This is a genomic window from Terriglobia bacterium (assembly GCA_020073185.1).
Lineage (GTDB): Bacteria > Acidobacteriota > Terriglobia > Terriglobales > Acidobacteriaceae > JAIQGF01.
The window spans coordinates 1-108,649 of record JAIQFT010000017.1 but is presented as its reverse complement, the minus strand read 5'-3'; the positions used below and the strand labels follow the sequence as shown (position 1 = coordinate 108,649).

The 108,649-nt window shown below is 61.8% G+C and carries 97 protein-coding genes, 2 tRNA genes and 2 pseudogenes; 53 read left to right on the top strand and 48 right to left on the bottom strand.

What is annotated here, in order from left to right; translation table 11 throughout:
* Both LAN64_08550 and LAN64_08545 read right to left on the bottom strand, forming a co-directional pair.
* On the bottom strand, nucleotides 1–1,119 hold a 1,119-nt coding region (locus LAN64_08550), incomplete at its 3' end, for a hypothetical protein (GenBank protein ID MBZ5567885.1).
* Nucleotides 1,120–1,368: 249 nt separating this feature from the next.
* On the bottom strand, nucleotides 1,369–1,584 hold the full coding sequence (locus LAN64_08545; GenBank protein MBZ5567884.1) for an energy transducer TonB: 216 nt from the start codon (nucleotides 1,582–1,584) through the stop codon (nucleotides 1,369–1,371).
* A 205-nt stretch (nucleotides 1,585–1,789) separates the two neighbouring features.
* Between LAN64_08545 and LAN64_08540 the strand changes: the two genes are divergently transcribed.
* Nucleotides 1,790–2,395, top strand: a complete 606-nt coding sequence (locus LAN64_08540) for a hypothetical protein (GenBank protein MBZ5567883.1) — start codon at nucleotides 1,790–1,792, stop codon at nucleotides 2,393–2,395.
* A 164-nt stretch (nucleotides 2,396–2,559) separates the two neighbouring features.
* On the opposite strand, the gene LAN64_08535 is transcribed toward LAN64_08540, so the two are convergent.
* Nucleotides 2,560–3,570 carry an energy transducer TonB gene (locus tag LAN64_08535; GenBank protein MBZ5567882.1) on the bottom strand — a complete coding sequence of 337 codons (1,011 nt, stop codon included), beginning with the start codon at nucleotides 3,568–3,570 and terminating at the stop codon, nucleotides 2,560–2,562.
* A gap of 501 nt (nucleotides 3,571–4,071) precedes the next feature.
* On the opposite strand from LAN64_08535, the gene ileS reads away from it, so the two are divergent.
* From ileS to LAN64_08520, 3 genes are all read left to right on the top strand, one after another.
* Nucleotides 4,072–6,861, top strand: a complete 2,790-nt coding sequence (gene ileS / locus LAN64_08530) for an isoleucine--tRNA ligase (protein ID MBZ5567881.1) — start codon at nucleotides 4,072–4,074, stop codon at nucleotides 6,859–6,861.
* On the top strand, nucleotides 6,851–7,375 hold the full coding sequence (lspA, locus tag LAN64_08525) for a signal peptidase II (GenBank protein ID MBZ5567880.1): 525 nt from the start codon (nucleotides 6,851–6,853) through the stop codon (nucleotides 7,373–7,375). Before ileS ends, lspA begins: the two co-directional genes overlap by 11 nt.
* 373 nt (nucleotides 7,376–7,748) lie before the next feature.
* Entirely contained in the window at nucleotides 7,749–9,026 is a 1,278-nt protein-coding gene (locus tag LAN64_08520; GenBank protein MBZ5567879.1) for a Glu/Leu/Phe/Val dehydrogenase, read from the top strand.
* Between the two features lie 45 nt (nucleotides 9,027–9,071).
* Here the strand turns inward: LAN64_08520 and LAN64_08515 are convergent, their stop codons facing one another.
* On the bottom strand, nucleotides 9,072–11,318 hold the full coding sequence (locus tag LAN64_08515; GenBank protein ID MBZ5567878.1) for a transglycosylase SLT domain-containing protein: 2,247 nt from the start codon (nucleotides 11,316–11,318) through the stop codon (nucleotides 9,072–9,074).
* Between the two features lie 12 nt (nucleotides 11,319–11,330).
* The gene (locus LAN64_08510) at nucleotides 11,331–12,452 is read right to left on the bottom strand and encodes a hypothetical protein (GenBank protein MBZ5567877.1); all 1,122 of its coding nucleotides are present in this window, start codon (nucleotides 12,450–12,452) and stop codon (nucleotides 11,331–11,333) included.
* A gap of 225 nt (nucleotides 12,453–12,677) precedes the next feature.
* Between LAN64_08510 and LAN64_08505 the strand changes: the two genes are divergently transcribed.
* The 3 genes from LAN64_08505 to LAN64_08495 all read left to right on the top strand — a co-directional run bounded on the left by LAN64_08505 (nucleotide 12,678) and on the right by LAN64_08495 (nucleotide 13,966).
* Nucleotides 12,678–13,304, top strand: a complete 627-nt coding sequence (locus LAN64_08505; GenBank protein MBZ5567876.1) for a sigma-70 family RNA polymerase sigma factor — start codon at nucleotides 12,678–12,680, stop codon at nucleotides 13,302–13,304.
* The gene (locus tag LAN64_08500) at nucleotides 13,301–13,540 is read left to right on the top strand and encodes a zf-HC2 domain-containing protein (protein MBZ5567875.1); all 240 of its coding nucleotides are present in this window, start codon (nucleotides 13,301–13,303) and stop codon (nucleotides 13,538–13,540) included. The genes LAN64_08505 and LAN64_08500 overlap by 4 nt, the downstream gene beginning before the upstream one ends.
* Before the next feature lie 186 nt (nucleotides 13,541–13,726).
* A complete protein-coding gene (locus LAN64_08495) occupies nucleotides 13,727–13,966 on the top strand; it encodes a hypothetical protein (GenBank protein MBZ5567874.1) in 240 nt (79 codons plus the stop codon).
* Between the two features lie 37 nt (nucleotides 13,967–14,003).
* Here the strand turns inward: LAN64_08495 and LAN64_08490 are convergent, their stop codons facing one another.
* The 4 genes from LAN64_08490 to LAN64_08475 form a co-directional block, all read right to left on the bottom strand.
* The gene (locus LAN64_08490) at nucleotides 14,004–14,444 is read right to left on the bottom strand and encodes a CBS domain-containing protein (GenBank protein ID MBZ5567873.1); all 441 of its coding nucleotides are present in this window, start codon (nucleotides 14,442–14,444) and stop codon (nucleotides 14,004–14,006) included.
* 173 nt (nucleotides 14,445–14,617) lie between these two features.
* Complete coding sequence (locus LAN64_08485) at nucleotides 14,618–15,769, bottom strand: M48 family metalloprotease (GenBank protein MBZ5567872.1); 1,152 nt, start codon at nucleotides 15,767–15,769, stop codon at nucleotides 14,618–14,620.
* A gap of 332 nt (nucleotides 15,770–16,101) precedes the next feature.
* A complete protein-coding gene (locus LAN64_08480; GenBank protein ID MBZ5567871.1) occupies nucleotides 16,102–16,482 on the bottom strand; it encodes a hypothetical protein in 381 nt (126 codons plus the stop codon).
* A gap of 188 nt (nucleotides 16,483–16,670) precedes the next feature.
* Nucleotides 16,671–18,065 carry an inositol-3-phosphate synthase gene (locus LAN64_08475; GenBank protein MBZ5567870.1) on the bottom strand — a complete coding sequence of 465 codons (1,395 nt, stop codon included), beginning with the start codon at nucleotides 18,063–18,065 and terminating at the stop codon, nucleotides 16,671–16,673.
* A gap of 194 nt (nucleotides 18,066–18,259) precedes the next feature.
* Between LAN64_08475 and ggt the strand changes: the two genes are divergently transcribed.
* Nucleotides 18,260–19,933: a gamma-glutamyltransferase gene (ggt, locus tag LAN64_08470; protein ID MBZ5567869.1), complete on the top strand. Its 1,674-nt coding sequence runs from the start codon at nucleotides 18,260–18,262 to the stop codon at nucleotides 19,931–19,933.
* A complete protein-coding gene (locus tag LAN64_08465; GenBank protein ID MBZ5567868.1) occupies nucleotides 19,927–20,790 on the top strand; it encodes an SDR family oxidoreductase in 864 nt (287 codons plus the stop codon). The genes ggt and LAN64_08465 overlap by 7 nt, the downstream gene beginning before the upstream one ends.
* Nucleotides 20,791–20,883: 93 nt before the next feature.
* Here LAN64_08465 and LAN64_08460 read toward each other — a convergent pair whose 3' ends face one another.
* On the bottom strand, nucleotides 20,884–21,279 hold the full coding sequence (locus tag LAN64_08460; protein ID MBZ5567867.1) for a DUF3592 domain-containing protein: 396 nt from the start codon (nucleotides 21,277–21,279) through the stop codon (nucleotides 20,884–20,886).
* A gap of 121 nt (nucleotides 21,280–21,400) precedes the next feature.
* On the opposite strand from LAN64_08460, the gene LAN64_08455 reads away from it, so the two are divergent.
* On the top strand, nucleotides 21,401–21,931 hold the full coding sequence (locus LAN64_08455; protein ID MBZ5567866.1) for a nuclear transport factor 2 family protein: 531 nt from the start codon (nucleotides 21,401–21,403) through the stop codon (nucleotides 21,929–21,931).
* 137 nt (nucleotides 21,932–22,068) lie between these two features.
* On the opposite strand, the gene LAN64_08450 is transcribed toward LAN64_08455, so the two are convergent.
* Genes LAN64_08450 through LAN64_08440 form a run of 3 tightly spaced genes read right to left on the bottom strand, consistent with a single transcriptional unit; the run spans nucleotide 22,069 to nucleotide 23,878 of the window.
* Nucleotides 22,069–22,740, bottom strand: coding sequence for a DedA family protein (locus LAN64_08450; GenBank protein ID MBZ5567865.1), 672 nt, complete (start codon nucleotides 22,738–22,740; stop codon nucleotides 22,069–22,071).
* Between the two features lie 23 nt (nucleotides 22,741–22,763).
* On the bottom strand, nucleotides 22,764–22,991 hold the full coding sequence (locus tag LAN64_08445; GenBank protein ID MBZ5567864.1) for a hypothetical protein: 228 nt from the start codon (nucleotides 22,989–22,991) through the stop codon (nucleotides 22,764–22,766).
* A gap of 11 nt (nucleotides 22,992–23,002) precedes the next feature.
* On the bottom strand, nucleotides 23,003–23,878 hold the full coding sequence (locus LAN64_08440) for a heme-dependent peroxidase (protein ID MBZ5567863.1): 876 nt from the start codon (nucleotides 23,876–23,878) through the stop codon (nucleotides 23,003–23,005).
* Nucleotides 23,879–24,019: 141 nt separating this feature from the next.
* Here LAN64_08440 and LAN64_08435 point away from each other — a divergent pair, with 141 nt between their 5' ends.
* The 3 genes from LAN64_08435 (at nucleotide 24,020) to LAN64_08425 (ending at nucleotide 27,844) form a co-directional block, all read left to right on the top strand.
* Entirely contained in the window at nucleotides 24,020–24,724 is a 705-nt protein-coding gene (locus tag LAN64_08435) for a chlorite dismutase family protein (protein ID MBZ5567862.1), read from the top strand.
* Nucleotides 24,724–25,578: an endonuclease III gene (gene nth / locus LAN64_08430; GenBank protein ID MBZ5567861.1), complete on the top strand. Its 855-nt coding sequence runs from the start codon at nucleotides 24,724–24,726 to the stop codon at nucleotides 25,576–25,578. Before LAN64_08435 ends, nth begins: the two co-directional genes overlap by 1 nt.
* Before the next feature lie 175 nt (nucleotides 25,579–25,753).
* Nucleotides 25,754–27,844, top strand: a complete 2,091-nt coding sequence (locus tag LAN64_08425; GenBank protein MBZ5567860.1) for a protein kinase — start codon at nucleotides 25,754–25,756, stop codon at nucleotides 27,842–27,844.
* A gap of 133 nt (nucleotides 27,845–27,977) precedes the next feature.
* On the opposite strand, the gene LAN64_08420 is transcribed toward LAN64_08425, so the two are convergent.
* The 7 genes from LAN64_08420 to LAN64_08390 all read right to left on the bottom strand — a co-directional run bounded on the left by LAN64_08420 (nucleotide 27,978) and on the right by LAN64_08390 (nucleotide 34,426).
* Nucleotides 27,978–28,772 carry a uroporphyrinogen-III synthase gene (locus tag LAN64_08420; protein ID MBZ5567859.1) on the bottom strand — a complete coding sequence of 265 codons (795 nt, stop codon included), beginning with the start codon at nucleotides 28,770–28,772 and terminating at the stop codon, nucleotides 27,978–27,980.
* Between the two features lie 89 nt (nucleotides 28,773–28,861).
* Nucleotides 28,862–29,797, bottom strand: coding sequence for a hydroxymethylbilane synthase (gene hemC, locus LAN64_08415; GenBank protein MBZ5567858.1), 936 nt, complete (start codon nucleotides 29,795–29,797; stop codon nucleotides 28,862–28,864).
* Entirely contained in the window at nucleotides 29,797–31,113 is a 1,317-nt protein-coding gene (gene hemA / locus LAN64_08410; protein MBZ5567857.1) for a glutamyl-tRNA reductase, read from the bottom strand. Before hemA ends, hemC begins: the two co-directional genes overlap by 1 nt.
* Nucleotides 31,110–31,931: a cytochrome c biogenesis protein gene (locus LAN64_08405; GenBank protein ID MBZ5567856.1), complete on the bottom strand. Its 822-nt coding sequence runs from the start codon at nucleotides 31,929–31,931 to the stop codon at nucleotides 31,110–31,112. Before LAN64_08405 ends, hemA begins: the two co-directional genes overlap by 4 nt.
* A gap of 156 nt (nucleotides 31,932–32,087) precedes the next feature.
* Complete coding sequence (locus LAN64_08400; protein MBZ5567855.1) at nucleotides 32,088–32,447, bottom strand: hypothetical protein; 360 nt, start codon at nucleotides 32,445–32,447, stop codon at nucleotides 32,088–32,090.
* 23 nt (nucleotides 32,448–32,470) lie between these two features.
* On the bottom strand, nucleotides 32,471–33,370 hold the full coding sequence (locus LAN64_08395; protein ID MBZ5567854.1) for a class A beta-lactamase-related serine hydrolase: 900 nt from the start codon (nucleotides 33,368–33,370) through the stop codon (nucleotides 32,471–32,473).
* A gap of 69 nt (nucleotides 33,371–33,439) precedes the next feature.
* A complete protein-coding gene (locus LAN64_08390) occupies nucleotides 33,440–34,426 on the bottom strand; it encodes a hypothetical protein (protein ID MBZ5567853.1) in 987 nt (328 codons plus the stop codon).
* An 84-nt stretch (nucleotides 34,427–34,510) separates the two neighbouring features.
* On the opposite strand from LAN64_08390, the gene mutS reads away from it, so the two are divergent.
* The 6 genes and pseudogenes from mutS to LAN64_08360 all read left to right on the top strand — a co-directional run bounded on the left by mutS (nucleotide 34,511) and on the right by LAN64_08360 (nucleotide 43,844).
* Complete coding sequence (gene mutS / locus LAN64_08385; GenBank protein ID MBZ5567852.1) at nucleotides 34,511–37,036, top strand: DNA mismatch repair protein MutS; 2,526 nt, start codon at nucleotides 34,511–34,513, stop codon at nucleotides 37,034–37,036.
* Between the two features lie 31 nt (nucleotides 37,037–37,067).
* Entirely contained in the window at nucleotides 37,068–38,177 is a 1,110-nt protein-coding gene (gene nagZ, locus LAN64_08380; protein MBZ5567851.1) for a beta-N-acetylhexosaminidase, read from the top strand.
* A gap of 149 nt (nucleotides 38,178–38,326) precedes the next feature.
* Entirely contained in the window at nucleotides 38,327–39,478 is a 1,152-nt protein-coding gene (locus LAN64_08375) for an anhydro-N-acetylmuramic acid kinase (protein MBZ5567850.1), read from the top strand.
* A 127-nt stretch (nucleotides 39,479–39,605) separates the two neighbouring features.
* Nucleotides 39,606–41,016 (top strand): annotated as a pseudogene (locus tag LAN64_08370) (ABC transporter substrate-binding protein).
* Nucleotides 41,017–41,154: 138 nt separating this feature from the next.
* Nucleotides 41,155–41,967: a TIGR00282 family metallophosphoesterase gene (locus tag LAN64_08365; GenBank protein MBZ5567849.1), complete on the top strand. Its 813-nt coding sequence runs from the start codon at nucleotides 41,155–41,157 to the stop codon at nucleotides 41,965–41,967.
* Entirely contained in the window at nucleotides 41,967–43,844 is a 1,878-nt protein-coding gene (locus tag LAN64_08360; GenBank protein ID MBZ5567848.1) for a hypothetical protein, read from the top strand. Before LAN64_08365 ends, LAN64_08360 begins: the two co-directional genes overlap by 1 nt.
* A gap of 61 nt (nucleotides 43,845–43,905) precedes the next feature.
* On the opposite strand, the gene LAN64_08355 is transcribed toward LAN64_08360, so the two are convergent.
* Nucleotides 43,906–45,057 (bottom strand): DsbA family protein, encoded by a 1,152-nt coding sequence (locus LAN64_08355; protein MBZ5567847.1) that lies wholly within the window; start codon nucleotides 45,055–45,057, stop codon nucleotides 43,906–43,908.
* Nucleotides 45,058–45,164: 107 nt separating this feature from the next.
* The gene (locus LAN64_08350) at nucleotides 45,165–46,805 is read right to left on the bottom strand and encodes an NAD+ synthase (protein ID MBZ5567846.1); all 1,641 of its coding nucleotides are present in this window, start codon (nucleotides 46,803–46,805) and stop codon (nucleotides 45,165–45,167) included.
* 152 nt (nucleotides 46,806–46,957) lie between these two features.
* Here LAN64_08350 and LAN64_08345 point away from each other — a divergent pair, with 152 nt between their 5' ends.
* Nucleotides 46,958–48,625, top strand: a complete 1,668-nt coding sequence (locus LAN64_08345) for an amidase (protein ID MBZ5567845.1) — start codon at nucleotides 46,958–46,960, stop codon at nucleotides 48,623–48,625.
* A 209-nt stretch (nucleotides 48,626–48,834) separates the two neighbouring features.
* Here the strand turns inward: LAN64_08345 and LAN64_08340 are convergent, their stop codons facing one another.
* The 4 genes from LAN64_08340 to LAN64_08325 form a co-directional block, all read right to left on the bottom strand.
* Nucleotides 48,835–49,851 carry a hypothetical protein gene (locus LAN64_08340; GenBank protein MBZ5567844.1) on the bottom strand — a complete coding sequence of 339 codons (1,017 nt, stop codon included), beginning with the start codon at nucleotides 49,849–49,851 and terminating at the stop codon, nucleotides 48,835–48,837.
* A gap of 95 nt (nucleotides 49,852–49,946) precedes the next feature.
* Entirely contained in the window at nucleotides 49,947–50,870 is a 924-nt protein-coding gene (locus LAN64_08335) for a CPBP family intramembrane metalloprotease (GenBank protein ID MBZ5567843.1), read from the bottom strand.
* Entirely contained in the window at nucleotides 50,867–51,910 is a 1,044-nt protein-coding gene (locus LAN64_08330; protein ID MBZ5567842.1) for a GHMP kinase, read from the bottom strand. Before LAN64_08330 ends, LAN64_08335 begins: the two co-directional genes overlap by 4 nt.
* Before the next feature lie 49 nt (nucleotides 51,911–51,959).
* Entirely contained in the window at nucleotides 51,960–53,363 is a 1,404-nt protein-coding gene (locus tag LAN64_08325) for an aminotransferase class I/II-fold pyridoxal phosphate-dependent enzyme (protein MBZ5567841.1), read from the bottom strand.
* 103 nt (nucleotides 53,364–53,466) lie between these two features.
* On the opposite strand from LAN64_08325, the gene LAN64_08320 reads away from it, so the two are divergent.
* Both LAN64_08320 and rdgB read left to right on the top strand, forming a co-directional pair.
* Nucleotides 53,467–53,543 (top strand) — tRNA-Arg (locus LAN64_08320).
* A gap of 41 nt (nucleotides 53,544–53,584) precedes the next feature.
* On the top strand, nucleotides 53,585–54,211 hold the full coding sequence (rdgB, locus tag LAN64_08315) for an RdgB/HAM1 family non-canonical purine NTP pyrophosphatase (GenBank protein MBZ5567840.1): 627 nt from the start codon (nucleotides 53,585–53,587) through the stop codon (nucleotides 54,209–54,211).
* Here the strand turns inward: rdgB and LAN64_08310 are convergent.
* Entirely contained in the window at nucleotides 54,204–54,746 is a 543-nt protein-coding gene (locus LAN64_08310; GenBank protein MBZ5567839.1) for a hypothetical protein, read from the bottom strand. The genes rdgB and LAN64_08310 overlap by 8 nt on opposite strands.
* Nucleotides 54,747–55,053: 307 nt before the next feature.
* Here LAN64_08310 and LAN64_08305 point away from each other — a divergent pair, with 307 nt between their 5' ends.
* The 8 genes and pseudogenes from LAN64_08305 to LAN64_08270 all read left to right on the top strand — a co-directional run bounded on the left by LAN64_08305 (nucleotide 55,054) and on the right by LAN64_08270 (nucleotide 62,643).
* The gene (locus tag LAN64_08305; GenBank protein MBZ5567838.1) at nucleotides 55,054–55,833 is read left to right on the top strand and encodes a succinate dehydrogenase; all 780 of its coding nucleotides are present in this window, start codon (nucleotides 55,054–55,056) and stop codon (nucleotides 55,831–55,833) included.
* 27 nt (nucleotides 55,834–55,860) lie between these two features.
* Nucleotides 55,861–57,630, top strand: a complete 1,770-nt coding sequence (gene sdhA, locus LAN64_08300) for a succinate dehydrogenase flavoprotein subunit (GenBank protein MBZ5567837.1) — start codon at nucleotides 55,861–55,863, stop codon at nucleotides 57,628–57,630.
* A 142-nt stretch (nucleotides 57,631–57,772) separates the two neighbouring features.
* On the top strand, nucleotides 57,773–58,522 hold the full coding sequence (gene sdhB / locus LAN64_08295; GenBank protein MBZ5567836.1) for a succinate dehydrogenase iron-sulfur subunit: 750 nt from the start codon (nucleotides 57,773–57,775) through the stop codon (nucleotides 58,520–58,522).
* A gap of 151 nt (nucleotides 58,523–58,673) precedes the next feature.
* The gene (locus LAN64_08290; protein ID MBZ5567835.1) at nucleotides 58,674–59,405 is read left to right on the top strand and encodes a DUF5715 family protein; all 732 of its coding nucleotides are present in this window, start codon (nucleotides 58,674–58,676) and stop codon (nucleotides 59,403–59,405) included.
* Nucleotides 59,406–59,427: 22 nt separating this feature from the next.
* A pseudogene (locus LAN64_08285) lies at nucleotides 59,428–60,686 on the top strand (dipeptidase).
* Between the two features lie 87 nt (nucleotides 60,687–60,773).
* Nucleotides 60,774–61,400: a peptidylprolyl isomerase gene (locus LAN64_08280; GenBank protein ID MBZ5567834.1), complete on the top strand. Its 627-nt coding sequence runs from the start codon at nucleotides 60,774–60,776 to the stop codon at nucleotides 61,398–61,400.
* A gap of 19 nt (nucleotides 61,401–61,419) precedes the next feature.
* A complete protein-coding gene (locus LAN64_08275; GenBank protein MBZ5567833.1) occupies nucleotides 61,420–61,947 on the top strand; it encodes a peptidylprolyl isomerase in 528 nt (175 codons plus the stop codon).
* A 153-nt stretch (nucleotides 61,948–62,100) separates the two neighbouring features.
* Entirely contained in the window at nucleotides 62,101–62,643 is a 543-nt protein-coding gene (locus tag LAN64_08270; GenBank protein MBZ5567832.1) for an SRPBCC family protein, read from the top strand.
* A gap of 96 nt (nucleotides 62,644–62,739) precedes the next feature.
* Here the strand turns inward: LAN64_08270 and mdh are convergent, their stop codons facing one another.
* The 12 genes from mdh to glnA form a co-directional block, all read right to left on the bottom strand.
* On the bottom strand, nucleotides 62,740–63,666 hold the full coding sequence (gene mdh, locus LAN64_08265) for a malate dehydrogenase (GenBank protein MBZ5567831.1): 927 nt from the start codon (nucleotides 63,664–63,666) through the stop codon (nucleotides 62,740–62,742).
* Between the two features lie 168 nt (nucleotides 63,667–63,834).
* Nucleotides 63,835–65,259 carry an NADP-dependent isocitrate dehydrogenase gene (locus tag LAN64_08260; GenBank protein MBZ5567830.1) on the bottom strand — a complete coding sequence of 475 codons (1,425 nt, stop codon included), beginning with the start codon at nucleotides 65,257–65,259 and terminating at the stop codon, nucleotides 63,835–63,837.
* 259 nt (nucleotides 65,260–65,518) lie between these two features.
* On the bottom strand, nucleotides 65,519–68,533 hold the full coding sequence (locus LAN64_08255) for a hypothetical protein (GenBank protein ID MBZ5567829.1): 3,015 nt from the start codon (nucleotides 68,531–68,533) through the stop codon (nucleotides 65,519–65,521).
* A 95-nt stretch (nucleotides 68,534–68,628) separates the two neighbouring features.
* Entirely contained in the window at nucleotides 68,629–69,075 is a 447-nt protein-coding gene (locus LAN64_08250; GenBank protein ID MBZ5567828.1) for a hypothetical protein, read from the bottom strand.
* A 36-nt stretch (nucleotides 69,076–69,111) separates the two neighbouring features.
* Complete coding sequence (locus tag LAN64_08245; protein MBZ5567827.1) at nucleotides 69,112–70,572, bottom strand: aminoacyl-histidine dipeptidase; 1,461 nt, start codon at nucleotides 70,570–70,572, stop codon at nucleotides 69,112–69,114.
* 28 nt (nucleotides 70,573–70,600) lie between these two features.
* Nucleotides 70,601–70,951: a hypothetical protein gene (locus LAN64_08240; GenBank protein ID MBZ5567826.1), complete on the bottom strand. Its 351-nt coding sequence runs from the start codon at nucleotides 70,949–70,951 to the stop codon at nucleotides 70,601–70,603.
* On the bottom strand, nucleotides 70,951–71,427 hold the full coding sequence (locus tag LAN64_08235; GenBank protein MBZ5567825.1) for a hypothetical protein: 477 nt from the start codon (nucleotides 71,425–71,427) through the stop codon (nucleotides 70,951–70,953). The genes LAN64_08240 and LAN64_08235 overlap by 1 nt, the downstream gene beginning before the upstream one ends.
* Before the next feature lie 33 nt (nucleotides 71,428–71,460).
* Entirely contained in the window at nucleotides 71,461–72,393 is a 933-nt protein-coding gene (locus LAN64_08230; protein MBZ5567824.1) for a hypothetical protein, read from the bottom strand.
* Entirely contained in the window at nucleotides 72,390–72,638 is a 249-nt protein-coding gene (locus LAN64_08225; GenBank protein MBZ5567823.1) for a hypothetical protein, read from the bottom strand. The genes LAN64_08230 and LAN64_08225 overlap by 4 nt, the downstream gene beginning before the upstream one ends.
* Nucleotides 72,638–72,832, bottom strand: a complete 195-nt coding sequence (locus tag LAN64_08220) for a hypothetical protein (GenBank protein ID MBZ5567822.1) — start codon at nucleotides 72,830–72,832, stop codon at nucleotides 72,638–72,640. The genes LAN64_08225 and LAN64_08220 overlap by 1 nt, the downstream gene beginning before the upstream one ends.
* Nucleotides 72,829–73,119 carry a hypothetical protein gene (locus LAN64_08215; GenBank protein MBZ5567821.1) on the bottom strand — a complete coding sequence of 97 codons (291 nt, stop codon included), beginning with the start codon at nucleotides 73,117–73,119 and terminating at the stop codon, nucleotides 72,829–72,831. The genes LAN64_08220 and LAN64_08215 overlap by 4 nt, the downstream gene beginning before the upstream one ends.
* Nucleotides 73,120–73,480: 361 nt before the next feature.
* The gene (gene glnA / locus LAN64_08210; GenBank protein MBZ5567820.1) at nucleotides 73,481–74,893 is read right to left on the bottom strand and encodes a type I glutamate--ammonia ligase; all 1,413 of its coding nucleotides are present in this window, start codon (nucleotides 74,891–74,893) and stop codon (nucleotides 73,481–73,483) included.
* A gap of 225 nt (nucleotides 74,894–75,118) precedes the next feature.
* Between glnA and LAN64_08205 the strand changes: the two genes are divergently transcribed.
* Nucleotides 75,119–75,562 (top strand): hypothetical protein, encoded by a 444-nt coding sequence (locus LAN64_08205; GenBank protein MBZ5567819.1) that lies wholly within the window; start codon nucleotides 75,119–75,121, stop codon nucleotides 75,560–75,562.
* A gap of 66 nt (nucleotides 75,563–75,628) precedes the next feature.
* Here LAN64_08205 and LAN64_08200 read toward each other — a convergent pair whose 3' ends face one another.
* The gene (locus LAN64_08200) at nucleotides 75,629–76,150 is read right to left on the bottom strand and encodes a GNAT family N-acetyltransferase (GenBank protein MBZ5567818.1); all 522 of its coding nucleotides are present in this window, start codon (nucleotides 76,148–76,150) and stop codon (nucleotides 75,629–75,631) included.
* Nucleotides 76,151–76,501: 351 nt separating this feature from the next.
* Between LAN64_08200 and LAN64_08195 the strand changes: the two genes are divergently transcribed.
* The 3 genes from LAN64_08195 to LAN64_08185 all read left to right on the top strand — a co-directional run bounded on the left by LAN64_08195 (nucleotide 76,502) and on the right by LAN64_08185 (nucleotide 78,531).
* Nucleotides 76,502–77,401, top strand: coding sequence for a LysR family transcriptional regulator (locus LAN64_08195; GenBank protein MBZ5567817.1), 900 nt, complete (start codon nucleotides 76,502–76,504; stop codon nucleotides 77,399–77,401).
* A 42-nt stretch (nucleotides 77,402–77,443) separates the two neighbouring features.
* Nucleotides 77,444–77,779: a hypothetical protein gene (locus tag LAN64_08190; protein MBZ5567816.1), complete on the top strand. Its 336-nt coding sequence runs from the start codon at nucleotides 77,444–77,446 to the stop codon at nucleotides 77,777–77,779.
* Between the two features lie 206 nt (nucleotides 77,780–77,985).
* On the top strand, nucleotides 77,986–78,531 hold the full coding sequence (locus tag LAN64_08185) for an arginine decarboxylase, pyruvoyl-dependent (protein ID MBZ5567815.1): 546 nt from the start codon (nucleotides 77,986–77,988) through the stop codon (nucleotides 78,529–78,531).
* A 105-nt stretch (nucleotides 78,532–78,636) separates the two neighbouring features.
* Here the strand turns inward: LAN64_08185 and LAN64_08180 are convergent, their stop codons facing one another.
* Nucleotides 78,637–80,361, bottom strand: a complete 1,725-nt coding sequence (locus tag LAN64_08180) for a tetratricopeptide repeat protein (protein ID MBZ5567814.1) — start codon at nucleotides 80,359–80,361, stop codon at nucleotides 78,637–78,639.
* A 204-nt stretch (nucleotides 80,362–80,565) separates the two neighbouring features.
* Here LAN64_08180 and LAN64_08175 point away from each other — a divergent pair, with 204 nt between their 5' ends.
* The 10 genes from LAN64_08175 (at nucleotide 80,566) to LAN64_08130 (ending at nucleotide 90,159) form a co-directional block, all read left to right on the top strand.
* Entirely contained in the window at nucleotides 80,566–81,501 is a 936-nt protein-coding gene (locus tag LAN64_08175) for an ABC transporter ATP-binding protein (protein ID MBZ5567813.1), read from the top strand.
* Complete coding sequence (locus LAN64_08170; protein MBZ5567812.1) at nucleotides 81,498–82,274, top strand: ABC transporter permease; 777 nt, start codon at nucleotides 81,498–81,500, stop codon at nucleotides 82,272–82,274. Before LAN64_08175 ends, LAN64_08170 begins: the two co-directional genes overlap by 4 nt.
* A 64-nt stretch (nucleotides 82,275–82,338) precedes the next feature.
* Entirely contained in the window at nucleotides 82,339–83,262 is a 924-nt protein-coding gene (locus LAN64_08165) for a hypothetical protein (GenBank protein MBZ5567811.1), read from the top strand.
* 271 nt (nucleotides 83,263–83,533) lie between these two features.
* Nucleotides 83,534–84,190 carry an outer membrane lipoprotein chaperone LolA gene (lolA, locus tag LAN64_08160; GenBank protein MBZ5567810.1) on the top strand — a complete coding sequence of 219 codons (657 nt, stop codon included), beginning with the start codon at nucleotides 83,534–83,536 and terminating at the stop codon, nucleotides 84,188–84,190.
* Between the two features lie 148 nt (nucleotides 84,191–84,338).
* The gene (locus tag LAN64_08155; protein ID MBZ5567809.1) at nucleotides 84,339–85,556 is read left to right on the top strand and encodes a type II secretion system F family protein; all 1,218 of its coding nucleotides are present in this window, start codon (nucleotides 84,339–84,341) and stop codon (nucleotides 85,554–85,556) included.
* 190 nt (nucleotides 85,557–85,746) lie between these two features.
* Complete coding sequence (locus LAN64_08150) at nucleotides 85,747–87,408, top strand: GspE/PulE family protein (GenBank protein ID MBZ5567808.1); 1,662 nt, start codon at nucleotides 85,747–85,749, stop codon at nucleotides 87,406–87,408.
* Nucleotides 87,409–87,460: 52 nt separating this feature from the next.
* Nucleotides 87,461–88,339: a hypothetical protein gene (locus tag LAN64_08145; protein MBZ5567807.1), complete on the top strand. Its 879-nt coding sequence runs from the start codon at nucleotides 87,461–87,463 to the stop codon at nucleotides 88,337–88,339.
* Nucleotides 88,340–88,403: 64 nt separating this feature from the next.
* The gene (locus tag LAN64_08140) at nucleotides 88,404–89,015 is read left to right on the top strand and encodes a hypothetical protein (GenBank protein MBZ5567806.1); all 612 of its coding nucleotides are present in this window, start codon (nucleotides 88,404–88,406) and stop codon (nucleotides 89,013–89,015) included.
* Nucleotides 89,015–89,557, top strand: a complete 543-nt coding sequence (locus tag LAN64_08135) for a hypothetical protein (GenBank protein ID MBZ5567805.1) — start codon at nucleotides 89,015–89,017, stop codon at nucleotides 89,555–89,557. The genes LAN64_08140 and LAN64_08135 overlap by 1 nt, the downstream gene beginning before the upstream one ends.
* On the top strand, nucleotides 89,554–90,159 hold the full coding sequence (locus LAN64_08130; protein ID MBZ5567804.1) for a hypothetical protein: 606 nt from the start codon (nucleotides 89,554–89,556) through the stop codon (nucleotides 90,157–90,159). Before LAN64_08135 ends, LAN64_08130 begins: the two co-directional genes overlap by 4 nt.
* Nucleotides 90,160–90,283: 124 nt before the next feature.
* Here the strand turns inward: LAN64_08130 and LAN64_08125 are convergent, their stop codons facing one another.
* Nucleotides 90,284–90,643, bottom strand: coding sequence for an iron-sulfur cluster assembly accessory protein (locus LAN64_08125; GenBank protein MBZ5567803.1), 360 nt, complete (start codon nucleotides 90,641–90,643; stop codon nucleotides 90,284–90,286).
* A gap of 290 nt (nucleotides 90,644–90,933) precedes the next feature.
* On the opposite strand from LAN64_08125, the gene LAN64_08120 reads away from it, so the two are divergent.
* From LAN64_08120 to LAN64_08100, 5 genes are all read left to right on the top strand, one after another.
* Nucleotides 90,934–91,209, top strand: a complete 276-nt coding sequence (locus LAN64_08120; protein MBZ5567802.1) for a hypothetical protein — start codon at nucleotides 90,934–90,936, stop codon at nucleotides 91,207–91,209.
* A gap of 222 nt (nucleotides 91,210–91,431) precedes the next feature.
* Nucleotides 91,432–91,516, top strand: a tRNA-Leu gene (locus tag LAN64_08115).
* 396 nt (nucleotides 91,517–91,912) lie between these two features.
* Complete coding sequence (locus tag LAN64_08110) at nucleotides 91,913–93,523, top strand: tetratricopeptide repeat protein (protein ID MBZ5567801.1); 1,611 nt, start codon at nucleotides 91,913–91,915, stop codon at nucleotides 93,521–93,523.
* Nucleotides 93,520–94,908 (top strand): nodulation protein NfeD, encoded by a 1,389-nt coding sequence (locus tag LAN64_08105; GenBank protein MBZ5567800.1) that lies wholly within the window; start codon nucleotides 93,520–93,522, stop codon nucleotides 94,906–94,908. The genes LAN64_08110 and LAN64_08105 overlap by 4 nt, the downstream gene beginning before the upstream one ends.
* Before the next feature lie 25 nt (nucleotides 94,909–94,933).
* Nucleotides 94,934–95,356, top strand: coding sequence for a hypothetical protein (locus LAN64_08100; GenBank protein ID MBZ5567799.1), 423 nt, complete (start codon nucleotides 94,934–94,936; stop codon nucleotides 95,354–95,356).
* A 159-nt stretch (nucleotides 95,357–95,515) separates the two neighbouring features.
* Here the strand turns inward: LAN64_08100 and LAN64_08095 are convergent, their stop codons facing one another.
* On the bottom strand, nucleotides 95,516–96,100 hold the full coding sequence (locus tag LAN64_08095; GenBank protein ID MBZ5567798.1) for a FecR family protein: 585 nt from the start codon (nucleotides 96,098–96,100) through the stop codon (nucleotides 95,516–95,518).
* Nucleotides 96,101–96,326: 226 nt separating this feature from the next.
* A complete protein-coding gene (gene ligD / locus LAN64_08090; protein MBZ5567797.1) occupies nucleotides 96,327–98,798 on the bottom strand; it encodes a DNA ligase D in 2,472 nt (823 codons plus the stop codon).
* Nucleotides 98,799–98,874: 76 nt separating this feature from the next.
* Here ligD and LAN64_08085 point away from each other — a divergent pair, with 76 nt between their 5' ends.
* Nucleotides 98,875–99,738 carry a Ku protein gene (locus LAN64_08085; GenBank protein MBZ5567796.1) on the top strand — a complete coding sequence of 288 codons (864 nt, stop codon included), beginning with the start codon at nucleotides 98,875–98,877 and terminating at the stop codon, nucleotides 99,736–99,738.
* Between the two features lie 85 nt (nucleotides 99,739–99,823).
* Here LAN64_08085 and LAN64_08080 read toward each other — a convergent pair whose 3' ends face one another.
* Nucleotides 99,824–102,550, bottom strand: coding sequence for a TonB-dependent receptor (locus LAN64_08080; GenBank protein MBZ5567795.1), 2,727 nt, complete (start codon nucleotides 102,548–102,550; stop codon nucleotides 99,824–99,826).
* A 115-nt stretch (nucleotides 102,551–102,665) separates the two neighbouring features.
* Nucleotides 102,666–102,992 (bottom strand): hypothetical protein, encoded by a 327-nt coding sequence (locus LAN64_08075; protein MBZ5567794.1) that lies wholly within the window; start codon nucleotides 102,990–102,992, stop codon nucleotides 102,666–102,668.
* A gap of 234 nt (nucleotides 102,993–103,226) precedes the next feature.
* Here LAN64_08075 and LAN64_08070 point away from each other — a divergent pair, with 234 nt between their 5' ends.
* Together LAN64_08070 and LAN64_08065 are read left to right on the top strand one after the other, a co-directional pair.
* Complete coding sequence (locus LAN64_08070; protein ID MBZ5567793.1) at nucleotides 103,227–104,018, top strand: slipin family protein; 792 nt, start codon at nucleotides 103,227–103,229, stop codon at nucleotides 104,016–104,018.
* 61 nt (nucleotides 104,019–104,079) lie between these two features.
* Nucleotides 104,080–104,718 (top strand): SPOR domain-containing protein, encoded by a 639-nt coding sequence (locus LAN64_08065; GenBank protein MBZ5567792.1) that lies wholly within the window; start codon nucleotides 104,080–104,082, stop codon nucleotides 104,716–104,718.
* An 88-nt stretch (nucleotides 104,719–104,806) separates the two neighbouring features.
* Here LAN64_08065 and LAN64_08060 read toward each other — a convergent pair whose 3' ends face one another.
* Nucleotides 104,807–105,415 (bottom strand): sulfite oxidase-like oxidoreductase, encoded by a 609-nt coding sequence (locus tag LAN64_08060; protein ID MBZ5567791.1) that lies wholly within the window; start codon nucleotides 105,413–105,415, stop codon nucleotides 104,807–104,809.
* A 220-nt stretch (nucleotides 105,416–105,635) separates the two neighbouring features.
* Nucleotides 105,636–106,568, bottom strand: a complete 933-nt coding sequence (locus LAN64_08055) for a hypothetical protein (GenBank protein MBZ5567790.1) — start codon at nucleotides 106,566–106,568, stop codon at nucleotides 105,636–105,638.
* A gap of 251 nt (nucleotides 106,569–106,819) precedes the next feature.
* Between LAN64_08055 and ftcD the strand changes: the two genes are divergently transcribed.
* Complete coding sequence (gene ftcD, locus LAN64_08050) at nucleotides 106,820–108,298, top strand: glutamate formimidoyltransferase (GenBank protein ID MBZ5567789.1); 1,479 nt, start codon at nucleotides 106,820–106,822, stop codon at nucleotides 108,296–108,298.
* The last annotated feature ends 351 nt before the right edge of the window (nucleotides 108,299–108,649 follow it).

Below are 108,649 nucleotides of genomic sequence, written 5' to 3'. Positions count from 1 at the left end.
TTCGCGAAAGTCGTCCTGCTCGATATACAAAATCTTCGAAAACGGAATTGTGCGAGATCCCATCGTGACGTCTTCCGGATTGTTTACAGTCTCAAACTCTTCAACCTGGTTTTCCGGATAATTATCGATGATCAGTTTCAGTGGACGGAGCACAGCCATCATGCGGGGGGCGCGCTTGTTCAAATCCTCACGAATGCAGTCTTCGAGCACGCCGACTTCAACTACCTGAGTCTTCACCACGCTGCGGGTGACAGACTGAGTGCCGCTCGGCGTGAGAAAGATTTCAAAGGCCAGCAGATATTTTCCGGGCTCCACTCTCTCTTTGGCGCCGACCTCGAATACCTCCACGCGGGTCTGATAAGGTTCAATCTCAATTCCCCGACGTTCAGTCTGCGAAGGTGTTTTTTCGCCGGCACTAGCGCCTCTGCGAAATACGGCAGCAAGCCTCCGCATTAAACCAACACTCTCCGCCACCGCCCCCGAACCGCAATCCTTCTGGTCCGCAGGAAAGCAAATGAAATCGGGACCGCTGGCCTGGATGTTCAACAAAAGTTTTCGCCCCAGCTTGTTCGTGAGCAACAAGTTGACCTTGCCCCGGTGATAGGTATCAAGTGTTTCCAGAGTGGTCTCGATCTTCGCGTCGAGATAACTGTCCATCAAGGCAGGTTCACGGCTCTTTACGGGCACAGACAAGGCGACAATCTTCGGGACCGACTCCTCCTTGTAATCGATTCGCAAGCGAACCGAGCCTGTAACTGGGTCAAGCCCCGCCTGGGAGAACTCAAGCGTCCAAGCCGTCTCCGCATGTGGCGCCAAGCTTGCCAAATGCAGAGAGGAGGCTGCGGATATTTTCACTGCCTCATCGTTCAGCCACGACAGTCCCACATCGCGCAGGCTCGCTTCGGTCGCATTCCGCAACACTACTAACACCCGCGTCCTCTGGCCACCTGGCAGCAACTCTACGGAATTGGGAAGCACTTCCGCTTCTGGATGACCAGAGGCGCCGCTCGCCACAGTCGCCCCTGCCACGAAAGTAGCAAGGAGCAAAGCGAGGACCTGGGTGACGAGGCGCTGGGATCGACAGCCGAAAGCGCCGATTATCCAGAATGCAGATGGCATGGCCTTTGCATACCTCCCGTAGAGCCGAAAGACGGAGACAGGTTTGGGGGATGCCGGGCGGATGCATGATATATCGCCTGTCTCCTTTTTCACACATAGTGGATCGTCTGCAGGTTGCCAGACCCGGAGCGGCGGAATCGAATGGAGTCAATCAGGACGAAAAGACGGTCGGAGAGGGCGGTCGCATGCGAACGCCGCAAAAAACGAAAGAGAGACGCCGGTTACCTCTCTCCTTTTCGCTTGTAATTGCTACAGCGAACTATTCTCGTAGAGCCTGAAGTTTACTTCGACGTTGATCTGCAGCGCCACCGGGCGGCCGTCCTTCAGGGCGGGCTCGAACCTCCACGGGCGCACGCCATCCCTAGCCTTCCGATCCGGGCGCAAGCCGAGCGGGCGGGCGACCCTGACATTCTGCGAGTGGGCGTAGGGGTCCACCAACCACAGCACTGGGAGAAAAAAGGCCACTTGTCACGACATTTTCGGAGCCGGTATAAGAATCCGCCACTCTTGTGGGGGGCGAAGGCATCGAGGCCACTTCCTGTGCGGGAGACAATCCGGTTTGGAGAGGACACTAGCGTGGACATGAAAATACACAAGAGTTAGGCCGGCCGTATTACCCGTAAGAGCAGCCTTGGAAGTCTGGAATTTTCACTAGCACGCGGAGGAGAGAATGAATCGACTGAACCGATATGCAGTATCCATCCTGGGGCTGAGCGTGATGGTCGCGATTATCGCGGGAGTTAACGCAACGCCGACGCAAGCCGGCCCCACCGTCAGCGGTATCGTGAACATTGGCAACACGCCCTTGCCGGTCACCCTTCCCGAGTCGCCCTTGCCGGTCACTATCGGCAACACGCCAGTGCCGGTTACGCTCGCCAACGCGCCGAGCCAGGGAACTCCGTTGCAGTTTACGTTAGTCGGAGAATTCAACGACGGTTCTATCGAACTGCAGCAAGGGAGTACGGGTTCGATTTCTTACAACGTGACGCAAGGATCGAGTTTCCGGGTAGACTTCATCTCCTGCCGCGCCGTAAGTCAATCCGCGGACAATGTTCGTATCGCTTTGCTGTCGTCCCCGTCCGAACTGGCGGAATTCATTACACCGGCGGCAACCCCTTTCCCGCTCGTCACGAATCCGGATGGCCATGTATCGGTGGTGAACCAGGAGGTAAACGCCTATGCTCCGTCGGGCAGATTTGTGTTGGTTGCACAACGTAATTCGACCGCGGGCTTTGGGGCCGTCACCTGTTTCATCTCCGGAGAAACCTTCAACTGAAGACTGGGGCTCCCGATTTCGGCGTGAATTAGAATACGGAGCGGCGCAGAGTCGTGCCCTTTAGCACATCGGCCAAGGCTGAGGACAGGATCCGAAGATAAAAAGTAAAAGGGGAGAAGCCGGTTAGCTTCTCCCTTTGTTTGAATTCGCTACAGCGAATGTTTCTAGTAAAGCCTGAAGTTCACTTCGACGTTGATCTGGACCGCCACGGGGCGGCCGTCCTTCATCGCAGGCTCGAACTTCCACTGGCGCACGGCCTCCATGGCCTTTTGGTCCAGGCCCATGCCGAGGGAGCGGGCGACCCTCAACTGTTGTGGGCGACCGTTCGTGTCGACGATCAGCCACAGCACCACGGTGCCCTGGTACTTGGCCTTGCGGGCCTCTTCGGAGTACTCGGGATCAGGAGTCTGGAGGGCGCGGGGAGCGGAGACGCCGCCGCCAACCCGGAAGACGCCGCCGCCAATGCCTCCGCCGCGACCGGGACCGACGCCCGGTCCTTCGCCCGAGCCAACGCCACCGCCGGAGCCTGAGCCGATGCCGCCACCCGAGCCGGTGCCGTTAGAGGGCGGGCCAATCGGCGCCTTGGGATCGCCGAAGTTGGGCATCGCCGCCTGCGCAATCTTCACTTGTGGCGGAACCACGACCGTGGGCTCCATGGGGAGCTTGGGATGGTCGTTGCGGATGACCATCGCCGGGGGGGTGAACTGCTCCATGGCGAACCTGGGCAGACGTCCCCTGGGGGCAGGAAGCTTATCGCGATCGCCGCCGCCGCCACCGCCGCCGATGGTGTCGTTCTTCTTGGACGAGAGCGGCATGTATTCGGAAATGTCGGGCGCCACGATGGAGACGGTGGGCTGCTGCGCCTGCTGGACGACCCTAGCGCCGGCGATGGAGACAGCAATCAGGCCGCCGATCACGACCAGGTGGGCGCAGGTCGAACCGAGAATGCCGCGCTTCTTGTAATTGTAATCGCCCCAGATTTCGCGCACCGGGACCGGTCTGGAGGTCAGGCGGAGGGGAGGCAGCTTCTCGGGATGACGCCAGTCGTGGATTTGCCGCCGCAGCGACTGCCACAGCGGCAAGTCAAATTGATCTTGGGGAAGCAGTAGATTGAGTTCAGGAACAGCGGCAGGCCGCTGAACTTCAGCATCCGATGGTTGTAACGGTTGTTCCATGTAAGTGAAATCCCGATTAGGTCACTCTGGCCAATCTTCTCTGGTTAGCCGGAGCCTTGCCCTGGTAAGGGGATGAGCACATCTGGTGCCAAGTTGTTCTCTCATTGGACGGCCCCGCCTGCCGGAAGGGCACAGATTATTGCAACCACCTTGCCCGCCGACGCGAACCGGACAGAGGCCATCCTAACTGCCTGTGCGTATAAGTTAACACGGAGCCGCTGCAGGAGTCGCGGTGGGGGAAGTTTTTACATGGGAGAGACAAATTTGCGGGGTACTTTCGGACGTGTACGAGAGTACGTCAACGTGTCGTTTGGGCGGCCTTTCCGTAGCGCCAGTTTGTCGTCGTCAAGCAAGAATAGCCGGTTCCTCGCTGGCTTCGGAATGACACCTGTTTAGAATTAGAGATCGCTATAATGAAATGATATTTCTGATCGTAGAGGCGAGGTCGGAGTGCCGCAAGAACTGAAAGCCACGCTCAACCTGCCGAAAACCGAGTTTTCGATGAAGGCCAACCTGCCTCAGAACGAGCCCAAGATGCTGGAACGCTGGGAGCAGATGGGGATTTACGACCTCATCCGGCAAGCGCGGCGCGGGGCGCCCATGTACGTGCTGCACGACGGGCCTCCCTACGCCAACGGTCCCATTCACCTGGGCACGGCGCTGAACAAGACAGTGAAGGATTTCATCGTGAAGTCGAAGAGCATGGCGGGCTTTGATTCGCCGTACCTGCCGGGTTGGGACTGTCACGGGCTGCCGATCGAGATCAAGGTGGACGAGGCGCTGGGGCGCAAGAAGCTGGAGATGGATCCCATCCAGGTGCGGCAGGCGTGTCGCGAGTACGCCGAGAGGTTTCTCGACCTGCAACGCGAGCAGTTCAAGCGCATCGGCGTGTTCGGGCGGTGGGAACGGCCATATTCGACGATGACGCCGGAGTACGAGGCGGTGGTCATCGATACGCTGTTCAAGTTCATTGAGCAGGACGCGGTGTACAAGGGCCTGCGTCCGGTCTATTGGTGCATTCACGACGAGACGGCGCTGGCGGAGGCGGAGGTCGAGTACAAGAACCACGTCAGCCCGTCGGTGTGGGTGAAGTACCGGCTGAGCAGCGAGGCGGCGAAAATCGACCCGGCACTGGCGGGCAAGAAGGCGTTCACCATCATCTGGACGACGACGCCCTGGACGCTGCCCGCTTCGATGGCGGTGGCGTTTCATCCTGAGGAGGAGTACGTGGCACTGGAATCCGGCGGCGAGGTGTACATCGTCGCCGAGAAGCTGGCGCCAGTAACGGCGGAAAAATGCGGGCTGCAGAAGAACGCGGTGGCACGCTTCCCCGGCAAGAAGCTGGAGCGTGCGATGTTTGCGCACCCCTTCCTGGATCGCCAGATCCTGGGCGTCCTCGCCGATTACGTGCACATGGAGGAAGGCACGGGCGCGGTACACACCGCTCCGTCGCACGGCGCCGACGACTTCTATACCGGGCAGAAATACCACCTCGACCAGACATGCAACGTGGACGAGGCCGGACGCCTGCGCCATGGCTTGCCGGAGTACGAAGGCAAAACGGTGTTCCAGGCGAACGACTCCATCGTTGAACTGCTGAAGAGCCGCGGCGTGCTGCTGTACTCGGAGAAGATCGAGCATTCCTATCCACACTGCTGGCGCTGCCACAACCCGGTGATCTTCCGCGCCACCGAGCAGTGGTTCATCTCGATGGAAGCGAAAATGGGCGGCGGGACGTTGCGGAGCCGCGCCCTGGAAGAGATCAAGAAAGTGAAGTGGGACCCGGCGTGGGGCGAAGAGCGGATTTCCAACATGATCGGCACCCGGCCGGACTGGTGTATCTCGCGGCAGCGCGTGTGGGGCGTGCCCATCGCCATCATCTTCTGCGAAGGCTGCGACGAGTTTCTGCGCGCGCCCGCTGTGCAGCGCGCCATCGTGGAATTGTTCCGGCGCGAGGGTTCGGATGCGTGGTACAGGCGCAAGCCGGAAGAGATCGTGCCGGCGGGAACCAAGTGCGCCCACTGCGGCGGTACACAGTTCCGCAAGGAAATGGACATCGTGGACGTGTGGTTCGAGTCCGGATCGAGCTACCTGGCGGTGGAGGAGGCGGCGAGCGATTTGCTGTGGCCGTCGGACATGTACATCGAAGGCGGCGACCAATATCGTGGCTGGTTCCACTCTTCCCTGCTGTGCTCGATCGGGGCGCGCAATTCAGCGCCGTACCAGACGGTGGGCACGATCGGGTGGACGCTGGACATGCAGGGCCGCGCCATGCACAAGTCGCTGGGTAACGACGTGGATCCGGTCGACATCGCCAAGCGGCTGGGGGCGGAGATCGTGCGGCTGTGGGTGGCGTCGGTGGATTTCCGCGAGGACGTACGCTCGGACGAGGCGCTGATGCAGCGCATTGCCGAGACCTATCGCAAGCTGCGCAACACGTTTCGCTACATTGTCAGCAACCTCTACGATTTCGATCCGCAACGCGATGCGGTGCCCTACGCGGAGATGCAGTACCTGGACCGCGTAGCGCTGGTGCAGACGGCGCAGATCGCGGAGCGCGTGCTCGGCTGGTACAAGGACTTCCTTTTCCATCGGGTTTACCAGGACGTAAACGGATTTTGCGTGGACACGCTGAGCAAGACGCTGTTCGACGTGCTCAAGGACCGGCTCTACACGTATGCGCCGAACTCGCGGGCTCGGCGCTCGGCGCAGACGGCGATCTGGCGCATCGGCGAGGCGCTGGTAAGGCTGCTGGCGCCGCTCATGAGCTTTACCGCGGATGAGGTCTGGGGTTTCCTACCTAAGGTTGCGGAGCGCGAGCAGAGCGTTCACCTGGCCTTGTTCCCGCAGCCAGAGAGCATACCCGGCGATGGGTTCTCGTTATCGAGCAAGGGGACGCAAGACCTAATGGCGGAGTGGCAGGACCTGTCGCACGTCAGAGACGAGGTGCTGAAAGCGCTGGAGGCGGCGCGCACCCAAAAGCTGATCGGGTCGGGGCTGGAGGCAGAAGTGCGGCTGAGCGTGCCCGAGTCGCTCCACGAGGTGGTGCAGCGGCACGAGAAGGAATTGCGCTACTTGTTTATCGTATCCAGCGTCCAATTAGCAGCAGCTCCCTCGGGAAACGGCAGCGGTAGCGGGATTACGGTTGAAATCGGCAGGGCTCCTGGCCAAAAATGTGAGCGTTGCTGGAATTATTCCACCCAGGTGGGAAGCGATCCGAAGTTTCCGACCGTATGCGAGCGCTGCAGCGAGGCTTTGAAGGAAATCGAAACGGGAGCCCATGGACGCTAAACCGAGCAAAGGCAGCCATGCCATGCGCAAGTACCACTTCCTGATTGCCGTGCTGGTGGTGGTGCTGGACCGCGCGAGCAAGTGGGTGGTGGCGGGCAAGATTACGCTGCACGACAGCGTGGCCGTGCTGCCGGGGTTCTTCCGTCTGACGCACGTGCAGAACAGCGGCGCGGCCTTCGGGCTGTTCGCGGAATCGTCTTCAGAGTGGAAAGTCGCCATCCTGGTTATGTTCTCGATTCTTGCGCTCGCGGTGGTGTCGGCGCTGCTATGGAAGAACAGCCACAGCATGACAACCACCGGGGTTGGCTTGGCGCTGATTCTTGGCGGAGCGGTGGGAAATCTGTGGGACCGGCTGCTGGCCGGACACGTGGTGGATTTCCTCGATTTTTATCTCGGCAGCTATCACTGGCCGGCGTTCAACATCGCCGACAGCGCGATCGTGATTGGGGCGCTGCTGCTGGTGGCGGAGATACTGTTCGCGAAATCGCCGGCGGAACAAAATGCGATTCGGTAGGTGTGGCGAGCGATTCGTGGCTAGTGGCCAGCGACCGGCAACGGCGGGTTCCGTCTGCCACTGACGACGAGCCGCTGCTCACCGTCTATCCCAGGCGTTTGCCACCCTTCCCGTCCGGGTGTATAACCAGGACCGCGGACGCGTGGGGTGTCCGCGACCTTCATCGGCCCTTTCTCCAGCGCGGCAATGGAAACGACGGATGCCCTTTTCCGTCGCGCACGCCTAGCGATCCGAACACCGCGCCGGCGCTCTCGTGTCGGGAGGACGCCATGGAACAACGTGAAGTTGCCGCCTGCGTCGTGGCGCAGAACGCGGCGCCCGCCAGCCTCTCCTCTGGCTCCTTACCGTCATCATCTCATTCAAGGAGAACTCTATGGCAACTGTCCGAACCCCGATTCGAGTCCAGGAGGAATTAAATCCGTTCGCGATCGCGATGCAGCAGTTCGACCGGGCCGCCGAGTACATGAGGCTGGATCCGGGATTGCGCGAGGTGCTGCGGCGGCCGCGGCGGGCGCTGACCCTGTCGTTGCCGGTCAAGATGGATGACGGGAGCGTAAAGGTCTACGAGGGATTCCGGGTGCAGCACAACAGCAGCCGCGGCCCATGCAAGGGTGGCATTCGCTACCACCCCGGAGTCACTTTCGACGAAGTGAAGGCGCTGGCTTCGTGGATGACGTGGAAGTGTGCGGCCGTAAATATCCCGTTCGGCGGCGCCAAGGGCGGGATCGTGTGCGATCCGAAGCATCTGTCGCGAAACGAACTGGAGCGGCTGACGCGCCGCTATGCCTACGAGATCTCTCCCCTGATTGGACCGGACACCGACATTCCGGCGCCCGATGTCTACACCGACTCGCAGGTGATGGCGTGGATCATGGACACCTACAGCATGACGCGGGGGCACATCACGCCCGGCGTGGTCACCGGCAAGCCGCTGTTCCTGGGCGGGTCGCTGGGACGCAATGAAGCCACGGCGCGCGGCTGCATGTTCGTAATCCAGGCGGCGTGCAAGGTTGTAGGAATCCACCTGAAGGGAGCGACGGTGGCGGTCCAGGGCTTTGGCAATGCGGGAAGCATCGCAGCGGAATTACTGGACGGGCGCGGAGTGAAGATCATCGCGGTGAGCGACTCGCGCGGTGGCGTACTGAACCGCAAGGGGCTCGATATCCAGGCGCTGCTTGCGCACAAAGAAAAAACCGGCTCGGTGGTGGAATTCCAGGATTCGGAGCCGATCGGAAACGAGGCGCTACTGCAACTCGACTGCGACATCCTGGTTCCGGCAGCGCTGGAAAACCAGATCACCATCGCCAACGCCGATCGCATCCGGGCGAGAATCGTGGCCGAGGCAGCCAACGGGCCGACCACGCCGGGTGCGGATGCCGTGCTCCACAAGAAGGGCGTCATGGTGCTGCCCGACATCCTGGCCAACGCCGGCGGAGTGACCGTGTCTTACTTCGAATGGGTGCAGGACCTGCAGGAACTCTTCTGGGACGAGAACGACGTGAATCGCCGGCTGGAGAAGATCATGGTGCGCGCTTTCGAGGACGTCCACAAAACAGCTCAGAAGTACAGGGCGGACATGCGCACGGGGGCATACATCCTGGCGATTGACCGAGTCGCCATGGCGACCAAGTGGCGCGGGATCTGGCCGTAGGGCGGGTTGCAGGCTTCGGGCTGCAGGCTGCGGGGCTGGAGACCTCTACGGCGTTCCGTACAGGCGCTTGTACACCGTGGCGTTGCGCAAGATGGCCTGCACGTACTCGCGGGTCTCGCTGAACGGTATGGACTCTACAAATTCGGTCGCGTCGCGATATTTCCCGTTGGCCAGCCAGCTCTCGACGCGATCGCTCCCCGCGTTATAGGCCGCGAGCGCGTATTCCACGTGCCCGTTGAAATGGTCCACCAGCTCGCGGAAGTAACGCGTTCCCAGTTGCAGGTTGAAATTGGGCACCAGCAACTGCTGGTTGGAGAATCCGTGCACCTTCATCGAGCGGGCCAGCTTGCGCCCGGTGCTGGGCAGCACCTGCATGAGACCAAAGGCATTGGCGTGCGAGATGGCCTCCGGGTTGAATTCCGACTCCTGGCGGATCAGAGAAGCCACCAGGAAGGGATCCAGACCGTTCGTCGACGAGTATTTCTTCACGTCCGCCCACCACGGACGCGGGAACAGGTCCTCCCAGTAGGGACGCGGCAATGCTTCCAGATCCATGGCAAAGTACGACGGCACAGCGCGTTTCAGCACCTGCAAGGCGCGGTAATACTGGCCATTGTCACGATACAGACGCGCCATTTCCGCGGTTGCCCAGGACGCTCCGCCTTCGTCGGAAGCCATTTTCAGCTCACGAATAGCGAATTCGGTGAGCCCGCCGTTCTGCAGCAATTGCGCTTTCTGCGCCCGCAGATCGTCGGCCGACGGCTCGACGCGGGTGTAGGCCGACGTAAAGCGGATCGGCGGAATTTTTTCCAACACGGGATCGGGATCGGACGCCGCCGTGCGCCTCAGGTCCTGTAACCGCTGCCGCGCCAGCTCGGCGTAGTAATAATTGCGGAAGCGTTGCGAGAGCTTTTGGTAATAGATGCGAGCCTTAGGCGGATCCTGCTCCTCCTCGGCCAATCGTGCGCGCCAGTAGACCGCGGCCGGAACTTGCTGCGACGCCGGATAGCGCGCGATCTGCTCTTCGAACCCCCGGCGCGCGGTGTCGGCGCGTCCCTGGCGGAGGTTGAGCCACGCTACCTTCCAGTGCGCGTAAGGCGCGAGCTTGCCCTGCGGAAAACGCTCCACGATTTCGCGATAGCAATCAATGGCGCGATCGTAGTCGTTGCGCAGCAGGAACATGTTGCCGGCGCTGAGCAGCGCTTGCTCCAGCCAAACGCTGGAGGGCGCGGCCTGCCGGACTTGCGCCAGCGTGCTGAGAAAGAGGTCATCATCACCGGCGGTGCGCGCCATCTCGGCGAGATAGTAAAGCCGCTCGCCGTTCAGATCGCCGGGTGGCAGCGACATGGATGCGAGCATATGCCGGGCTTGGCGATCGTCACCGCTGTGGTGCATGACGCCGGCGAGCGCGACCTGCACCACGGGGCGGTCTTCCGGCGAAGCCAACTGCGACAGCGCTTGATATTCCGGCACCGCTTCGCGATAGCGCCGCGCCAGCGCGAACTGGTCGGCACGCGTCTTCTGCAGCGCGTAGGTGGCGCCCAGGCCGCCGGACGTACCCAGCAGCTTGCCGGCATCATCGGCTTCGGAGGCCAGCGGGGCAGAGAAGTAAATGTGGCGCAGCACGTCGGCGCCGCGCGCGTTATCACCGGCGCGAAGCAGCGCGCGCCCATAGGCGAATTCCAAGTCCGAGCGATATGGACGGCGGTACTTTTCCAGCAGCGCCGCCGCCCGCGCCGGATCGCCGGATGTCACCAGGGCGTTGGCGTAGGCAACGGCGGCGTCACGCGCGAAAATCGAGTCGGGATACTTGGCGGCGAAATCGCGCAGCGTGAGGATCGCCAGGTCAGTTTGCGCCGTTGCCTGATAGGAAGATCCGAGAAAGTACGTCGTGTAGTCGGCGAGGTCGCCGGCGCGCGCCTGCGCCAGCTTGAGCGGTGCAACGGCTTTCGCCGGCTCGTGATCGAGAATGTGCGCGTAGGCCAGCGCCAGGTTGGCAAGCACGCCGGCGTCGTCGTGCGCGTGCCTGCGGGCGTAGACCTCGACTCCTGCGTACGCCGCCCGGCTGCGGTCTTCGAGCAGTTGGCGCGCCATCGGCTTCAACTCTGCCGATGCGACAAACGCGCGATGAATGCGCCGAATGCGCCGCGGGCTGACCGTCTTCTTGCGTTTCTTGGACTTGCTCCGCGCCGATGAGGCGTTCTTCTTGGAAGATGTGGACGTTGGGAAAGCCAAAGCAGAGGTGGCGAGGGCCAAGGTGAGGGCGAGAGCTATCAGGGACCGGATGCGCACGACAGCTTCAGTTTACCCCGAAAATCCACTGCCGAGCAGTGCAGGATCATCATTCGCCAAGATGTGGATCAATTCCTGGGTGAAATAATTCCCGCTGGCGGCGACAGTTGAGCCGTAACGTCTGTCGTAAGTGGCACGGCTTTTGTCGATGTCGTCCTTCAGGCGGGCATACAGATCCTGGTGCGCGCGCCCCTCCGCCACCTTGGCTTGGTTGTAAAGTTTGATTTCATCCACCAGGAGCTTGGCGAAGCGCCGGGCTTTCTTGTGGACCTCTTCTTCTTCCTGCGACGAGGGCGCGGGCGCGGCGGCCGCCACGGAAGCAGGAGCGGTGACGGCGGCAGCGGCCACGGATGCCGCCGAAAAGCCGGGCGTGGGCGGCTCAACTTGCTGCGCTTGAGGTTCTTGCTGGGGAGCGGCTTCGTCGTGGTGGGCGGGAGGTTCAACGTAACGCGGGATTTTATCGCTGTCGGGCACAGTCTCGGCGACGGGCGTACCGGCCTTGCGGGTGGCAACGACTTCCAGCCACAGTCCGCAAAAACGTACCAGGCATTCGAGGGCGGAAGGATCGAGGCCGCCGCCGGGTTGGGTTCCGGCATCGGCATAGACGAGGGCGGCGACTTTGTCGCGCAGCATCAGGGGAAGCACCACGGCGTTGGTTCCGTCGGCCGGGGCGCCAAACAGGGAAACAAAACGCGGATCGAACTCCGCCGCCGACGCGGTCGCGGGAACACGGTCGCGGTAGGCGCGCGCGGCCAGGCCGTGGTTCAGATCAATGGTGAGCGCCTTGAGTTGATCACGGGATTCGAGGCCGGTAGCGCGCCAGCCGGTGGCAACGCCGCCGCGAATGACGAACAGGGCCGCGCGCTTGGCGAACTTCGAGGCTCCTTCCAACAAGGAACTTAGGATGTCGGTCTGGGTCACGGAATCGAGCACGGAGTTCGCGGCAGCATTCAGCAAGTCGGTGGGCGCACCGCCCGGGGGCGATGCCGGCGGCGCGTCCTGCCTTGGCATCGCCGCGGCAAGCTGCTCGCAGGCATGGTCGATGAGTTCGTCTTTGAGGGCAGTGACGTGCGTGGCCAGACTGACACTGACCACACGCTCGATGATCTCCCGAATGTGATTGGAATCGTCCATGAACCCTTTCCCTGGATGCGGCGCGGACTGCCGCGATTATATGAACTGAAAATCCAGTGTCAATGCGCGACAGCGGAATTTCCCCTTTGCCGCTCCGCGAGGGCACCGCGCGCCGCGATACGAAAATCGGCGGGAGCGGCAAAAGATGGATGTGCGCCGCCAGGCAAACCGGTAGAATAGATTTTCTTGATCCGGGGCATCATAAATTCTTGAATCGGGAAGCTGATGGGAGCCATCCAAAAAGTGAACGAGCCGGTCATTGATGAGCTGAAACTGGTGCGTGCCGCCAAGACGGGCGACATCAGCGCCTTCGAGCAGTTGGTGCATCGTTACGACCGGAATGTCTTTCGCATTGCTCAGCACATCACGCAAAATCGCGAAGATGCGGAAGACGTGGTGCAGGATGCGTTCCTGAAGGCGTACGAGAACCTCAAGAACTTTCAGGAGCAATCCAAGTTTTACACCTGGCTGGTGCGGATCGCGGTGAACGAAGCGCTGATGCGCCTGCGCCGCCGCCGGCCAGAACGCATGGTGTCCCTCGACGAGGAGGTCAAGACCGACGAGGACAGCATGCCGCGGGAGGTCGCGGACTGGAGCCCCAACCCGGAGCAGTTATACACGCAGTCGGAGTTGCGGGACATCTTGACCAAGACCATCCAGGGACTGCCTTCCAGCTTCCGCACGGTGTTCGTACTGCGCGACGTGGAGGGGTTGTCGACGGAAGAGACGGCGGAGGCGCTGGATTTGAGCATTCCTGCCGTGAAATCTCGGTTGCTGCGGGCACGCTTGCAGTTGCGCGAGAGGCTGAATAAGTACTTTAAGAAGCGCAAGAGCGGAGACAGGAAAACGTGAATTGCTCTGATTTCCTGAAAGAGCTAACCGACTACTTGGACGAAAGCCTGGACGCGCGAACACGGGCCGAGTTGGAAGAACATCTGCAGTGGTGCCACAACTGCTTCGTCATCTGCAATACCACCAAGAAGACCATCGAGATCTACCGCGATTCCCAGCTCTACGAACTGCCCGACGACCTGCGCACCCGGTTGCACACCGCCATCATGACCAAGTGCGAGCAGAAAAAACTCTAGGGACGAGCCCCAGAGTTTTCCACCGACACCATTTTTCTATTCCCAAATTCAACAATCCAAAGCGGTTACAAAACCGATGCAGGATGCTTTCCTGGCGAATCTTTTCCGACTATGCTGTGTCTAATTAAGCGGATGGAAGAAAGCATGTTTGTCGGACCAGCGGGGCCCGCTGTGAAGGGTAGGTCCATGATTAAAGACGTGTTGGAAATCCTTATCGGCTGCTCGCACAAGCACTATAGCTTTCCCATGACGGCCAAGCCCGGTCAGCGCCGCAGCGAGGCGGCCTCCGTGACCGGCACCTATGTGGTTTGCCTGGATTGCGGCAAGGAATTCGCCTACGACTGGCAGGAGATGAGGCTCGTCTCCGCCCGCCAGAAGGGCGGCGCACTGACTGAAGCGGCCGAGCCGTTCGCCAAGTCTGCCTGAGCGGCAGCGCTTCCTGGGTCAGGGGGAGAACCCTACTCTAAACCGCGGCGCCTGAGGAACTCTCCGCTTCGGCCAGCAGTTCGTTGAGCAGAGCGAGGGCGTCGCTGCGGGTAACGATGCCCACCAGTTTTCCGCTTTCTACCACCGGCAGGGCGCCGATTTTCTTGGTGTAGAGCAGCGAGACCACCTCGCGCATAGTGGTTTGCGGCGTGACCGTGATGGGATTGGCGGTCATGGCGCGCGTGATCGGCGTCATTTCAAACACGGCGTTGTACTCTTCCGGCGTGATGTGACCCAGCAGGGAGGGCGCCATCTGTGCCACGTCGCGGTCGGTAACGATGCCTACCACCGTGCCCTCGGCGTCAATGACGGGTACGTGGCGCTTGCCGCTGCGGCGGATCAGCAGCGCGGCCTCGAGCAGGTGGAGGTCATCGCGCAGGCTGCTCACCTGTGTGGTCATGTAGTCGCGCACAAGCATGGCCAGTCCTTTCGGCCCCGGAGCGGGCCCGGACGGGATGTCTGGATAGCGGCAAATTCTAGCATCGCCATGGCCCTTCACAAATCACACTCTGCCTGTGAAACCGCCCAGCGAAAGGAAAAACCGGCAGCTTGCGCCGCCGGTTTTTGCCAAGACCGAAGCTTGAAACTGCTTTAGTCGTTATCTCTCCGCTTCAGCGTCGGACGATCATCATCGTTGTTCCCGCCGTCGGTTTTCTTGCTGTTGTCGGCCGTGGTGCGGCGCAGCGTGGGACGGCCTTCCTTGTCCTCGGGTCCACTGAGCTTGCGGCGGTTCTCGATGGCCGCCAGACGGGTTTTCACGTCGTCGAATTCCGAGGTGTTGATGATGTATTGATCGCGGGCCGGCAGCACCTTGGCAATCTCTTCCTGGCTCTTGGTGATGCGGTCCGGCGTCTGCGGATGGGTGGCGAAGGCCTTGGCCAGCGATCCCGGTTTCTTCTTCTCCTTGGCTTGCACCTTCTCGAAGAAGGAAATGAAGGCCTGCGGATCGTAGCCCGATTTGTACATATATTCCAGCCCAAGGTAATCGGCCTCGGCCTCGAAGCCGCGGCTGAAGCTCAGGAAGGTCAGCGGCAATCCGATGCCCGCCGCGGAGCGGATGGCGTACCCCAGCCCGCCGCCGACAAAGATCAGTGGGATGCTGGCGATATTGGCGAACTGCGCGCGCGTCATCTGGCGCGTAGCGTGGCGCGCCGCGACGTGCGCGATCTCATGCGCCATCACGCCCGCCAGTTCGGCCTCGTCATCGGCCGCCAGGATCAGCCCGGAGTTAACGTAGAAGAAGCCGCCGGGGAGAGCGAAGGCGTTGATCTCATCGGAATCGACAACCTTGATGGTGAAGGGCACGCGCGCGTCGGAGTTGCGCACCAGGTTCTGCCCGATGCGATTGACATACTCGGTCACCACCGGATCCTGTACCAGCTTCACGCTGGCCTCGACTTGGGCAGCGAACTCCTTGCCCATCGCGATCTCTTTTTCCAGCGAGTACCAATTGCCCAGCCCCTTGCCGCCGCCGATTTTGCGGTTGCCGATGGCGTCAATATCGTTCTTGCCGCCGTCGTGCGTCTCTTTGGGTGGATTGGCAACCTGCGGGACCAGTGTGTCGGTCTGCGCCGCCGGTTTCTGCGCGTCGGCCGGCGCAGCGCCGGTGGTTTGCGGCGTACCGGTGACCGGCGGAGTTCCAGTCGGATTGGGATTGTTCTGGGAATCGCTCTGCGCAAACGTGCACGGCGCCAGGGTAGCCAGCATTAACGCGACCGCGAGGGTGGAGGCGCGAAACTTCATGGTGCACATCCTTTGTTGGTTGCCGACCAACTGGTTAATTACATTATACAGCCGAAACTGGGGCATTCGGGCACCGGCACGGGCCGAACGCCGCCCCCGCTACTGACTTGGATGAACATTCGGCGATGCGGGAAACATGTAATTCGGCGGCAGGCAGCGACGCGACGGGCCATGCCCCCGCCTCATGTGTCAACCCAATGCCCGGCAACAAGTCTCGCCGCCAGGGATGAAATCGTATATAAGCGGAAGAGTGTGAACGGGCGAAGAGAGTCTCAGTTTGAGTCAAACGCCTGACTATCGGCTGCGCCTGAAACTGAAACTCGAGAACGGCGTTAGGTGGCGCGCAAATTCTCCGTGCGCTCGGAAGGCTCCAGTTCCGGCTGCGCATGCAGAGTAAGGATCTCAATCTTGGTGGCGCGCCACTCGCCATCTTTGTCCTGCTGCGCGGTGACTCGCACCTCGGCCCCGCTGACAATGGACATTGCCGGCAGCTTCTGGCGCTCGCCTGCCGGAACCGAGTCGGAGTACATCACATCAGCGCGGCCGATCCCCACCCGCCGCGTCTGCCCGCCGCTCTTCAGGTACATCCATCCGGGCGTGATGTCGGGGCCGTGAATCACCACGCCGCGAAATGTTCCCGGCGTGTCAGCCCAAAGGAATGCGGCGGATATCAGCAGAATCGCCGCGACGATCGGCAGTGCCATCTTGCGCATGGCAAATTCGATGCCGGAGCGGGTAGGCTGGGTTACTAAAAAAAAGCTTTCAGCTATCAGCTGTCGACCACCGTCACCTCGCCGGCAAGGCCTCGCCACCCAAGGCCGGATGGCGCGACAGAATGTCACCAGTCAGCACAATCAGCAGCCTGTCGTAGCCGATACCTGACGGCTGAAAGCCGATAGCTTCAATCGTAGTATTCCAGCCCCAAATGCGTGATCAGCGACTCGCCCTTGAGGTGCCGCAGGGTGTTCTTCAGCTTCATGAGCTGAATGAACAGATCGTGCTCGGGATAAAGCCCCGGCGCGGTCATGGGCGACTTGAAGTAGAAGCTCAGCCACTCCTGGATGCCCAGCCCGCGCAACTGGCTGCTGCGCAGCGCCAGGTCGAGGAACAGCACCAGGTCGAGCACTATGGGCGCCGCCAAGATGGAATCGCGGCACAGGAAGTCCACCTTGATCTGCATCGGGTAGCCGAGCCAGCCGAAGATATCAATGTTGTCCCAGCCTTCCTTGTTGTCGCCGCGCGGCGGGTAGTAGTTGATCCGCACCTTGTGGCAGATGTTCCCGTAGAGCTGCGGATACAGGTCCGGCTGCAGGATGTGCTCCAGTACCGAGAGCTTGGATTCTTCCTTGGTCTTGAATGAGCCGGGATCGTCCAGCACTTCGCCGTCGCGATTGCCGAGGATGTTGGTCGAGAACCAGCCGCTCAGCCCGATCATGCGCGCCTTGAAGCCGGGCGCCAGGATGGTCTTCAGCAGCGTCTGCCCGGTCTTGTAATCCTTGCCGCAGATGGGCGCCTGGTTGCGCCGCGAGAGCTCGTGCATGGCGGGGAGGTCCACCGTGAGATTGGGCGCGCCGTTGGCGAAAGGCACCCCCTCCGACAACGCGGCGTAGGCGTAGATCATCGAGGGGGCAATGTTCTCATCGTTCTGCATCAGGCCTTTTTCAAACGCCTTCACCGACTGGTGTACCGCCGCCGGTTGCAGGAAGGTTTCGGTGGAGCCGCACCAGATCATGACCAGCCGGGACGCGCCCGACGTTTTCCTGAACTCGCGGATATCTTCCCTGACCTGTTCGGCGAGATCCATCTTCGTCTTGCCCTTTTTCACATTGGGCCCGTCGAGCCTCTTCACATAATCACGGTCAAACACCGCCGGGCGTGGCTTGATCTGCGACAGAAACGGCTTGATGTTATCGAGCAGGTCGCGCTCCAGCACGCCAGCCTTACGCGCCGCGGCGTACATGTCGTCTTCGAAGGGGTCCCAGCCGGTAAATACCAAGTCGTCGATGTCGGCCAGCGGCACGAATTCTTGAATACACGGAGAACGTCCGTCGGTGCGCTTGCCCAGCCGGATGGTGCCCATCTGGGTGAGCGACCCGATCGGCTGCGCCAGTCCACGGCGCACCGATTCCACGCCCGCCACAAACGTGGTTGCCACCGCCCCCATGCCCGGAATCATCACCCCCAGCTTCCCTTTTGCCGGCGCGATCTCGCCGGAGGCCGCTCCCGCCGCCGGCTTGCTGGACGCCTGCCGCGGTGCTGCCACCGTCCTGCTTGCTTGCTTCTTCTTTATCGCCATTATCACTTCCACAAATCAGAATGACCTCAAAACCGCTTATCTTCTCGTATCGCGAGCCGTTTGGCAATTACACTGGCTTTCCAGTCGTGGTTGGGCTCCCGCTGACATTGGCGCGGATCGTGTCAAGTCTTCCAGGAATAGGGAAAGACGCGTGATTATGTCGACTGGCAACTCCGTGCGAAGGGACGTGAACAATGCGCATGGCTTTAGCGGTAACGTCAACTCTCCTCCTGATTGGCAGCAGCATGTTGGCGCAAGATCGCTCCCACGCGCGCTCCATGGTCATCAGCCCTTACGGCATCGTTGCCACCAGTTATGCGCAAGCCTCGCAGGCGGGGGCGCAGTTGCTGGTCCGCGGCGGCTCCGCAGCGGATGCCGCCATCGCCGCCAATGCCCTGCTCGGTGTTGCCGAGCCCATGATGAACGGCATGGGAGGCGACTTGTTCCTCCTCTATTGGGAAGCCAAAACCGGCAAGCTATACGGTCTAAATGCCAGCGGATGGGCGCCCCAAGGCCTGACGCTCGAGCACCTGCGATCCAAAGGCGACACGGCAATGCCACGATCCGGAATTGATGCCGTCACGGTGCCCGGCGCGGTCGACGGGTGGGACAAGTTCCATCAACGTTTCGGCCGGTTGGCATGGAAGGAGCTGTTTCAGCCCGCGATTTTCTATGCCGAGCAGGGCGTCGCGATCCCCGAAATCATTCATGACTACTGGAACGGGTCAGCGCATGCGCTGGTTCAGGATGCCGAGAGCCAGCGCGTCTTCCTGCCGGGCGGCAACGCCCCCGCCGTAGGTCAGGTTTTCCGCAATCCCGATGTGGCCAAGGCCCTGCGCCTCGTTGCCGATCAGGGGCCGCAGGCTTTTTATCGCGGCGAGATTGCGCAAGCTATTCTGGGCACCTCGAAACAGTTCGGCGGCACCATGTCGGCGGAGGATCTGGCGCAATTCTCGGCGGAGTGGGTGGAGCCGATTTCCACCACCTATCGCGACTGGACCGTCTACGAGCTTCCCCCCAACGGCCAAGGCATGGCGGCGCTGGAAATGCTGAACCTGATGGAAACGGCCGCGGCCTCTGCTGGCGGTCCAAGTAGCGTCACCGAACTGCACAAAAAGATCGAAGCTATGAAGCTGGCCTACGCCGATCTGGCGCGTTACAACGCCGATCTCCGCTTCGCCAAGGTGCCGGTGGAGGGGCTGCTTTCCAAGGAATATGCCAAACAACGGGCGAAGCTGATCGATGGCCAGCGGGCCAGTTGCGAAACCCAGCCCGGAACGCCGCCCAGCAGCGAGACCACCTATCTTTCCGTAGTGGATGCGGAGGGAAACATCGCGTCGCTGATTCAAAGCAATTACGCAGAATTTGGCTCGGGAATCACCGTGCGCGGCATGGGGTTCGTGCTGCAAAATCGTGGAGCGCTGTTTTCCTTCAATCCCACCCATTCCAACGCGCTGGCGCCGCACAAGCGCCCCTTCCACACCATTATTCCGGCGTTCATGCAGCGGGGATCGGAGCACATCGGGTTCGGCATTATGGGCGGCGCCAACCAACCGCTGGCCCACGCGCAATTTGTTTCCAACATCGTGGACTACGGCATGAACATCCAGGCAGCCATGGAGAGTCCGCGTTTTACGGTCAGTCCCGCCGGCGGCTGCCATATCCTGATCGAATCGCGGGTGAAGCCGGAGGTTCTGCAAAAGCTGTCGGCCAAGGGCCATATCCTGGAGGTCCGCAAGGAGTACTCCACGCGGATGGGCCGAGGCCAGGCGGTGTTGCACGACTCCAGCACCGGCATCAACTACGGCGCCTCGGACGCGCGCGCCGACGGCTCCGCCGAACCCCAGCCCCCGCCGATCAAGTGGTAGGAATTGTGCCTGACGCATCCGCAAGACTCGCCCTTATCACCGGCACCTCCAGCGGCATCGGACTGCTGACCGTGGTCACGCTCGCTCGCCGCGGCTGCCGTGTCGTCGCCACCATGCGCGACCTCAAGCGCCGCTCGCTCCTGGACGAGGCTGCTCAGAACGCGGGTGTCGCTGACCGCATCGAGGTCCGCGCCCTCGACATCTCCGACTTCGACTCTATTCGGCGCGTCGTCAGCGAAATCCTCCGCGACCATGGGCGCATTGACGTGCTGGTGAATAACGCCGGATTCGCCTTCGCCGGCTTCGCCGAAGACATTCGGCTTGCCGAGCTTCGCCAGCAGATGGACACCAACTTCTTCGGCCATGTCTCGGTGACGCAGGCGGTACTGCCTGCCATGCGCGCGCAGCGCTCGGGGCACATCATCATGGTGTCGTCGGAGACTGGGCGGATGGGGTCGCCGGGCCTGAGCAGCTATTCCGCCTCGAAGTTTGCGCTCGAGGGCTGGAGCGAAACCCTGCGCCTGGAAACCGGCGCGCTAGGGATCAAGGTCGTGCTGGTAGAACCGGGAGCATTTAAGACCGACATCTGGGACCGCAACGCGCGGCTGAATGAAGTGCTCTTGGCCGGCAAATCTCCCAATCAGGAGCGCGGACGAAAGCTGAAAGAATGGGCGGTCAGCACTCCGAAAGCGGACCCGCAAGTGGTGGCGGACCTGATCGCGCGCATTGCTGAGGATCCGAATCCCCGCCTGCGCTACATGATCGGCCGCGATGCGTTCATGCGCTGGTGGCTGTGCAAATTACTTCCGTGGAAGTGGTACGAGAAACTCGTGCTGCGAAAAGTCGGGCTGGGCTGAAATCCCGAGCACGGATTTTGCACGGATGGCCACGGAACAGAAGCAAGAAAGAGGGAACATCGAAGCAGTGATAATCCGCCGGAATGCGGTTCATCACGATGCGATCTCGGCCGTGGCATGAATCGCATCGGCGAGGTTCTCTTCCAGCAGCAGCGACTTGCCGCATTCGCCGCGCCGGTAGCGCACCTTTACTGCCCGGTCTTTCAGCGAATCCACAAACGCCGCAGCCGACACGGCATCGGGGAATGCGCGCCGGTAATACCCCGCGTAGTACTGCCCGCCGACGACGTAGGAATACGCCAAGTCCGCTACGAAGTAGCGGTTCGTCCCAGTGTTGGGCTGGCGCCACTCGGCCCGCTCCACGCGGCCTTCGGCCACTAGCCACTGCCGCGCCGCGCGCCGCCGCAGCCACTGCCAGCCGCGCTCAGCCATGACGGCGAGAAAGATCGCCAGGACGAAAATGCCGGACTGCTGGACCTGCGGTGTCACCGCCCGCTCCCGATTACGGCATCTCAGAATACGCGGGAGCCGCACACGACGCTGTGACCGAGGTCACAGGGGTGATGGCAATAGCTGGCTCCGCATATACTCGCCGCATCGGAGCACGACCATGCGTCTCGCTTTAGTCGCCGTCATTCTTCTTGCATTTGCCTCCGCGGCCGCGCCGCAAGCGCGTCGATCGCGCCCTGCCGCCAAGCCGGCTCAGAACGACCCCGCGCAAGACCGGAAGGCGATCGAGGAGTTGCACCAGCGCGACATCGCCGCCAACCTCGCCTTCGACGTGGACAAACTGGTGGCTCTGTGGGATGACAACATCGTTGCCATGCCGCCAAACTCCGCGCCGCTGGTGGGGATCGATGCCAATCGCGCCTACCTGATGAAGAATCGCGGCCAACTGGCCGACGTGGACATCCTTTCCTACGAGGAGCAGTGGGACGAGGTCCGCGTGCTGGGCGACTACGCTATCGAATACGGCAGCATCAGGTCGCGCATCCGCCCGCAGGAGATGAAACAGGAGACGGCGCTCGCCTTCAACGTCATGCGCGTGCTGAAGCGCCAGCCGGAGGGCGACTGGAAGATCTTCCGCGCCATTTGGAACGACCGCGCGCCGGCAGAGAGCCCCACTCAGCCGCCGAAGTGACTGACCGAGGAGATTCGTCGCAGAGGACGCGGAGGATTTTCTTTGGCAGCTATTCTGCAAAGCTACTTGCGCAACTTGAGCGAGACCGCTCGCGCGTGGTTCTCCAATGCTTCGTTGTTTCCTCTGCGCCCTCTGCGTCAAGACTCAGGGGTTTCCGCTGCACGGATGCGGTGCTGCCAGCGCGACCACACAAACCACACCGCGCCGATCACGATCACGGCGAGGATCACGGCGTCGAAGCGGTGGAACCAAGTTTTCAGCCGCGGATCAGTTTCCCATTTCTCGCCCAGCAGGCGGCCGACATAGGCCAGCATGAGACACCAGGGAAACGATCCCACAAAGGTATAGAGGTGGAAGCGCAGCCGTGGCATGCGCGCGATCCCCGCGGGCAGCGCAATGAAGGTCCGCACCACCGGCAGCAGGCGGCTGATGAACACGGCGCCGCTTCCATAGCGTTGGAAAAAGCGATCCGCCCAGTCGAGTTCCTTGTGGCTGAGCAGGATGCAGGCGCCGTATTTCACCACCAGCGGACGGCCGCCGTAGTAGCCGATCTCGTAGGCGAGCACCGATCCCAGGTTGCAGCCGAGGGCGCCGAACAGCGCCACCAGGAAGAGCGTGAAGGGCTCGCGTCCGTATTGCGCGGCGATGGAGTGAATCGTCAGCGCGCCGGAGAACGGCATGATGACTTCCGAGGGCAGCGGAATGCACGCCGACTCGATGCCCATCAGCAGCACGATGCCGGGATATCCCATGCGCGAGATGACGGAAATGATGAAGGCGCTGAGCGCCGCGATGAGGTTAGCAATCATGCGGTGGGGTCACGAGCGGCGACCTAGAAATCCTGCGCTTCCTGGGTGAACGTGTAACCGGGCAGGGTTGCGCTGTCGCTGGTCTTCTGTACCTTGACGCGCACGGTGTCGGTACTGGCGGCGGCGGCGTTGGCGACGCGGAGAATCGCGTACTGGGTGAACACCTCGCTGTACACCTTGGTGACCAGGTAGTTTTGCGACGTTTGATCGTTGCGCCAGACCTGCCCGAGCTGGATGGATTTCACGGCCATACGCGAAAACTCTACTCAGCACGCTGGGCGGCGTCAACCGGCAGCTTGCCTTCCAACAACTCGCCGAGCTTGGCCGCGGGCACACGCACGCCGACGATGAATTGCCCGAACAAGGCGTAGACAGCGCTAACCTCATCGAAGCGCATCTCGTAAATCAGCTTCTTGAACACCAGCGGGTCGTCGGCGAACAAATCCACGCCCCACTCCCAGTCGTCGAAGCCGATGGAGCCGGTGATGATCTGGCGCACGGTTCCGGCGTAGCGCCGTCCGATTTTGCCGTGCTCCTCCATCTGCCGCTGGCGTTCTTCGATGGGCAGTGTGTACCAGTTCTTGTCCTCGCCGCGTCGGCGGTCCATGGGATAGAAACAGACATAGCGCGCGGGCGGAACGTCGGGCCAGAGGCGTGGCTTCATGGCTTCTCTCTGGCGCTCCATCGCCTCCGCGATTTCCCGGTTCCACTCCGGTGATTGGGGTTCGATGCCGCGGTCGCGCAGCGCGCGGAACAGCTTCACCGACGACTCGTACAGGCCCAACTCGATCACCGACAGATATGACTTCGTTACTTCGAGGTAGTCCGACAGCGCGGTGCTCGCCAGCTCGAGCTCGATCTGCTTGAGCTCGTCGAAGCTCCTGCGGAAGTGCACCAACAGCAGGTCGCCCTTGTGTCCGAGCACGGAATACAGTGCGCTTTGGCCGGATTCCAGCCGGGCCAATACGGGCGCGGCTTCGGCGATGATCCTGGCGCGCTCGGTGGACGCCAATTTCCGCCACTCCGGCCAGCGAAAACGCGCCATCTGGTGAAGCACGCTGGCGCCCTCGACGGTCAGCGGTACGGGAAACAATTCGCCCGGCACGGTTTGCAGGCGAGCCTCGCCACGAGAAACCATCCTCTTCCCCCGAAACAAATTTGCCCGGTGATGCCGCCATCCATTCTACTCGTGGGAGTTGCATTGTGCGCACTGGTGATGTGTACGCGCGCCCGCGAGCATCTGTTAGTATCACCGGCTTGGCCACGGAGAGGAAAGTCCATGCCCGAACGCACGCAGCGAGCAACAGAGCGCCGGCAGATGGTCAGCTTCACCTTCTACAAGGTCCAGCCGGAGTGGCGGCGCCTGCCGGCGGGGGAAAAGGCGGAGCACCGCCGCGAGTTCGCCGCCGTGGTCGGCAAGTGGCGGGAGAGCGAGCAGATGAAGGCGCTCACGTATTCGCTGTCGGGGCTGCGCGCCAACGCCGACATGATGCTGTGGCGCATCTGCTACTCGCTGGAATGCCTGCAGCAGATGCAGGCTGAACTGATGCGCACGCACTTGGGCGGGTATCTCGTGACGCCGCATGCGTACCTTGCCATGACGCGGCGCTCGCAGTACAGGATCGGACATGGCCGCGAAGACGAAAACACCATCGCGTGCGGCAATTATCGCTACGCGTCGGTGCTGCCGTTCGTGAAGACGCGCGCCTGGTACCAGTTGCCGTTCGAGGAGCGGCAGCGCGTCGTCAACGAGTACATCGACGTGATCGCCGAGTTTCCGCGCGTGCGCATGAACACGCTGTACTCTTTCGGTATTGACGACCAGGAGTTCGTGCTGGTTTTTGAGAGCGATTATCCCGGCGACATCATTGACTTGAAAATGCGCCTGCGCGAAACCGAGAACGCAACTTATATCCAGCAGGATTCGCCCGTGTTTACCGGCGTGCAGTGTACCACCGACGAGATGCTGGAGCGTCTGGGCTGATGGCGCGCGGCGTCATTCCCCGACAACCGTCCAAGAGCGGACGCCATGAGGGCCGCAGGGCGCCAGTGCGCGGCACGTCGCCGCCGCAGAAACAGCCGCCGTCGCGCGTGAAGCCCGCGGTGAAGCGGGAGGGTAAGGCGAAGCGGCCGTCGGCGGCCGTCGGCGGGAAACGGGGATACGACCCCCGGACGCCGGAGCGCGTGCAGGAAATTCTGCAGCGGCTCGATGCGACATATCCCGGCGCCACCTGCGCGCTTCACCACAACAACGCGTGGGAGCTGCTGGTCGCGACCATTCTCTCGGCGCAGTGTACGGACGAGCGCGTGAACAAAACTACGCCGGAACTGTTCCGCAAATATCCGACGGTGCAGGCATTCGCCGCCCTGCAACCGGAACAACTGGAGCCCGACATTCGCTCCACGGGATTTTTCCGCAACAAATCGAAATCGGTGGTCGGCGCGGCGAAAATGATTGTCAGCGATTTCGGCGGCCAAGTGCCGTCGCAGATGGAGCAGTTGCTCTCCCTGCCCGGCGTCGCGCGCAAGACGGCCAACGTTCTGCTCGGCACATGGTTCCACAAGAACGAAGGCGTAGTGGTGGACACGCACGTGTACCGCATCTCGCGGCGCCTGGAACTCACCACGAACACCGACCCCAACAAGGTCGAGCAGGACCTGGTGCGCATCATCCCGCGCGAGCGCTGGACCAGCTTCAGCCACCAAGTGATCTGGCACGGGCGCAAGCTGTGCATGGCGCGCTCGCCCAAGTGCGTGGATTGTCCGCTGGAGACGATCTGCCACGCCGCCGACAAGACCTGGAGTACGGTAGACATCCACCAGAACGCGAAGCCCTAGCTACCGCTCAGAGCAGCTCGAAAGCAGACTTTCGGGGTCGGTGGTGAGCTGTTCGTGGTAGTTGCTTCCGATTGGGGCGCAAATCGGGAACAATCGCCAAGGTGTCGGGAATGGCCACATCTCCAGTTTGCCACAATACGGCGAAGTGGAGCACAGTCGATAGACTCCGGCGACTTTGAAGCGGAACGCGTTGACTTGGAATCGCCGGCAACATACGATTCGCTCCATTATGCAGTCTTTACCAGCATCCCTCATCTCGCGGATGTTGGGCCATTATCGGATTCTTGAGCAGATCGGCGCCGGCGGCATGGGCGTCGTATATCGAGCGCGCGACGAGCGCCTGGAACGCGACGTCGCGGTCAAGGTTTTGCCGCCGGGTACGCTGGCCGATGAATCTGCACGCAAACGCTTTCGCAAGGAAGCTCTCGCCTTATCCCGCCTGAATCATCCCAACATAGCCACCGTGCATGACTTCGACAGCGAGGCGGGCATTGATTTCCTGGTGACGGAACTGGTTCCCGGCATGACCCTTGACGAGAAGCTCAGGGCAGGGGCGCTGCCGGAGCAGGAGGTGGTCCGGATCGGCATGCAGATGGCCGATGGCCTGGTGGCAGCGCACCGCGAGGGGGTGATCCATCGCGACCTGAAGCCGGGAAACCTGCGACTGACGCCCGAGGGGCGGCTGAAGATTCTGGATTTCGGGCTGGCCAAGCGCGTGGACCCGGTGGATCAGGGAACCATTACGCAAAGTATCGCCGAGGCGGGCGGAGCAGGCGGCACGCTGCCCTACATGGCTCCGGAACAGCTTAAAGGCGAGAAGGAGGACACGCGCTCGGACCTGTGGGCGGCGGGCGTGGTGCTTTATGAAATGGCTACCGGGCGACGCCCCTTTGAGGGCAAAACGACGATCGCGCTAGCAGACGAGATTGTCCATGCTCCGCCTCCGTCGCCGCAGGGCTTGCAGCCGCGGCTGTCGGCACGCCTGGCGGACATCATTCTGAAGTGTCTGGAAAAGAACGCCGAGAATCGCTACCAGTCGGCGAAAGAGCTACTGGTAGATTTGCGTCGTTTGGCAATGCCGACACCGCTTCCCGCCGCTGCGATTACCCACCTTGGGCACCAGGCACCGCGACATCGGGCATGGGCAACGGCCGCTGTGCTTGGGTCTGTTGCTTTGGCTATGGTGTTGCTGGCCATGTTTCAAGCACGCAAGACAAAGCAGGTTCCAGAGTCCTCAGGCGCGACGTCGGCGAACAGATTGAGTACCGGCGGTGCCGCTTCCGGGTTCACCGAAGCGAACGAGTATTTTGAAAAGGCGATGCTTCTTCTGAAGGCGCAGTACGACTTGAAGCGGGCACGAGAGATGCTGGAACGGGCGCTCCGTATAGACCCGCATTTTGCCGAGGCTCGTGCCTGGTACGGGTTCAGCGACGTCCTAATGGTTGACGGGGGCTCCTCCAACGACAGCAACTGGTTCTACAAAGCCGAGCAAGAAGCGCGACGTGCCTTAGAGGATGATCCCAACTCGGGGCGCGCACACTCGGCCTTGGCGGCTGCCTATCTGCTGCAAGGCCGGAAAGAGCTTGTACCAATGGAGGTAGAGCAGGCGCTAGCCGCCAACCGCGCAGATTTGGATGCCAGGGTCTGGCTGATTAATTATTACCGCTTGAACGGAAACTACTCGCAGGCCGAAGTGGTGGCCAAGCAGGCGCTGGATATGGACCCACTCTTCTTTCCTGCGCGCATGAATTTGGGCGACGCATTCTTCGAACAAGGGAATGTCGACGAAGCCGTCCGCCAATACGAAAAGATTTTTGAAGTCGATTCCCTTAACCACTATGCGATCACCAGGTTGACCCGAGCGTTCATGAGTACCGGCGACCTGCCCAAGGCTCGTCGCATGCTGGATCTAGTGCGATCCACAGAGCGCAAGAACTTCGAGACCCGACTGGCCTGGGCTCTGTTGTTTGCACTTGAGGGCAACAAGGAAGCAGCCACTGAAGAAATGGACTCCGACCTGGAGACCTATGCCCAGATTAGTGTTTGGTCAACACTCCCGGTCGCAGAGTTCTACTCGATTACAGGGGATACACAAAAATCGCTGCAATGGCTCGAGCGGGCAGTTCGCAGTGGCGACGAACGCGTCGAATGGTTCCGGCGCGACTCTCTGTTGAGCAATGTTCGCGAGCATCCCCGTTTTCAGCAGATCGTGGAATCTACCGCCTACCGACAGCAACAGAGGCGACCGCCTGCGCCACTTCCGTAGTTTCGAGTCTGAAGCGGAGCGCGTTGACTTGTTATCACCAGGGACCACTCTAAGATATTGCGGGACTCGACTGAAGATCCGACCCACATAACAATTCACGGAACTGCTCGCAGACGTGAGCTGCAGCAACGATCTACAAGGAAGTCGCGATCGTCGCCACCAGGCTCGGGATGGTGTACTCGCGGGCTTCGATGTCCACCCGCAGCCCATGCTGGCGCATGGTTTCCGACGTCACCGGCCCGATCGAGGCCAGCTTCGTGCCGGTGAGCAACGCGTGGTTGCCCTTCCCCAGCAGGTCGAGGAAATTCTTCACCGTCGAGGAACTTGTAAACGTGATGACGTCGGGTTTTCGGCGCGGGTCGCGCAGCACCTTCGCTAACTCCGTGCGCGAAGATTCGGGCAGCACGGTTTCGTAGGCCTCGATGACGTCCAACCTGGCGCCGGCCTTGATGAGTTCGGTGGGAATTAGGTCGCGTGCGATCTTGGCGCGGACCAGCAACACGCGTTTGCCCTTCACTTCCCCCTTGAGGGCGGCGACCACCGATTCGGCGACGTATTCCTCGGGCATGACGTCCACCGGGAGGCCGTGTTTCTCGATGGCCTTGCGAGTGGCGGGGCCAATGGCGGCGAGGTTGAGGTGCAGCAGGTCGGCTTCGGATTTGCCCAGCCGGGCGAGGCGCGCAAACAGAGCTTGCACGCCGTTGACGCTGGTGAGAATGAGCCAGTCGTAGTCGAGCAGGCGCGCGATGGCCCCGTCGAGCGAGCGCCAGGACGCGGGCTCGCGGATTTCGATGAAGGGGATCTCGATAACCTCGGCGCCGAGCAGGCGAAGCGCGTCCGAGAGAGCGCTGGCCTGATGACGAGCGCGGCCAACCAGGACGCGTTTTCCAGCAAGCGGTCGAATTGAGTTCTCAGCGGTTGTGGTCATGAAGGTGGCAATGGTCGATGGCCGATGGTCATGGCAAAAACGCGCGGCGGCGCGGATTTGCGAACGACTAACGACCAACGACGTGTTGGTTACGGCTGTTGCGGGGCCGCGGCGGTTTCGCCGTAAACTTCCTGGAGAATGCGGTCACCGCCGCGCTCCAGCAAACGCCTGCCTACGTCTTCGCCGAGCAATTTCGGGTCGCCGCCGGACTGGCTTTCGCGCAGCACCTTGGAGCCATCCGGGCGCGCGACGATGGCGGTCAAGTGAATGGCGCCAGCGCTCACCTCGGCATAGGCGCCGATGGGAACCTGACAACCACCGCCAAGTTGATGCAGCAGCGCACGTTCGCACATCGTCGCCGTGGTTGCGGCAGCATCTCGAAGAAAGCTGACGTGATGCGCGGTGAGCTCATCGCCCGCGCGGATTTCGATTCCCAGCGCGCCCTGGCCGACGGCGGGGCACATGACCTCCACCGGCAGGATGGCGCGAATCCATTCGGTGCGGCCGAGGCGGTTGAGGCCGGCGGAGGCAAGGACGATGGCGTCGTACTCGCCGTCTTCCAACTTGCGCAGGCGGGTGTCCACGTTGCCACGCAGAGGAAAAACGTTGAGGTCGGGCCGCAGGGCCTTGAGTTGCGCCTGGCGGCGCAAGCTGCTGGTGCCGACGCGGGAGCGCTCCGCCAGGTCGCCGATGCTGGTGAAATGCCGCGAGAGGAAGGCGTCGCGCGGGTTTTCGCGCTGGGTGATGGCTGCGATTTCAAACTCCGGCGCCAGCTCCGTCGGCAGGTCCTTCAGGCTGTGCACGGCGAGATCGACGCGGCTCTCCAGCAGCGCCTCCTCGATTTCCTTGGTGAACATGCCCTTGGTTCCGACCTTGGCAAGCGCGACGTCGGCGATCTTGTCGCCGGTGGTCTTGATAACTTCGATGTCTACTTCGTGGCCGTGCGCGCGCAGCAGGCCGGAGATGTGGTTGGCCTGCCAGAGCGCGAGTTGCGATCCGCGGGAGCCGATGCGCAGGCGCGCCATCAGCGCTGCGCTCCGTTGGCCGCCGACCGCACCTTCTCTTGTTTTTCTTCCTTGTCCCGCTTGTGTTGGAGATTGAACAGGCGCCGCACGACGTCGATGACGGTTGTGCCCTGCTCTTCGCGCGCCGCGGACTTCAAGGTCGTGATGGGCGTATGCATGATCTTGTTGATGATGCCGCGGCTCATGGCCTCGATGGCCAAGTCCTGCTCGGGCGTGAGCTGGCCGAGGCGGCCGCGCACGCGATCGATTTCGGCCTGGCGGATGGTCTCCAGGTGCTCCTGCAGGGAGACGATGGTGGGCACGACGTCGAGCGTTTGCATGCGCGCCAGGTAGCGCTCGACTTCATCATTGACGATGTCTTCGGCGCGCTGCGCCTCGCGATGGCGGTCGGCGACGTGGGTGGCGACGACCTGTTGCAGGTCGTCAATGTCGTACACGAAGATTCCGTCAAGCTTGTTGACCTCGGGATCCACATCGCGCGGGACCGCAATGTCGATGAAAAACATCGGGCGGTTGCGGCGGCGGGCGAGGAATTTCTCGCCGTGCTCGCGGCGGAAGATAGCCACGGGCGCACCGGTGGATGTGATGACGATGTCAGCTTTGTCGGCGGAGTCGTAAAGCTGGTCCCAGGGCAACGCCCGGCCGCCGAATTTCTGCGCCAGCTTTTGCGCGCGCTCCAGCGTTCGGTTGTACACGAAGATGGAGCCGGCGCCGTGGGCGAGCAGGTGGCGCGCGGCAAGCTCGCACATCTTGCCGGCGCCGACCAGCATGACGGTCTTGCCGCTGAGCGAGCCGAAGATTTTCTTGGCCAGGTCGACCGCGACCGATGCGACCGATACGGCCGAGCTGCCGACGGCGGTCTCGGTGCGGACTTTCTTGGCGACGGCAAAAGCACGCGTGACCAGCGCGTCGAGCTGCGCGTTGACGGTGCCGACGGCGCGCGCCACGGCATAGGCTTCCTTGACCTGGCCGAGCACCTGCGGTTCGCCGACGACCATCGAATCGAGGCTGGCGGTGACCCGGAACAGGTGGCGAATGGCGTCCTTGTCGAGGTACTCGTAGAGGTGCTGGTCGAACTGCCCAGGATCAATCTTGAAGTACTCGCCCAGGAAGGCGCGCAGGTCGGCGCCGCCATTGCGCGAGCGCGCCAGCAGTTCGACCCGGTTGCAGGTGGAGACAATCATTGCTTCTTCGACCCCGGGATGCAGCGCCAATTGCTGGACGGCGGCGGGCAGCTTCGCTTCGGAGATCGCCAGGCGCTCCCGGACTTCGAGAGGCGCGGTGCGATGGTTCAGGCCGATCAGCTGAAAGGTCATTGCGCGACGAACCTGTGAACTCCGCTAAAGTAATTGGCCGCCCAGGCGCTGACGGCGGCGATAAAGGCGAAGGTCGCAAGATAGGCGGCCTTCCGGCCACGCCAACCGGAATTCCAGCGCGTGTACAACAACACCATGTAGACCGCCCACATCAACAAGGAGAGCAGGATCTTGGCGTCCAGGAAATACATGGGCCCGAAATGCTCCTGGGCGACGACCGAGCCGGCGATGAGGCCGAAGGTCATGAAGGGAAAGCCGAGCAGGAGCGACTTGTAGCCGATCTCGTCAATCACTTCCAGCGCGGGCAGCCGGGAAAGATAGCCCTCCAAGTGGTGGGCTTTGAGGCTGCGCTCCTGCAGCAGGTAGAGAATACTGGCGCCGAAGCTGAGAAAAAGCGCCGCGTATCCGGTGAAGATGAGCGCGATGTGGGCGAAGATCCAGCCGCTGCGCATCAGCTTGGAGTCGAACAGAGGCGGCCCCTGGCCGATGGAAGACGCAAACGTCAGCAGAAACGCCAGCGGGAAAACAAAAATGCCGGGCGACAGCGTCTTATACTTGGCACAAACCAGCAGGAAAAAGGCCAGGATCACGAAGGCCAGCAGCGACTCGGATTCGTGAATGGAAACCAGGGCCAGGGTGAGGTGGCCGGTCGCCATGGCGCTTTCCGCCAGCGAAACAAAGTGGAAGACCATACCCAAGCCGAGCGCGGGGAGTACGATTTTCGAGAGGAAATTGCACGGACGACTCACCGCCGCCGTGGCCCAGAGCAGCCCCACGGCATAGAAAGCGACGGCGACTTTTAACCATACCAAGGGCATAGCCTGGTCCGCCCGCCGAAATCGGCACGGGCCGCGGATGCGGGCGGGAAGCTCGATTATAGCGCCCGTCTCCGTGTCCATGATGCTGCCCGGGCGCGCGGAGGCGCAGCGGAGCTGGTCACAAACGGCTGTGACGTGGGTCACCGGCCGCCGGAACTACTCGATACCCAGGCTGCCGAGAAGCTCGCCCAGTTCAACGGCGGTATCGAGGAGGAGACGGCGGCCCGAGGCCAGCATGTCGTCAATCTCGTCGAAACCGCGCAGCAGGCGCAGCTTGACGGCGGCGTACTGCTCCGGCTCGGTGAGCAAACGGCCGCGCGCGGCAGCCCAGTCGCTCACGGCGGAGTCGGCGAGGAAGACGCTGACCGCATACCGGGTCTTGCGGTCGGAGCTGACGTCGAAGACGAACTCGGTGGCGGGGAGTTGGTCCGGCAGCGCGCGGCGCTTGCCCACGAAGTAGTACTCGTAGACGTAGCCGGTTTGCGCGCTGTAGGTCTTGATGCGGCGGATCGTCATCGCAGACTTCAGGCTCCAGGCGGTCACGGACGAGAATCGTACGGCGAGACGGTGCGGCCGTAAGGGGAAGAGCGGCCGAGGCGGTCGAAATAGTCGTAAGCGGCGGCGGCGACCTTGCCAATGGCCGCTTCGCCCGCTGCTTCGTCTTTCAGATACGCGCTCATGACGCAGATCAGGAAGGGGCGGTTCCGGGCGTAGACGATGCCGGAATCAGCGCGCACACCTTCGAGTTCGCCGGGCTTGTCGGCGGAGACGACGGCGTCGGGCAGCGCTTTGCGGATGGGGCTGTCCTTGTGGGTGGCGAGCAACTTGACGAAGCCGGCGGTTAGTTCCGGGCTCAAGAGTTTGCCGCGATAGATGGCTTCCAGCAAGGTCATCATCTCGCGCGGGGTGGAGATATTTTCGCGGCCCTGCTGGGCGGCGTTAAGGTCCATCATCTTGCGCCGCAGGCGCGTGTTCTTCAGGCCGAGGCCGGCGAGCATGGAATTGACGTTGTCCATGCCGACGCGGTCGATGAGCACGTTAGTGGCGCTGTTGTCGCTGACCGCAATCATCATAGTGGCGAGGTCGCGGAGCGTAACGCGGGTGATGCCGGGAGTAAGCCCGCCCATGATGTCGCTGCCGGGGACGAGGTCAGATTGTTCCACGGTGTACAGGTCGGTGAGCCTGAGCTTGCTTTGCTGCGCCTGACGATAGAGCTCGGCGAGCACGGCGATCTTGATGGAGCTGGCCTGCGGGAAGACTTCATCGGGATGGAGCAGCAACTGATCGCCGCTGGTCAGGTCGAGGATGGCGACGCCCAGAACCCCATTCAGATCACGGTCTGCGTCATGAATCGTGGACTCCAGCTTCTCCCGGAGGAGGAGCTGCTTTTGGTTGGTCGCGTCGGGGCAGCAGGGGGGTCCTGCGGTCTGGGCGCACATGGCGAGCGATACGAATACGATTGCGAGAATGTTCAGCTCTCGTCGCAAGGCGGCCATCATAGCGGGCGCTCAGCCTCCCGGAGAGGCCTCGCGCAAGCGCGCCGCCGCCGACTCCGACGTCACCGGCGTGAAGTACACCTCTTTGAAGGTGTACGACTTCGCGGTCTTGGGCAGCAGCGGAAGAATCTCGAAGTGCCAGTGGTAATCGTCGTCGATCGTCTTCCAGTAGTTGAGGATTTCCGAGCGGTGCAGCGTGTTGGGAGCGGTGTGCACCACAAGATGGAACTGCTCCGTCACCGAGCGGATGCGCTGCAACGTGCGCCGCAGCAGCGCACTGAGGTCACGGGTGCCGCCGGGACGCTGCGCGGTCCGTTCGAAAAAGGCCTCGTGGATCCGTGGCATGATCCAGGTTTCATAGGGCACGCGCGGCGCATACGGACACAGGGAAACATATTCGCCACGGACTTCCACCACGCGCAAGGCCTGCTGCTCCTCCTGCGCGATGATGTCGCAAAAGACGCAGCGCTCCTTCTGCTGGAAATATTCGCGCCCGGCGCGCAGTTCGTAGAGGACGCGGCGCGGCACGAAGGTGCTGGCGGTGATCTGCGACGTGGGGTGCACAAATTCCTGGCCCGCCATCTCCCCGTGATTCTTGAACACGGTGATGTACTTGAAACGCCGGTCGCGCTTGAGGTCCAGGATGCGGAGCGCCGTCAGCAGCAGGAACTCGTCGATGTCGGAGTCACTGGCGTTCCACAGATGTCCGTCGTGGCGCGAATTTTCAACCAGTACCTCGTGCGCGCCGACCGGACGCATGCGGTCGTAGAGTCCGTTGCCGCGGCGCTGCGGCTCGCCCTCGATACGGTAGAGAGGGTTGGGATGAACCACGGCGCGCGCCGACCACGCGCCACCGTCCAGCGAGGGGCGTGTCGAGATCACCTGCGGCGCGTCGGGCGAGTCCGGACAAAAGTGGCAACGGGTTTCGCCAGCGGGCGTGGGTATATCGTCGCCGGTGATCACCCAGGAACGCGTGATTGGGTCTTTGCGTAATTCCATCAGAGCAAGCATTGTACGCAAAAACCTTGGAGAGCGTAACTGACGCGTCGCAGCTTGCTATAATCCGCCCAAGTTTCGCCATCCATGGACGAGTTTTCCACCCCGAAGCCCGTTGCCGACAGCGCGCCGGGCACCCCCTTGATGCGCCAGTATGCGGCGATCAAGAAGGAGCACCCCAACGCGCTGCTGTTCTTCCGGTTGGGGGATTTCTATGAGCTGTTCTTTGAAGATGCGGTGGTGGCGGCAAAGGAACTGCAGATCACGCTCACCTCGCGCAACAAAGAGAAAGGCATCGCGGTTCCGATGTGCGGCGTGCCGTATCACGCCGCCGAAGGGTACATCGCGAAGCTGATCAAGAAGGGATACAAGGTCGCGATATGCGATCAGATGGAAGACCCGCGCCTGGCGAAGAAGCTGGTGAAGCGGGCGGTGACGCGGGTGGTGACGCCGGGAACGGCGGCGGATGCGTCGCTGAGCTCGGACGAGAATAATTTCCTGGCAGCGGTGGCGCGGCTGGACAGCGGCAAGCTGGGCGCCTCAGTGGCGGGTTTCGCGGTGCTCGATCTTTCCTTTGGCTATTACATCGAGATCAGCAAAGCCAACCAGCAACTGGCGCCGCCGGATTACGCCATTCCACTGGTGGAAAATCATTTTGGGGTGCTGTCACTGGAGGGTTTCGGGCTGGCCGGCCGGCCGGCGGCCGCGGCCGCGGCGGGCGCGATCCTGCATTACGTACGCAGCACGCAGCGCGGCGCCCTGGAGCATGTGGACCGCATCGGGTTCTACGAGCGGCAGAACTGCCTGGTGCTGGACGCGGTCACAGTGCGCAACCTGGAGCTGGTGGAGCCGCTGTTTGCCGGCTCCGGAGATGCCGTCACACTGTTTCGTGCCATCGATCACAGCCTGACGCCGATGGGCAAGCGGCTGCTACGGGCGTGGATGCTGCGCCCGTCGATCGAGCCGGCGGAGATCAACGCGCGCCTTGATGCGGTTGAGGAGCAGGTGCGCGCGACCGTCGAACGCGAAGAATTGCGGCGTGCGCTGGACGGCGTGCTCGACATCGAGCGCCTGCTGAGCCGGATCACGCTGGAGACGGCGAACCCGCGCGACCTGCTGGCGCTGGCGGCATCTCTGGCGCGGCTGCCCGGGATTCGCGAGGCGCTGGGCCGTTTCAAGAGCGTACGGCTGCGGTCGTTGCTGGCGTTAGTGGATGATCTGGCCGACCTGCGTGCGCGCATCGAGAACACGCTGGTCGAGGAGCCGCCGCTGACACTGGCCGATGGTGGCGTTATCCGCAGCGCGATTGACGTCGAACTCGACGAGTTGCGTACCCTCAGCCGCAGCAGCAAGCAGTATCTGGCGCAGATCGAAGAACGCGAACGGCAGCGGACGGGCATCGCGTCGCTAAAGGTCAAGTTCAATTCCATCTTTGGCTATTACATCGAGATCAGCAAAGCCAACCAGCAACTGGCGCCGCCGGATTACGAACGCAAGCAGACGCTGGTGAATGCCGAGCGCTTCACCACGCCCGAACTGAAACAGTACGAGGCCAAGATTCTCGACGCGCAGGAGAAAATTGTCGAGATCGAGCGGCGCCTGTTTGCCGAACTGCGCGCGGCGATTGCCGGCGAAGCGAAGCGAATTCGGCAGACCGCGCTTGCGGTTGCGCAGGTGGACGTGCTCGCCGGACTGGCGTATTTGGCGGCGAATAACAATTATTGCCGGCCGAAATTCGTCGAAGGCGGTGAGATCGAGATCCGCGAGGGACGCCACCCGGTGGTGGAACGTCCGGAACTGACCGGGAGCAACGATCGTTTTGTCCCCAACGATTTGTACCTGAACGCGACGAGCGACACGATCCTGGTCCTCACCGGGCCGAACATGGGCGGCAAGTCAACGTACCTGCGGCAGGCGGCGCTGATCCTCATCCTGGCGCAGATGGGATCGTTCGTGCCGGCACGGGAGGCGCGGTTGAGCGTGGTGGATCGCATCTTCACGCGCATCGGCGCTAGCGACAATTTGGCGCGGGGACGCTCCACCTTCATGGTCGAGATGACCGAGACGGCGGCGATCCTGAACACCGCGACACCGAATTCGCTCATCCTGCTCGATGAGGTCGGACGCGGCACGGCCACTTACGACGGGTTGGCGATCGCGTGGGCGGCGATTGAATACATCCACGCGCGCACGCGGGCCAAGACGTTGTTTGCCACCCATTATCACGAACTCACGGAACTGGCTGATCAGCTTTCCGGCGTGAAGAACTACCACGTGTCGGTGAAGGAAGGCGCGGGCGGGATCGTCTTCTTGCGCAAGGTGGAGCCTGGAGCGGCAGACCGTAGCTATGGAATTGAGGTCGCCAAGCTCGCCGGCCTGCCGCCGGAGGTGATTGCACGCGCGCGCGAAGTTCTGGCGGAACACGAATCGGCCGAGCATCGCCTGACCAGCGAGTTGGCTTCGGACGAACTGCAACCAAGTTCAGTGCAGCTCACCATGTTCACGCCGCTGTCGCAAAAAATCGTCGAGCAGTTGCGCGAGGCCGATCTCGACCGGCTGACGCCGCTGGAGGCGCTGAACCTGCTACACGCGCTGAAGCAGCAGGTGAAATGAATTCGAGCTGTACTTTAGATAAGCTCACTAAATGACAACTACTTATAAACTTAGTGATTTACGTCAGTATGTCGGGCAACTTCTGATCATGGGCTTTGACGGCACCGAAATCTCCGCCCGGCTGCGCTCCGCTTTCGCCGACTTGCAGCCCGGCGGGATCATTTTGTTCAAGCGCAACATCACCGCCGCGCGACAGACCTGGGAGCTGTTGCGCGAATCGCAGAAGTGCATCACCACCCCTGCATTTCGTTGCGTAGACCTGGAAGGCGGCACGGTGGACCGGCTGAAGGACGTGATCGCGCCCGCGCCCTCGGTCGCCGACGTCGCTGCCACGGGCAACAAGAAGTTGTTTTGCCGGCATGGGCGGGTGCTGGGCGATGAGTGCCGGCGGCTCGGCTTCAACGTGAACTTTGCGCCGGTGGTGGACCTGGGGTTGGCGCCGTCGCGCAAGGTGCTGACGTCACGCACCTCCGGCGACGATCCGAAGCAGGTCGTCGCCTACGCGCGCGAATTTCTGCGCGGGCTCAAAGACGTGGGAGTGCTGGGCTGCGGCAAACATTTTCCGGGGCTCGGCGGAGCAAACCTGGATACGCACACCGAGCTGCCGGCGATCAACACGCCCGCTGCGCGCCTGTTGAAGGAAGACCTATGTCCATATCGCGAGCTGCACCGGCGGATGGCGTTTGTGATGGTGGCGCACGCGGCTTATCCGGCAGTCACCAGAGATAAAACTCCCGCGAGCCTGTCGCGTAGGTGGATCACCGACATCCTGCGCAAGAAGATCGGATATCGCGGGCTCATTCTTTGCGATGACCTGGAGATGGGCGGCGTGCTGGCGGCTGCCTCGGTCGAAGAGGCGGCGGTCGAGACGCTGCAGGCCGGTTCCGACATTTTCATGGTCTGCCACGATGAGCAAAAAGTCTGGCGGGCATACGAGGCGGTGCTGCGTGCGGCGGAGCGAGACAGGAGATTTGCCAAGCTGATCCGCGAAAAAGCTAGCCGGGTGATGGCATTCAAGAAACGGGCTCACGAACTGCAGCACCGCGTGCCTGCGCCATCCGAGAAGACGCTGGACCGCCTCCGCCGCGAGATCTGGGAGTTGAGCGAAGAAGCGCGGCTGGTAGTCGCGGCAAAGGCCTGAACGATGAACACAGAGGCAATGAAGAACGAAGAATTAAGAAATAAGAATGAGAAACCGGCCATTCTTCATTCTGCTTCTGCATTCTTAATTCCGTATTCTTAATTCCGTGTCTCCGCGCCTCCGTGGTGAAGGAGCTGACAGGAGCGAGAGTGATCGTTGCGGGCGTGATGAGCGGCACCTCGGCGGATGGCATTGATGTGGCCATCGTGCGCGTGCTGGGCCGCGGATTTCGCACGCGGTTTGAGCTGCTTCATCATTCGGCAGTTCCCTTCCCGCCCCGGGTACGGCGCGCCGTGCTCGACGTCATGAACGCTCGGGCCAGCGTGGCGGATCTCTCCCGCCTAAGCTTCCTACTCGGCGACCTTTACGCCGAGGCGATCGGCGCGGCGGCGAAGAAGGTGCACCTGCAGCTCGATCTCATCGGTTGCCACGGGCAGACGATTTACCACCAGGGAACCGCGCGCGCGTTCCTCGGGCGCGACATCGCCTGCACCTGGCAGATAGGCGAAGGGGCGGTGATCGCGGCGCGGACAGGCGTGCCGGTAGTCAGCGACTTTCGTCCTGCCGACATGGCAGCCGGCGGCACCGGCGCGCCGCTGGTTCCCTTCCTCGATTACCTGCTCTACCGGCACCGGCGCCGCGGGCGGATCGTGCAGAACATCGGCGGGATTGCGAATTTCACCGCCATCCCGGCGAAAGCCTCACCCGAGCAAGTGATTGCCTTCGACACCGGCCCGGGCAACATGGTGATCGACGGGATAACGGAGCGCCTGTTTGGCAAGCCGTTCGACCGCGACGGTCGCATCGCCGCACGCGGGCGGGTGCTCGACGTGGTTGTCTCAGACCTGTTGCGGCGGGCGTTTTTTCGCCGCCGCCCGCCCAAGACCGCCGGGCGCGAAGAGTTTGGGCGCGAGTTCGTCGCCGAATTTCTGCGCCGCTGCCGCCGCGCGCGTAAGGAGGACGTAGTCGCCACCGCCACCGCACTGACGGCCTATTCCATCGCCGATGCAGTGCGCGCGTTCGTGGCGCCCGCCGGAGAAAAAGGATTCCGCGAAATGACTGTTTCCGGCGGCGGCGCGAAGAACCGGACGCTGATGTCCATGCTGCGCGATGAGCTGCCCGACCTGAAAATCCGCACCTCGGACGAATTCGGCCTGCCGTCGGAGGCGAAAGAAGCGGTGGCATTCGCGGTGCTCGCGTATCAGACGTGGCGCCGGGTGCCGTCGAACATTCCGGCTGCGACTGGCGCTGAGCGCGCGGCGGTGCTGGGGAAAATCTCGTATCCTTACATCCATGGTTAGCCACAGAGGGCACAGAGGTTCGCAAATCTTGCTGTCCCTCCCGCTATTCCTCTGTGTCTTCTGTGTCCTCTGTGTCTTGCTTCTTTCCGTCGGCTGCACGACAAAACCGCGCGCGGATACGCTGGTGATGATCATCGAGTCCAGCCCCACCAATCTCGATCCGCGCGTCGGCATTGATGCGCAATCGGAGCGCATCGATGAGCTGCTTTTCGACGCGCTGGTGCACCGCGACGAGCACTTCAACCTGCAACCCTGGCTGGCGACAAGCTGGGAAGTGCCGGACCCGCTGACCTACGTCTTCCACCTGCGCCGCGACGCGCGCTTCCACGACGGCCGCCCGCTCACCGCGCGCGACGTCAAGTGGACCTTCGACTCCATCATGAACCGCACCGTGCGCACGGTGAAGACCGGCACTTACCGCTTTGTGGACCACATCGACGCGCCCGATGACGGAACGGTGATCTTTCGTCTCAAAGAGCCCTGGGCATCGCTACTGTGGAACGTGGCGAATGGCGCGATCGGCATCGTGCCCGATGGCAGCGGCGCAGATTTTTACCGCAACCCGATCGGCTCCGGGCCGTTTCGCCTGATCAGGAACCAGCAGGATCGCGAAGTGGTACTGGGGCGAGCGTCCGCGCGTGCCACGAGTTCGATTTACCGTGGTGCCCGACACAACGACGCGCGCGCTGGAGCTGCGCAAGGGAAGCGCGGACGTGGCGCTGAATGCGCTCACCGCCGACATGGTGCTGGCGCTGCGCAAGGATCCCAAGCTCGAAGTTCAGCAAACGCCCGGCACGGTGCTGACCTACCTGGCGCTGAATTTGCGCGATCCCATCCTGAAGGACGTGCGCGTGCGGCAGGCGCTGGCCTACGCGCTCGATCGGCGGCCGCCGATCCACTACCTGTGGCGCGACGAAGCGCGCCCGGCGTACAGCATTTTGCCGACGCAATCATGGGCCTTCACATCCGACCTGCCGACGTATGACTACAACCCGCAGCGCGCGCGAGAACTTCTGGACGCAGCCGGATATCCGGCAAGAAACGGGGCGCGCTTCCGCCTGGCGATGAAGACTTCCACCGAGGAGACCACGCGCTTGCTGGCGGCGGTGCTGCAACAGCAGTGGCGAGTGGTTGGCGTGGAACTGGATATCCAAACCTACGAGTTCGCCACGTTTTTTGCCGACGTGCAGAAGGGCGCGTTTCAGCTCTATTCGTTGCGCTGGATCGGCGGCAACAACGATCCCGACATGTTCCAGTACGCATTTCATTCCACGTTTACGCCGCCGACGGGCGCCAACCGAGGCCACTATTCCAACCCCGAGGTAGACCGCCTGATTGACCTCGGCCGGCGCGAGATCGACGAGCGGAAGCGCAAGCAGATTTACGCGCGCATCCAGCAACTGCTTGCCGAGGACCTGCCCTACATTGACCTGTGGTATCTGGATAACGTGCTGGTGCACTCGAAGCGCACCCACAACTTCCAGATCAGCCCGCCGGGAAATTACGACTTTTTGACCACGGTGGAACTGCACGAGTAGACGTTGGTCGTTAGTGGTTGGCCGATTTGCTCAGGCAGTTGCGAACGACCAATGACTAACGACAACGTATTGCCAACGACCATCGACCATCGACGTTTTTTCCCGTGTTACCATCGAAAGGTTCGGCGGAGCGCAGCGTTGCGGATTCTCTTCATCGGCGACATTTTCGGACGGCCAGGGCGGGTCAGCGTGCGCGAGCATCTGCCGGCGTTCGTCGGACAGCGACCGGTGGACCTGGTGATCGCCAATGCGGAAAACGCCGCCGGCGGGTTTGGGCTGACGCCCGCCATCGTCGAGGAGCTTTTCGAACAGAACATCGCCGTGCTCACCACCGGCAATCACGTCTGGGACAAGCGCGAGATCATCGAGTACTTCCAGTCGGCGAACGGCAACCCGCACAGCCCGGCGCGGCGCGTGCTGCGTCCAGCCAATTATCCCGCGGGCACGCCCGGGGTCGGCATGTATGAGGGCCGCGTGGGAGACATTCCGTACGCTGTCATCAACCTTCAGGGACGCGTTTTCCTGCCGCAGAATGACGATCCGTTTCGCGTCGCCGACGCGCTGCTGGCCAGGACCAAGGCCAAGGTCGTGCTGGTGGACATGCACGCCGAAGCCACCTCCGAGAAGGTTGCGATGGGCTGGTATCTCGACGGCCGGGCCACCGCCGTACTCGGCACGCACACCCATATTCCTACGGCGGACACGCGCATCCTGCCCGGCGGCACCGCCTACCAGACCGACGTGGGGATGACCGGCCCCTACGACAGCGTGATCGGCGTGCAAAAGGAATTGGTAATCCAGCGCTTCCTCACCAACATGCCGGCGCGCTGGGAGTCGGCGCACGGCGACGTGCACTTCTGCGGCGTGTACCTGGAATGCGACGAATCCACCGGCCACGCCACCACGGTGGAACGCATCATGATTCCTGGCCGCCAGGGCGCGAGCCTGTAATGGGCACAATTCGAGCCACGCGGTTTTTCGCCGGAATCGTTCTGCTCTGTGGTGCGGTCTGGGCGCAGACTGCGCCGCCGACGCCTGCTCCGAACCCCGAGCTTGAACAATTGAAGGAATGCGCGCAGAAGCGCGCGCCCGCCGCGTGCGGCGTTTCCAAGCAGGAGTTGAAACAGGCGCAGCGCGAATTCGCGCGCGGATTGAAGCTGCAGAAGGGCGGCAGGCCGGACGAGGCGTTCGAGGCGTTCGATTCCGCCGCGAGCCGGGTTCCGCGCAACCTCGAGTACGCCACCGCGCGCGAGGTCATGCGGCAGAAGAACGTCTACGATCACGTCCAGAAGGGCAATGAGCTGCTGATGAGGAACCAGGAGATTGCCGCCGCCGCAGAATTCCGCCAAGCGCTGCAACTCGATCCCAGCAACTCCTTCGCCCTGCAGCGGCTGGAGGATGCGGCATCGTTCAAGGCGCCGCCCGGCGCGCGCAGCATCCGGGTGGTCGAGGACTCCGGCGAACTGCGCCTGTCGCCGCCAGTGAACAAGCCGCAGAATTTTCACGTGCGCGGCGACACGCGCGCCGTGTACCAGGCGATCGGCACCGCATTCGGCGTCACGGCCCGTTTCGACGAATCCACTCCCAGCCGCCAGATGCGCTTCGACCTGGAAGACGCGGACTTCTGGACGGCCGTGCGCGTGGCGGGCATCATGAGCAAGACGTTTTGGACGCCCGTTGCGCCGCGCGAGTTTCTGGTGGTCGCCGACAACGCCCAGAACCGCGCCAAGTTCGAGCGCATGGCGCTGCGCTCTTTCTACATTTCGGACGTGACGGCGGCGCAGGAGCTGAGCGAAGTCGTCAACCTGCTACGCACCATTTTCGACATTCGCTACGTCACGCCGCAGGCCGCGACCTCGACCTTGGTGGTGCGCGCCCCGCGCTACATCCTCGATGCCGCCACTGTGTTTTTGGAGTCGCTCGACAGCTCGCGCCCGCAAGTGATGCTGGAGTTCCAAGTGTTCGAGGTCAGCCGCTCGCTGGTGCGCAGTCTCGGCCTCAACATGCCGCTGCAGTGGCAGACGTTTAACGTGTCAGCGGCGGCGCTGGCGCTGCTGGCGCAGCCCGACATTCAAAATCAGATCAACCAACTGATCGCCTCCGGCGGCATCAACCAGGCGAACACCACGGCCATCTCGGCGCTGCTGGCGCAGTTGCAGAGCCAGGCGCAAAACCCGTTGCTGCAACAGCCCTTCGGCACCTTCGGCGGCGGCAAGACGCTGATGGCGGTTCCCTTCCCGCCCGCCACGGTCAATTTTTCGCAGAACAATTCGTTCGTCGCCAACATCCAACACTTGACGATGCGAGCCTCCCATGGGAATGCGGCCACCATGCGCATCGGCACGCGTTATCCCATCCTGAACGCGACCTTTGCGCCCATCTTCAATACGCCCGCGATCGCGCAGGTGATCCAGAACAACAGCTTCGTGGCGCCGTTTCCATCGTTCAGCTACGAAGACCTGGGGCTGATCGTGAAGGCGACGCCGCAAATCCATGGCACCACCGACGTGCGGCTGGAATTGAACGTGGAGATCAAGTCGCTGAGCGGGCAAGCCCTGAACGGCGTGCCGGTGATCAGCAACCGTGTGTACACGGGCACGATCACGATCAAGGATGGCCAGTCGGGCGTGGTGGCGGGAACCCTGAGTAGCTCGGAGCAAAACACGTTGACCGGACTGCCGGGCATCGCGCGCCTGCCACTGCTCGGGACCGCTACCTCCAACCGTGGCAGGCAGGAGACCGATGCCGAACTGCTGGTCCTGATCACGCCGCACCTGACGCGCACGCGCGAGGCGAACCCGCAGACGATCACGATTCCGCGCAGTTAGCACTTCGTCTAGGGTTCCGGAACCAGGTGCGCGGCCGCCTTGGCCAATTCCGGACCAACGACTACTTGTTCCTCGCCATGAAATCGGCCAGCCGCTTCAACTGGTCGTGGGGCATCTGGCCCAGGCTGCCGACCCGGCGGCCATTCAAGAACAGAGTCGGCGTGGCGGCGACCTGCATTTTCTTTGCCAGCCCCACCGACTGGTTCACGCGCTCGGCGGTGGCGGGCTGGTTGGCGCAGGCAGCCACCTTCTTGCCATCGACCCCGGCGGCGGTCGCCAACTCGGTCAGTTTCTGCTCGGCTTTCTTGCCCGCGTCCTCGGAATTGCCGGTGTCGGCCGTAATCGTCTCCTGCGCGCCGTAAACCTGCTCCACAAATTTCCAAAAAGCGGCGGGATTTTCGCGGTACACGCAATCGCCGAACTCGGCCGCCTTGAACGCCCACTTGTGAATCTGCGTCAGGGGAAACTGCTGGAAGACGAAGCGTGCCTTGGGTTCATCGGCGACCAACTTCTGGATCTCCGAATTCGCCATCTTGCACGCCGGGCACTGCAGGTCGGCGAACTCGACAATCGTGAGCGGCGCATTGGCCGGCCCGCGCCAGGGGCCGTTCATGCCCTTCTCCAGCTTGGCGCGGTCGGCGGCGAAGGGATCGGCAGCAAACGGCGACACGTCGCCGCGCAGCGCCCACTTACTGTCGGCCGTCACCAGAAAGGGCACGGCGCCGCGTCCCTTCGGGGTCGCCAGCACCACCGTGACCTCAGTCAGATTGGCAACGGCGTTTGGCTTGACCTCGGCAATCGTCCACGTGATGGCGGGATTCACCCCTCCGGTCGCCTGCCGTACGAAGCTGTTGATGGAGCTATCCGACGGTTTGGGCGCGCCGGGCTCACCGGGAAACGGAATCATCTCGCCCAAAATCGTCTGCCTGTTTCCGGGCAGAACGTAGATCTTTTGCTGGCCGCTTTTCTGCGGCGTCTTCACGTCCAGCGTGATTTCCGCAATTCCGGCCGCCGGCGAGGGCTTGATGCCGGAGATGGTCCACGAAATACTGGGATCGAAGCCGAACATGTGCTTGAGGAAGGACCCGACCGTCGCGCGTGACGGCAGCGACCCTCCGGCCGTGCCCGCGCGGTGCGGCCTGGCCTCCTGGCCCAAGGCGACTGTGAGTGTTGCGATCCATACCAGAGACAACAATCCGAAGTAACGGCGCATGCAATCCTTTCCAATGCAAGTTGTCGGTAGTCGGTTCTCGGTTCACGCTTGTCCGGTCTGGATTTTGCCGGAACCAGATAACCCCATTTCCGCGGGATCAACCAAGCTCAACTTTCCGACTTCGCCGCGATCGGGAACCGTCGTCCCACCCCGAACGCTTTCTCGGAAATCTTCAGCCCGGGTGCGGCCTGTTGGCGCTTGTACTCGGCGCGCTCCACCATGCGGATCACTCTGCGCACCAGGGCAATATCCAAGTTGCTCTCGCCGGCAATCTGCTCCGCGCTCTTGCTGTCCTCGATGAAATCTTCGAGGATAATGTCCAGCACCTCGTAGGGCGGCAGCGTGTCGCTGTCCTTTTGATTCGGCCGCAGCTCCGCCGATGGAGCTTTTTCCAGGGTGGCAAGCGGGATCACCGGCTTGCGCCCGTTCACATAGTGGGACAGCCGGTAGACCATCGTCTTGGGCACGTCGGAAATAACCGCCAGCCCGCCCACCATGTCGCCGTAGAGTGTGCAATAGCCGACCGCCAGTTCCGATTTGTTCCCCGTGCTCAGCACCAGGCCCTGGAACTTGTTGGAAAGCGCCATCAGCAGCGCCCCGCGGATGCGCGCCTGGATGTTCTCTTCCGTGACATCCTCTTCGCTGCCGGCGAACGCCGGCTTCAGCGCTTTCAGGTAGGCCTCGAAAATCTCCGTGATGCTGATGGTCTCGAAGCGGATGCCAAGATTGCCCGCCAGCGCGCGCGCGTCGTCAAGGCTGCCGCGCGATGAGTACGGCCCCGGCATGCCGACGCCGATCACGTTGTGCGCGCCGAGCGCGTCCGAGGCGATCACCGCCGTCAGCGCCGAATCGATACCGCCGCTCAGCCCGACGATCACGCGATGAAACCCGCACTTGCGCACGTAGTCGCGCGTGCCCAGCACCAGTGCGGCGTAGGCGCTGGCCTCGATGTTATCGACCTGCGGGTGCATGTCTCCGGCGAGGGCGTCGGCGTCGAACAGCACCAAGTCTTCCTCGAACGAGTTCGCCTGCGCCACCAGCCGCCCGTCGGGCGCGATGACCAGGCTGGAGCCGTCGAACACCAGGCTGTCGTTGCCGCCCACCAGGTTGACCATTGCCACCGGCGCCGAGTATTTCTTCGCCAGCGCCGCCAGCATGTTGTAGCGCAACTCGCGTTTGCCGACGTAGAACGGCGACGCGGAGATGTTGAGCAGGAATTTACCGCCCTGACCCATCAGGGCCTCGACCGGATCGAAGCCGTACAGCCGCCGGTTCCAGAAACTCTTGTCGTTCCACGCGTCCTCGCAGATGGTAAGCCCGACCTGCCGGCCACAAAACGGCAGCAACTCCTGTTTCGAGGCGGGCGCGAAGTTGCGCGACTCGTCGAAGACGTCGTAGGTCGGCAGCAGCATCTTCGACTGCAGAAACGCCACCCGCCCGTCCTTGAGCAGGGCTGCCGAGTTCATGACCCGCTTCCCCGTCTCGGCGTTGGCCGGAGTCGCCACGCCGCAGATCACGGCGATGCCCTGGGTCTGGCCAGCAATTCGCTGCAGCGCCTCCTGATTGCGTTTGACGAACGCGGGGTTCTCCACCAGGTCGCGCGGCGGGTAGCCGCACACCGACAGCTCGGGAAACATGATGAGTCCCGCCCCGGCTGACATGGCGCGTCGAGAGAAATCGATGATCTTGCCGGAATTTCCGGTAAAGTCGCCTATGGTGGTATCGATCTGGCCGAGCGCAATCTTCACCTCTTCAGTCTAAAGCCCTGGCCGCCGCACGCCAAGAACACTCCATGTGGCACACCTTACTCGTCTGGCACATGCGCCCCTCCGCGCGCTGCGACACGCTCGTCTGGCTCGTACCCTGACGTATAATTCGCGCCTTCCCTTTGGAGCCAATGATGAACAAGCCTGAGTCTCTGAATCCGACCGACCACCGCGAGCGCGACCGTAGAAACTTCCTGAAAACCACCGTGATGGCCGGTGCTGCTGCCGTGCTCGCGCCTGCGATCTCCTTGGAGCCGGCGCGCGCCGCGTCAACCAGTGCGCCCGAAAAGCCTGCGGCGTTTGAACTGGACGAGTTGACCATTGCCGACCTGCAGAAAGGCTTGGCGTCCGGGAAATTCACCGCTCGCAGCCTGACGGAAAAATACCTCGCGCGCATTGACGCCATCGATAAACGCGGACCGGCCGTCAATGCGGTGATCGAGATCAATCCTGACGCCCTCCAGATCGCCGACGCCTTGGACAAAGAACGCCGCAGCAAAGGCCCGCGCGGCCCACTACACGGCATCCCGGTGCTCATCAAGGACAACATTGGGACGAACGACCGCATGATGACCACCGCCGGCTCGCTGGCGCTGCTGGGTTCCATCCCGCTCCAGGACGCGTTTCTGGTTCGCAAGCTGCGCGATGCCGGAGCCGTCCTGCTCGGCAAAAGCAATCTCAGCGAGTGGGCCAACATTCGCTCCAACCGTTCTGCCAGCGGATGGAGCGGGCGCGGCGGCCTCACCAGAAATCCCTATGCGCTGGATCGCAATCCCTGCGGTTCCAGTTCCGGCTCCGGCGTGGCGGTGTCGGCGAATGCCTGCGCGGTCGCGATCGGAACCGAGACCTCCGGCTCCATCATCTGCCCGTCGAACGCCAACGGCATCGTCGGCATCAAGCCCACCGTCGGGCTGGTCAGCCGCTCCGTCATCATTCCAATCTCCCACACCCAGGACACGGCCGGGCCAATGACGCGCACCGTGGCCGACGCTGCCGCGCTGCTCTCCGCGATCGCCGGGTATGATCCCCAAGACACCGCCACCGCTCGGCTGCGCGACAAGCCCGCACTCGACTACACCCGCTTCCTTGATCCTGCCGGGCTGCGCGGCGCTCGCATCGGCGTGCTGCGCAAGAATTTTGGGATCAGCGATCAAGTGGATCGCCTGATGGAGGACGCCATCGCGGAGATGAAGCGCCAGGGCACCGAGCTGATTGATCCCGTCGAGGTCTCCGCAACCAGCTTCGGCGAGGGCGTGTTGGAGGTCCTGCTGACCGAACTCAAAGCCGGCCTCAACGCCTACTTCGCTGCCCTCGGCCCTAAGGCGCCGGTGAAGTCGCTCAAGGAAGTGATCGAGTTCAACCAACGTCACAGCCGGCAGGAGATGCCCTACTTCGGCCAGGACCTGTTCACCAAGGCGGAAGAGAAGGGGCCGCTGACCAACAAGGACTACCTCGTCGCGCTGGAGAAAAACCGCGAGCTTTCCCGCACCAAGGGCATTGACGAGGTGATGGACAAACACAAGCTCGATGCGCTGATCGGGCCGTCGGGCAGTCCCGCCTGGACCACCGACCTGCTCAATGGTGACCGCGGGCGCGGAGGCAGCTCCGGCTTGCCCGCCATCGCAGGCTATCCGCACATCACCGTGCCCGCCGGTTTCGTGTTCGGATTGCCGGTGGGAATTTCCTTCTTCGGCCGGGGTTGGTCGGAGCCTGTCTTGATCAAGCTGGCGTACTCATTCGAGCAGGCGACACACCACCGCAAGCCGCCGCAATTCGCGGCCACGGCGGATTTGCGGGTCTGAAAAGATCGAGGAGGCTATCCAATGCGCAACTCCCCAAGACGGATCAGCGCGAATGTTATCGAGCTGTACGCCTACCAGGACGCGCTCGTGCGCAAGGGACTTGAGTAGATGCGGAAAGGCTGCGTGTTGAGCCATGAGGAATTCGCAAAGCGGCTCAAGAGGACTGGGCTACCCGCCAATTACTAACTCCCAACTGCCAAGTACCGGCTTCACCTCGGCGGTAGGCTCTTGGGGTCGGGCCCGTCCACGCCACCCCTAGGCAGCGGTTCGGCAGCGGGCGCCGGTTCCCCGGGACGGCGCAGGGTGGGCGCGTTTGCCGGTTTGGGGGTGTTGTCCGGCGACAGCTCGCGGGCTTGCGCCTGCGAGGTCGGCGGCTTCACCATGTCGAACTCTTTCTTGTCGCGAACGATCTTGTCGCCGTCTACTTTCATGATTTCCAGGCGCACCACCTCGTCGCCCACGAAGCGCACGAACTGCACGTCCTTGGGCGGTTCGCCGTAGATCCACTCTTCGTAGTCGGTTTGTCCGTCACGATCGCGATATTTCTTCGGCGGCCGTCCCAGGGCGTCGGTCACCATCTCGCGGTTCATTCCCACCAGCACTTCGTGGTTCTTGATCGCCTCTTTCACCTTGGGCGGCAGCGTGTCCAGGTAAGCCTCCGCCGCCGACTTGGCATTGAAGTCGAACACCGGCCGGAGCATCGCTTTAATCTGCTCGATGGACAGGTCAGGCATGTGCTTGTCGAATGCGAGGACAACGAAGGTGCCGCGAATGTTAGCCCGGTCGTCGGCTGTGGGGTCGGTGGGCGTAGCCGCGCCTCCCATGCCCGAAATCTCGATATGCTCGTACCACCTCTTCTTCTTGGTCGGCCCGCCGTTGATCACGAAGATGATGGCGTCGTTGCCCTTGAATTTGACGTCGGTGATGCGTGCCCGATCACCCGGCTTGACCGCCGGCCCGTACGTCGCGATCATCCGCGCCACCGTTTCCTCGTCGGGCCGCACCTTTCCGTTCTTGATCGTGAGCCCCTTCTGGCCGATCGGAAACGGGCGCCGGATGTACACCAGTTCGGCGTTCAGGGAGCGGATCACCTCCATGCGCTTGAGCTCGCTCATCTCGGACGTGGACGACTTGTCGGAAGCGGACTTGTGCGCATCATCGGCCAACAGCAGCGTTGTGCAGATCAGCACTGCGAGGATGGTGAACGCACGGCGAAGCGACTTCATGGGCACCTGGCAGGTGGCGACTCAATTATAGTCTTCCGCGCCGCCTTCGCGGGGTCCCCAGAAGCAGGCTGGTCGTGGAGTGGAACCGCCGCCGGTTACATTTGGATGCGGCCCGTGGATGACGGGTCGGGTGAACCCTGTTCGTCCCAGTGGCCGGGATGCGCCAGCGCGGCTGCATCCTTGCGCGTCAGCAGCAGCACGGGGATGAAACCCAGCAGGATCACGATAGCGCCCACCACGCTGCCCTCAATGCCGTATGCGCCTCCGGTCACCCAGCGCGGCCCGCGCGCGCGCGTCTTCACAATCACCGCGAAGTCGGTCAGGCCACTGACCGGCAGCCCGAAAACCGTGCCCAGCACGGTGTTCCACGCAAAGTGAATTCCCCACGGCAACCACAACGCGCGCGTCCGCAGATACGCCACGCACAGCAGCACGGAGATGGCGAAGGTGTTCACCATCGCCAGCTTCGAGGCGTGCGGGTTGGCGCCGTGCGCGGCGGCAAACAGCGCCGACATGACGACCACGGCAAGCGGCGCCGGAGCCGCCTCCAGCAAGCGGTGAAAGGGATAGCCGCGAAACATCATTTCTTCGGCCATGGCGCCGGTCGCCAGAATGAATAACTCCGCCATCGCCAGCGTTAGCGTGCGGGCGCCGAGGTCAACTTTCACCGCCAAGTCGGCGGTGGCCGCGATCCATGCGACGGCCACGCACACCAACGCCGTTCCCATAGCCATTCCCAGCCCCGCTTGCCGCAGCCAGCCGGGAAACCGCCCCAGCCCCATGGCCCGCAGCAGCCCCTCGTGCACCTGGTCGGCGGCGATCAGCAGCAGGGCAAAAGCGGCCAGCAACAGCAATAATGTCGTGGAACGATATACAGCCTCCAGCAGCCTCAGCCGGCCATGCGCCGCCGACTCGGCAACGCCGATGGCGAGAAAGTTGGCGACGAAGGCGGCCAGCGCTCCCAGCAGGAAGCGCCAGGCCGGGCGCAACCGGCCGTCGTCGCTCAACCAGGGATTCACGCACCTTCTCCCGGCTTGACTGCGGAGATCACCAGGCCGTCGCGCGCCACGCGAAAGGGCAAGAGCCGGGCGCCCGTCTCACGCAGCGCCTCGGCGACGCGCTGCTTGGCATCCTCTCTGACCATGAACACCACGCAGCCGCCACCGCCGGCGCCGCACACCTTGGCCGCCCGCCCGCCGTTTTTCGCCGCCACCGCAACCAGCTTGTCGATCAACGGCGTCGAAATGCGCGCGTAATTGCTCTTGCGGAACTGCCACTCCTGCCGCAGCAGGCGCGCTGCTTCGTCCCAGTTACCCCGCGAGAGCGCGCCGTGCATGGCGCGCGAGATCTGCGCCATGCGCTCGAAGTTGCGGATCACCTTCTGGTCGCCGTCCACGTGCGCCTTGAACACCTCCCAGTTGTTGATGCCGGAAGCGCGCGGCGCGCCGGTATAGACCAGCAGGAAGCGCGCTTCGATCTCCTCCGGCGCCACCGGCAACGCTTCGCGCCGCACCGTGTCGATGTCGAGATGAATTGCGCTCACGCCGCCGTAGAGCGCGGGGTAGTAATCCTGGCAGCCGGTGGGCACGTTGATCAGTTGCGCCTCCACGTTCTGCGCCAGCACGCGCATCTCCTCGCGCCCCATGCGGCGGCCGGTATAACGCGCCAGCGCTCCGGTAGTGGCGATCATCAGCGCCGACGAGCCTGCGATGCCCGCGCCCGCGGGCGACTCCGAGGTCGTCTCCAGTGCGAACCCGCCTTCCGGCTGGAAGAACTGCACCAGGCGCGCCGCCAGCGGGTGCTTGAACTTCTTGGCGCAGCACAGAGCCTCCAAGTCGGGGAAGCGCTCCTCGTGCCGGGTGTCCAGCGACTTCAGGTGAATGGCCTTACCGGTGAGCGGCGTGAGGCGGCAGGTGGTCAGGATGCTGAGCGCGAAGTTGACCGTAACTGACCCGGGATGAAACAGATACAGCGGCCACAGGTCAATGGTTGCGCCCGCCAGGTCGGCGCGGCAAGGGGCCTGGGCCACGACCGCCTGGCGATCAGGTTGAGATGGCATGACGCTTTTGTATCACGAACCCAAGATCCGAAATTGGGCGCTGTCCGATTTAGGCCCCCGCGGCGGTGGCGAGCACTTCTTCCACCACGGCGCGCACGTCTTCGTCGCTGGTGCGATGGTTCACGAAGCAGGCGCGTAGCGCGAATTTCTCGCGGATCGACGCGTTGGAGATGTACACACGCCCGCGCCGGATGACCTGCTTGAGAATCGCCGCGTTCATGTCGTCAAGCTGCGCGTCGGATGCGCCCGGGCGCAGGTGGCGGAAGCAGACCGCGCTTAACTCCACCGGCGCCAGCAGTTCGAGCTTGTCGTTGGCGCGGACCAGTTCGGCGAGTTGCTGAGCGTGCGCAAGGTCGGCGCGGATGGCTTCGCGAAACGCGTTGAGACCGTGATAGCGCAACGACAACCACACTTTCAGCGCGCGAAAGCGGCGCGACAATTCCAGCGATTCCTCAAAGAATGCAAAGCCCTCGATCGGATCCTGGCTGAGGACACGCGCGTAGTCGCCGCTGTGGGCGAAGGCGGTGTGGGCGTGCTGCGGATCGCGGAAGAGCAAGCAGCCGCAGTCGAGTGGCTGGTAAAGCCATTTGTGGGGGTCAAGCGAGAGCGAGTCGGCGCGCACCAAGCCGCGGAATTTTTCCGGCGCGGCAATGGCGGCCAGCGCACCGTAAGCGCCGTCCACATGCAGCCATAGATTGTGGCGCCGGCAAATGTCGGCGATCTCCGGCAGCGGGTCGATGGCGCCGGTATTTACGCTGCCGGCAGAGGCGACCACGGCAATCGCCTTCTTCCCTGCCCGCGTGTCGGCGGCGATTTCCTTTTCCAGCTCAGCCGGGACCATGCGGAAGTTTTCGTCGGTGGGAATGAGGCGCAGATTCTTTCTGCCCAGCCCGAGCAGCGCCACCGCTTTCGGAATGGACATGTGGACCTGGTCCGATGCGTACACGATGGCAGGCCGCGCACCGTCCTCGTTGGCCGGCGATTTGGCTTCGCGGGCCATGGCAAGCCCCATGGTGTTGGCCGAAGACCCGCCACCAGTAAGGCTTCCGGTGAAGCCTGCGCACCCGACCGCCTCGGCGAGCCAGCCTACAACCACGCGCTCGATAGCAACCGCCGCTGGGGCCGAGCGCCAAGCGGTGACGTTCTGGTTCATTACGCCGGCGAGCAGATCGGCGCAGGCGGCGATGGGATCGCCGGAGCCGAGCACGTAGCCGAAAAAGCGCGGGCTAGGCGGGCGCGACCATTGCAGCACGGCCATCAGATCGGCGAGCGCGTCTTCCTTTTCGCCTTCCTGCGGCAGCGGTGCGGCAAACGCTTGCTGCACTTCCAGGCCGGTGACGCCGGGCGGGAATGTGGGGAGCGTATCGAGTTCGCCGAGGAAATCCTTTGCGAGTCCGAGGATGTATCCGGCGACGCGCCAGAATTGTTCAGGAGGAACTTCGAGTCGGGACATAGGAATCGGCCCACGAGGCGGGCCGACCATTGTAAACGGGAGATAAAGCCTGCATCCCCTCGGGTGGCGCTGGGGGCGCGGGGTCCGCTATAATCAGCGTAGCGCGCCCTTAGCTCAGCTGGATAGAGCGTCTGGCTACGAACCAGAAGGTCGGGAGTTCGAATCTCTCAGGGCGCGCCATTCTTCTGCGCGCCCACCCAAGCGCCGCCTGGTATACGCCCATGCGCCGCGTCCTGATCGCCACCTCGAACCCCGGTAAGCTGCGCGATTTTGCCGCCGCTGCCGCCGCGCATGGGATTGAGGTGGCGGCGGTCCCGCGCTTGGTCGAACTGCCCGAAGTCGTGGAAGACGGCGCGACATTCGAAGCCAACGCGCGCAAAAAAGCCGAGCACTACAGCCGCCACGTCGCCGGCGAAATCGTGCTCGCCGACGACTCCGGTCTTACCGTGGACGCGCTCGGCGGCGCGCCCGGAGTCCGCTCCGCCCGTTACGCCGCCGGACACGGACAGTCAAATTCTTCCGACCTCGCGAACAACGCGCGCCTGTTAGGCGAGATGGAGAAGGTGGACGATTCCCGCCGCGGGGCGCGGTTCGTGTGCGTCATTGCCGCGGCGCGCGACGGGCGCACGCTGGCCACTTTCCGCGGAGAAGCGCTCGGCCAACTGTTCCGGGCGCCGCGCGGCAGCGGCGGCTTCGGCTACGATCCGCTCTTCTACTTCCCTTCTCTCGGCAAAACTTTTGCGGAACTCGCGCCGGAAGAAAAGGCGTTGGTCAGTCACCGGGGCGCGGCGTTTGGAAAATTTCTCGCGTGGTACGAACTCAGCAGCCGATCGGAACGCGCTACATAAAGCACTTGAGCAGCGCGGCCGCGCACGCCACCAGCTTCTGCAAATCGGCGGGCGTGAAATCGGGTCCGGAAGAAGGCGCTGTCGTTCCCTTGCGCGAAACCTGGATGACGCCCAGGGTTCCCGACTGCCCGACTACCGGCACCGACATCAGTTTCTGGATGACGTGCACGTGATGATCGGACCTTTCGCCCCAGGCAGCCGCCTCCTTGTGCTCCGACAACTCCACCGCCTCGAACACGCTGGTGTGCTTGACCTGTGCGAAGTTGTTGATGACTTCCGCGCGGCGCGAATTGGCAGTGCGCACAGCGACCGAGGTCGAAGTGTTCAGCGGGATGGTGCCCACGTTGTGCAGCTTCACCGGGTAGCAGAACACCAGGTTCCGCCGTTCGACGCGAAGGATTCCGACCTCGTCCTGTTTCACGCCGAAAGTCTTGGCCAGTTCATGCCCGATTTTTTCGGCATTGCTGGGGCTGAGCCCCTCGGGTTCGCATTGGCTGGCCAGTTGCGCAAACGACAGCGCGGTTGTCGCCATCATAGTGTTCTCCTGGGCCCGGGGGATGACCGCGCGCCATTATATCCAGCGCGGAGGCCTCGACCAACGCCGGAGAGCGGAATTCGTGCGGCCAGCGCCTCGCGTTCCACGATGGAACGCCGCGCACGATGCACTCCGGGCACGACCACGATTGGTGGTGACGGAAGATTGCGAGTTTTTCGCGCCAGCCCGCGCCCGTCCATCTCGCATCACATTGTCATGTGACCGGCATTCCTTGACTTGGTGACGCGGCGGGCCAATAATGGGCGGTCCGTTTTTACATTTTCATGTTCTTATAAGGAGCTGAACCGTGGCAGCATCGGTCAGTTCTCCGGCAGCGGCAAGCGCGATCAAAGTTTCCGCAGGCGTTCCGGCACTTCGTGCGGGCGAGGGAAATTCGTTCCTGTGGCGGCGCCTTCATTCCCTGAGTGGGATTTTTCCCATCGGCGCGTTCTTGGTCGAACACTTCCTCTCCAACGCCTTCGCCACCAACGGCGGCGCGGCGTACAACGAGAACGTGCGTTTCCTGACCGGGCTTCCGTTCGTGCTCGCGCTGGAGATCCTCTTCATCTACATTCCCCTGGCCTTCCACGCCGGCTACGGTTTTTGGATCTGGTGGCGCGGCGACTCCAACGTCGGCGACTATCCCTGGCTGGGCAACTGGATGTACACCCTGCAGCGCTACAGCGGGATCGTGGCCTTTTTCTACATCGGCTACCACACCTGGACCATGCGCTTCAGCGGCGCCCACATTCTCACGCATTCGGAAGTCGCCTACGCGAAGGTGTGGGCTGAACTCCAGAACCCGTGGATCGTGGCGCTCTATTTCATCGGGCTGGCCGCCGCGTCATGGCATTTCGCCTACGGAGTCTGGCTGTTTGCGGCAAAGTGGGGATTGATTGTCGGCGAGCAGGGCCGCAGGAAGTTTGGCTACGTGTGCCTGGTGATCGGGCTGGCGCTGGCCGGCATGGCCGCAGGCTCAGTGTACGCATTCCTCAGCACGCCGGAGAGCCAGGTGCCGAATATGCAGGAGTTCCGGCAGTTGCAGCATGCAGAGGCGTCCTATGTGCTGCCGGCACTGAATTCATGAGCGCATCGGCCCGGCGGGAAATTTCCTATGGCATCAAATCCTAGAATCATCGTGGTAGGCGGCGGTCTGGCGGGTCTTTCGGCCGTCATCAAGATCGCCGAAATGGGCGGGCAGGTGGACTTGTTTTCCATCGTGCCGGTCAAGCGGTCGCACTCGGTCTGCGCCCAGGGCGGCATCAATGCAGCCAAGAACCTGAAAGGGGAGGGCGACTCCACCTGGCAGCACTTCGACGATTCCGTCTTCGGCGGTGATTTCCTGGCGAACCAACCGCCGGTGAAGGACATGTGCGAAGCCGCCCCCGGGATCATAGACCTGCTGGACCGCATGGGCGTTCCCTTCAACCGCACTCCGGAAGGACTGCTCGACTTCCGTCGCTTCGGCGGCACGCTGTACAACCGCACCGCGTTCGCCGGCGCCACGACCGGCCAGCAGCTTCTCTATGCCCTCGACGAACAGGCGCGCCGCCACGAGTCGGAGGGCAAGGTCAAGAAGTACGAGCACTGGGAATTCCTGTCGGGGGTGATCGATACCAAGGGGATCTGCCGGGGCATCTGTGCCATGGACCTGCACTCCATGCAGGTGGTCACCTTCCCGGCCGACGCAGTCATCATCTGCACCGGCGGCATCGGCGCCATCTTCGGCAAATCCACCAACTCGGTGGTGTGCACCGGTTCGGCGCAGTCGGCGCTCTACCAGCAGGGCGCGTACTACGCCAATGGCGAGTTCATCCAGGTGCACCCCACCTGCATTCCCGGCGACGACAAGCTGCGCCTGATGTCAGAATCGGCGCGCGGCGAAGGCGGACGCGTCTGGGTGCCGAAGAAACCGGGAGACAAGCGCGATCCCAAGAGCATCCCGGAAAACGAGCGCTACTACTTCCTAGAGGAGAGATATCCCAAGTACGGGAACCTGGTGCCGCGCGACATCGCCACCCGCGAGATTCACAAGGTAGTCTACGAAGATGGCCTGGGCATCGACAGCGGTCCCATGGTGTACCTCGATCTAACCCACATTGATCGCAAGGTATTAGATCGAAAACTTGAAGGCATTCTTGAGATCTATGAAAAGTTCGTCGGCGACGATCCGCGCGATGTCGCGATGAAGATTTTCCCCGGCGTGCACTACACGATGGGCGGCATGTGGGTGGATTACAAGCAGGCCACCAACATCCCCGGGCTGTATGCCGTGGGCGAGTGCGATTACCAATATCACGGCGCCAATCGCCTGGGCGCGAACTCGCTCCTGTCGTGCATCTGGGGCGGATTCGTGGCCGGCCCGGCAGCAGTGCAGTACGCGCGCTCGCAGCAGACGGCTGCCAGCAACGGCGCTTTTGACGCCGAGCGCACGCGCCAAGATGAGGCCAATGCCATGCTCATCAACAACCAGGGCGATGAAAACCCGTTCAAGATCTGGCGCGAACTCGGCGATATCATGACGCGTAACTGCACGGTCATCCGCTACAACAAGAACCTGCAGGAGACCGACGTCAAGCTGGTGGAATTACTGGAGCGATTCCGCCGCGTGAACCTGAGCGACAAGACCGTGTGGGCCAACAGCACCTTCGCCTTCGCCCGCCAGCTCTACAACATGCTGCAACTGGCGCGCGTGATCGTACAAGGAGCGGCCCTGCGCAACGAATCGCGCGGCTCGCATTACAAACCGGATTTCCCCGAGCGCGACGACAAGAATTTTCTTAAGACGACCAAGGCGTCCTTCGCGCCCGACGCGGATGAGCCGCGGTTTGAGTTCGAGGCGGTGGATACATCATTGATTCCCCCGCGTGCACGCAAGTACTAGGCGGCGAAATAGATTTTGGATTACTTAATCATTTCGAGCTAAGGCGCAGGATGTGCTGTAGCCCGTAGTCAGTAGCCGGTACTCCGGCCCGGACTGCGAGCTACGGACTACCAGCAAGCTCGATTGAAACTGGTACTCATACATGGCACACAAATCGATCCTTCTTAAAATCAAGCGCCAGAGCGACCCGCAGCACGCGGCCACCTGGGAAGAGTTTGAAATTCCGTACCGGCCGAAGATGAACGTCATTTCGGTGCTGATGGAGATCGCGCTCAACCCGGTTACGCGCGAGGGCAAGCCGACCACGCCCATCTTCTACGATTCCAACTGCCTGGAGGAGGTATGCGGCTCCTGCGCCATGCGCATCAACGGGCGCACCCGCATGGCCTGCTCCGCCCTGGTGGACCAACTCGACCAACCCATCGTGCTGGAGCCCTTCAGCAAGTTCCCGGTGGTGCGCGACCTGGCGGTGGACCGCAGCGTGCTGTTCGAGAACCTGAAGGCGGTGAAGGCGTGGGTCCCGATCGACGGCACCTATGACCTCGGCTCCGGTCCGCGCATGCTGCCGGAGGAGCAGGAGGCGGCGTACCCGCTGTCGCGCTGCATTTCCTGCTGCTGCTGCATGGAGGCCTGCCCGCAGTTCAACCAGTCCACCGGGTTCGTGGGGGCGGCGACCATCTCGCAGGTGCGACTGTTCAACACCCACCCGACCGGCAAAGCGCTCAAGAGCGAACGGCTGCACGCGCTCATGGGCGACGGCGGCATCCACGAATGCGGCTATGCCCAGAACTGCATCGAAGTCTGCCCCAAGGACATCCCGCTGACGCGCTCGATTGCCGAGGTCGGGGGCGCGGTGATGAAGCAAGCCTTCGCCGATCTCTTCCACCGGTAACTTTCGTAACTCTCAAGGCCCCGAGAAGTGACCTCGGGGCTCTTGCCTTTGTTGGTCCCTCATGGCAAAAATGTAAATCAACCGGGCGAAATCCGGGTTTACAGTCAGTAACAAGATGTCAACGAACTAACTGTCGAGTTTGGGGGGCCGTTTGCGCGCCACGTATCGGACCAGCTTCGCCGTAACTCTTCTGGTGTTGGTGTTGTTCACCGGCTCGTATGCCGCCACCATCAAGGCACGGTATCACCGGACTACGTATCGTCATGCGAGGCATCTGCGCTGGACGCCGGTCCTGCTGAAAGGCTCGCACGATTCTCTGCTGCGGCAGAACGCAGAGATCGATCGCCTGCAGCTGCCGCGCATCCAGAACGACCAGGCGCTGGAAGAAATGATTGCACGCGACGAACTGGTTGCGCTGCCCGAGAATCACGCGATACGAATCGATCCGCGCATCGAGCCCTCGCGGCGCTACTGCCGCCCGTGGACGCGCAACTTCCTGGAGGATTTCAGCCAGGCGTATTACAAGCAATTCAAGCAGGCCGTCCAGGTCAATTCGGCGGTGCGCACGGTCGAGCAGCAGGAGAGGCTGACTCGTTACAATCACAATGCAGCTCCCGCCGAAGGCGAAACTGCTTCCTCCCATCTCGCCGGCCTCACGGTCGACATCGCCAAGAAGGGCATGACGCGCCGGCAGCGGGCGTTCGTCGAGGGCTACCTGGTCAACATGCATAACCTCGGGCTGGTGGAAGCGGTCGAGGAGCGCCGCCAGGCCTGCTTTCACGTAATGGTCTCCGACCGTTATACTGCGTGGCGTGATAGCGAAAAGCTCGCCACCGCTCCGCACGGCCGGCACGCGCCCGGCAGCTCGGTTAACGCGCAGTAACAGACACAATCCTCCAACCATCCTGGCGGTGCTCGCGCTGTCGCTGTGCCTGACCGCCGGCGCGCAGAATGCGCCTGACGCAGGGCCGAAGGTCTCGGCGAAGGCGCGCCAGATTCACGATTCCGCCATCGTCATCGACACGCACGCCGATACGCCGCAGCGCTTCCTCGACGAGGGCTTCGATATCGGTACTTCCGCGGGCACGGGCAGCATTGATCTGCAGAAGGCAGGCGCGGGAAATTTAGGCGCCGAGTTTTTCTCCATCTGGGTCGAGCCCGGCTACTTCGACGGTCACTACGCCCAGCGGGCGATGGACTTGATTGATTCGGTGTACGAGCAGGCGCGACGTCATCCCAAGCAGATGGCGATGGCCTACAGCGCCGATGACATCGTGCGCGCGCGCACCGGTCCCAACAAAAAGTTTGCCGCGCTGCTGGGACTGGAAGGCGGGCACGCCATCGAGAACGACATTCACGTGCTGCGGGATTTTTATCGGCTCGGCGTGCGCTACATGACGCTAACCTGGTCCAAAACACCAACGAGTGGGCGGACTCCTCCGGCGATATCAACAACGCGAAAGTGCAACACCACAACGGGCTCACACCGTTCGGCAAGCAGGTGGTGGAAGAGATGAACCGGCTGGGCATGATGGTGGACATCTCGCACGTCGCGGACAAGACGTTTTGGGACACGATCGCGGCGACCAAGGCGCCGGTGATAGCCTCCCATTCCTCGGCGCGGGCGCTGACGAATGCTCCGCGAAACATGACCGATGACATGCTGAAGGCAATGGCGAAAAATGATGGCGTGGTGATGGTAAATTTCTTCGATGCCTTCCTGGACGAGACGTGGCGGCGTGAATTCGACCAGCAAGCTCCGGAACGCGAGGCCGCAGTCAGAGCCAACGAAGCGAAGCTAAAGGCCGAGGGCAAGCCACTGAACTATGCCGCAGTGGAAGATGCGGTAGAAAAGGAGTGGGCCGCCAAGCTGCCGCGGCCGCCCTTCAGAGTGCTGATTGATCACATCGATCACATCGCGAAAGTGGCGGGCGTGGAGCACGTGGGCCTGGGCTCCGATTTCGACGGAAATCCGGCGATGCCGCAGGGAATGGATTCCGCCGCCGACCTGCCTAAGATTACGCAGGCCTTGCTCGAGCGCGGCTATACCAAGGACCAGATCAAGGGGATCCTCGGTGGAAACCTGTTGCGCGTGTTTCGCCGCGTGGAGAAAGTCAGCCGCGAATTGCAGGCAGAGCAGAAAATTCCAGCGGGCGGCGAGTAAAATGTGTCGTTCCGAGCCGTGGAACCACGCTGCTGATGCTGACAACTGACAACTAACAACCAACATCTGATTTTCCAAGGTGCGACTATGCGAAAACTGATGGCCATCATGCTGTTGCTCGTTCCTTCCCTGCTCCTCGCCGCTGACGCCGCCGGAAATCCCAAGGCGGTGATCGAAACCACACTCGGCAATTTCAACTGCACGTTGTTCAAGGACAAGGCGCCGGTCACGGTGGAGAATTTCATCGGTCTGGCGGAAGGCACGAAGGATTGGAAGAATCCGGTCTCGGGCGCCAAAAAGCACAATACGCCGCTTTACGATGGCACCATCTTCCATCGCGTGATTCCCGGTTTCATGATCCAGGGTGGCGATCCGGCCGGCAACGGCACCGGCGATCCCGGCTACAAGTTCAAGGACGAATTCGATCCGTCGCTGAAGTTCGACCGGCCCGGCCGCCTGGCGATGGCCAACTCCGGCCCGAACACGAACGGGTCGCAGTTCTTCATCACCGAGGTGCCCACGCCGCACCTGAATGGACGGCATACGATCTTTGGCCAGTGCGAGCCGGTGTCGCTGGTGACCAAGATCACCCATGTGCCGCGCGATCAGAACAACGATAAGCCGTTTCAGGCGGTGAAGATCACGCACATCAAAATCGTGCAGGCCGGGGCGGCGGCTCCCGCTGCGGAGAAAAAACCCGAACCCAAGAAATAGTTGGATAGAAAGGATCTCTATGGCACGCCAACCCGGCACGTACGCGACGTTTGAAACGTCGGAAGGGATGATCGTCTGTCGTCTGTTTGAAAAGGAAGCGCCGAAAACCGCGCAGAACTTCGTGGACCTCGCCGAGGGCAAGCGCGAGTGGACGCATCCGGTTACGCACGCCAAATCCAGCAATCGCCTGTACGACGGAACGATCTTTCACCGCGTGATTCCCAATTTCATGATCCAGGGCGGCGACCCGGCGGGCACCGGTTTCGGCGGTCCCGGCTACCGCTTCGAAGACGAGACCAAGGGCTCGCCGTACAAGTTTGACAAGCCGGGAAAGCTCGCCATGGCCAACGCCGGCCCGAACACCAACGGCAGCCAGTTTTTCATCACCGTGGCGGCAACGCCATGGCTGACCGGCAATCACACCATCTTTGGCGAGGTGGTCGAGGGGCAGGAAGTGGTGACCAAGATCGTGAGCGTGCCGCGCAATCCGCAGGACAAGCCAGTGAAGGATGTGACGGTGAAGGCGGTGAAGATCGAGAGGTGCTGAGCGGGTGCGAGTTATGGGTTGCGCCAACCCGAATAGTTGCTTATGATTATGTTGCACCCCCGAGCGGCCATGCCGCGCGGGCGTTTTCACTTGAGAGACAAATTCCGCCCGTACGCGTTCGGCGCGTGCGGGCGATTTCTTTTGGAGGAAGGAATGACCACTCAATTGCTGGCGACGCTGGCGCTTGTCCTGGTGAGCACTGCGTTGGCCCAGTCTACTACCACCGGAACCGGGTTCAAGGCCGAAGGAGTTGCTCGAACCGGCCATTTGCAGTTTGAGGCGCCTATCGGAGCTGTTTTTCCGTTGTTTACCCCCCTGGGCGAAAAGCATTGGGCGAAAGGCTGGAATCCGGAGATTCTCTTCCCGCGCGATCACGATGTGGCCGAAGGCATGGTGTTCCGCACGCAAGAAGGCGTGGAGCACGTCTGGACCGTGACGCGCTACGATCCTGCAAAGCGCACGATCGCGTACAACATCGTTGCGCAGGGCATGCTGGTGCGGCAGATCGAAATTCGCTGTTTGGCGGTGGGGGCGAATCGCACCGACGTGACGGTGACGGACTCCTACGTCGGCCTGTCGGCCCAAGGCAACTCGTTCGTCGAAGGCCTCACGGAATCCGCCTACGCCACGAAGATGGCGCATTGGAAAGAGTCCATTGGCGGCTACCTCGCCGGAGTCGCGAAATCTTCCCGCTGAAAAACAAGGCCACGCATTTGCACGGATCGCCACAGATTTTCTGAATTCTTCATCCGTGTGTATCCGAGCTAATCCGTGGCCAATCTTCTGCCGCCGTCAGACTCCGATCACGGCCACCAACTCCTTGACCGCGCCGGCGCTCTTTTCCAGGGCAGCCTGCTCTTCCGCGGTGAGCCGGATCTGAATGACGTCCTCGATCCCGCGCGAGCCCAGCTTGCAAGGGACGCCGACGAACAAACCGTGGATCCCGTATTCGCCTTCCAGGTAGGCGGCGCAGGGCAGAATCTTTTTCTTGTCCTTGAGAATGGCTTCCACCATCTCGGTCACCGCGGCGGATGGGGCGTAGTAGGCGCTACCCGTCTTCAAGTACTTGACGATCTCGGCGCCGCCGTCGCGGGTGCGCTGCACCAGGCGATCGATGGTCGCCTTGTCCATCAATTCGGGAAGCGGGATACCGGCGACCGTGGAATAGCGCGGCAGGGGCACCATGGTGTCGCCGTGCCCGCCGAGCACGAATGCGGTGACGTTCTCGACCGAGACCTTCAACTCCTGGGAGATAAAGGCGCGGAAGCGCGCCGAATCGAGCACGCCGGCCATGCCGATCACGCGATTGCGCGAGAAGCCGCTGAGCTTGTACGCCGCCTGCGCCATCGCGTCCAGCGGATTGGAAACGATGATCAGGATGCAGTCGGGCGAGTACTGGACCACTTTGCCGACCACGTCCCGCATGATCTTGGCATTGATATTCAGCAGGTCGTCGCGGCTCATGCCCGGCTTGCGCGGCACGCCGGCGGTGATGACCACGATATCGGAATTGGCGGTGTCGGCGTAATTCTCGGTGCCGACCACGTAACAATCCTTCTTGATGATGGGCATGGCCTCGAGCAGGTCCAGACCCTTGCCCTCCGGCACGCCCTCGATGATGTCAATCAGGGTTACGTCGGCCAGTTCGGCCGCGGCGATCCAGTGCGCTGCCGTCGCCCCTACGTTACCCGAGCCCACGACCGTTACTTTCTTGCGCATGGTAGGAATCCTTTCTGAGGCTGACGCGCTGGGCGCCGCCAGCGGATGGATGAAAACGGATTAGTCTACGCCAGATGGGGCGGTTTTAGAACGCTTGCCGGTCAAAAAGGCGGGGCGGGCCCGTGACCCGCCCCACCCCCCTGATTGCCTTGCCCGTAAGTGCTGCGGCTAGTCGGCAGCCGCGGAATTGGCGGCGTTCATGTTCTCGATGATGTAGGTGCCGAACTCGCTGCACTTCACCTTGGTGGCGCCCTCCATCAGGCGGTGGAAGTCGTAGGTGACCTTCTTCTGCTCGATGGTCTTGCGGACGCCGTCCTCGATCAGCTTGGCCGCTTCCTTCCAGCCGAGGAACTCAAACATCATCACGCCCGACAGCAGCACCGAGGTCGGATTGATGACGTCCAGGTCGGCATACTTCGGGGCCGTGCCGTGCGTCGCTTCGAAGATGGCATAGCCATCGCCGATATTGGCGCCGGCTGCGATGCCCAGGCCGCCGATCTGCGCGGCGCAGGCGTCGCTGATGTAATCGCCGTTCAGGTTGGGGGTGGCCAGGATTTCGTATTCGTCGGCACGCGTGACGACCTGCTGGAAGATCGAATCCGCGATGCGGTCGTTGACCATCAGCTTCTTCTTCCACTGGCCGTTGCCGTGCGTCTTGTAGATCGCATCCAGGCAGTCCTTCACTTCCTTGTAGATGGTCTGCTGGAAGTCGTGCGCGGCGTACTCGAGGCCGGGCTCGACCAGGGCGGCATTCTGCTCGATGGTGATGTTCGGGTTCTTGTCCTTGTTGTCGAGGATCCAGCTCTCGCGTTCCGTGACCACCTTGTCGCGGAACTCGGTGGTAGCCAACTCATAGCCCCAGGCGCGGAACGCGCCTTCGGTGAACTTCTGGATGTTGCCCTTGTGCACCAGCGTCACCTTCTTGCGTCCCAGCTCCAGCGCATGCTGGATCGCCTTGCGGACCAAGCGCTTGGTGCCGGTGACCGAGATCGGCTTGATGCCCACGCCGCTGTCCTCGCGGATCTTCTTGCCGGTGCCGGCCAGCATTTCGTTGTTCAGGAAATTGATCAGCTTCTTGACCTTGTCGGTTCCCTGCTCCCACTCGATGCCGGCGTAAACGTCTTCCGTGTTCTCGCGGTGGATAATCACGTTCATGCGCTCGGGGTGCTTTACCGGCGAAGGGGCGCCGTAGTGCTTCACCGGGCGCACGCAGTCATACAGGTCCAGGATCTGGCGCAGGGCGACGTTCAGCGAACGGATGCCGCCGCCCACGGGGGTTGTCAGGGGGCCCTTGATGCTGACGCGCATGTCCTTCAGCGCTTCGATGGTGCCGTCGGGAAGCCAACTCTTGAACTTGGCCATCGCTTTTTCGCCGGCGAAGACTTCGTACCACACGATGCGGCGCTTGTTGCCGTAGGCCTTCTTCACCGCCGCGTCGAATACGCGCACGGAAGCCTTCCAGATGTCGCGGCCGGTTCCGTCGCCTTCGATGAACGGAATGATGGGATTATCGGGAATTGTGTATTTGCCATTGCTGTAGGTAATTCGGGCGCCGTCCTTGGGCAAGGGCAGGCCATTGTATGAATCCGCCATCAACCACCTCCTCAGGAGTTTCGGAGACCCGCCATTATAGGCGAATCAGCCGTACATCGGGGCATGACCTAGATCACAAAAGCATGTGACGAGTGAACAGCGGGGTCCGCCACCGGCAATCATACCGCGGTTCCAGGCGGAGCGGCCGGACTGTCGAAAAGGGCCGGAAATAGCGGTCCCATGTCCCCTGGCCCATTGCAGCTCGGGTCGCCCGGATGCGATGGGTGAACGGCCTTGCACCGTCAACCGGTGCTTTCTGTCACACCACCAGGTGCTCATACATGGACCGGGTCGCGGACAAGGTACCCACTAATTCTGCCTCCACTCCGCCGGCAAAGTTCCGGCCCAGCATGCGCGAAGTCAGCTCCTCGATGGCGCCGCGGGCATGCTCGCCGACCGGCAGCGTCTTGCGCGCGCGGCCGGTGACCAGGCGGATGGCGTGCTCCAGCGCACGATAAAACTCGGCAGCCTCGTCCAGCAGCGTGAATTGGGCGTCGTCCAGCCGGCGCGCGCTCCACAATGCGCGCAGCCTTTGCCGCATGTTCCCGCGGAGGACAACATCGTGCTTGACCGCCAGCGCGGAGGCGGCAAAATCGATATCGTACATGGCGCCCGCCCCGGTCTTGAGGTTCGGGCCGCCAGCTTCGGGTTTAGCGAGCTTGGTGCGCATGGCGCGCACGTCGTTGATAAAACCGGCATCGCCGGCGCAGCGCGACATCCAGGCTTGCGCAGCCTGCCGCACCCGCCGTCCGGTTTCCTTCGATCCCGCAATGTGCCGCAGCTTGGTAAAGCTCAGCGCTTCCCACGCCTGGGCTTCGCGCTGGAAATATTCCTCGATGTAGGCAACGGTCATCACCAGTTCGCCCTCGGTGCCGCGCGGTCTCAGGCGGGCGTCCACGGGAAAGACCGTACCCTCGCGCGTGTAGGCGGACAGCGCCTGCATCAGTTGTTCGGCGGCTTTGATGGCCGGCGGCGGATCCAGCGAGTCGTCGCGAACGAAAATCAGGTCCGCATCGGAGAGCAGATCGAACTCGCCGGTTCCGAGCCGCCCCAGCGCAAGTACGGTCAAACCTTGGGGCTGTCCCGCGATCGCCAGCGCCGCGGCGATGGCTTCGTCCGCCCCTCCCGTGGTCTCCGTCAGCGACTCGTACACCTTCCGGCCCTTCACCACGTCACAGGCTCCCGAAGCAAAGACACGGTGGCGATAGTGCCGGCGCAGCAGCGCCAGCTTCTCGGTGTGGGGCACATCGGCGGAAGCCAGGTACGAGAAGACGGGATCGCCAAATGCCCGTTGATCCTCGACTTCTTCCTCGAACAGGTGACCGATCCCGTCGTGCGTGGCGGCGCCCAACTCCCCGGCAAGGCTGACAATCTCCTCCGAGTGACGGGTGAGGATATCGGTCAGGTAATCGCTGAGGCGAAAAATCTGCAAGGCCTGGCGGACCGCCTGGGGCGCGTGCGCGACGGCCGCATATCGCTCGGAGCTGGTGAAGGCGGCCGAGAGGAAGCGATGAAGATTTCTCCGCCCCGCCACATCCATTTCAGCGCTGCTTAGCACCTCGTGTAAGGCGGGCGAATCGGCCGCCAGGCGCGCCATCATTTGCCGCTCCGTCTGGTCTTGGGCCAATTCGGCGCTTTCCAGACGGAAGTCGGGCGTCTCGCGCTGCTGCTGCCATTGCTGATGATGAATGATGCGGTTATAGATTTCCGCCACCGCCGCCATGCGCCGCTGCACCAGGTCGACAATGGTTGCCGACGGCAGCGCTGCCTGTCCGCTCGTCATGCAGCGCGCCAACACCGCCAGCTCGTCCTTCGATTTCGGCAGCTTGTGGGTCTGCTGGCCTTGCCGCAGTTGCAGGCGGTGCTCCAGCTTGCGGAGAAATTCGTAGGCGATGGTCAGCTCGTTGAAGTCACGGCCGGTGAGGTGTCCCTTGTCGTGCAGCTTTTGCAGGGAAAACAGGGTTCCGCCGGAACGCAGCCACCGCTCCTTGCCGCCGTAGACGCGCTGCAGGCACTGCACCAGGAACTCGATATCGCGAATGCCGCCGCGATCGAGTTTGACATCGGTGGTCCCGCCGCGTGCCGCCGCCACCCTGCGCCTTGCGCCAATGCGATCGCGCGCCGCCAGCGCCGTTTCGATGGCCGCGAAGTTGAGGCGAGCAGGCGGCGTGACACCGAGTTCGTCGAGGCGGGAATCCGCCTGCCCAGATTCTGAGTCTGAGCGCAGCGAGGACGAAGGATCGGCATCCGCCGCTTCACCGCGATACACAAACGGCTGCACGCCGCGAATGAAGCGCCGCGCCAGCGCCAGGTCGCCGGCCGAATGCCGCACCTTAATCATGGCCTGCAATTCCCAGTCGTGCGCGGTATGGCCGTAGTATTCGAGTGCCTGCGTTAATCCAACCGCCGGCTCGCCCTCCCCTCCCTGCGGGCGCAAGCGCAAGTCCACGCGGAAGGCCGAGCCTTCGCGCGTCATGCGGGAGAGCGTACCGGTGACGCTCTGCGCCAGGCGGACGAAATATTCGCGGATGGAGATCGACGTTGTCCCCGCGTCATTGCCGTCGCCATAGAGGAACAGCAAGTCAATGTCGGAGCTGTAATTGAGTTCGTTGCCGCCCAGTTTTCCTAGCGACAACACCGCTACCGGCACATCGAGCAGGCGGCCTTCGGCGTCGACATGCTGTGGCGGGCCGTAGCGGCTGCGGAAGGCGGCATCGGTCTCGCGCAGCGCCACATCGATCAGCACATCGGCCAGAGCGGAGATTTCATTGGTCGTTTCCGCCAGGGTGGCGGTTCCGAGCACGTCGCGCAGCATGATGCGCACGTACTCGCGGCGCTTGAAGCGGGCCAGCAGCAGCGCGATGTCGGTCTCGAAGGAGCGCGAGCGGTAGCGCGCAAAGGCCTCGCGGTACTCCTCGCGCGAGTGCGACCGGTCGAGGATCTTGTCGCGCTGCAGGATCTGGAACAGGTCGGTGTTCTGGATCAGGGTTTCGCCAAGAAAGTGACTGAATCCGAAGACGGCAAGCGCGTAGTGCACCAGCACGCGGTCGCGGTCGAAGGCGCGGAACGACTCTGCCGGCGCGCTTTCCGTCAGCCGCTCAAAAAGATTCAGCGCCGCATCGGGGTCGGGCAGGTCGGTCAGCAGCGGCGGGATCGCCCGGGCCACTCCGGCGGGCACCCGTTCGGCAATACGCGCGAGATTGCGGCGGGCAGCTTCCGGATCGCGGAACGATGCGTGCGGCAGATCCGGGACTCCATGGACGAGTTTGGGCACGGTTCCGTGCGAAGCATAGCACGCCGCGTCATGCAGGTTGGGCGCGCGTGTGGGGAAGACGTGGTCCGTTCCGTTGAAGCACGCAAACGGGAAGTCTAGGTCAGATCGCGCCGCGGTTCCTGCGCCGGTGGCGGCTGGCGCTTGCTCTGGCGAATGACTTCATCCGCTGTCATCGGGAGCACTTCTCGCAGCACCCAGTCAATGCGGTCAACTTGCTGGCGCACTGCGATGGTGTCTTCCGTGTCCACAAACATGACTTGGATGGCGTTCCGAATGTGGTGGTTGCAGTCAGCGATCACGCGGAAACGGTGGTTGGTCAGCAAGCGCTGTTGACGGGAGCGCAGCATCAGTACCCACACCAACCCACCGATCGACAGAGTGTCGAATGTTCCCACAGTCCAAGCGAGCCGATGATTGGCGGGTAGCATTACTTGCACCGTCGACAGCCCGGCTTCCAGCGCGGCTGCAATCAGCGCGAACAGCAAACACCTGAAGCGTGTAGGTATACGAGCGGTGCGTTCGGTAAGCGTGACTTCGGGCATTCAACCCCGCCTCCGATGAACTTGTTGAACCTTAGTTCACATCCGTTCCAGTGCCGTGCGCAGCAGGCGCCAGAAAGTCTCCACCGATGAAATCTGCACGCGCTCGTGCGGGCTGTGCGGATTTTCGATTTGCGGCCCCAACGAGATCATTTGCATTCCGGGGTACTTATCACCGATCACGCCGCACTCCAACCCGGCATGCATGGCAATCAGCTTGGCGGGCTGGCCGAATACCTCCTGGTGGGCCGACTGCAGCTTGCGCACGATTTCACTGTTTGGATCCGGCTTCCATCCGGGATAACTGGTCGAGTGCTCGGTGTCGAATCCCGCCAGGCGGCACACCGTCGCCACCAAGCGGGCGGCAGCAAGCTTGCTGCTCTCGATCGCGCTGCGCTGGCTGGTGCCAATCTCGACCACTCCATCCTTGATGGCAACCGTCGCCAGGTTGGTTGAGTTCTGGACCAGCCCCGCGATGTCGGGACTCATCGCCAGCACACCGTGATGCAGGCTGGCCAGCAGGTCGACCGTTGGCCGCGCGTCGGATGCGTCCAGCACCTGAGGGGCGCCTTCGGCTTTGGCTTTGTCTTTTTCCAGCGCTAATTGCAGCCCGGGATCGAATCCGCCCAGGTCAGACTGTATCTCGGACTGCAATTCGGCCAGCAGCGTTCGCAATTCTTTTTCACGGCCGGCGTCCAACACGACCACCGCAGCGGCTTCGCGCGGAATGGCGTTGCGCGCGCTTCCACCCTTCAGGTCGGCAATCTCGATGGGAAGGCGGTCGAGCAGGCGTTGCAGGACGAGTCCGAGGATGCGCACCGCGTTGCCGCGGCCGCGATGGATGTCCACGCCGGAGTGGCCGCCTTGCAGCCCGGAGATCTTGATCCGCCACGCCGCGCCCGGCCGGGGTTGGCGAAGCGTCACCTTGCGGCGCGCCGTGGTATTGATACCGCCCGAGCACCCGATGCACAGCGTGCCTCTTTCTTCGTTGTCCAGGTTGAGGAAGTACTTGGACTTGAGCAAACCGCCGGGAAATTCGGTGGCGCCGGTCAGCCCGCTTTCCTCGTCAATGGTGAACACGAACTCCAGGGGGCCGTGAGCAATGTCGTCGCTCTCCATCACCGCCAGCGCTGCCGCGACGCCGATGCCGTTGTCGGAGCCGAGCGTGGTTCCGTCGGCCTTCAGCCAATCGCCATCGCGTACTACCTTGATGGGATCGGTATCGAAATTGTGGGGAGTTCCTTCGTTCTTCTCGCAGACCATGTCGAGATGGCCCTGCAAGATGGCCATGGGCGCATTCTCGCGGCCGGGGCGTGCCGGCTTGCTGATGACGGTGTTGCCGACTTGGTCGTGAACGGCAGTGAGGCCAACCCGCTTGGCTTGCGCCAGAACATAGTCGCGCGCCGCGGCTTCCTTGGTGGACGCGCGGGGAATGGCAGCGAGGGCGTCAAAGTGTTTCCACAACCGCTTCGGTTCAAGATTTTGCAGTGCAGGTGTCATGGGCAGCTCCGTTTCGATTTCCGCGCAGTCAGAATTTATCGAGCAAGGATTGGGCGTCGTTTAGCTTCTTTTCGACTTCGAGAGCGGTCACACGTGCAGCCTCAAATAATCGGCTGATTTTCTCGAAATAGCCGTCATCTGGAACGTAATCTTGGTGGTACTGTTCTCGCTTGTGGCTCGTCATATCTATGATTTTCTTGCCGTCCTTATCCTTCATCGAAAACGCAAACCCGCCATCTTCGACACGAGAGACTTCAAAGGTGACTTCGCCCTCCAGCGCCACAATGAACGTGTCTTCGTCGAAGGTAGGCTTCCACGGCAGCGTCCCTGCTTCAGTCTTATCGAGCAGCTTGTTAATCACTGGGTCGTAGTTAGGCATCACTCGTCTTCCTTCTCGATGGCAGCGACAATTCTAGCGGACTCTTCATTCAGGACCGCCACGACATCGTTGTGACAAATTCGGAGCAGACGATTTTTTTCAGCAGGCGTTTCTGGAACCCCCCGCGTGGCCAGGAATCGGGAGATAACGCTAATCTGGTCCCGCGATTCATCAAGCCGCGCTTTGCTGCCCGCATCAAGAAAACGGTCATAACGGAGTTTGTAGCGACTAACGTCAGAAACCAAATCCCTAGCCCTCAGAACTGCTTCGTGACGTTGGTCGTTTTCTACACACGCCTGTAAGAGATTAGCCGTGTCTCCTATCCTGCTAAGCGCTTCGCTGGCGTTTGCCTTCCGCACACCCGTTCTAGCGGCCCGTGCTGCCTCACTTGCAGACTTGGCAAAGTAGAGTGCAAACGCACTCACAATCAATCCCGCGATGCTGGCGGCACTGCCGGTCCAAGAAAACCAGTCCATCAGCACAAGCCTCGGTACAGAATTCCCCAACCGCTAACGGCGCGCCCGTTGCTCCCTAAACTGATTTCTGTATTTCAGTCGCAAGCGGTACGAATCTTCAAGAGCAATCGCGCCATAAAATATCCGCTGTTTCCCTGAAACAGAATTTGCAATAGCAAGTTTCTGCATCTGCGTGAGAACACTTTCCGCGATTTCACCTTCGTATTGCACAATCATCACCTGTGCCGTGGATTCAAACAATCGCTGGATTTGATCGCCGTTCTTGCCCATCTTACCCGGAGTGAGAAGGCCGGACTTGCCCGGCCCTTTGAATCCAAAAGCAGCCGCGTATCTCTTGCCCTTAACTCTGATGTGCGTGGTGAAGAGGTCATTTGTTTCTCCACCCCAATCTCGAAATGTACCGTGATTCCCGAGGATGCGTTTGATTCCCAGCTTAAATGCTTTCTCTGGTAAGCGAGCCGGGTCCATCGCCTGTGGCACGTTTCCGTGCTTGAGCGAGCGAACCCGTGAAAAATTATCAATGTCGTCCACGGTGATATGTTTCACATCAATTGCGACATCTCTGGATTGAGGGGCAAGTTCGATTCTTACTATCTCCGACCGAACACCAGGATTTCTGACGGTCACATGTTCACGAAGCTTTTTGCGGTTTGTCGCCAGCGCCAGGATGCGCTGCTTGACCGTATTGATGGAAGAGCGCTTCTTGTAAGCGATCGAACCATTAATTTTTGTTTTCTCAAACAGATGGTTTGCCGCAAGCGGAGACGCAATCTCCAAAACGCGCTTGGCGGTCAATCCTCGAAGCTCCTTCGCAATTTCCGCCGCAGTTTTTGGCTTCTGGCTCTGGCCTCGATATATCTGTCCAAAAACACGCCGCTTGTCTTCCGACTTGCTGAGCAGTTTCGCAAAGTGCTCTATCTGCTCGGGCGCTGTTGCCGGGAATTCCGATACCGCCTGAACCGTCATCTACTTTTCTTCTTCCGTTTGCTACGGGAAACCAACTCCCGAACGCTGGCCACTGGCGAATCAAGAATTGACGCGATGTCTTGGTAGGTTAGACCAGCCCTGTCCAGGTAAACGGCCAATTCACCGGTCCCTTTCCTTTTCTTTGTCGTGAAGTCCGCGTCCCCTAGCAATTGACGCAAGAGCAAAGCGATAACCACATTCAGTTTCCGCGATTGCTCCTCCGGCACATCTTTGTTTTCGGCCATCACTTTTCTCCCGCCACAGTTTTTCTTCTCTTGAGCGACTTGCCAATCCGATTCACCCGATTCAGGTCCACTCGGACAATCCTGGCGATTTCCAACTGTGGAAGGCCCGCCAGCGCCAGCTCAGCAATAAACATGTCTTTCAAAAGGTCTAGCTGTGCCGCCAGGAGCTGCTCCGTGGTAGTAGAGTTTTTCATTCGCGGCTCCTCTTGTTTTTCTTTTTCTTCGCGCTGCGACTCTGAGACAGCGTAACGTTCACGTGATTCTCGGTTTTTCCCAACAGCCTGGCTATGTCTCTCGGTCTCACCCCCATTTCGCTGAGCATGAGGATTCGGCCACGGGAATTGGCTGCGTCCGCATCGGGCAAATTGCGGAGCAGCAGGCCAATAATTACTTCGAGATTTCTGTTGACGTTTTCTAGCAACTCATTTTCCGCATTTGTTGAGAGCGGCATAAACAACAGTAGAGCAGGTGTGTCAGCCACAGTGCAATCGAAAACTAACTATTTACTCACTGGGCACTTGACATAGTGGCGGGCACTTCCTGTTGGCTAGGCAACAGATCAAACTAATAAATTATTCATGAGACTACCGACGTGCTTTGAGAAAAGATGGGAAGTGGGAGTTGCGGGCGCGATTGTTGTCTTCCTATTCTGGCGTCACGGAGGAAATCCTGGAAACGACCAGAGACAAAAAGGCCCGGTATCGCTGCCGGGCCATGTTCCTCACGAAAAATATACCTCAGGGGCTAAAGCCCACTATTCTTGAGGCCTCGAGCGGCGCGGCTAAAGCCGCGCCCTACCCAAGAGCCAATTCTTGAAACCAGTTCCCACAAACTCCCGTCTTCTAAATGTCGTAATACAGCGCGAACTCGTAGGGATGCGGGCGCAGGCGAATGGCGTCCACTTCCTTTTCGCGCTTGTATTTGATGTAGGTATCGAGCAGCGCCTCGGTAAAGACGTCGCCCTTGAGCAGGAACTGGTGGTCGCGATCGAGAGCGTCGAGGGCATCCTCCAGCGAGCCCGGCATGGACGGCACCTTGGCCAGCTCCTCCGGACCCAGATCGTAGATGTCCTTGTCCAGCGGCTGTCCGGGATCGATCTTGTTCTCCACCCCATCGAGCCCGGCCATCAGCATGGCGGCAAACGCCAGGTAGGGATTGCAGCTCGGATCGGGCGGCCGGAACTCGACGCGCTTGGTTTTCGGCGACGCTGAGTACATCGGGATACGGCAGGCCGCGGAGCGGTTGCGCCGCGAGTACGCCAGGTTCACCGGGGCTTCGAAGCCGGGCACCAGGCGCTTGTAGGAATTGGTGGTCGGCGCAATGATGGCCGCCAACGCCGGCCCGTGCTTGATCAGCCCACCGATGTACCACAACCCCATTTGCGAGAATCCCGCATAGCCGTCGCCGGCGAAGAGCGGTTTGCCGCCCTTCCACAGCGACTGGTGCGTATGCATGCCGCTGCCATTGTCCTGGAACAGCGGTTTCGGCATGAACGTGACCGTCTTGCCGTACTGGTTGGCGACGTTGCGCGCGATGTACTTGTAGAGCATCATGTGGTCGGCGGAAACGAGCAGCGAATCGAACTTCAGGTCAATTTCCGTCTGTCCGCCCGTGGCCACCTCGTGATGGTGGCACTCCACGGTCAACCCGCAGCTCTGCATCGTCACCGTCATTTCACTGCGCAGGTCCTGGTAGTGGTCGGTGGGCGGCACCGGGAAATAGCCTTCCTTATAGCGCGGGCGGTATCCAAGGTTGTTTTCCTTGCGGCCAGAATTCCAGCGGCCCTCCTCGGCGTCGATGAAGTAGAAGCCGTGCTGCTCGCGCTGATCGAAGCGCACGTTATCGAAGATGAAAAACTCGGCCTCGGCGCCGAAGAACGCGGTGTCGGCTATGCCGGTCGAGCTGAGGAACATTTCCGCCTTCTTGGCGATGTAGCGCGGATCTTTGTCGTAGCGCTGCTTGGTGACCGGGTCTTGCACGTCGGCAATCATCACCAGCGTGGGGATCTCGGTGAAGGGGTCCATCATGGACCACGCCGGATCCGGGATCAGCAGCATGTCGCTCTCGTGGATGGCGGCCCAGCCGCGGATGGACGAGCCGTCCATGCCGAACCCTTCCTCGAACGAGCTCTCGTCCACCTGGTCCATGGGATAAGTCACGTGATGCCACAGCCCGGGCAGGTCTGTGAAGCGCAGGTCCAGAAGTTTCGCGCCATTCTGCTGGGCGAACTCCAGGACAGTTTTCGCATTGGCCATGTTTTCTCCTTGCGCCGCTGCGGGCGCGTGTCCGCTCAGATTTCAACCGCGATCCAGCGCGGCTGAATCGGTATTTGGGATAAGTACTATGTCGGGCGGCTGCTACAATCCTCGCGATTACAGCGCCACCATTGAAGCATAACTGGCGCGCTTCGCCAGCGGGAAATTCATACTTTTTATCGGGCCGATAAGATCGCTTTATGTCCAACTACGGAAAGGACTGTTATGGACACCGGCGCCACCGATAAGCTGATTCGGCAGTACGAGCAGATTCTCTCGCAACGCCAGGAGCGCTTCAGTTCCGACTCCTTTTTCAGCGGGGCGAAGTACATGCTGGAGAAGGCGCTGCTGGAAGAAATCGCGCACGTCCACGAACCCGTCCGCGCCGAATCCCTGCAGGCGATGTACATCGCACTGGCTTCGTTTGTACCGCAGAAGGACTACGATCTGATCCAGCAATGCCGCCGCCGCGGTGAGCAAGACCGGGAATTCCAGCAGGTCCTCGATCTCGTTGCGCTGGGCGATCACGAAACCATCCAGAAGGAACTGGAAGCCCGCGGTATCCCGGAACTGGTTCGCTACTACGCCCTGTACCGGCGCATTCTGCGGGAGACCGAGGCGCGCCGCAAGCAGGCGCTCAGCGTGCAGTCGCTGAACTCGGATACCTGATTGAATGCGGATGTCCCAGCGAGGGTGCGAATCCAGGCCTTGGGTTTCCGGAGTCGTGGCGACAGATCAGTCGATTCCGACTACTGTGCTGCGCCGCTCCACCAGCATCGTATCCCGCCACACTTCGTCGCGCTTGCCGATGCGCTCCCGCCGCCCGACTACCCGGAAGCCGTTGGCCTCACAGAGGCGCAGACTGGACATGTTCTCGGGAAACAAAACCCCCTGGAGTGCCCAGATCCCGGCCGCCTCGGACTCCTTGATCGCCGCCTTCATCAGGGCGTCGCCGACTCCCTGCCCGCGGGCCCAGGTGGCCACGTACACGCTCATCTCAGCCACGCCCGCGTAGCAGGACCGCTGCGATACCCGGCTGAGCGCCACCCACCCGGCGATCGTCCGCCCCTTCCGCGCCACCAGCCGTCCGACCGGCAAGTGTGCCCGGTCCCACTGATTCCATGTGGGCGCCAGGGTTTCAAAGGTCGCGTTGCCGGTGGCGATTCCCTCCAGAAAAATGGCCGACACGTCCGGCCAATCGCTCGGAACCATCGCACCTACGCTGACCGTTGCCCGGCTCGTCTTAGTTGGGTTCATCTCTGCGCCCTCGGGTGTTGCGGCCACTGGGTTTATCTTTCCTGCGCTACCGCTGCTACAATTCTGGCGGCCACCGCCGAAACAGATGAGCATAGACCCGCCATGCAGCGGCGGGAAATTGATTGTTCTTATCGCCACAATAGAATCGCTTATGCGGCACGGGCGAGGCCGGAGCGCGCCAGCAGCTAATTGCAGTCTCAGGATTAGTGTAGCCGAGAGAGGAAAACCGAGATCCCTCGACTCGGGTTTCTGGCGCTGGGAAAAACGCGCGGGAGCCCTCCCTCGCTCGGGATGACATCGGCTACATAAAAAGTGAAAGCGGCTAAATAGCTAAGCTAAAAGCTCTCCGTTATGGATTTCGACCAACTGGAAACCTTCCTCGAAGTGGCGCGCCTCGCCAGCTTCTCCCGCGCCGCGGAGAGGCGTTTTCGCACGCAGCCGGCGGTCTCCGCCCAGATTCGCGCCCTCGAGGAGGAGGTTGGCGCCAAACTGCTGGACCGCTCCGGCGGCAAGGTTTCGCTCACCGCCGCGGGCAAGGCGTTTCAGAAGTACGCCGACGAATCCCTCCAGGCCCGCCGCGGCATCATCACCGCGCTGGCGGAAATGGAACGGGTGCCCCGCGGCGAAATCGTAGTCGGCGCCAATGAGGGTACCTGCCTGCACATCCTCCCCGAGGTCTTTGCCCAATTCAAGAAGCAGTACCCCGGCGTCGCGGTGAACATCAACCGGTTGGAATCGGCCGGCATCCTGGAGTCGGTCATCGATAACTCGGTGGACTTCGGCATCGTGTCGTTACCGGTGAATGACAACCGCCTCACGGTGGTTCAGATTCACCGGGACGAGCTCGTTGTCATCACTGCGCCGGGGCATCCGCTGGCGAAATCGAAGTCGGCAGCCATCGCCGAGGCCGCCCAGTACCCGCTGCTCGTCCCCGAAACCGGGCACACCCGCGATGCCATCGAGCAGCTCTTCAACGATCGCAAGTTAAAGTTAAATGTTTCCATGGAACTTGATTCCACCGAACTACTTAAACGTTTCGTAGCCGCCGATATTGGGATCGGGTTCATTGCCCGCTCCCACGTCCAGGAGGATGTCCTGGCCGGCGCCCTAGTGGCCCTACCCATGGCCGATGCTGCTATCCGCCGCGATCTCGCCCTGGTTTTTCGCAAGGACAAGGCCCTGTCCCGTGCCGCGCTGGCCTTCATTGACATCGCCGTCAAACTGAAGCCCGCCAAGCTCGCCACTTCGTAACGTATACTGAAGCAGATCACTAATTCGGGGGGGAGGAGCCCAATGAAATTTCTTCGCACCTTTGCAGTGGGTCTGCTGTTGTGCACCGGCCTTTTCGCGGCGGGCGCCAACGACCAGACCTTCACCGGCACCGTCAGCGACACCATGTGCGGCGCCCATCACACGATGATGCCCGGCAAGCCCGACGCGGAGTGCGTTCGCGCCTGCGTCAAGGCCGGAATCGACTACGCGCTGGTGGTCGGTAACAAGGTTTACACTCTCAAAGGCAACAAGTCCGACCTGGACAAATTCGCCGGCCAGCAGGCTGCCGTCACCGGCAAGCTGTCCGGAACCACCATCCAGGCAAGTTCCATAGCCGCCGCCAAGAAGTCCAAATAGCTCGACCTCCCGGCTCCGGCGTCCTGTCGCGGCTGCCTCCGAGCAGCAACCGGGCCACGCTGCGGCGGGCGCTGGGCGCCACCGAATGTGAACGCCAAAAAAAATTTCCGTGGCTCGCATTTTTGCCTGCACTACGCCCGCAACACCGTGTTATTTTCTGACCATTCTTGTCGCAAATGGTGGAGGCAAGCGAATTGGGAAAAAACATGGTCCCGCGGCGGATCTTCCTGACCAAGGGCGTTGGCAAGCACAAGGAACGGCTGACATCGTTTGAGTTGGCACTGCGCGACGCCGGCATCGCGTCGCAAAACCTGGTGCGCGTCTCCTCCATCTTTCCGCCACAATGCAGGGTCATTCCGCGCGCGCTGGGGTTGAAGCACCTGGACCACGGCGAGGTAGTGTTCGCGGTGGTCGCCGAGAATTCCACCCACGAGCCGCACCGCTTGCTGGCCGCCAGCATCGGCCTGGCCATTCCCGCAGATCGCTCCACCTACGGCTACCTCAGCGAGCATCATTCCTTTGGCGAGACCGACGACCAGGCGGGCGACTACGCCGAGGAACTCGCTGCCGAAATGCTGGCCACCACGCTGGACGTCGAGTTCGACCCCGACAAATCCTGGGACGAGAAGAAGGAAGTTTACCGGCTGTCAAACAAGATCGTGCGGACGATGAACGTCACCCAATCCGCCGTCGGCGACAAGATGGGCAAATGGACGACGGTCATCGCCGCCGCCATCTTCATTTTTGATTAGGATTCGTGGCCGGTGGTCCGCATCCGTTCTTCCGGCTGCAGGGTAGCTGGTCGCTCGTAGCTGGGAGTCGGAGAATCTCGGTCCGGCCCAGCTACCAGCTACGGACTACCGGGTGCCTGCCACCGCCTTGTCCACCCTTTCCAGCTCCCGCCTTACCTCCGGCGCAGGATTATTTCTCAGCTCCGCCTGCAGCTCATCGCGCGCTGCTTCCAGCTTGCCCTGCTTCTCCAGCGACATCGCCAGCGCCCAGTGGTATCCCGGTTTGACAAATAGCGACATGGCCTTGCGGAAATACGGCTCCGCCTCGGCGTATTGACCCTGCCCCATGTGCACCAGCCCGAGGTAGTAATACTCGTCGGCATTGCCCGGGAGCAGCGGAATCGCCCTTTCCAGGTGCTTTTGCGCCTGCGGCAGATCGCCCAGTTCGTAGAGCGTAATCCCCATGGCGAAGTGTGTGCCCCAGTGTGGCTTCACCTGCAACGATCGGTTGTACAAGGCCAGTGCCTTGTTCGGGTCCTTACGCTTGTAAAACTCGTTGGCGAGGTGATTGATGGCGATCACGTTGCGGGGTGCGATCTGCACGGCGTGGGCGTATAGGATCAGATCGTTGGTCCAATAGACGAGCTGCACCGCGGTACTCGCGGCCATGATCACGCCCAGCGCCAAAGCGATCACCATCTGCGCGCTCGGCGCTCCAAACAATTGCCGGCCTGATGACGGGATTTTGCGGATCGCCCAGGCGCACACAATGGCCAATCCGATGGTTGGCAGGTAAAGGTAACGGTCGTGCACCAGGTCTTCGACAATAAAGCTGTACAGCCCCATGATCGGCGGCACCATCAGCACCACCAGCCACCACGAACCGAAGCAGGCCGCCTTGGATCGCCGCGACACGTACACGGCCCCCGCCGCCGCGGCCAATACCCCCATCAGCGGCAGCACGAAATTGGTCAGCCCCGGATGCTCCACCAGCGGCGTGTCATGGAATACCGACAGGTTCGCCGGCCAGAAGAGTTCCTTGACGTAGAACCACAGCAGTGATGGCAGCGTGAGCAAAACGTTCGTCCATGGCTTCTCATCGGGAGAGCTGAGGTGCCCCAACACCAACCGCCGCACGATCAGGTAAGCGACCCCCGCTGCGGCGTACGGCAGGTATCGCCAGATGATCTTGGCCAGGGATTCACTCTGGTCGCTGCGCCGCGTGACCAGCAGCCGGTCGTAGGCGAACAGGAGCAGGGGCAGCATGACCCCGGTTTCCTTCGACATCATCGCCAGCGCGTAGAGCACGACCGAAGCCGCCGCCCACCACGCGCGGCGAACGTCGTCCTCTCGGGCCCGCGCAAATGTCAGCACGCTGCCGATCACGAACACCCCCAGCAGCGAATCTGGCGTCCCCGACACCCATGCGACAGTTTCAATATGGGTCGGATGGACGGCCCAGATCATCGTGCCCATGGCTGCCGCCACCCGGTTGCCCAGGACGCGGCGCAGCAGCATGTACACCAGAACGATTGTTGCCAGGTGCAGCAGGACTGCGGTTGCGTGCCAGCCCATGGGATGCAGCCCAAACAGCGAGTAGTTCGCCATCAGCCAGAACATGAACAGCGGGCGATAGTAATTCCCTGGCTGGCCGGCGAGCTGGCTCCAGACGTGCTCCACGAATATTCGCTCGCTGTGAACCCAGGTATGCACTCGCGGGTTGTTGACGATCTGCGGCAGGTCGTCATAGACAAACTGGAAGCGTAGCGTGTTTAGATACGCCAGTACCGTAAGCGCCAGAGCCAGCACCAACAGCACGCGCGCCGCATCCGGTCCGGTGCCCGAGGACACCGCAGTCCGACGGCTCCGCCTGCCCGCTTCTTCTGCGTTGATCTTCCTCGTTACCGACGTTTCCGCCGCCGCGTCTGACAAACGATCTCCCCGGAGCTTGGTTGGAGGTATCTCGTTATCTTACCCCTGAACCCAGCCTCTGGCCGCTACCGCCTGGGTACTTCCATGGCGCCCCCACATATAATTACGCTGTCCAAGACGAACATGGCCGCCATCGAAACCTTCGCGCTCGAAAAGACCTATCTGGCCGGCTTCGTGCGCAAGCGCCCCAAGATCGCGCTCAAGCCGCTCACCCTCACCGTACCTGATGGCGAGGTCTTCGGCTACCTTGGCCCCAACGGCGCCGGCAAGACCACTACGCTCAAGCTCCTGATGGGCCTGATCTTCCCCAGCGGCGGCTCGGCAAGAATTCTCGGTGGGGATTGGCGCGATCCGGAGGTCAGAGCCAGCATCGGCTTTCTCCCGGAGCAGCCGTACTTTTACGATTATCTGACCGCCTCGGAACTGCTCGATTACTACGCCCAGCTTTCCGGCGTGCCTGCCCGCGAGCGCCGCCGCCGCATCGGCGAAGTGCTGGCGCGCGTCGGTCTGCCTGAAGCCGGTCATACCCAACTCCGCAAATTCTCCAAGGGAATGTTGCAGCGCGTAGGAATCGCCCAGGCAATCATTCACGACCCCAAGCTGGTCTTTCTCGACGAGCCTATGTCCGGCCTCGACCCCATCGGCCGCCGCGAGGTCCGCGACCTGATCCAGTCTCTCAAAGACGACGGCAAGACCGTTTTCTTCTCAACCCACATCCTTGCCGACGCCGAGGCCCTCTGCGACCGAGTCGCTGTACTGCACAAGGGCGAGCTGCGCGGCGTCGGGGTCATGCAGGACCTGCTCGCGCGCTTCAGCGGCAACGTCGAGATCATCTGGGACGGCGCTGCCGCTATCCCCGCTCTCCAGGCGCTCGGCTGCCAATGTCACCTCACCGGCGAAACCATCCGCGCCGTCTTGCCGCAGGCTCAACTCGATGCGGCCACTGACGCCATCCGCCGTGCCCATGGCCGCCTGATGTCGATCACCCCGGTGCGCGCTTCCCTGGAAGACTACTTCCTTGAAAAGCTGAACGATACACCGGTGGAGGTAGCGCGATGATCAACCGCGTCGCCGCCATCTCGTTCAACACCTTCCGCGAAGCCGTCCGCGACCGCGTTCTCTACAACCTCATCTTTTTTGCCCTCCTGCTGGTCGCCTCGGCGCTCTTGTTCGGCCAGATATCCATCGGTATCGAGCGCATGGTTCTCATTAACCTCGGGCTGACCGCGGTTTCCATCTTCGGCATCGTGATCGCCATCTTCATCGGCATCGGCCTGGTCTCGAAAGAAATTGACAAGCGCACGCTCTACACCGTCCTGGCGCGCCCGGTTCGCCGCTGGGAGTTCATTCTGGGGAAGTTTTTCGGCCTGGTGGGCACGCTGGTGGTCAACACCATTTTCATGGCGATCGGATTTTTCGCCGCGCTCCTTTACCTCGTCCATCATTTCCAGCGCAGCGACACCTATTTGCTGGTGGCGCTCTATTTCATCGTCCTCCAATTCGTGATCGCGACTGCGCTTGCCTTACTGTTTTCCTCGTTCTCCTCGCCATTGCTTTCGGCCGTTTTCGCCTTCGCCCTGTTCATCATCGGGACGTTTGCCGAAGACCTGCGCTCCTTTGCTGCCCTCGCCCACGGACCCGCCGGCTGGATCGCCACCGCCGCCGCTTACCTGGTGCCGAATTTCTCGGCGCTTAACGTCATCTCCTCGGTCGCTCACGAAGAGCCGGTGGCGCGCACGCTGGTCGCCTACAACACCGGCTATGCGCTGCTTTACGCCGCTGCCGCGATTTCCGCCGCCGCTTTGATCTTTGAGCACCGGAACCTCAAATGAGCCTAAGCCATAACAAATCCGCAATCGGCAAAGCTCTTCAAATCGCCCGATCACGCGATAGATCATGAATCATCGCGCCGCCATTACCGTCACGCTCGCCACGGTGATGGGAGCGTGCCTGGCCTCCGCCGTCCTGCTTCTCCGCCGCATCGATGGCATGCGCTCCGGCGGCACGTTGGAAGAGGTTCTCTACATCCCTTCGCCGAAGGTCCTTAAGCGCATGAGCCTCGGCTACAACGGCCTGCTCGCTGACGTTTACTGGACCCGCGCGGTGCAGTATTTTGGCGCCAAACATCGCGCCCGCGCCATGCAGTACCAACTCCTGGCGCCGCTGCTCGACGTCACCACCGAACTCGACCCGCACCTCATCGTCGCGTATCAGTTTGGTTCTACGTTCCTGGCGCAGAAACCGCCGGAAGGCGCCGGCCAGCCCGACAAGGCCGTCGCGCTCGTGGAGTGCGGCATCCGGGCCAATCCCAATCGATGGCAGCTTTACTATGAACTCGGATTCCTGCAATATATGGAGCTGCACGATCCCGCCGCTGCCGCTCGCGCCTTCGAGCGCGGATCGAAGATTCCCGGCGCGCACCCGTTTCTGAGAGTGCTCGCCGCGGCTATGGCGCAGCACGCCGGCCAGATCGCAACCGCTCGCCTGCTCTGGACCACCACCTACGAAACCACGGAGGACAGTACGATCCGCGCCAATGCCTTCAAACACCTCCGCGCGCTCAAGGTGGATGAAGACGTGCCTAAGTTGGAAGAACTCGCCGCCGAGTTCCAACGCCGCAGCGGACGCCCGGCGAGCGGATGGGGGGAACTGATCGACGCCGGCCTGCTACGGGGCATTCCGGTTGATCCGCTTGGTAAACCGTATAAGCTCATGTCCGACGGCCGCATCGAAGTCGCCGATCCCGATTCCCTGCCCTTCATCAACCAGGGCCTGCCGGCGGGAAAAAAGCCGCGAGAGTCTGGTACTCGCGGCCTGTAGCTTGAAGGGGACACGGTTGTCGGTTGTCGGTTAGCGGTTGGCGATTAGTGGTTGTCGGTTTGCGGTTGTCGATTCCCACATCTGCCAAAGGCGGGCAGATGTGGGGCACCAGGCGTTGATCACGAGTGCAGGAGGGCGCAGAACGAAGATGCCGGACCGTGATGGGCGCAAGAAGGTACAGACACCGCATGAGTGCTGCCAGTTCCTAAGGCAAACGAAGTCCTGACGACGGAAGACTGAGTCATTCGTGCCGATTCCTGATCTAAGAACCATGCCCCTTCTGCTCCGTGCTGCAATCTTTCTTGTCCTTAGCGCGACGGCGCTCGCTCAGACCGATATTCACCAGCTCGCGCTGTCCGTGGACCGTCGCTACAACAACCTGCAGTCGCTGGAAGCGCAATTCACCGAGACCTACCGCGGCGCCGGCCTGAGCCGCAACGAATCGGGCACGCTCTGGCTCAAGCGCCCCGGCAAAATGCGCTGGGATTATCGCCAGCCCCGCCCCAAGCTCTTCATCAGCGACGGCAAGACCGCGTGGTTCTACGTCCCCGGCGACCAGCAGGTCCGCAGGGCCTCGGTCAAGAAACTCGACGACCTGCGCTCGCCCTTGCGGTATCTGCTGGGAAAAACCAAGCTGGAAAGAGAGTTCTCCGGCCTGTCCATCGCCCCCGACGTCAAGCCGTTCGATGCCGCCGATGTCGTCCTCCGCGGTGTGCCCAAGGGACTGGAGGACCGCGTCACCCAGGTCTTGCTGGAGATCACGTCCGACTCCAAGATTCGCGCCATCACCATCGAGCAAGCCGACGGCTCCACCACAGAATTCCGCTTCTCTGATCAGAAGCCAGGCATCTATATCGCAGACAGTCAATTCCGCTTCACCCCTCCCCCCGGAGTCGAAACTGTCGAGGCCACCGAGATTTCTCAGTAGCAGCTACGATTCGGACAAGACTATCGGCCTGCACGGGGCTTGCCGAGGACGAACGACCAACGACTAACGACTGCTCCGATCCTGAGTCGCAGTGTTACACTGATAGCAAATTGCCTCCCTTGTGCGGCAGTAGAATCAACAGCGTCGAATGGCTGAATTTGTCATCAAAATGGCCGACGAGCACGGCCACGTCCTCGAACAGACCGAGAACGGCATTTCGCCCAACGAGGTCCGCGAGCGCTTCTCGCAGTTGGGCTACATGGTGTACTGGGTCAAGCCGCGCGGCCTCCTGGTCGGGGGCCAGATCCAGCTGCCGCGGCGGCGCAAGATCAGGATGGACACGTTCGTCGTCTTCAATCAGCAGTTCGTCACGCTGATTCGCGCTGGCCTGCCCATCTTGACCGCGCTGGACCTGCTCATTCGGCGCCAGCGCAATCTCTATTTCCGCACTTTGCTACAAAACGTGCGCGACCGCGTCAAGAGCGGCGAATTGCTCTCCGATGCGTTCGCCGCGCAGGGCGCCTTCCAGCGCATTTACACCACCACGCTGCTGGCGGGCGAGAAAAGCGGCAACCTGGAAGAGGTGCTGAACCGCTACATCTCCTTCCAGCGCCTAGCCATGACCTTTCGCAAGAAGCTGATCGCTTCCCTGATCTACCCCGCTCTGCTGGCGACCCTGGTGGTCGTAATGCTCGCCTTCCTTTTGACCTACGTCATCCCGCAGTTCGCGACCCTGTACACCGCCATTGGCCGCGCCGACGCTATTCCGCCTTTGACGCAGTTCATGCTGGCCATCGGCGTCGGCGCCCAGCATTACGCCATCCACGCGGCGGCCTTCTTGCTGCTCGTCTTCGCTTTGGTCTGGCGATGGAGTCATTCCCAGGCCGGCGGATTTGCCTTGGAGCGGCTGCGCGCCCGCATACCGCTGTTCGGCGAGATCTCCTTGAAGTACCAGGTTGCGATGTTCGCGCGCATGCTGGCTACCCTGCTCGCCGGCGGCTTGCCTTTGGTGCCGTCACTGGAAACCGCCGGCAGCTCGATGCAGAGCCGCCTGATGGCCTCGGCCCTGGCGCGTGCCGCAAACCGCGTACGCGAGGGCGCATCGCTTTCCAAGAGCCTGGAGGAGACCGGCTCTGTCCCCGATCTCGCCGTCGAGATGATCGAGGTCGGCGAATCCACCGGCGCGCTCCCGGCCATGCTGACTTCCGTCGCCGAGTTCTATGAAGAAGACGTGCAGACCGCGCTTACCGCTGCTATGTCGCTGATCGAACCGGCGATCCTCATTGTCATGGGCGTGATCGTCGCCTTCGTGCTCCTTTCGCTCTACCTGCCGATCTTCACCCTCGGCGCCGGAGGCGTGCGATGATGCAAGTTCTGTCCCGTTCTCCGTTCTTGTTGAGGAAACACATTCTTTGTAGCACTTATGATTTCGACCCTGACGCGAAGCGGAAGGGGAGAAATTGCTTTTGCCGTCGACCATGAACCATCGACTTTCGAGTTTGCCAACGATCAACGAGCAATGAAACCAACAACTAACCACCCACGACTGACGACCCATGGCTACTGACAAGAAATCTCTTTTCGTAAACGGCGGCAACGGCGCCGCCGCTGCCACTCCGGCGGAAGAAGAGGGGCGCGCGCGCGATCTGGCCCGCCGCTATCGCTGCGAATTCCTCGATCTGCGCAACCACCACATCCAGCACGAGCTGATGAAGAAGATCCCGGTCGAGCTCATGTTCCGCTTCAACTTCGTTCCGCTGGAAGAGCTCGCCGACGGCTCGCTCGTCATCGCCATGGCTGACCCCAGCCAGCTGATGATGATCGACGAGATCGGCCTGCTGCTGCACAAGCGCATTCGCACCCGGGTTGCCACGCTGTCGCAGATCAGCGACATCCTGAAGAAGACCGAGCAATCCCAGCGCGTGCTGGACGAGGCCAGCGAGGGCTTCACCCTCGATGTCATCCCCGAGGATGGAGAGAGCGAGGAGAACATCTCCATCGAGCGCCTGGCTTCCGCCGAGAGCGACATCTCGCCCATCATCCGTCTGGTGGACACCACCATCTTCACCGCGCTCCAGCGCCGAGCCAGCGACATCCACATCGAGACCCGCGACGACTCGGTGGTCATCAAGTATCGTATCGACGGCGTGCTCCAGCAAGCCATGCAGCAAATCGCCAAGGAGCACCACTCCACCATCCTGTCGCGCATCAAGGTAATGAGCGAACTCGACATTTCCGAGCGCCGCGTGCCCCAGGACGGCCGTTTCCGTGTGCGCTATAACGGCCGCTTCATCGATTTCCGCGTCTCCATCATGCCCTCGATTCATGGCGAGGACGCCGTGCTGCGCGTGCTCGACAAGGAGTCGATGAGCGAAAAGTTCCACAAGCTCAATCTCGACGTAGTCGGCTTCGACGACGACACCTTGCACCGCTTCCGCCGCTATATCCATGAACCCTACGGCATGGTGCTGGTCACCGGTCCTACCGGCAGCGGCAAGACGACATCGCTCTACGCCGCGCTGAACGAGATTAAGACCGACGAGGACAAGATCATCACCATCGAGGACCCGGTGGAATACCAGATTCGCGGCGTTACCCAGATTCCGGTCAACGAAAAGAAGGGCTTGACCTTCGCCCGCGGCCTGCGCTCCATCCTGCGCCACGACCCGGACAAGATCATGGTGGGCGAAATCCGCGACACCGAGACCGCCCAGATCGCCATCCAATCCGCTCTGACCGGCCACCTCGTGTTCACCACCGTCCACGCCAACAACGTCGTGGACGTGCTGGGCCGTTTCCTCAACATGGGCGTCGAGCCCTACAACTTTGTCTCCGCGCTGAACTGTATCCTCGCCCAGCGGCTGGTGCGCGTCATCTGCGATGCCTGCAAGAAGCAGTTGCATTACCCCCCTGACATCCTAGAGGCCAGCGGACTGGATCCGAAACTCTGGGGCGACGTTCCCTTCGGTGAAGGCGTGGGCTGCATCGAGTGTAACGGCACCGGCTTCCGCGGCCGCACCGCGATCAGCGAACTACTGGAACTCAGCGATCGCATTCGCGAAATGATTCTGGAGCGCAAGCCGACTTCCGAGATTCGCCGCGCCGCTCGCGACGAAGGAATGCAGTTCCTGCGCCAGTCGGCGCTCGATAAAGTAAAGTCCGGCACCACCACGCTGAAGGAGATCAACAAGGTCACGTTTATCGAAACCATGAGATAACGTGTGGCACGCGCGCACCCGCGTGCGATCCTCCTGCTGAGAACTAGAGCCAATGGCCGCTTCCGACAAACCGCGTATCGCCTGCGAACTCACTTCCGAGCGCGTCATCGCCGCTCGCGCCGCCGATTCCGGCGCCGTGGAGGCCGTCTCCGCCCGCAGCATCCCTCCGGGCAGTCTGGCTCCCGGTCTTGGCGCGTCCAATGTCGCCAACGCGGGCGCGGTCCGCGAAGCTGTCTCCGAGGCTCTCACCGCCGTCGGCGCGCGCTCGCGCGACGTCATCGTCATCCTGCCCGACGCCGCCATTCGCATCGTGTTGCTCGATTTCGAGGAGCTTCCCGAGCGCCGCCAGGACACCGACCCTGTCGTTCGCTTTCGTCTCAAGAAGTCGCTGCCCTTCGACGCCGAGCAGGCCGCGCTCTCCTATGACGTCCGGCGGGCCAACGGCAACGTGAAGGTCATCGCCGCTGTTACTCCTCCCGCGGTGCTCACGGAATACGAAACGCTGATCCGCGACGCCGGCTACAGCCCGGGCGTGGTGCTGCCTTCGATGCTGGCCGCGCTCGGCGCCGTCGACGCCGAGAGCCCCACGCTGGTCCTTAAGGTGGACGTCACCACCACCACCGTCGCCATCGTTCAGCCCGAGGATGTGCTGCTTTACCGCACGCTGGAGAACCCGCACGGCAACCGCCTGGATGCCGCCGCCCTGGCCGACGACATTTATCCTTCGCTCGTGTTCTTCCAGGACAACTACGGCATGAAGGTGGACCGCATCCTGCTCGGCGGACTGGCCTCGGCGCGCGAAATCGGCCCCGCCCTGGAATCGCAGACGGGCGCTCGCGTCGCCGACCTGATATCCGCTTCCCAGGTCGGAGCGCAGGGAAATCTCGCGCCTACGCTCTTCGCCGGCGTGGTAGGAGCCTTGCTCGGATGATTAACGGAATACTGAATCGCCGCGTGCCAACGGCCAACGGCCGAGGGGCAGAGGCTGGTTACTGATGAAGTTCAAGATCAATCTGGCCAGCCAGCCCTACGAAAACGCCCAGCGTTTTTTCCTGCTCTGGGGCGCCGCACTGCTGGCTGCCACGCTGTTCACCGCCGCCCTCGTTTACGGCGCCGTAGCCGGCTGGCGCCATACGCACGCGGTCAATCAAAGGATCGCAGTAGAAAAATCCACCTTGGAAAAGCTCAACCGGCTGGAGCAGCAGGACCTTGCCGTCCTCAACAAGCCCGGCAACCGCGAGGTCCGCGACAAATCCCAGGTGCTCAACAGCCTCATCCTGCGCAAGGAATTCTCCTGGACCCTGATCTTCGCCGACCTGGAGCGCCTCGTGCCGACGCGCCTGCACGTCATCTCCATCGCTCCGCAGCTCGATATTAATAATGAGATCGAGATCCACATGGTGGTCGCCGGCGACTCTCGCGACAAGGCCATCGAGCTGGTCCAGAACATGGAGAAGTCTCGCGAGTTCCGCCACGCTCAGGTGCTGTCCGAAAGCAGCACAGCCCGCCAAGGCGGTGGCGCTCAGCCCGGCGACACCGTGCAGTTTGAAATTACCGCGCAATATGTGCCGGTCGCGGCCGCCGCGCAGGAAGGGGGCGGCCAGTAATGACGAACCTTCGACTGGCGCGCAAACGCATTTACGTCGTCCTCGGCGTGCTGCTGGGTGTGGACATCGCCGCCGCCCTCGTGCTGCTCACCCCCATCGCGGGCGCCGGCGCCGCGCGCGGCCGGGAATTCGAAGCCGTGCGCCGCCAAGTACAGCAGAAAATGCAGATCGTCATTCCGCCCGACCAGGTCCAGACCCGCGTGGACCAGGCGCGTACCCAGATTGATGCCTTCTACGAGCAGCGCCTCGCCTCCGGCGCCGCCGCTCTCACCGCCGAGATCGGCAAGCTCGCGTCCTCTAACGGCGTTAACCTCAACTCCGCCAAGTACGAAGAACTAGATTCCGACCTCCCCAACCTCAACCACCTGCGGATTGGCGCCAATATTACCGGCAACTATCTCGCCGCGGTCAAGTTCATCAATGCCATCGAGCGCGACAAAGTGTTTTTCATTATTGATAGCGTCAGCTTGGGCGAGCAGCAGGCCGGCCAGGTCCGCCTTGCTGTCAGCCTGGAGACTTACCTGAAGAGTGGAGCGCAATGAAGCTGGGCACGGAAAATCGGACGACCACGATCGTTGCGAGCGTGCTGTTTCTCGTTGCCATCTTCCTGCTGGCGCGCATGTGGTCCGGAGGAGGCCGCCCCGCTGCTGCCGCTACTCCCACCACCACTCAGGCTGCGGCCGCCGCCGCTCCTCAGTCCCCGCGCGGACGCCGTGCCCGCGGCCACACCCCTGGAGGTCATGATACAACCACACTGGCGCCGCTCGACCCGCGCCTGCGCCTCGATCTCCTCACCCGGAGCGAGCACACCGACTACACCGGCACCGGCCGCAACATCTTCCTCGCCGAAGCCGAAATTCCCAAGCCGATCGAAAGCCCGATCAAGAAGGCCGAGAATACGCCCCCGCCCCCGCCACCCGGCCCTCCCCCTCCGCCGCCTATTAACTTGAAATTCTTCGGCTTGGCCAGCCGCAAAGGCGAGCCGACCAAGATATTTCTCGGCACCGGCGAAGACGTTTTCGTCGCCGGCGAAGGCGACATCGTCAACCGCCGCTACAAGATTGTGAAGATCAATCCCAATTCGGTCGACATCGAGGACGTCCTCAGCAATCACCGCCAGACCATTCCCCTCACCGCCCCCTGATTACGGCGCCTTGGTTCTCAGCGAACCACTGGCTACGAACCACCCGCCGCTCAAACAAAGAGCCCCGCGTCTCCGCGAGGCTCTTAGAATTTGTTCTGGCTAACGACTAAAGGCCAATAGCTTCTTACACGTTGAACGACGACCCGCACCCGCAGGTGCTCTTCACGTTCGGGTTCTCGAACTTGAACCCGGCGCCTTCCAGCGTCTCGATGTAGTCAATCTGGGCGCCGTTCAGGTACATCAGGGAGGTGGCGTCCACGAACACTTTCAGGCCGTCGAAGTCGTAGCTCTTGTCCATCAGCCCAGCCGCGTTCTCGAACGACATCGAGTACGAGAACCCGGAGCATCCTCCGCCCACCACGCCCACCCGCAGTCCTGCCGGGACCGGGTTTTGCTGCGCCATGATTTCCTTTACCTTGGCGATTGCGTTCGGGGTCATGTTGATCGGCGCCGTCTTGGTCGGAGTTGTCGTCGTTGTCGCCATTTGGTCTCCTCTGATCCTTTCGAGCCGGATTATAACATTCCGCAGAGTCTCGTCACACCCTGGTGTGACCAACCCTTGGCTCGTTTGATTCCAGCAGATTGGATGTCCCGCGCTACCCCCGGGTCGCACTTTCCGCCGGTCCACGGGTCCTCGGTTCTTGCGCCGTGGGCCTTGCGCCAGAAGTCTGCGGCCTGAAAAAAATCCCCCGCTTCGACTTGCCCTCAGGCATATAATTTCCGCAAGGCTCCGGCTCGTGCCGGGACCTGGCGACCAAACAACCGGGGTGACGTATGTCATCGACGTTGACTAATCTTCTGATCGTGTGGGGCGTGCTCACGGCAGTTCTCGTCATCCTGCTGATCTACCGCAGCACGCTGGCCATGCGTGAGGACGATCAGCTCTTCCTCAATGAATCCGAATCCCACATGCAGATTGAGCAGCAGCAGGTCATCGCTCGCCTCAACAAGGTGAATTTGCCGGTTCGCATTCTTGGCGCCGCCTCCGGCCTGCTCATCCTTGTTATCGCCGGCATGTGGATTTACGAGGGCCTCAGCCGCGTCCAGTAACTTCCCGGCGCGACGGGGGCACGGGTGAGTGTGGCACCCTCAGCGTGGCTCGAGCAGCGCGCTTCCACGAAATTCTCGCCTGCGAGAACCGTCGCACTTGCTCCACGAGCCTCCCCTCTTGGCCGTCCACAGCGATATCTGCAGAATCAACAGTGAATTTGCCTTTGCGGTGCCACGTTTCCGCGATGCCCGATGCCCGGAATGTTGCTATCATTACCGCGTGCGAGAGTGGCGGAATTGGCAGACGCACCAGACTTAGGATCTGGCGGGGCAACCCGTGGGGGTTCGAATCCCCCCTTTCGCACCATCAAGTTGCAGCGGTGCCGGTTTCAGGCTTTTCGTCGCTGTGCCCAATTTTGTGCCCACCTGGGTTTTATCCGGTTTCTCCGAAGCGGACACTGTCTCAGCTCCAAACGGGGGCAAAGGCCCGTTCAATCGCGTCGGCCTGAGGGTGAATCTACCGCTGCGTGATGGCAATTGAGCTATGCCCCGCGATCCGCGCCAGCGTGAAGGCATCGCATCCCGCCTGGGCAAGACTTGTTAGCTCCGCGTTCGCGTCTCGACATTTGCTCTAGGGAGACTTCTCCAGGGGGGGCTGGTGGGTTTGCTGCAGCAATGCGGAATTCGAGAATTTCCAACCACCTGCTCTGCTCCCTCTCTTCGTCCATTTTCCCCACTCTGCAGCGGATATAATCGAGGTATCTTGAAGCTGCTTCGACACATCATTGTCGTGCTGCTGGTTTCCTTGCCGAGCACCGGCGCAGCCGCGCAAACGCGGCCGGCGATTCCTGCCGCCCGCACCCTGGTCGTGCTTCCCTTCGAGAACACCTCGAAAGCGCCGGGGCTGGAGTGGATCAGCGAATCCTTCCCCGAGATCCTGGGCAAGCGTCTGGCATCGCCGCTGCTCTACATCGTGTCGCGCGAAGACCGCAGCTACGCCTTCGACCGCGCCGGCGTTCCCGCCAACCTTCATCTTTCACGCGCCACGCTCTACCGCATCGCCGAGCAGATGGACGCAGACTTGGTCGTGCTCGGCGCCTACAGTTTCGACGGCCAGACGTTCACCGCGCGTGCCCAACTGCTCGACATGAAGGCGCTGCGGCTGTCCGCCGAGCAGGTCGAATCAGGGACGCTGGTCAAGCTGATTGACATCCAGACCGCGCTCGCCTGGGACCTGCTGCGGCTGGTGAATCCCGAACTGCCGCCCTCGCGCGACCAATTCGTGGCCGCCGCCGGCGCCATCCGACTCGACGCTTTCGAAAATTATGTTCGTGGCGTGATCGCGACCTCGCGGCCGATCAAGATCAAACATTTCCGCGAAGCTATCCGCCTCAGCCCCGACTACACCATGGCCATGCTGCAACTGGCGCGAACCTACTTCGACGAGCGCGATTACGAACAGGCGGCGCCATGGTTCGCACGGGTTCCGCGCAGCGATCCGGCGGCGCGCGAAGCCAACTTCTACCTGGGCTTGGCCGCCTACTACCTGGGCGACTTCGCCAAGTCGGAAGAGGCGTTTGACTTCGTGGCCTCGCGGCTGCCGCTCACCGAGGTTTACAACAACCTGGGCGCGGTCAGCGGACGGCGCGGCAAGCGGGCCGAGATTGACTACTTCCAGAAAGCGGTCAAGGCCGATGGCAGCGATTCCGACTACCACTTCAACCTGGGGGTCGCGCTCTATCGTGCGGGCGATTTCGCCGGCGCTTCCCGCCAGTTGCGCGAGACGCTTTCGCTTCGTCCGACCGATTCCGAAGCCAAGACGCTGCTCGACAGCATCGCCGCCGGCAGCGTGGCCCGGACCACCGACGGTGCGGTTCGGGTCTCTGACTCGGGTGGCCGCACGAAGATCCCGATGGCGCGCATCAAGCGCAACTACGACGAGACTTCCTTCCAGCAGCTAGCGCTGGAAATCCAGAACGCCGCCGAAGCGCGCCTGGCGAAGACCGACTCGCGCTCGCACGCCGCGTTTCACGTCACGCGCGGGCGCGAGTTTCTGGCCAAGGGCTTCAACGCCGAGGCGGAGCGCGATTTCCGCGAAGCCATTCAGCTCGATCCGACCAGCGCCGCCGCGCACATCGGACTGGCACGCTCGTTGGAGGACATCAGCGACGCCGGCGCGCGCGCCGAGGCCCAAGCCGCGCTGCGCCTGGAGCCGATCTCAACCGAGGCTATGCTGGTGCTGGCGCGCCTTGACCTGAAATCCAACCAGCCACAGGCAGCCGAAGAAAACGTTGACCGCGTCCTCGCCCTGGAACCCGAAAACTCCGCGGCGCTGGCACTGAAGCGAACCATCGCTGAGAAGATCCAGAAATGAAGAATGAAGAAGTCAGAACGAAGGATGGTTTGGATTGGGCACAGCAGCGCCGCACCAGGCGTTTTTCATTCTTCACTTCCCTGCTCGCGCTTCTGCTTCTGGTATCCGCAGCCACTCCGGCGTGCGCCGAGATCCTGCGCCTCGACGTCCACGACACCATCCACCCCATCAGCCTGGAGTACATCACGCGCGGCATCGTCGAGGCCAAAGCGCAGCACGCCGACGCCATCCTCATCCGGATCTCCACGCCCGGCGGGCTGGCTGAATCCACGCGCGAGATCATCCAGCAGATCGTGGCCTCGCCGGTTCCGGTCATCATCTACGTGGCGCCCAGCGGGGCCCGCGCCGCCTCGGCCGGATTCTTCATCCTGGAGTCCGCCGACATCGCGGCCATGGCGCCGGGCACCAATACCGGCGCGGCGCATCCGGTGACCCTCGGCGGCGGGCAGCCAGACAAGATCATGTCGGAGAAAATCGAGAACGATTCCGCCGCTCTCATGCGCGCGGTAGCCGCCAAGCGCGGACGCAACGTGGAGGTGGCGGAAAGCGCCGTACGGCAATCCAAATCGTTCACCGACCAGGAAGCGCTAAAAGACAAGCTGATTGACGTGGTCGCGCAAAACGACGAAGACCTGCTCAAGCAACTCGACGGCCGCACCATCACGCGCTTCAACGGCGAGACCGTGACCCTGCATCTGGCGGGCAAGCCGGTGCGCGAGTTCGACATGACGCTGAAGCAGAAGATTTTGGCTTTCCTGATGGATCCCAACATGGCGTTCGTGCTGCTCGCCATCGGGCTGCTGGCGCTCTACGTCGAGTTCAACCATCCCGGCGCGATCGTCCCCGGCGTGGTCGGGTTTTTCTTTGTCGTGCTCGCCGTCTTCGCCTTGAATATCCTGCCGGTGCGTTACGCCGCGCTCGCACTGATCCTGGTCGCGTTCGTCTTTTTTGCGCTGGAGGCGAAATTCGTTTCGCACGGCATTCTCACCATCGCCGGCATCGCATCGCTGGTGTTGGGCGCGCTGCTGCTGGTGGACGCACCCATCCCGGAGATGCGAGTACGGCTCTGGACCGCGCTGGCGGTCGCCATTCCGCTCGGCGTGATCAGCACGTTCCTGATGGGCATCGCGCTCAAGGCGCGGCGCGGCAAGATCACGACCGGGGCGCAAGGCCTGGTCGGAGAAATCGCCATCGCCCGCACCCCGCTCGTGCCGCAGGGCAAAGTCTTCGTCCATGGCGAACTATGGAACGCGATCTCTTCCGTTCCGGCTGACGCCGGCGAGCAAGTGCGCGTCCGCGCCGTGGCAGACCTGCATCTCGAAGTGGAACCGGTGACCGTCAGCAGCCCAGACCAGCGCGCGCCGAATCAGCCGGCGCATACCTAGAGTGATGTCATAGATGGTGAAAGCGATGCAAATCGCGATCCTGGCAATGTCTATGACGTCGCTGGCGAAAGCTGCCGGCACCTGCCCGGTGACCTTGGTCAGCGGCGCAACTGAGCCGGACGGCATCAGCCTCAGGTTCCGCAACGCCGGCAAACTTCCGATCCGGCGGCTGGAATTCAATTGCAACGTCATGCGGGTTCGGCTCGGCGAAACGCGACGACAACTCGTCTGCCGCGAGGACAATGCCCTGTTCTATCCGGGAACCGAGTACACGGTGAGATATCCCTACCCCGATGGCACGCCGCGGCCAGTACAGGTGTCGCTGAAGAGCGTCACGACGTTGGGCGGATATGTCTGGAAGGCGTCAAAGAACGACGATTGCCGAAAGCTGACGATTGAGCCGGCGGCAGCCGCGAAACAGGCGCGCGCGAGCAAGTCGCCAAAGTAATCGCCGCCTCAAAGCGCGACGCGCAGGGTTCCGCCGCATACGCCAAAACAGCAGCGTACCCGAAACCAACGAACACCAGTTGCTTTCGCCAGGAGATAGGTTTCACGAGGGCATTCTATTGTGCAGGGGCGGGGCGGGCCGGTATTGCGGCGGCAATCGCTAGTGTGCGCTCACGGGCGTGGCGTTTTCGGAGTTGATGAGACCCACAGCTACGCCGGCCGCGACAGCGCCAGCGACCACGATCAGAATGCCGATATCGTCATTGTGCAACCAACTCCACCTGGCCGCGCCCCTGGGTGAGTTCTCCGAGTCTTTGTCTTTCGGAAGCTTGACTCTCAGACCTCTGACCGCGGGCACGGGCTGTGTTTGCTGCCCATCGCTGACATCAACCTTGCCTTCCAGAGCGAGGAGTTGCAATTCATCGTTCCCTCGCTTGGCCAGGAACCTGGCGCGCACGCCGGGAGGCGTCGAGATGGTGAGATTGTCGACTTTGGTGGAGGCACCGGATTCGGAGCTTACGACCACCGAACCTTCGATCAGCTCCAGCGCCTTGGCGCCGAGCTTCACGCTGGTGTTCGACGCCAGCGAAACGACTGTGCCGCGGCCGGTGACGACAGCTTTCGAGTTGCCACCGGTGGCGAGCCGGTCGCCATCGTATCCCACGTCAACGGCGCGGCAGGAATGGCCATCAATCGTGGCATCATTTCCGGAAACATGAATCATGCCGACTACATCCGTGGCCATGGTGGTTGCAGGCACGAGAAAGAGAAGTAAAGACGAAATGACTTTGATCCATTCCACAGGCAAGCAAACACCTCAATGAACGCAAGACTTTCGTTCATGTTGGGCACGGATGGGCGGCACCGTCCAGCACCAAAAGTACATGTACCAAGGTAAGCACCCCCAACGCGGCGCGCGGACGGAGTGTCGCTATGTTGATTCGAGGACGCGAACCGGGTTACGCGCAAACCTACTTCGGCGCGTGGAAGAGTTTTTCCAGCCGTTGCATTGCCGTCTCCAGGCGTTGCGAATTGGTCAGCACCGGGGCAAAGATATCGCCCAAGTCCCGGAATCTGGCGCGGACGTTGGCGAGCGTGAAGTCGAGCGGCGACAATCCCGGCCGCACTTCGCTCCAGCGCAGCGGAGTCGCCACGGGCGCTTTGGGGTGTGCGCGCAGTACGTACGGGGCGGAGATGGTCTTGCCCCAGGAAATCTGCAGGTAGTCGAAATAAACTTTCCCCTTTTCGCGCTGTGTCAAGGTGCGCGGGGTGGTGAACAGTCCCGGACGCTCCGCGATCACCAGCCGGGCAATGATTTCGGCGAAGGTACGCACTTGCTCGTAGGTGTAGTCAGCCGCGATCGGCACATACACGTGCATGCCATCGCCGCCGGTGGTCTTGGGATAGCCTTCCAGTTCCAAATCCGCCAACTTGCGGCGAACCAGAAGCGCCGCGTCCACGATGCGGTCGAAGCCGCAGTGATAGGGATCAAGATCAAGCACGATGAAGTCCGGGCAGTCCAGCGATCCGACGCGGCTGAACCAGGGGTTCTGGTCGATGCAACCGAGGTTGGCGAGATACAGCAGGGTCGGCTCATCGTCGCAAATGACAAAACGCTTGGCAGGCGCATTGTCCTCGGCGGCGATTTTCTCCGTGTTCAGCCACGATGCGAACGACGCCGGCGCATCCTTCTGGAAAAAATACTCGCTGTCGATGCCATTGGGATAGCGCTTGAGGGAGAGCGGCCGGCCAGCCAGATGGGGGACCAGCAGCGCCGCGACGTCATGGTAGTAGTTGACTACGTCACGCTTGGTGTAGGCGTCGGCGGGATAGAACACCTTGTTCAGGTTAGTGAACTTCAACTGTCGTCCGCCCACCTCGAGGGTGACTTCCGCCTTGCCTGGCGGCAACAGCTTGGCGTCGTCCGCGGGCGCAGCAGGGGATAAGGCAGCCGACTCGCGTACGCTATCTTTCGCATCCAGGTCGGGACGCATGCCGACGAAAACCGGAGCGCGCAGATGATTGTCGGAGCCCCAGCCGCTGTATCGCACCGAGCAGACCAGCCGGGGAACGACCCAGGTCACATCGGGGATATCTTCATCTGCCGGGAAGGCGCGTCGCTTGCTCGCCAGCTTCTCCAGTTGTGAGTAGATTTCGGCGAGCAACTTGTCGGTGAAGCCGGTCCCCACATTTCCCGCCCAGGTCAGCGTGCCGTTGTCGTAGTAACCCAGCACGAGCGAGGAAAAAGGCTTCCGCCTGCCGCTGGTGAAGCCACAAATCACAAACTCCTGTTGCGTGGCAAACTTTACCTTGACCCAGGAGCGGCTGCGGCCGGATTCGTACTTGCTGTCGAGTCTTTTCGCCACCACACCTTCGAGGCCGTGATCACGCGCCGCCTGCAACACTCGTTGGCCCGTGCCGGAAAAGGACTCCGAGAGCCGCAGGTGCGTTCCGGTATGGAGCACGCTGCGAAGTAATTTGAGCCGTTCGCTCAAGGCGACATCGCGCAGGTCGTATCCGTTCAGGTACAGCAGGTCGAAGGCGACCAGCGAGACGGGCGCGCGACTGCGGCTTTCCGCGGCGACGAAGCCGGTGCGTTGCTGCATCAGGCTGAAGCTGGGCCGGCCGCCGGCATCGAAGGCGACGATCTCGCCGTCGATGATGGCGGAATCGGCCGTGATCAATTCCGGCAGGTGCTGCAACTCCGGGAACTGGCGGTTCAGCAGATGACCGTTTCGCGACAGGAGGCGAAGCTTGCCGCCGGTCACAAAGCACAGCCCGCGGAATCCATCCCACTTAATCTCGTACACCCACTCACCGCCCTCGGGTACGGCGCCGGCCAGCGTGGCCAGCATGGGCTCAACCCGCTCCGGCATGGCAGCCAGCTTGGCCCCCGAAACTAGCGACAAATCCACGCCTCGGCTGCGCACCGGCTCCAGGTGGTCCTCCGCATTCCACCCGTCCTGGGCGGCGAAATCGGGCTTCTTCAGCAGCAGCCACTCGTCTTTCTTGCTGCTCTTGATCCTGACCAGGGCAAAGTTGCCCATGAGCTTGCTGCCGTGCAGTTGAAACTTGAAGTCGCCGCGTTCAAGCTGTTGCTCGGCCGCGGGTTCGCCCAGCGTTTCGAAGGTGCCGGAGTCCCACACGGTCACTACTCCGGCGCCGTAATTACCCGCCGGGATGGTTCCTTCGAAGTCGCCGTATTCCAGCGGGTGATCCTCAACATGAACCGCCAGGCGCTTCTGTTTCGGATCGAGGGTGGGCCCCTTGGGAACGGCCCACGACTTCAGCGCGCCGCCGATTTCCAGACGAAGATCGTAGTGCAGACGCCTGGCGGCGTGTCTCTGCACGACAAATCGCTGGGCCGCCGAAAGTGTGGCATCCGCCTTAGGCTCCGGGGTGCGGGCAAAATCGCGCTTGCGGGAATAATCGTCCAGGGGCATGGTGCGCTTGGCAATATGCTGATTCTATGATACTTCTATTATCCCTTTCTCCCCCGACGCTCTGGCGAGGTGTAGGATGGCAAGCACAGTGTGGAAGGGGCACCTCACGTTTGGATTGGTGTCCCTACCGGTAAAACTCTTTAGCGCGGCACGCAGCGAAACCGTCAGCTTCAACCAGTTGCACGCGACTGATCACTCCCGCGTTAAGCAGGTCCTTTTCTGTCAGGCCGAGGACAAGCCCGTGGCCCGCAACGAACTGGTGAAGGGCTACGAATACGAAAAGGACAAGTACGTCGTCATCGGCGAGGATGACATCAAGAAGGCGGCTCCGCCCTCGTCCAGGACGATGGAGATCCTGGAGTTCGTCAAGTCCGACCAGGTTGATCCCGTGTACTACGAGAGCTCGTATTACATGGCGCCCGACGATGCCGGCGAAAAGCCGTATGCGCTGCTGTTCGAGGCACTGAAGCGCGCGGGCTACGTGGGCATCGCCAAGATCGCGATGCATAACCGCGAGCACATTGTCATTCTGCGTCCCGGCCAGCGCGGCATCCTGCTGCACACCATGTACTACGAGGATGAAGTGCGCAAGATGGAGGAGTTTCGCACCGACAGCTCACTGGTCAAGGACAAGGAACTGGAGCTGGCGATGACTCTGATCAACTCGCTGGCCGCCGAGTTCGAGCCGATCAAGTATAAAGACTCGTACCGCGAAAACCTGATGGCGATGATCCAAGCCAAGGTACAGGGCCGGCAGGTGGTCGAGGCGCCCGCGACCCAGCAACTTGCTCCGGTGATCGACATCATGGAAGCGCTGAAGGCGAGCCTTGCCTTGGGCAAGAAACCAGTGCGCTCGGTTGTCAGTGCGGAGCAACCCGCGGAGGCGATGCCCGAAGCCGAGCCCGCCGCGAAACCAAAGCGAGCGCGAAAGACCGGCTGAGATCGAGCGGCGGGTAAACATCGCCAACAGTCAGTAGGGTGAGGGAGCTACGAGCTTGGGCCGTAGCTCCCTCACCCTTTTGCAATCAGAAATGGAAGCCCAGTTGAGCGGTCACGGTGCGGGGGGAAGCGTAGTGCGTGCCGCTGAAGGTTGACAGAAAGTTGTACAGCGCCACCCGGTTGGTTAAGTTGATGACCGTGAGATTCAGACTCCACTTGTAACGGTCACCGTTGAAGAGGTTGTCGTGCCCCACGGCCAGATCGAAGAGATTACGGGGAGCGATCCGCGGCGGATTGTGGTCATCATCCTCGGTACCCGGCTTCGGTATTGAGATAAGCGTGGAACCGTACTGGGCAGCCGGACAAAGGCTCGTCGGACTGATAGGGGTGGTAGGCGTGGCGCGCACCGCTCCGCAAAACAATCCTGCCTGAAATTGCTGGTCGGGAGTAAGCCCGGAGACATCGACCACAGTATCGCTGCCGTTGGGTCCGTTATTGCAATTTCCGCCGGCGCACGGCACGGGTCCGGCGACCAGACCGTTGTCGTAACGCCAGTTGAAACCGATCCACGGTCCACGCTTCCGAGGCTGGTATTGAATGTGCGTCGTCTGGTTGAACCTCTCGTCGTGATCGATACGGAACACTCCGCCGGGAGCCGATGGAGTAGCGCCGGCTCCGCCCATCTGGGGCAGAAAGAAACGCGCCGCGACCGTGGAGAAGACGGTGAAGGCGGTCAGGCCATGGAAGTCGGTCAGATTGACGCGACCGGCGAAGGCCGGGATTTTGGAGTTATGCCACTGAATCGGAAATGTGATCGGCGTGCTGCCGAGGATGCTGAAATCGTAGGCGTTGTGGGTGTACTTCCAGATGTACTCGCCGGAGAACACCAGATGCCGGCCAAAGGCTTGCTCAAGCCCGGCATGAAATTCATTGCGCCAACCAGGGTTCAAAGGCGTCGTCGACACGGAAGAACAGCCAAGCAATGGGTTCAGGACGGCGTTCGCGCACCCAACGCTGGCGAGCACGAGGTTTTCATTAAAGGGAGTTTCCAGGAGTCGCGCATAGGAGACGCGAAGAACCGTGTTGCTTGGCTTGATGTTATAGGCAACTCCCAAGCGGGGCTCGGCCTCCCGGTGGGTGGATAGCCCATTGTAAAAATCGCCGCGAATTCCGAGGTTGAAAGTCCAGCTTCCTTTCGTGATCGCATCTTGCAGATAGAGCGCGAGCTCCTTCACGTCCGCGTGCCCGCGAAATCCGAAAAGTTTTCCTCCCGCCGTGAGGTCGAAAGGAGCAAGGGTTGTGCACGGGTCGGCAACCGGGATCCCATTCGCATCCACGCACGGATTGCCATTCACGCCCGTGAGTGAACCCAGGAAGGTGGGATCGACGATCCCGAGGTGGTCATTCTCGTTCAGAAACGTATGCTCATACGTGATTCCAGCCTTCAGGTTGTGGATCCCTTTCACGTAGGAAATATCGGAACGCAGACCCGCGTTGGTCAGCGTCCTGTCCTGAGCTACCGTCTGTGACTGAAGATCCGGAACGAAATCGGAGAACGGGTTGCCGCTGGGGTAGTAGTTATACTGGTCCCGCCGCACAAAAGCGCCGAGCGTGAAAACCGCCGTGGAGCCCAACAGTCGGGTCCAGGACGGCGCGATGTTGAATGTCTTAATCTGCGAACGCTGGTCGGTGGGACCAACTGGAAGGCCGTCCGGCCCAAGCCCGTTATTGTTGACCACAAGTCCGTTCCATGCGGTCGCGTTTTGCATGTCGAAAGAGTTTGGGTTCTGGAACCAAGATCGGGTAAAACCCAGGTTCAGGTGAATGGAGTCTGCGTTGGACAACTGAAAATCCAGCCGGTCGAACACATTCTCCAGGTTGCCCTTGGCGTGCATGACCTTAAATTCCGGAGGATCGAGAAAACGCCCGCTGTTAAGCCCACTCAACGAGACAAAATTCCCCCACTTCTGACCTCCGTATGCAAGATTGAAATCGACATTGGAAGTGCCAAAGCTGCCGTAGGAAGTCGTCAGCGCGCCCTTGGGCGTAGTCTGGCCCTGTCCCGAACGGGTGGTGACGTTGATTACGACGCTGGTTTTGTCGCCAAACTGGGCGGGTGGGGCGCCCGCGATCACTTCCAGCGACTGAATCGAATCAATCGGTATCTGGTTCGAAAAGACCTTGCTTTGTTGGTCGGTAATCGGCTGACCGTCAACCGAAAATGAATTTTCCGCATGATCGCCCATGCCGTGGAAATTCCCGTTGGAATCGGCTGCGATTCCGGGGGTTGCCAGCGTCACCAGCGAACTGACGGATGACGACTGGCTTTCCAGAGGAAGCTTGTCAAACACCGCACGATCGACGTCAGTGTGAAACGACGGAGTATTTTCCAAGAGGTCTTCCGCCGTGGCTTCCACGGTGACGCTAATGTCGGCCTTCCCCAGTTTCAGAACGGCGCCCACATTCATCGGCACGATCGACCGCACGTCGATGTCCTGAGCGTAGGAAGCAAATCCCGGCGCGCTGACAGTGAGATGATAGTTGTTGAACGGAACGTTGGAGACGCTGAACGACCCTGACTTGCTCGTAGCCGTCGTGCGCTCAAAGCCGCTAACCGGGTTCCGAATCGCTACCGTTGCGCCCGGAACCACCGCGCCGGTGGGGTCAGCGACCGTACCCGTGATGGTCCCTGCGCCGCCAAGTTGTTGCCCGTACGATGTGCCTGCGATGGCCAGGAAAACCGTGACAATTGTGAACAGCTTGCGCAGAGTTGTTGCGCCAGGATGCCAGTGCGATGAAGCGACAGCGTTCATGATTTTCTCCGTCCACCCGTTCCTATCCACACGGATAGGCGACAAGGCATTTTCCCTTCGCAAAATGGGGACAGGCCCGGTTTCGCTTGAATCGGGCGTGCACTATTGCGCGGAACTAGACGGTGGCGGGCGGAGGACGGATGAAGAGATCGGGCGAAAGGAAGCGGCTGTGCGGATCGCTATCGGGCAGGCTGACGGTGGCGCGAACTCCGGCAACGGCTGGCGCTGCCGCTACGGTCGAAACCAGAATTGTGGGCGCATGCGCCGCAACGCAGATCAGGCAGTGGGTGGCTTTGGGCCCGGTCTGGGCTGTGTCGGGATGCGTGTGGATAACCGCAGCACTCGACGCAAATACCATCAGGACGAGACACAGCGCCGTGGTGAGCCGCTGCAGGCCCGTGGCCGGAACACGATCTCTGCGCGCCAGACTTGAAAATCTCATGGCCAACGTGTACTGAGGCTGATAGATGCGACTTGCAGCAACCGGGTTACATTGAAATTTAAGCCGTGCCAAAGAGACTCAGCGGCAACCGATGATTGCGAATCACCCGGTGGGTCGTGCCTCGTTACTCCCAAGGTTGCCATGCGGTGATTCCCTCATAGAAGGCTGCGCGAAAGCTGTTACAATTCGCGCAGAAACATCCAAATTGGAGAGCCTGCGGAGGCGGACACTGCTATGAATCCGCTCACATTCATTCCTATCGCCATCTTTGTCCTGTACATCCTGAACTCCATCAAGATTCTTCCCGAGTACGAGCGCGGCGTCATCTTCCGCCTGGGGCGATTGCTGCCCGAGCCCAAGGGACCCGGCATTTTCCTGGTGTTTGCGCCGCTGGACAAAATGGTCCGCGTCTCGCTGCAGCAGGAGGCACTGGAGGTCCCGCCGCAGGACATCATCACGCGCGACAACGTCACGCTGAAGGTGAACGCGGTCATCTTCCTGCGCGTGGTGGACCCGCGGCGCGCCGTGGTCGAGGTGAAGAACTACCTCTACCAGACGTCGCAGTTTGCGCAGACCACGCTGCGCTCGGTGCTGGGGGAAGTCGAGCTCGACGAACTGCTGTCGCACCGCGAAAAGCTGAATTTGCGCATCCAGAGCATCCTCGACCAGCACACCGCGCCCTGGGGCGTGAAGGTGGCTAACGTCGAAGTGAAGCAAGTGGACATGCCGGAATCCATGCTGCGCGCCATGGCCAAGCAGGCGGAGGCGGAGCGCGAGAAGCGCAGCAAGATCATCCACGCCGAGGGCGAATTCTCGGCGGCGCAGCGCCTGGTGGACGCGGCACACCTGCTCGCCACCGAGCCTGTCTCCATTCAATTGCGCTACCTGCAGACGCTGACCGAAATCGGGGTGGAGAAGAACACCACCATCGTTTTCCCGTTGCCGGTGGATTTGCTGGAAGGCTTGCAGTCGCTGATTGATAGGCGCATGAAGGATCGCGCGGCGCCGGCGGGAAGCGGAACGTAGCAGGCTTCAGGCTTCAGCGCTTCTGGTTTGCCTTACCTGACGCCTGCATTTTGGAGTAGACATGGACTCTCAGGATCAGGAAGTCACGTTGGGAACGGGCCGCTTGCTGGGCCTGTTCTTCGGGTTGGTGATCGTCTGCGCGCTGTTCTTCAGCATGGGCTTTTCGCTGGGGCGGAAGTCGGCGGCTGAACCGGTGTTGGCGGCCGGGACCGCAGTGATCCACACCAGCGGCGCAACCAAGCCGTCGCCGACAGTGCCAGAGACTCCCGTCAAGCCTGACTGCGCCAGTGGGGGTGAGTGCCCACCGGATAACGGGGCGAGATCCAGTTCCGACGAGCTGACCTTTTACAAGGCGGTCGAGCAGAACGAGCCCAAGGCCAAGCTGGAGTCTCCGGCCAAGCCGCCTGCGCCGCAAGCTTCAACCAGGACCATCGAATCGAAGCCGACAACGCCTGAAGCGACGAAGCCGGTGTCGCTGAGCGTGGGATACATGGTACAGGTGGCGGCGGTCACCAAGCAGGATGACGCCGACGCGCTGGTCAACGCGCTACGCAAGAAAAATTATCCGGTCCTCACCACCAATGGGCCAACGGACAAGTTCTATCACGTGCAGGTCGGGCCGTTCCGGGACGTGAGAGAGGCAGAGTCCATGCGCTCAAAATTGACGGGCGACGGCTACAACCCGATTTTGAAGAAGTAAGGAGTCAGAATGAAGAATGCAGGCGCCCACACGGTTTGCCAGGCATTCTTCATTCCGACTTCCTAATTCTTAATTCCAAGGCTTTCATTCACTCGCTGAAGCGCTGCTCCTTAAACGGATCGCCGTACATGTGATATCCGTTCTGCTCCCAGAAGCCGGCTTGATCGTGATCGAGAAATTCCAGCCCGCGCACCCACTTGACTGACTTCCACGCGTACAGGTGCGGAACAATCAGCCGCAGCGGATAACCGTGGTCGGGCAAAAGCGGTTCGCCGTCGTGATGGGTGGCGAAGAGCACGTTGTCGCGATCAAGGTCGGCCAGCGGCAGGTTGGCGGTGTAGCCCTGCTCGCCGTGCACGAGCACGTGATTCGCTTCCGGCCTGAGCTGCACCAGTTGCAGCATGTCGCGGAAGAGCACGCCCGTCCACGTGTTGTCGAAGCGGCTCCAGCGCGTGACGCAGTGGAAGTCGCTGTGGACCTCCGACTTCGGCAGGCGGTTGAATTCCTCCCAGCTTAACCGCAGCGGTTTCTCGACCAACCCGCGCAGTTGGAAATCCCATTTCGCGGGATCGAAGCGCGGCACGGAGCCATAATGCAACACCGGCCATTTCAGGGTGAGCGATTGCCCCGGAGGCAAGCGTCCCGCCTGCCGCATTTCGCGTTCGCGCCGCTTGCGCTCGTTGCCTTCAAAAAGCATGGTTCGCCTGATTCATGGGATTCGAAAACGTGGGGAAAGTTTCAGGTTCCAGTCGCCGGTGAGGTCGCTGGACAACTTGGGAATCGCACTGAGGCGTTGGACTATCCGATTTCTTCTGTCGCCCGCTGAAGCGGGCTCGCCATCTGCGCAGAGGTGGACCCACGGCTCACACCATGGGCTAGGTTCTGCCGCTCGCTGAGCGAGCTGAGGCGAAATACTTCTACTTAATCACGGACGCGAACAGGTCCGACTGGACCAGGGACCGGAACTTCGCCTCATCGGACTTGAAGTTCAGCTTCAGGTTGGCGCTGTCGGAGTTCACGGTGACGCTGTCGAGCGCGGCCTTCTCCACGCCTTGGGCGTTCATCTTGCGGAATAGGACGCCGGCCTGGATGAGGGAGGAAAGGGTGGCGGCAGTCATGGAGTCCGAGGTCAAGACGCTGAGATTGAAGCTGACGCCGTTGTTGAACTCCATGGTGTAGCGCGAGCCGAGCAGACGCTTGCGGACCACCTCGTAATCGGCGAGCTTGGCGGCGTCGCCGAGGGTGGAGTGCAGCATGTTCTGCGTGCCCTGCGCGTCCAGCACGCTCCACACCGGGCCGGAATCCACGGCCTGGATCATATCGGCGATGGTGGAGTTGCCGTTGAGGGCGGGGGCTTCGCCGTCGCGGGAATCAAGCGCCGACTGCACCGCGGCGCGCTGGCCGAAAAGCATGGTGGAGTCGTCAAGGAAGGTCATCTGCTGGCCGCCGGGCATGGACCAAAGGTCGCTGGTGCGGTACTTCAGGGCCTTGACCTTCTTGGCCTTTATGCGCGCCAGGATCTTCTTGGTGGGAAAAGTACCCTGCGCCAAGCCAATGATCTCGACGCCGCTCTTGGAGCGGAACGAGGCGAAGGTGAGTTGCTCGACGTCGGTGTCGGGGTTAATGCCCACGCCGCGGAGTGAGGACTCGAATTCCTTAAGCTGCTCGGGCAGGACGCGCGCCTTCAGCGCCTGCGCGGTGGGCGAGTTCTTCAAGGCGCGATAGTCAACCGAAATGATTTGTTGGATGTCGGAGGGAATGACGGTCCGCGCCGAGGTACCCAGGGCCGTGGCCATTGCCGGCAGTCCAGCCAGCAACAACATGCAAAGACAAATAACGATGCGCTTCATGAGACCTCTTGAGAATGGTTCCGAGACCATCCCGATGGTGGTTAGCTGCTCCTGGTTGGAACCCGGTTCTGCCCACATTGTAGCGGAAATCATGGTGCGGGCGGTTTGCCGAGTTGGAAATGCGCGGGTCACCTTAGTACAGGGACGGCGGGTTTTCGGTTATCGGTTAGCGGTTGACGGTAAGCAATTCACGCCATGGAAACCGTAAACCAATAACCGAAAAGCGAGAACCAGATGTATCCTAATCGGCTATGTCCACGCTGGTTGAGTGTGTGCCGAACTTTTCCGAGGGCCGCGACAAAGCGAAGATTGATGCCATCATCGAGGCCATGAAAGTCCCGGGCGTTTATCTGCTGGACCGGGAGATGGACACCGACCACAACCGCTGCGTCATCACCCTGGCCGGCGACCGCGAAAACATTGGCGAGGCAGCCATCCGCGGGGTCGGCAAGGCCGCCGAACTGATTGACCTTACCAAGCACCAAGGCGCGCACCCGCGCATGGGCGCCGCCGACGTCATCCCGTTCATTCCCATTGACGGTGTCACGCTGGAGGACTGCGTCGCGATCGCGCGCAAGGTGGGGGCAGAGATCTGGCGGCGGTTCCAGATTCCGGTGTACCTGTACGAGGCGGCGGCGACCACGCCGGAGCGGCAGAACCTGGAGAACATACGGCGCGGGCAGTTCGAGGACATCCGCGACGAGATCGCCACCAACCCGGCACGAAAACCGGATTTCGGCGAGCCGCGGGTGCATCCCACGGCGGGTGCAACGGTGGTGGGCGCACGCAAATTCCTGATCGCATACAACGTGTACCTGAACACGCCGGACGCGGAAATCGCGAAGCACGTGGCCAAGGCGGTGCGGTTTTCCAACGGCGGGCTGCGCCACGTGAAGGGCATGGGGTTGCCGGTGCGCGGCTTGGCACAAGTTTCGATGAACCTGACGGATTTCGAGCAGACGCCGATCGCGCGCGTATTTGAGTACGTGAAGCGCGAGGCGGCGCGCTATGGAGTGCTGCCGGCGTTCAGCGAGATTGTGGGGCTGGTCCCGAAGAAGGCGCTGGAGGACGCGTCGGAGTGGTTCCTGCAGGTGGAGAACTTCGATTCGTCGCTTATTCTTGAAAACCGGCTGGCGGCGGTAATGAGCGGGAAGATGGCGGCCGGCGGGCTGCGCGCGGGAGTTGAGCCGTTTGTCGAGCAACTGGCCGCACCCACAGCGACGCCGGGCGGGGGAAGCGCGGCGGCGGCAGCGGGAGCGATGGCGGCGGCGCTGGCGCACATGGTGGCGGCGATGTCACGCGGGAAAAAGAATTATGTGCAGTACGAGCGCGAGTTGGGCGACGCCATCACCCGCTTGGCGCTGTTGCGCGAGGTGCTGAAGGCGGCGATTGATGAAGACGCGGCGTCCTACGAGGCGGTGGTGGCTGCTTACAAGCAGGCAAAAGATTCCGCCGGGAACGGCGCGGTGTGTGAAGCGCTGCGCAACGCGACCAACGTCCCGCTGGCGGTGGCGGAGTGGGCGCACGAGGTGGGGCAGATTACGGAGAAGCTGGGCGGGATGACGAATCCGAGGATGGCGTCGGACTTAGGGGTGGCTAAAGCGCTGGCGCGGGCGGCGATGGAGGGGGCGATCGCCAACGTCGAGATCAACCTCGAGTCATTGCAGGCGGAAGAGCCCAGGTTCGCGGAAGAGGTCAGGGAGAAGATAACGGCGCTGCGCGGGCATTGACGATTGCAGATTGACGATTGACGATTGCGGAATTGTCAAACCGCGGAATTGTGTTGCGAGGGGGAAGCCCCCAAGGCTCATGCGCCGACCTGGTAACAGGTCGCCGGCTGAAACCGGCTCGGGCGAAACTCATGGACTCGTAACTGGATTAGGAGGTCAGCAATGTTAGCTACCACCCAACAGTCCCAAGAACCTATAAAACAACCTTTTTCGGGCTCTGCGCAGGAATCTGAAAAACTCGTGGATTTACTGGATTCCAGAGTAGCGGTTTGGCGGTACGCTCGGCGGGATGAGCGACAGTGAGTGGACGAAGATTCTGGGGTGGCCGGGTTACCGCGTCTATCGAAGCGA

Bases quoted from the DNA above. Each gene is read 5' to 3' on its own strand.
- LAN64_08190 (MBZ5567816.1), top strand. From the start codon at position 77,444: ATGAAATTTCTTCGCACCTTTGCAGTGGGTCTGCTGTTGTGCACCGGC.
- glnA (MBZ5567820.1), bottom strand. From the start codon at position 74,893: ATGGCCAATGCGAAAACTGTCCTGGAGTTCGCCCAGCAGAATGGCGCG.
- LAN64_08360 (MBZ5567848.1), top strand. From the start codon at position 41,967: ATGGGCACAATTCGAGCCACGCGGTTTTTCGCCGGAATCGTTCTGCTC.
- LAN64_08345 (MBZ5567845.1), top strand. From the start codon at position 46,958: ATGAACAAGCCTGAGTCTCTGAATCCGACCGACCACCGCGAGCGCGAC.
- LAN64_08330 (MBZ5567842.1), bottom strand. From the start codon at position 51,910: ATGCCATCTCAACCTGATCGCCAGGCGGTCGTGGCCCAGGCCCCTTGC.
- sdhB (MBZ5567836.1), top strand. From the start codon at position 57,773: ATGGCACACAAATCGATCCTTCTTAAAATCAAGCGCCAGAGCGACCCG.
- LAN64_08325 (MBZ5567841.1), bottom strand. From the start codon at position 53,363: ATGTCCCGACTCGAAGTTCCTCCTGAACAATTCTGGCGCGTCGCCGGA.
- lspA (MBZ5567880.1), top strand. From the start codon at position 6,851: ATGGACGCTAAACCGAGCAAAGGCAGCCATGCCATGCGCAAGTACCAC.
- LAN64_08125 (MBZ5567803.1), bottom strand. From the start codon at position 90,643: ATGGCGACAACGACGACAACTCCGACCAAGACGGCGCCGATCAACATG.
- LAN64_08355 (MBZ5567847.1), bottom strand. From the start codon at position 45,057: ATGCGCCGTTACTTCGGATTGTTGTCTCTGGTATGGATCGCAACACTC.
- LAN64_08070 (MBZ5567793.1), top strand. From the start codon at position 103,227: ATGAATCCGCTCACATTCATTCCTATCGCCATCTTTGTCCTGTACATC.
- LAN64_08250 (MBZ5567828.1), bottom strand. From the start codon at position 69,075: ATGCCCGAAGTCACGCTTACCGAACGCACCGCTCGTATACCTACACGC.
- LAN64_08085 (MBZ5567796.1), top strand. From the start codon at position 98,875: ATGGCAAGCACAGTGTGGAAGGGGCACCTCACGTTTGGATTGGTGTCC.
- LAN64_08145 (MBZ5567807.1), top strand. From the start codon at position 87,461: ATGGCCGCTTCCGACAAACCGCGTATCGCCTGCGAACTCACTTCCGAG.
- LAN64_08230 (MBZ5567824.1), bottom strand. From the start codon at position 72,393: ATGACGGTTCAGGCGGTATCGGAATTCCCGGCAACAGCGCCCGAGCAG.
- LAN64_08150 (MBZ5567808.1), top strand. From the start codon at position 85,747: ATGGCTACTGACAAGAAATCTCTTTTCGTAAACGGCGGCAACGGCGCC.
- LAN64_08440 (MBZ5567863.1), bottom strand. From the start codon at position 23,878: ATGGTTTCTCGTGGCGAGGCTCGCCTGCAAACCGTGCCGGGCGAATTG.
- LAN64_08080 (MBZ5567795.1), bottom strand. From the start codon at position 102,550: ATGAACGCTGTCGCTTCATCGCACTGGCATCCTGGCGCAACAACTCTG.
- LAN64_08140 (MBZ5567806.1), top strand. From the start codon at position 88,404: ATGAAGTTCAAGATCAATCTGGCCAGCCAGCCCTACGAAAACGCCCAG.
- ftcD (MBZ5567789.1), top strand. From the start codon at position 106,820: ATGTCCACGCTGGTTGAGTGTGTGCCGAACTTTTCCGAGGGCCGCGAC.
- LAN64_08280 (MBZ5567834.1), top strand. From the start codon at position 60,774: ATGCGAAAACTGATGGCCATCATGCTGTTGCTCGTTCCTTCCCTGCTC.
- LAN64_08170 (MBZ5567812.1), top strand. From the start codon at position 81,498: ATGATCAACCGCGTCGCCGCCATCTCGTTCAACACCTTCCGCGAAGCC.
- LAN64_08120 (MBZ5567802.1), top strand. From the start codon at position 90,934: ATGTCATCGACGTTGACTAATCTTCTGATCGTGTGGGGCGTGCTCACG.
- LAN64_08490 (MBZ5567873.1), bottom strand. From the start codon at position 14,444: ATGCTTGTGCGCGACTACATGACCACACAGGTGAGCAGCCTGCGCGAT.
- LAN64_08310 (MBZ5567839.1), bottom strand. From the start codon at position 54,746: ATGATGGCGACAACCGCGCTGTCGTTTGCGCAACTGGCCAGCCAATGC.
- LAN64_08105 (MBZ5567800.1), top strand. From the start codon at position 93,520: ATGAAGAATGAAGAAGTCAGAACGAAGGATGGTTTGGATTGGGCACAG.
- sdhA (MBZ5567837.1), top strand. From the start codon at position 55,861: ATGGCATCAAATCCTAGAATCATCGTGGTAGGCGGCGGTCTGGCGGGT.
- mutS (MBZ5567852.1), top strand. From the start codon at position 34,511: ATGGACGAGTTTTCCACCCCGAAGCCCGTTGCCGACAGCGCGCCGGGC.
- LAN64_08390 (MBZ5567853.1), bottom strand. From the start codon at position 34,426: ATGGAATTACGCAAAGACCCAATCACGCGTTCCTGGGTGATCACCGGC.
- hemC (MBZ5567858.1), bottom strand. From the start codon at position 29,797: ATGGCGCGCCTGCGCATCGGCTCCCGCGGATCGCAACTCGCGCTCTGG.
- LAN64_08185 (MBZ5567815.1), top strand. From the start codon at position 77,986: ATGGTCCCGCGGCGGATCTTCCTGACCAAGGGCGTTGGCAAGCACAAG.
- LAN64_08535 (MBZ5567882.1), bottom strand. From the start codon at position 3,570: ATGGAACAACCGTTACAACCATCGGATGCTGAAGTTCAGCGGCCTGCC.
- nagZ (MBZ5567851.1), top strand. From the start codon at position 37,068: ATGACAACTACTTATAAACTTAGTGATTTACGTCAGTATGTCGGGCAA.
- LAN64_08510 (MBZ5567877.1), bottom strand. From the start codon at position 12,452: ATGGACGATTCCAATCACATTCGGGAGATCATCGAGCGTGTGGTCAGT.
- hemA (MBZ5567857.1), bottom strand. From the start codon at position 31,113: ATGACCTTTCAGCTGATCGGCCTGAACCATCGCACCGCGCCTCTCGAA.
- LAN64_08175 (MBZ5567813.1), top strand. From the start codon at position 80,566: ATGGCCGCCATCGAAACCTTCGCGCTCGAAAAGACCTATCTGGCCGGC.
- LAN64_08520 (MBZ5567879.1), top strand. From the start codon at position 7,749: ATGGCAACTGTCCGAACCCCGATTCGAGTCCAGGAGGAATTAAATCCG.
- LAN64_08220 (MBZ5567822.1), bottom strand. From the start codon at position 72,832: ATGAAAAACTCTACTACCACGGAGCAGCTCCTGGCGGCACAGCTAGAC.
- LAN64_08540 (MBZ5567883.1), top strand. From the start codon at position 1,790: ATGAATCGACTGAACCGATATGCAGTATCCATCCTGGGGCTGAGCGTG.
- LAN64_08165 (MBZ5567811.1), top strand. From the start codon at position 82,339: ATGAATCATCGCGCCGCCATTACCGTCACGCTCGCCACGGTGATGGGA.
- rdgB (MBZ5567840.1), top strand. From the start codon at position 53,585: ATGCGCCGCGTCCTGATCGCCACCTCGAACCCCGGTAAGCTGCGCGAT.
- LAN64_08420 (MBZ5567859.1), bottom strand. From the start codon at position 28,772: ATGACCACAACCGCTGAGAACTCAATTCGACCGCTTGCTGGAAAACGC.
- nth (MBZ5567861.1), top strand. From the start codon at position 24,724: ATGGCGCGCGGCGTCATTCCCCGACAACCGTCCAAGAGCGGACGCCAT.
- LAN64_08245 (MBZ5567827.1), bottom strand. From the start codon at position 70,572: ATGACACCTGCACTGCAAAATCTTGAACCGAAGCGGTTGTGGAAACAC.
- LAN64_08200 (MBZ5567818.1), bottom strand. From the start codon at position 76,150: ATGAACCCAACTAAGACGAGCCGGGCAACGGTCAGCGTAGGTGCGATG.
- LAN64_08505 (MBZ5567876.1), top strand. From the start codon at position 12,678: ATGGGAGCCATCCAAAAAGTGAACGAGCCGGTCATTGATGAGCTGAAA.
- mdh (MBZ5567831.1), bottom strand. From the start codon at position 63,666: ATGCGCAAGAAAGTAACGGTCGTGGGCTCGGGTAACGTAGGGGCGACG.
- LAN64_08135 (MBZ5567805.1), top strand. From the start codon at position 89,015: ATGACGAACCTTCGACTGGCGCGCAAACGCATTTACGTCGTCCTCGGC.
- LAN64_08450 (MBZ5567865.1), bottom strand. From the start codon at position 22,740: ATGATTGCTAACCTCATCGCGGCGCTCAGCGCCTTCATCATTTCCGTC.
- LAN64_08480 (MBZ5567871.1), bottom strand. From the start codon at position 16,482: ATGCGCAAGATGGCACTGCCGATCGTCGCGGCGATTCTGCTGATATCC.
- LAN64_08055 (MBZ5567790.1), bottom strand. From the start codon at position 106,568: ATGAAGCGCATCGTTATTTGTCTTTGCATGTTGTTGCTGGCTGGACTG.
- ggt (MBZ5567869.1), top strand. From the start codon at position 18,260: ATGCGCATGGCTTTAGCGGTAACGTCAACTCTCCTCCTGATTGGCAGC.
- LAN64_08065 (MBZ5567792.1), top strand. From the start codon at position 104,080: ATGGACTCTCAGGATCAGGAAGTCACGTTGGGAACGGGCCGCTTGCTG.
- LAN64_08235 (MBZ5567825.1), bottom strand. From the start codon at position 71,427: ATGGACTGGTTTTCTTGGACCGGCAGTGCCGCCAGCATCGCGGGATTG.
- LAN64_08455 (MBZ5567866.1), top strand. From the start codon at position 21,401: ATGCGTCTCGCTTTAGTCGCCGTCATTCTTCTTGCATTTGCCTCCGCG.
- LAN64_08270 (MBZ5567832.1), top strand. From the start codon at position 62,101: ATGACCACTCAATTGCTGGCGACGCTGGCGCTTGTCCTGGTGAGCACT.
- ileS (MBZ5567881.1), top strand. From the start codon at position 4,072: ATGAAGGCCAACCTGCCTCAGAACGAGCCCAAGATGCTGGAACGCTGG.
- LAN64_08075 (MBZ5567794.1), bottom strand. From the start codon at position 102,992: ATGAGATTTTCAAGTCTGGCGCGCAGAGATCGTGTTCCGGCCACGGGC.
- LAN64_08195 (MBZ5567817.1), top strand. From the start codon at position 76,502: ATGGATTTCGACCAACTGGAAACCTTCCTCGAAGTGGCGCGCCTCGCC.
- LAN64_08275 (MBZ5567833.1), top strand. From the start codon at position 61,420: ATGGCACGCCAACCCGGCACGTACGCGACGTTTGAAACGTCGGAAGGG.
- LAN64_08205 (MBZ5567819.1), top strand. From the start codon at position 75,119: ATGGACACCGGCGCCACCGATAAGCTGATTCGGCAGTACGAGCAGATT.
- LAN64_08240 (MBZ5567826.1), bottom strand. From the start codon at position 70,951: ATGCCTAACTACGACCCAGTGATTAACAAGCTGCTCGATAAGACTGAA.
- ligD (MBZ5567797.1), bottom strand. From the start codon at position 98,798: ATGCCCCTGGACGATTATTCCCGCAAGCGCGATTTTGCCCGCACCCCG.
- LAN64_08445 (MBZ5567864.1), bottom strand. From the start codon at position 22,991: ATGGCCGTGAAATCCATCCAGCTCGGGCAGGTCTGGCGCAACGATCAA.
- LAN64_08225 (MBZ5567823.1), bottom strand. From the start codon at position 72,638: ATGGCCGAAAACAAAGATGTGCCGGAGGAGCAATCGCGGAAACTGAAT.
- LAN64_08475 (MBZ5567870.1), bottom strand. From the start codon at position 18,065: ATGGCGATAAAGAAGAAGCAAGCAAGCAGGACGGTGGCAGCACCGCGG.
- LAN64_08260 (MBZ5567830.1), bottom strand. From the start codon at position 65,259: ATGGCGGATTCATACAATGGCCTGCCCTTGCCCAAGGACGGCGCCCGA.
- lolA (MBZ5567810.1), top strand. From the start codon at position 83,534: ATGCCCCTTCTGCTCCGTGCTGCAATCTTTCTTGTCCTTAGCGCGACG.
- LAN64_08100 (MBZ5567799.1), top strand. From the start codon at position 94,934: ATGCAAATCGCGATCCTGGCAATGTCTATGACGTCGCTGGCGAAAGCT.
- LAN64_08095 (MBZ5567798.1), bottom strand. From the start codon at position 96,100: ATGGCCACGGATGTAGTCGGCATGATTCATGTTTCCGGAAATGATGCC.
- LAN64_08155 (MBZ5567809.1), top strand. From the start codon at position 84,339: ATGGCTGAATTTGTCATCAAAATGGCCGACGAGCACGGCCACGTCCTC.
- LAN64_08340 (MBZ5567844.1), bottom strand. From the start codon at position 49,851: ATGAAGTCGCTTCGCCGTGCGTTCACCATCCTCGCAGTGCTGATCTGC.
- LAN64_08130 (MBZ5567804.1), top strand. From the start codon at position 89,554: ATGAAGCTGGGCACGGAAAATCGGACGACCACGATCGTTGCGAGCGTG.
- LAN64_08060 (MBZ5567791.1), bottom strand. From the start codon at position 105,415: ATGCTTTTTGAAGGCAACGAGCGCAAGCGGCGCGAACGCGAAATGCGG.
- LAN64_08400 (MBZ5567855.1), bottom strand. From the start codon at position 32,447: ATGACGATCCGCCGCATCAAGACCTACAGCGCGCAAACCGGCTACGTC.
- LAN64_08485 (MBZ5567872.1), bottom strand. From the start codon at position 15,769: ATGAAGTTTCGCGCCTCCACCCTCGCGGTCGCGTTAATGCTGGCTACC.
- LAN64_08405 (MBZ5567856.1), bottom strand. From the start codon at position 31,931: ATGCCCTTGGTATGGTTAAAAGTCGCCGTCGCTTTCTATGCCGTGGGG.
- LAN64_08395 (MBZ5567854.1), bottom strand. From the start codon at position 33,370: ATGTGCGCCCAGACCGCAGGACCCCCCTGCTGCCCCGACGCGACCAAC.
- LAN64_08435 (MBZ5567862.1), top strand. From the start codon at position 24,020: ATGCCCGAACGCACGCAGCGAGCAACAGAGCGCCGGCAGATGGTCAGC.
- LAN64_08495 (MBZ5567874.1), top strand. From the start codon at position 13,727: ATGATTAAAGACGTGTTGGAAATCCTTATCGGCTGCTCGCACAAGCAC.